The sequence below is a fragment of the Pseudonocardia oceanicola genome, assembly GCF_047200735.1.
GTDB lineage: Bacteria > Actinomycetota > Actinomycetes > Mycobacteriales > Pseudonocardiaceae > Pseudonocardia.
In genome coordinates this window covers 1-115,343 of the sequence record NZ_JBJZON010000023.1, presented here as the reverse complement: position 1 = coordinate 115,343, position 115,343 = coordinate 1, and the positions used below count along the sequence as shown (strand labels likewise).

Below are 115,343 nucleotides of genomic sequence, written 5' to 3'. Positions count from 1 at the left end.
GCGGAGCCAACAGCCCGCGCAAATAGGCCCGCGCCCGCCGCCGTGGCTCGGTCCGTCCGAACCTGCCGGCTACCTTGGCGAACAACCCCTCAAGCCCGCCCAAACGGCAAGATCCGCATCCTCGTCCACAAGATCCGAAGACTAGTGCTCCAGCCGTATCGTGCTCTCGGTGAAACCGGCAGGCCGCGCGGGGACGTAGCCGTTCGGACTCGTGAGTGAGCAACACCAAAGCCGCCTTCACAACGTCCGTGGTGGGAAGGATCGATGCTCGCGGACCTATGTCAGCGTTGACGGCCGCCGCATCCGACTACCGAGCAGCTCGGCGGCCCTGCGGTCGCTTCCATCGACCCACGCCGCGTACACGCGAAGCGTCGTAGCGCCGCCGCCGCCGTGTCCGAGACGCCCGGCGACGGTCCGGAGGTCGGTACCTGCCGCGAGGAGTTCCGTTGCTGAGTAGTGCCGTAGAGCGTGCAGGTGGCTGTCGATGCCGAGGCGCTGGCACATGCGGCCGTACCGGTGCGTGATGCCGCTGGGGTTGCAGGGGTTGTCGCTGGTCGGCGAGTACGAGAACACGTAGGCCGTCTGCTTCGGCTTGACGCCGATCTCACTGCAGCGCTTCTCGTACCGCCATCGGTGCTCGATGAGGATCTCGACGGTCGCCTCGTCGACCGTGACCCGCCGGGCGCGGTGTGTCTTGGTGTCCTTCTCGATGTCCTTGCCCGTCACGCGCACATGATTGCGGCGGACGTGGATGACGCCGTTCTCCAGGTCGATGTCTGACCAGCGCAGGGCGAGGAGCTCGGCGCGGCGCATGCCGGTCACCATCGCGACCCACACGAGGGTTCCCCAGTCCGAGTCCTCCTCCCACGCAGCGGCGACGAGGGCGGCCGCCTCGGCCGTAGTGGGTGGCTGAGGGTCCGGGACAGGCAGGCGCGGGATACGGGCCAGCTCGGCCGGGTTCGTCGTGATCCATCCCCACCGCTGCGCCGCGGTCATCGCGCCGCGGATGACGAAGTGAATCTTGCGGATCGACGCGGCCGCGAGCGGGCGACAGACGTGCGGCTTGCACTCGACGACCTTGCAGCCCTTCTCCCCGCAGTCGTGCGGCGGGTAGCCGGCAGCGGGAGCGCGGCCCGGAGGGCGCTTGTGCCGGACCTCCCGGCACTCGTGGGGCCCGTCCACCCGGTGCTCGACGAACGGGCGGCGGTTGCAGCGTGAGCCGCAGCGGCGGAGCTCGGCGTAGAGGCGCTCCAGGACGTGCGTGGTGACCTTCCCGAGCGGCTCGTCGCCCAGGACGGGATAGATGTGGCGCTCCGCGTAGCCGACGTAGTTCTCGCGGGTCGACTCCTCGAGCTCGTGGGTGTCGAGCCAGGCCTCAATCGTCGTGCGTAGCGAGGCGCGGGTCTTCGCGTGGCGCTGCTCAGCGACCTGAGCCTTGAACTTGCGCAGGATCCTCTTGGCCTCGGCCTCGTCAGTGCTGGATCCGCGCAGGTAGAGCTGCCGTCCGGACACCGGGTCCGTCCCTGCGTAGAGGATCGCCTGGAACGAGTTCTTGCGGCGCCGGATCATTCCCTCGGTCCGGGGCTTCGGCGGGTTCTTGGCCACGTGGCGACGGTAGCCATTGCCACGGTCATTGCCATCGAGCCGGTCTAGCGATCTTGAAACCAGTAAAGATGCTGGTCAAGTGTGGTGGAGACGAGGGGAATCGAACCCCTAACCCCCGCCTTGCAAAGGCGGTGCTCTGCCAATTGAGCTACGTCCCCGTGAGCCCCACGCTACCGCGCGCGACTCGAGATGCACGCCTACTTCGTGGCCTCGTGCCAGGGGTCCTCGCCGGGGCGGTTCCTGGCCCTGAGAAGGACCAGGATCGCGGCGCCGGCTGCGGCGACGAGAGCGAGAATCTTCTTCACGTCGATCACCTTCGGAGCCGGTGCCGGGAGGAGTGGGCCTAGCTGGATTTGAACCAGCGACCTCATCGTTATCAGCGATGCGCTCTAACCAACTGAGCTATAGGCCCTTGCGGCAGGGACGACTGTACATCAGGCCCCGCGGGCCTCCCGCACCGGCCCCTCGAACCGGGACGGGAGGCGAATCCGCAGGTCCGCGGCCCGTCGGGGCCGTCGGCGCGCCGGACCTCAGTCCCGCTCGGAGAGCGTGACCTCGATCCCACCGACGAGGTCGGCGGAGACGTTGTAGACGAAGGCGCCCACGGTGATGGCGACCGCGAACAGCAGGCTGTTGATCGCGCCGATGATCGCCGCGAAGCCGAACACGCTGCCGGCGCTGATGAGCGCACCGCCGCCGCCCTCACCGCCGCCGGAGACCAGGTCGGCGTACGTGCCGTTGAGCCGGTCCCAGACGCCCATGCCGTCGAGCACGCCGTAGAGCACGCCGACCGCCACGAGCCAGATGAAGAACAGCACGACCGCGAGTACCAGGGCCAGCTTCAGCACCGACCACGGGTCGAACCGCTTGACCTGGAGCAACGCCTGTCGTGGGGCACGGCCGGCCACGTTCGGCACCTCGGCGTGCACCTCGGCACGGGAGCCGCCCGGCAGGGTCGTGGTCCCGGCCGCAGCGCCCGGCCCGGCGCTCCCGGTGCGGGGGGCGGCACCCTGGTCGATGTACGCCGTGGGAGCCTCGCTGAGCAGCGAGTCCACCGCAGGTGACCGCTGCGGAGCCGGACGAGACGTCTGCACCGCCTCGGCGCCCTCGGCGGCCTCCGCGCCCTCGTCGCCCTGCGCCCGCCGCCACGGCGGGGGCGTCGGCACGATGCCGGGGCGGCCGTCCTGGGACTCCCCGACCTCACCCGCCGCCGGTTCGGCCGCCTCGGTGGCCGCCGCCGCGGCCCGCGGGTTCGGCCGCGCCGACGAGCCGTCGTCGCTGCCCGCCTCCTCGGAGGTGGCCGAGGACGACACGGTCGGGGTGGACCCGTTCGACGACGCCGTGCCGTTGGCCGAGGGCGGACCCGCCCCGTTGCCGCCCTGGCCCGCCGCCGCGGACGCGGGCGTGGTCCGGTCCTCGGCCGGGGAGGCCGCGGCCGGGGCCGCGGCCCCGTCGGCGGGCAGCGGGGGCGAGTCGGGGCCGTCCGTGACGACCCGCCCCTCGTCCGTGGCGCCCGGCGGCGTCGCCGGCTCGTTCTTCTCGCTCACGAGGTGGAGCACTCCTCGTCGGTCGGCGTGCAGGACAACGTGCGGGACTGCGGCGTCACCGGGTGGGCCGGCTTCAGCCGGTCACCCCGGGGGCGTCCGCATCGTCCTCCGCGTTGCGCGCGACCGCCAGCAGAGTGGCGTTCTCGCCGAGGTTCATCAGGCGGACCCCCTTCGTCTGCCGGCCGGCCTTCCGCACCTCGCGGGCCGAGGTCCGGATGACGCCGCCGGTCGATGTGATCGCGTACAGCTCGTCGTCGATCCCGACGATGAGTGCGCCGACCAGCGTGCCACGCCGGCGGTCGTACTGGAGGGTCAACACTCCCTTGCCGCCGCGTCCCTGGACCGGGTAGTCCTCGATCGGAGTGCGCTTCGCGTACCCGCCCGCGGTGGCGACCAGCACGAACCGGTCCGGCTGGACCACGCCGAGGGACAGCAGCCGGTCCCCGTCGTTGAAGCGCATGCCCAGCACACCGGAGGTGGCCCGGCCCATCGGGCGCAGCACCTCGTCGCTCGCGGTGAACCGGATCGACTGTCCCTCGGCGGAGACGAGCAGCAGGTCGTCGTCCGCGGCGCAGAGCACGGCGCCGATCAGCTCGTCCTCGTCCCGCAGGTTGATGCCGATCAGACCGCCGGAGCGGTTGGAGTCGAAGTCCTCGAGGCGGGACTTCTTCACCAGGCCGTTTCTCGTCGCGAGGACGAGATACGGAGCGGCCTGGTAGTCCTTGATCTGCATGACCTGGGCGATGTGCTCGTCCGGCTGGAAGGCCAGCAGATTGGCAACGTGCTGGCCGCGGGCGTTGCGGTTCGCCTCGGGCAGCTCGTAGGCCTTGAGTCGGTACACCCGGCCCTTGTTGGTGAAGAACAGCATCCAGTCGTGGGTGGAGCACACGAAGAAGTGGGCGACGATGTCGTCCTGCTTCAGCGTGGCGCCCTGCACGCCCTTGCCGCCGCGCTTCTGCGCCCGGTACAAGTCGGTCTTGGTGCGCTTCGCGTAGCCGGTCTCGGTGATCGTGACGACCACGTCCTCGACGGCGATGAGGTCCTCGTTGGTGACGTCGCCGTCGTCGGCGACGAGGCGGGTGCGCCGCTCGTCGCCGTGCTTGTCGACGATCTCCATGAGCTCGTCGCGGACGATCTGCCGCTGCCGCTCGGGCCGGGCCAGGATGTCCTCGTAGTCGGCGATCTCGAGCTCGATCTCGGCCAGCTCGTCGACGATCTTCTGCCGCTCCAGGGCCGCCAGGCGGCGCAGCTGCATGTCGAGGATCGCCTGGGCCTGGATCTCGTCGACCTCGAGCAGGTCGATGAGGCCCTGCCGCGCGACGTCGACCGTCTCCGACGCCCTGATCAGCGCGATGACCTCGTCGAGCGCGTCGAGCGCCTTGACCAGGCCACGCAGGATGTGGGCCCGCTCCTCGGCCTTGCGCAGCCGGTAGCGGGTACGCCGGACGATGACCTCGATCTGGTGCCGGATGTAGTTCCGGACGACCTGGTCCAGCCGCAGCGTGCGGGGCACGCCGTCGACGATCGCCAGCATGTTGACGCCGAAGCTGTACTGCAGCTGGCTGTGCTTGTAGAGGTTGTTGAGCACGACCTTGGCCACGGCGTCGCGCTTCAGCGTGAAGACGATCCGCATGCCGACGCGGTCGGACGACTCGTCGTTGATCTCGGAGATCCCGGTGAGCTTGCCGTCCCGGACCATCGAGGCGATCGACTCGACGAGGTTGTCCGGGTTGACCTGGTACGGCAGCTCGGTCACGACGAGGGTGGTGCGCCCCTTGGCGTCCTCCTCGACCTCGACGACCGCGCGCATCCGGACCGACCCCCGGCCGGTGCGGTAGGCGGACTCGATCCCGTCCCGCCCCACGATCAGGCCGGCGGTCGGGAAATCCGGGCCCTTGATGCGGGCCATGAGCGCGTCGAGCAGTTCCTCGTCCGACGCCTCGTGGTTGTCCAGCGCCCAGACCACGCCCTCGCCGACCTCGCGCAGGTTGTGCGGCGGGATGTTCGTGGCCATGCCGACGGCGATGCCGACCGAGCCGTTGATCAGCAGGTTGGGCACCCGCGACGGCAGGACGACGGGCTCCTGCGTCTTGCCGTCGTAGTTGTCGATCAGGTCGACGGTGTCCTCGTTGATGTCCTGCAACATCGCGAGGGCGAGCGGCGAGAGGCGGCACTCCGTGTACCGCATGGCCGCGGCGGGGTCGTTGCCGCGCGAGCCGAAGTTGCCCTGCCCGTCGATCAGCGGGTAGCGCATCGACCAGGGCTGGGCGAGGCGGACGAGCGCGTCGTAGATCGCCGAGTCGCCGTGCGGGTGGTAGTTACCCATCACCTCGCCGACGACGCGGGCGCACTTGACGTAGGAGCGGTCCGGCCGGAAGCCGTTCTCCCCCATCGAGTACAGGACGCGCCGGTGCACCGGCTTGAGGCCGTCCTCGACGAGCGGCAGCGCACGCCCGACGATGACGCTCATCGCGTAGTCGATGTACGAGCGCTGCATCTCGTGCTGGATGTCGACCGGCTCGATCCGGTCGCCGGCGCCGCCGTCGGCGGGGCCGCCCGGTGGGAGCGTGGGGTCCAGGGTGTCGGTCATCGTCCTTCTCTCACGTGCGTCTTGTACCAGCGTCTAGAACAAACGAGTGATCTAGACGTCCAGGAAGCGCACGTCCTTCGCATTGCGGGTGATGAAGGAGCGTCGCGACTCCACGTCCTCGCCCATCAGGACCGAGAACAGCTCGTCCGCCGTTGCGGCGTCGTCGAGCGTGACGCGCGAGAGCATCCGGTGGGCCGGGTCCATCGTCGTCTCCCAGAGTTCCTTGGCGTTCATCTCGCCGAGGCCCTTGTAGCGCTGCACACCCTCGTCCTTGGGCAGCTTCTTGCCGGCCTCGCGGCCGGCCGCGATCAGCCCGTCGCGCTCCGCGTCCGAGTAGGCGAACTCGGGCTCGGCCCCGCGGCCACCCCATTTGATCTTGTAGAGCGGGGGGTTCGCGAGGAAGACGTGACCGGCCTCGACCAGCGGCCGCATGAACCGGAACAGCAGCGTGAGCAGCAGCGTGCGGATGTGCTGGCCGTCGACGTCCGCGTCGGCCATCAGCACGATCTTGTGGTAGCGCAGCTTGGCGAGGTCGAACTCCTCGTGGATGCCGGTACCCAGGGCCGTGATGATGGCCTGGACCTCGGTGTTCTTGAGGACGCGGTCGATCCGGGCCTTCTCGACATTGATGATCTTGCCGCGGATCGGCAGGATCGCCTGGTACATCGAGTCCCGGCCGGACTTGGCCGAGCCGCCCGCGGAGTCGCCCTCCACGATGTAGACCTCGGACTTGGTCGGGTCCGTGGAGCGGCAGTCCGCCAGCTTGCCCGGCAGCCCGCCGATGTCGCCCGCGCTCTTGCGTCGGACCAGCTCGCGGGCCTTGCGGGCCGCCATCCGGGCCTGCGCCGAGGACACCGCCTTGTTCACGATGATCTTGGCCTCGGCCGGGTTGCGCTCGAACCAGTCCGCCAGCCACTCGTTGCTGATCTTCTGCACGAACGACTTGACCTCGGTGTTGCCGAGCTTGGTCTTGGTCTGGCCCTCGAACTGCGGCTCGGCGACCTTGACCGACACGATCGCGGCGAGGCCCTCCCGGATGTCGTCCCCGGAGAGCGCGGGGTCCTTCTCCTTGAGCAGCTTCTTGTCCCGCGCGTACCGGTTGACCGTGGTGGTCAGCGCCGAGCGGAAGCCCTCCTCGTGAGTGCCGCCCTCGTGGGTGTTGATCGTGTTCGCGAATGTGTAGACGGACTCGGAGTAGCCCGAGTTCCACTGCATCGCGACCTCGACCTGGTGCCCGGGGCCCTCGCCGGTGTACCCGATGACCTTGCGGTGGATCGGGTCCTTGCTCTTGTTGAGGTGCGCGACGAAGTCCTCGAGGCCGCCCGGGTAGTGGAAGGTCTGCTCCTTGACCTTCGCCACGAAGCCCTCCGCGTCGGGCTCCTCGGCCTCCTCCGAGTCCCCGTTGCGCTCGTCGCGCAGGACGATGGTGAGCCCCTTGTTCAGGAACGCCATCTCCTGCAGCCGGCGCTGGATGGTCTCGAGGTTGTAGGTCGTGGTCTCGAAGATCGTCGGGTCCGCCCAGAAGGTGATGGACGTGCCGGTGCGCTTCGTGGCCTCGCCCTTGTGCAGGACCCCGGGGACCGAGTGGTCGTACCGCTGGGTCCAGACGTGGCCGCCGACGTGGATCTCGACGTCGAGCCGGCTCGACAGCGCGTTCACCACGGAGACACCGACGCCGTGCAGGCCACCGGACACGGCATAGGACTTGCCGTCGAACTTGCCGCCCGCGTGCAGCACGGTGAGCACGACCTCGACGGCCGGCTTCTTCTCCACCGGGTGCATGTCGACCGGGATGCCGCGGCCGTCGTCCACCACGCGGACGCCGCCGTCGGCGGTCAGGGTCACCTCGACGCGCGTCGCGTACCCGGCCATCGCCTCGTCGACCGCGTTGTCCACGACCTCCCAGATGAGGTGGTGCAGACCGCGCTCGCCGGTGGAGCCGATGTACATGCCGGGGCGCTTGCGGACGGCTTCCAGGCCCTCGAGGACCGTGATCGACGACGCGCTGTAGCCGCTCTTCTTCTCCGCCACGGGCTGTTGGTCTCCTCGCCACGAGAGCCGGCCCGGGGACACGCGGGACGCGCGCCGGTACCGGCGAGGACCGGGCGGGATTACGGGGCCCGCTCGGCACTACTGATGATTCTACCGGTCCGGACCGACAGGAATGCGCCTAGGACACGTCCAGAATCGTCACAGCGGCGCGATCCGGCTCCGAATCGGGTCCGGACGGCGGGAGCGGGGGTCGAACGGCGCTCCTGCGGCGTCATGTCGCGCTGAGCGGGCCCCTGGCGGACGCGAACGGTCGGTCGCGCCCTTCCCTCGCCGGAACGGGCGAACAGCTCCTTCGCTCCGTCCTCGTGCCCGGAAGCGCCGTTCGTCCTGGTCGCGGAGGTGCGTCGGGAGCGGGTCGGACGTGTCCCCGAGACCCGGGGCTGCGCACCACACCGCCGGGACGACCGACCGGGCACGTTGCTCCCGGCTGCTCAGCCGTAGGTGTCCCGGGGGCCGCGGCCCCGCACGTGCCGCGGACCGTGCCGCCAGCTCGGACCGCTGGGACCCACGACCCGGATCCGCCGCACGACGTCCGGCCCCACCGCCCCGGCGAGCCGCTGCAGCAGCTGGCGCTGCAAGGTGCGCAGCTGGGTGGCCCAGGCCGTGGACTCCGCCTGGAGGGTCAGCTCGCCGTCGCGCAGCGACACCGGGGTGCAGTGGTCGGCGATGTCCGGCCCGACGAGCGTGGGCCAGCGGCCCAGCACCGTCGCGTCCGTCAGCCGCGACGACCAGCCCCGGTCCATCGCGACCCGGGACACCAGCCGACCGAACGGCTGCGGATCCCGGTTGTCGGGCCCGGGGCCGGACCAGCGCCGGCGGCGGCCCCGGCCGTAGCCCTTCGGCCGCGCGCCGCGCTGCTCCGCCTCCCGCTGCTGCCGCTTCTGCGCGTTGACCTCCCGGGCCGCGGAGAGCGCGTCCCGGGCGAGGTCGGCGCCACGCCGCCCGTCGTCGCCGAGCGGCGGTTCCCCCTCACGACGAGCGGTACCGGCGGCTCCGTCCCCAGGGCTGTGGACAGGGTTGTGGGCTACCGGACCGGTCGACGGTCGATCGCCGACGCCGGGCGGCGAGTTGTGACCAGAGTCACCAGAGGAGCGGGAGTTATCCACAGTATCCACAACCTTGTCCCCAGGAGGACCCTTTCCGGGCACCCTCGACGTCGTCCGTTCCCTCGCACGTCAGGCGACGTTCGGTGATCATCCGTCCGGTTCGACCCGTACCGCCGATCCACCGCCCACCGCATAGCGCGTCCCCAACAGCTCCGTCGGGACGTCCTCCTCGACCGCTGCGGTGACGATGACCTGTTCCGCCTCTGCGGCGACCGCGGACAACGCGCGGCGCCGCTGTGCGTCCAGCTCGGCGAACACGTCGTCGAGGATGAGGACGGGTTCCACGTCGTCGGCCCTGAGCAGGCGATAGGAGGCGAGCCGCAGCGCGAGCGCGATCGCCCAGGACTCGCCGTGGCTGGCATAGCCCTTGGCCGGACCCTCGCCGAGGTTGAGCAGCAGGTCGTCCCGGTGCGGGCCGACCAGGCAGACCCCGCGCTCGATCTCCTGCCGGCGGACCCGGGCGAGCTCGTCGAGCAGGAGCACCTCGAGTTCGCCGGAGGCGGAGCCTGCGGAGCCGACCATCGACCCGGAGGCGGAGCCTGCGGAGCCGCCCATCGACCCGGAGGCGGAGCCTGCGGAGCCGCCCATCGACCCGGAGGCGGAGCCTGCGGAGCCGGCCGTCGATGCCGCGGCACCCGACAGCTCGCCCGGGATGGAGCAGCGGTAGGACAGGGTCAGCGGGTCCGACGACGGCGCCACCTCGGCGAACGCCTTCTCCGCGTGCGGCGCGATGCCCTCGACCAGCGCGAGCCGACCGGCCAGCAACGCGGCGCCGTGCCGGGCGAGGTGCCCGTCCCACACCTCGAGTGTGGACAGGTCGGCGTTGCGGTTGCGTGCGGTCTTGAGCAGAGCCGACCGCTGCCGCAACACCCGCTCGTAGTCGCTGCGCACCCCGGCGTAGCGCGGGTACCGGGCCACGAGCAGCTCGTCCAGGAACCGGCGACGCTCCCCCGGGTCGCCGCGGACCAGGGCGAGGTCCTCCGGCGCGAACAGGACGCTGCGCAGGATGCCGAGGATCTCGCGCGGGCGGGACGCCGGCGCGCGGTTCACCCGCGCCCGGTTGGCCCTGCCCGCGGTGATCTCCAGCTCGACGTTCAGCTCCCGGCCCTGGTGCACGACCTGACCGCGGACGATGGCGTGCTGGGCGCCGCGCCGGATCAGCGGGGCGTCCGTGGCGACCCGGTGGGAGCCGAGCGTGGCGAGGTACCCGATGGCCTCGACCAGGTTCGTCTTGCCGACGCCGTTCGGGCCGACCAGGACCGTGACGCCCGGTTCCAGGAGGAGCTCCGCCCGTTCCCAGGATCGGAAGTCCTCGACGGCGAGCCGACGCAGATGCACCCCCCAGGTCTACCTCAGGCGTGGGTGGAGCCGGCGCCCGAGCTGGGGCCCGCCACGTCGCCGGGCGCGCCGGTCGGTCCGGCGGCCTTCTTCACCGCGTGTCCGCCGAACTGGTTGCGCAGCGCGGCGACCGCCTTCATCGCCGGCGACTCGTCCTGCCGGGAGGCGAAGCGCGCGAACAGCGCCGCGGAGATCACCGGCAGTGGGACGGCGTGCTGGATGGCCTCCTCAATCGTCCACCGGCCCTCGCCCGAGTCGTCGACGTAGCCCTCGAGCTCCGCCAGGTGCGGATCCTCCCGCAGCGCATTGACCAGCAGGTCCAGCAGCCAGGAACGGACGACGGTGCCCCGCGACCAGGCCTGGACCACCCCGGGCACGTCGTGGATCAGCTCCGCGGCCTCCATCAGCTCGAAGCCCTCGGCGTAGGCCTGCATCAGGCCGTACTCGATGCCGTTGTGCACCATCTTCGCGAAGTGACCGGCACCGACCGGGCCGGCGTGGGCGAAGCCCTCCTCGCGCGGGCCCTCCGGGCGCAGCGCGTCGAAGATCGGCATGGCCAGCTCGATGTGCTCCGGGGCACCGCCCGCCATCAGCCCGTAGCCGTTGTCCTTGCCCCAGACGCCGCCGGACACGCCGCAGTCGACGTAGCCGACCCCCTTGGCGTGCAGCAGCTCCGCGTTCGGGGCGTCGTCGGTGTAGCGGGAGTTGCCGCCGTCGATCACCAGGTCGCCCGGCTCGAGGATCTCGGCCAGCGCACGCACGGTGGATCGGGTCGGGTCACCGGAGGGCACCATCACCCAGACCACCCGGGGCGCGGACAGCGCCTTCGCCAGGTCCTCGAGCGACGGCACGTCCGTCACGTCGGGGCGAGGGTCGTACCCGACGACCTCGTGGCCCGCCGCGCGCACCCGCTCCCGCATGTTCCCGCCCATGCGGCCCAGGCCGATCAGTCCGAGTTGCACGTCCCGCTCCTCACAGCTCGCTCGTGGTCCCCGCGCCGGCCGGCGCCGCGCCCATCGTGCCGCATCGGACGGTAGGACGATCAGTGGGAGCGCGCCCGTCGACCCCGACGATCGCTCGAGATGCGTCGCTCGACGATCACGTGCCGTTGCGCGGGCTCCGGTCGGCGCTGATGTTCGCTGCGCGGGCTCCGCTCAGCGCTGATGTTCGCTGCGCGGGCTCCGCTCAGCGCTGATGTTCGCTGCGCAGGCTCCGCTCAGCCCGGCAGGCGCACCGGCATCAGCAGGTGGAGGTACCCCGGATCGGCCGGCGCGTCTCCCGGCTCCTCGCCCTCGGCCGGCGGGACGACCGGGCGCACGAGAGCGGGCCGGTTCGGCGTGGTGAACGTGAGCTGCGCCTTCTCGGTGTGCAGGGCGCCGAGGGCGTCGAGCAGGTAGCCGGGATTGAACGCGATGGTCAGCGCGGAGCCGTCGAGGGCGCAGGGCAGCTCCTCCTCGGCACTCCCGACGTCCTCCCCGCCGGCGGCGAGCCGCAGCCCCTCCTCGCCGAACTCCAGCCGGATCTGTGCGACCCGGTCCGCGACCAGCGAGACGCGCTTGATCGCCTCGACGAGCGCGGTCACCTCGAGTTCGGCCGCGGTGGTGTGCTCGGCCGGGATCAACTGGCGGAAGCGCGGGAACTCGGCGTCGAGCAGGCGGGTGGTCGCGCGGCGGCCGCCGCCGGTCATGCCGAGCATGCCGTCCCCCGCGGAGAGCGCGATCTCGACGGTGCCGGCACCGGCCAGCGTCTTCGCGACGTCCGAGAGCGTCTTCGCCGGGATGAGCACGGCGGTGGAGGCGCCGGCGTCCTCGGGCTGCCAGTCCAGCTCGCGGACCGCGAGACGGAACCGGTCGGTCGCGGCGAGGGTCAGCCGGGAGCCCTCGATCTCCAGCCGCACACCGGTGAGCATCGGCAGCGTGTCGTCCCGGCCCGCCGCCACGGCGACCTGGGCGACCGCGCCAGCCAGCTCCGCAGCGCCGACCGTCCCGGCGCGCTGGGGCATCGCCGGCAGTTGCGGGTAGTCCTCCACCGGCATGATCGGCAGCGAGAAGCGGCTGTTCCCACAGTTGATCGTGGCCCGGGCGCCGTCGACCACGAGGTCGACCGGCTTGTTCGGCAGCGCACGCGTGATGTCCGCGAGCAGCCGGCCCGAGACGAGTACCTGGCCCGGGTCGCCGATCGTCGCGTCGAGCTCGACCCGCGCCGACGTCTCGTAGTCGAACCCGGAGACGGTCAGCCGCTCGCCCCCCTCACCCGAGGCGGCGTCGATCAGGACCCCGCCGAGGACCGGAACCGGAGGCCGCGCGGGCAGGCTGCGCGCGACCCAGGCGGCAGCGTCAGCAAGGACGTCGCGTTCGACCCGGAACTTCATGGCGGGGAGGACCTTTCACCGGTGGTCACTGGGTGTGACCGGGAAGCGGGCACACGGACGGGCTGTGAGGAGCCCGGACGGAGCGGGACGGCAGCGGTTTCCCGACGGTGCGGTCGTGACACGGCTCCCGGGCTCCCGCCGAGTCCCCCGGCGGTCCGGGATCGGCCGACTCACCGTAGAGCCTCCCGTGTCCGGGTGTCACGTCGCCCGGTCGCCGTCCGGCGAGCGGTGGGTGGAGCCCAGCCCGTGCCCCGTCCGTGTCCTCCATCCACGCCCCTCTTTCTCTGAAGTTCTTCGAAAGAGAGAACTCCAGGGACAGGAACAGGGGCTGTGGACGGTGTGGATAAGCGGTGTCGCCGCAGGTCCAACGGTGCGGCGTGGTGGGGACCGAGCCTCGGGACGGACTCGGGACGGCTGCGGCGGGCCGTGGATGGCCGGCGTTCTCGCGAGGTTGTCCGAGGCCCATCCCCTTCCCGGAGACGAGTTGTCCACTGTTCTCGAACCGTCCGTCCACGGGCTTCGGCGCGACAATCCACAGAGTTGTCCCCAGATGTGGGTGAAACGTGGCCGTGCGTCCACGCTGTGCGACCGGTCGGCGGCGTCGCGGCAATCCGGTGGCGGCGGGCGGCACCCACAGGAATCCCGCCCTGCACACGCTCTGCAACGGGCTGTGACCGTTTCCGTCATGGTGTGGCCGTCGCGCCGCGCCGTCGGTGCGCCGAACGCCGGTTACCGGACGACGAGCGGTGAGCACGGCAGCGACACGCGGGCGACTCCGATCTCCACCGGATGGAGATCGCGATCGGGAGGAGGCGGACGTGCCTACGGGGAGGTCGATCTCCCTTCTGCTCACCGTGCGTGCGGGAAGGAGGCGTTGAGCGGGCCGTCGAGGCCCGCTCGCGATGAGCCGTGTGGGTGCAGGTGGTGGGGCGAGGGCGGTGACGGTGTGAGATCGGGCGGACCGGGCGCTCGGAGCGGCGTCGCGCCGCGGCGAGCCCGCGGACGGCTGGGGACAACCCGCCCTGTCGGCCCCGGGTGTTCCTCGCGAGCCGGGAGCGCCCGCGAGTCGGGATTTCTGAGACCGCGAGTCGGGCGATCTGGCAGTGCGAGTCGCGAGAAGTCGCCCGGCGAGTCGGGCGATCTGGCACGGCGAGTCGGGAGAAGTGGCAGCGCGAGTCCGATCTGGCAGCGCGAGTCGAGAGTCGAGGGCCTACGAGTCGGGACCATGTCGTCGCCGGTCCGAAGATGCGGGTCGAGGGCGTCGGTGTGGTGAGGCACTGGTCGTGCTGGTGTGCACGGACGGATCGAGGCCGTGAGGGGCCGGGCTGTCCGATCCGACCACGGGCGCGTGCCACCGGGCCTCGCGTGATCGCCGTTCCGGACCGTTCGTGGTCCCAGGAGGCCGGGAAGAGTCCGTCCCGACGATCACGCTCACGACCCCCGCACCGCGCAGGTGATCACCTCGCCGACCGCCTCGGCCTCGTGCAGCCGAGTCGGCCCACTCCGATGACGGGTTACCCGACCGGACCCTCCGCCCGGAGCCGTCGGCGGAATCCGCCCGAAGGCGGCACATGGCAGAGCTCTCCTCGGTCGTGGGCGAGCTCGTGGTCGCTCCCGGCCACCGCGGGCATCCGGGGCCGGGAGGTGTGGGCGACGGAGCACACGCTCGCGGACGGGGCGGGCGGTACGGTCCTCGCCGGCGGGCTCAGTGGCGAGCGCGCTGCTTGATGCGGGCCGTGAGCTCCTGCACCTGCTCGAAGGTCTTGCGGCGGAGCGAGATCTCGTTGCGGATCTTCTTGTCCGCGTGCATGACCGTGGTGTGGTCGCGGCCGCCGAAGGTCTGGCCGATGCGCGGCAGCGAGAGATCGGTCAGCTCGCGGCACAGGTACATGGCGATCTGCCGGGCCTGGGCGAGCGCCTTCGTCTTCCCCGGCCCGCACAGCTCGTCCATCGTGACGTCGAAGAACTCGGCGGTGACCGCCATGATCGTCGGTGCGGTGATCTCCGAGGCGGCCGAGTCGGGGATGAGGTCGCGCAGCACGATCTCGGCGAGCTGCGTGTCGACCGGCTGCCGGTTGAGCGACGCGAAGGCGGTCACGCGGATCAGCGCGCCCTCGAGCTCGCGGATGTTCCGCTCGATGCGCTCGGCGATGAACTCCAGGACGTCGCCGGGGACCGCGAGCCGGTCCTGCGCGGCCTTCTTCCGGAGGATCGCGATGCGCGTCTCCAGCTCGGGCGGCTGGATGTCGGTGATCAGGCCCCACTCGAACCGCGTGCGCATGCGGTCCTCGAGGGTCTCCAGGCGCTTCGGCGGCCGGTCGGAGGAGACGACGATCTGCTTGTTCGCGTTGTGGAGGGTGTTGAAGGTGTGGAAGAACTCCTCCTGGGTCCCTTCCTTCCCCTCCAGGAACTGGATGTCGTCCACCAGCAGGACGTCGACGTCCCGGTAGCGGCGCTGGAAGGCGACCTTGCGGTCGTCCCGCAGCGAGTTGATGAAGTCGTTCGTGAACTCCTCGGTGCTGACGTACCGCACCCGCATCCCGGGGAAGAGCCGCTGGGCGTAATGCCCCACCGCGTGCAGCAGGTGGGTCTTGCCCAGCCCGGACTCGCCCCAGATGAACAGCGGGTTGTACGCCCGCGCCGGCGCCTCGGCCACCGCCACCGCCGCCGCGTGCGAGAACCGGTTCGACGCCCCGATGACGAAGGTGTCGAAGGTGTACTTCTCGTTCAGCCGGGTCTGCGACCGCGGCGCCACCGGGTCGCCCGCCTGCGGGGCCGAGTAGGTCGGCCACACCTCGGGGCGGCCGGGGGTGAGCGGCCCGGCCTCGCCCGGCGCGGGTGGGCCGGCGCCGTCGACCCCGGCGGGCTCGGGCAGCTGCGCGGCGGCGGCCGGGTCCACCGGGATGCCCGACGGCGGGGTGGGCGCGTCCTGGACGAGGCCGTCGGAGCCGTTCGGGTCCGCCGCCGGCCGCCCGAGCGGGGGCGCGGCGGCGACGGGACCGCGACCCTCGGCGATCTCGCCGAGCGACGGGGCGCCGGGCCGGACGCGCGAGGGCGGGTCCGGCACGTCCGTGCCGCCGGAGGCGGCATTGGCGTCGACCACCACCGCGAGGTTGACCTGCACGCCCATGTGCCGGCCGATGGCGTCGCTGATCGGGCGCCGGAGGATCCGCTCGATCGCGTCCTTCGCGAACTCGCTCGGCGCGGCGAGCAGCGCCGTCCCGTCGAGGAGCCCGAGCGGGCGGGTCAGCCGCAGGAAGGCGCGCTGCTGCGCGGACAACCCGGGCGAGCCCGGATCCGTCGTGGGCCCGGCGAGGTCGGCGATGACCAGGCTCCATACCTGGGCGAGGTCACCGGGTTCGGCCACCGCTCGGCCCCTCTCCGCGTGCCGACCGGTGGGGAGCGGTGGGCACGACCTCGTTCGTCGTCTCGTCGGCGTGGGCTGGTCATCCCCAGACTTATCCACACATGTGCGTAAGACCGTACGCAGGGGAGCGCGGCGGGCCGCGACCACCCTCCGGTGCGACGCGCGCCCGCAGCGTCCGTCGTGGTGACAGTCGGAGAAGCCCCGATCCCCCCGGATGGAACTGCGAAGCCCGCACGCTAACAACGACCGGGCCGAGGTCACAAGACGCGCAGGTCGGGAGCGTGTACGAGCCCGTCCGACGCCCGGGTCGTGGCCTGCGGTGATGACTCTGCGCGCCCTCGTCGTCACCGGCGCCCGGGGTGCGGCGGGGGCGGTTTGCGCCGCTCGGAAGCGGCTGCGTACCCTGGTCTGCAGGCGCGGTCCCGTCGCCGGCACGTCCGCGTGCCCCGACACAGCACCATCCTGCACCGCGCACGACCGAGATCAGAAGCTACCGACGGCGCGGTACCCCGCGGCGCCGTCGACCGGGAGAGTCGACCGTGAGCAAGCGCACCTTTCAGCCGAACAACCGCCGCCGGGCCAAGACGCACGGCTTCCGGCTTCGGATGCGCACGCGCGCCGGGCGCGCGATCGTCTCGGCGCGCCGCCGCAAGGGCCGCGCGCAGCTCTCGGCCTGATCACCACGCCGTCGGAGTGCTGCCCGCCGGCGCCCGTCTGACCCGTCGGGACGAGTTCGCCTCGACGATCCGTCACGGCCGCCGTGCGGGCCGCTCCCGGCTCGTCGTACACGTGGACACGGCGTCCACCACCGACCCGGCCTCGCAGGCTCCGCCGCGGGCCGGGTTCGTCGTGAGCAAGGCCGTCGGGAACGCGGTGGTCCGCCACCGTGTGGCCCGGCGGCTGCGTCATCTCGTCGCCGCCCGGCTCGGCACCCTGCCGCCCGGGTACTCGCTCGTCGTGCGGGCGCTGCCGCCCGCCGCCGCGGCGACCTCCGCCGAGCTGGGCGCGGACCTGGACTCCGCCCTGCGCTCCGCGTCGAAGAAGCTGCGGGGGCGGGAGACCGTCCGGTGAGCCCCTCCCCCGTCGCACGCGTGCTGATCGGCGCGGTGCGCGTCTACCAGCGCTGGATCTCCCCCGCACTGCCCCCGACCTGCCGCTTCTACCCGAGCTGCAGCGCCTATGCGCTCGAGGCCGTGCAGGTGCACGGTGCGGCCCGCGGCACGTGGCTGGCCGTGCGACGGCTGCTGCGCTGCCACCCGTGGCACCCTGGCGGGGTGGACCCGGTCCCACCCCGGGCCCCGGAATCGCACGATCCGGAACCGCAGGACCCGGAACCCGACCGCCCCACCCGCCCCGACGACCGTCGAGCCGCCGACTGCACTGAGAAGTGCGAGGAGCAAGCGCCGTGCTGAACTTCATCTACTACCCCGTGTCGTTCATCATGTGGGTCTGGCACAAGGCGTTCGGCTTCGTGTTCGGCGCGGACGCGGGCATCGCCTGGGTGCTGTCGGTGATCTTCCTGGTCTTCACGCTGCGGGCCATCCTGTACAAGCCCTTCGTCGGGCAGGTCCGCTCCATGCGGAAGATGCAGGAGATGGCGCCGGAGATGCAGAAGCTCCGGAAGAAGTACGCCAACGACAAGCAGAAGCTCGCCGCGGAGATGCAGAAGCTCCAGTCGGAGAACGGGGCGAACCCGCTCGGCGGCTGTCTCCCGGTGCTGGTGCAGGTCCCGGTGTTCATCGGCCTGTTCCACGTCCTGCGCGAGTTCAAGCCGGGCAAGACCGAGAACTACTTCTTCGGCGCCGACGAGGTGCGCTCCTTCGTCGACTCCGACTTCTTCGGCGCCAAGCTGGGCGCCTCGGTCGTGAACACGCAGTACTCCACGACCACCCTCGCGGAGCTCGGTGGCAACCTCACCAGCCAGCTGATCGTCATGATCCCGCTGATGATCGTGGCGGGCATCTTCACCCACATCACGGCGCGGCACTCGGTGGCCCGGCAGGCGGCGAACCCCGCGGCCATGGCGAACCCGCAGACCGCGATCATGAACAAGCTGATGCTGTACGTGTTCCCGATCGGCGTCGTGGTCGGTGGCCCCTTCCTCCCGCTGGCGGTCCTCTTCTACTGGGTCTCGAACAACCTGTGGACGCTCGGCCAGCAGTACGTCGTCTACAAGAAGATCGACGCCGAGGAGGCCGAGAAGAAGGAGAAGGCGACCGCGCAGCGCAACTCGCTGGCCCCGAAGCCGGGCCAGAAGCCGCAGCGCGACGGCCGCGACACGTCGGCGAACGGGAACGGTGCCGGGCCGGACGCGGTGGAAGCCGGATCCGACGGCGGTGTCGACGGCGGTGTCGACGGCGGTGTCGACGGCGGGGCGGCGTCCACGCCGGCGAAGAAGCCCGGCGCCAAGCCCGTGAACAAGCCGAAGCCGGGAGCGAAGCCCGTGGGCGGCAAGCCGGGGAACCGGCCCGCCGGCCAGGCCGGGCGCCCCGGTGGCGGCGGCAACCGGACGCAGGCCCGAAAGGGCAAGAAGCGTCGGTGACCCGGGTCGGTGAGCGCCCGCCGCGCCACCGACCCCGACGGACCTTCGAGCGAGCGGCCCCGGCGGCGCCGCCCGCTCACGTCGTCCGACCCGCCCCCGGGCGGAGCGGACGAGCTGACGTGGAGAGGAGACACACGTGCCGAAGACCGCGGAGAGCGGGTCCGAGGACCAGCTGATCAAGGAGGGTGACATCGCGGGCGACTACCTCGAGCGCCTGCTCGACATCCTCGACTACGACGGTGACATCGACCTCGACGTGGAGGCGGGCCGGGCGATCGTCAGCATCGACGGCGGCGAGGACCTGGTGAAGCTGGTCGGCGACCGGGGTCAGGGGCTGGAGTCGCTGCAGGAGCTGACCCGGCTCGCGGTGCAGCAGGCGTCGGGCAACCGCAGCCGACTGATGCTGGACATCGCCGGCTGGCGGCAGAGCCGCCGCGACGAGCTCACCGAGCTCGGCACCCGCACCGCACAGGAGGTCAAGGAGTCGGGCGAGTCCGTGCGGCTGCGCCCGATGACCCCCTTCGAGCGCAAGGTCGTGCACGACGCGGTCGCCGCGGTCAAGGGCGTCTCCAGCGAGAGCGAGGGCGAGGAGCCGCGCCGGCAGGTCGTCGTCTTCCGCGACAAGTGAGGCCGGGTCCACCCGGACCCGCACCCCAGCACCCGCCCGCGCCCTCCGTGTCCGCATCGGACCGGAGGGCGCGGCCGTGTTCGGCCCCCTCCCGATCTGGACGGTTTCACGTGGAACATCCCCCCGCTGCGGCGGAGAAGGTCTTCGGCGACCGCCTCGACCTCGCTGCCCGGTACGTCCACCACCTCGCGACGTCCGGCGTCGAGCGCGGCCTCATCGGCCCGCGCGAGACCGACCGTCTGTGGGACCGGCACGTCCTCAACTGTGCCGTCGTCGCGGAACTCGTGCCGGACGGCGCGAAGGTCGTGGACGTCGGTTCGGGAGCGGGCCTTCCCGGGATACCGTTGGCGCTGGCTCGTCCGGATCTTCGGATCGTGCTCGTGGAACCCCTCGCCCGCCGGGTGGAGTGGCTCGGCGAGATCGTCGACGATCTGGGCCTGTCGCTCACCGTGGAGCGGGGGCGGGCCGAGGAGAATGCGATCCGGCGTCGATGGGAGGGGGCGGACGTGGTCACCGCTCGTGCCGTCGCGCCGCTCGCCCGGCTGGCCGCCTGGTCGCTCCCCCTGCTGCGGGTGGGCGGCAGGCTCCTCGCGGTCAAGGGCGCGTCCGCGCCCGACGAGATCGCCCGGGACGCGGCGGAGATCCGCCGGCTCGGCGGCGGCGCACCGGTGATCGAGCGGTGCGGCCTGGGCGTCGTCGACCCGCCGAGCACCGTCGTCTCGGTCGAACGGGAGAGCCGGCCCGCCGGCAGGCCGCCGAGGAGGCGCTCGTGATCCCGCCGTTCCACGTGACACGTCGTCAGGAAGGCCCCGCACGATGAGCATCGGCTGGACCCCCATCGCCGAGGAGGCGGAGCGCGCCGCCCGCCTGCGGCACCCGGACCGGCACGGCATGCCGAAGCCGGCGCACCGGCGGATCCTCACCGTCGCCAACCAGAAGGGTGGCGTCGGGAAGACCACGAGCACGGTCAACATCGCGGCGGCGCTGGCGATGCACGGGTTGCGGGTGCTCGTCGTGGACCTCGACCCGCAGGGCAACGCGAGCACGGCCCTCGGGGTGGAGCACCGCGCCGGCACGCCGTCGATCTACGAGGCACTGCTCGGCGAGATCGGGATCGTCGAGGCCGCGGCGGTGAGCACGGCGTCGGACGACCTGCTGTGCGTGCCCGCGACGATCGACCTGGCCGGGGCCGAGATCGAGCTGGTCAGCATGGTCGCCCGCGAGTCCCGGCTGCGGCAGGCGCTGTCCGACGAGGTGCTCGACGAGCTCGCCGTCGACTACGTCCTGATCGACTGCCCGCCGTCGCTCGGCCTGCTCACGGTCAATGCGCTCGTCGCGGCGCAGGAGGTGCTGATCCCGATCCAGTGCGAGTACTACGCGCTGGAGGGTCTGGGACAGCTGCTGAGCAACATCGACCTCGTGCGCTCGCACCTCAACACCGCGCTGCACGTCTCGACGATCCTGCTGACCATGTACGACGGCCGCACCAAGCTCGCCGACCAGGTCACCTCGGAGGTGCGCCAGCACTTCGGCGGCACCGTGCTGCGGACGGTCATCCCGCGCAGCGTGAAGGTGTCCGAGGCGCCGGGCTACAGCCAGACGGTGCTCGCCTACGACCCCGGATCGCGTGGCGCGATGAGCTATGTCGACGCGGCCAGGGAGATCGCGCTGTACGGTTCGCGGATGGGCGGGCCGGAGACGAACGGGGCGTAGATGGCCGAGCGCAAGGGCGGGCTGGGCCGCGGCCTGGCCGCGCTGATCCCCACGGCGCCTGCGGGCGAGCAGCCGAGCCGCCCCTCTCCCCCGACGCCACCCTCCCGGGTACCGGAGTCCTGGGAGCGCGGCACGTCCCCGTCACCCGACGGCCAGGCATCATGGAACGAGTCGTCGTCCCGGTCCGTCGCCGAGGCAGGTGCGGTCTACCGGGAGATCCCGGTCGCGGCGATCCGACCGAATCCGAAGCAGCCGCGGAGCCAGTTCGACGAGGAGCACCTCGCCGAGCTGGCCCACTCGATCCGCGAGTTCGGGCTGCTGCAACCGATCGTCGTGCGCGAGGCCGGCCCCGGCAGCTACGAGCTCGTGATGGGCGAGCGGCGCTGGCGGGCCTCGCAGCAGGCCGGGCTGGAGGTGCTGCCGGCGATCGTCCGGCGCACCGGGAACGACGAGATGCTCCGCGACGCGCTGCTGGAGAACATCCATCGCGTCCAGCTGAACCCGCTCGAGGAGGCCGCCGCCTACGAGCAGCTGCTGGCGGAGTTCGGCGTGACCCAGACCGAGCTGGCCGATCGCATCGGCCGCAGCCGGCCCGTGGTCACCAACATGATCCGGCTGCTGCGTCTCCCCGTGGCCGTCCAGCGCCGGGTCGCGGCGGGAGTGCTGTCCGCCGGCCACGCACGCGCCCTCCTCGGGCTCGACGACGCCGAGGCCCAGGAGGAGCTCGCGGCCCGGATCGTCGCCGAGGGGATGTCGGTGCGGGCGACCGAGGAAGCGGTCGTGCTCGCGCGCAACGAGAAGTCACCGGGCAAGCAGCGGCAGTCGCGCTCCCGGCCCACGGCGACCGCCGGCATGACGGAGCTGGCCACCCGCCTCTCGGACCGCTTCGACACCACGGTGAAGGTGGAGATGGGCGCCCGGAAGGGGCGGCTCGTCGTCGAGTTCGGGTCGGCGGAGGACCTCGAGCGGATCGCCGGACTGATCGAGCGGAGCTGACCGCGTCTCACGGGAGACGCGAGCGACGGTCCCGCCGGTACGGCGGGGACGTTCACGCCCGGTCGACGGCGCGTTCCACCAGCGCGGCGAACACCGTCCCGAGGTCGCTCCCCTCGGCCGCGACGGCGGTCGGCAGCAGCGAAGTGTCGGTCAGGCCGGGCGAGACGTTCACCTCGAGGATCTGGACGCGACCCTCCTCGTCGACGACCGCGTCCATGCGGGAGACGTCGCGGAGGCCGAAGAGCGCGTGGGCCTGTAGGGCGGTCTCGCGGAGACGGTCGAGGACCTCGTCGGGCAGGCGGGCCGGGCAGTGGAAGCTCGCGGCGCCCTGGGTGTAGCGGGCCGTGTAGTCGTAGACGCCGCCGGGGACGTCGACCTCGACGGGCGGCAGGGCACGTGGCTCCGCGCCGTCGTGCACGACGGAGACCGCGACCTCCGTCCCGCACACGAACCGCTCGGCCAGCACCGTGTCGGCGTAGGCGAGGCAGCTGACCATCGCCGACGGCAGCTCCGCGGCCGAGCCGACCACCTGGGCACCGAGGGCCGACCCGCCCTGGTCCGGTTTGAGCATCAGCGGCAGGCCGAGCCGGTCGACCATGGCGTCGAGGACGGCCTGGGCCCCCAGCTCGCGGAAGGTGGTGTGCGGGAGTGCGACCCAGTCCGGCGTGTGCAGGCCGGAGCGGGCGAGCTCGGCCTTGGCGGTCGGCTTGTCCCAGGCGCGCCGGCACGCGGACGACGCCGTGCCGACGAAGGGCACCCCGAGGAGCTCCAGCACGGCTTGCACCGCACCGTTCTCCCCCTCCCCCCCGTGCAGTGCGACGATCGCGGCGTCGGGCCGCTCCGTGCGCAGGCGCTCGATCAGGGTGGCATCGGCGTCCCACTCCCGGACGTCGAGCCCGCCGGCGCGCAGAGCGCCCGCCAGTCGGCGGCCGGATCGCAAGGACACCTCACGCTCGTGGGACAGCCCACCCGCCAGTACGGCCACGCTTCGATCGCTCACCGGGGCATTCTGCGCCACGACGTCGAGTGGTGCGGCGGCCGGTGTGGCTGTTTCACGTGAAACAGGCGCGGCGGGTGTGGGAGGGACTCGGCGCCGGCTCGAGGCCCGAGGAGCGGAAGCGACGGCGACGCTGCCCGTCCTCGTGCTCCGGTGGCGTCCGGTGATCTCGTGCTCGCCCCGCCGGCGTTCCGTGACCACTGCGGCGACGGGATCCGGACCGGCGGACGCGGAGGTCGGCGTGCGCAGAAGGTCGGCAGTGCCCCCGAAGACCGACGTGGGCCTGCTCGACGAGTGCGTCCCGGACGGCGCCGTCGGGACTCCGCGGTTCTCGACCGGTGTCGCTGTTTCACGTGGAACAGGAGCACGAGCGCGTCGTCCTGCATGTCGGACGCTTCCTACCGGGAGCTCCTGCACCACCCCCGAACCGGGCGCTGCGGTGCCCCAGGGCGGCAGGTCAGGTGATGCGACTCCGGTCGGGCGGGACCTGTGCGCCCTCGGGGGCGGCGATCTGATCTGACCGCTGTCGCGCGGGCGGGTGCCTCCGCGGAGCTGGAGGGCCGGGCGGTACGCCCCGCATCCAGGGCGGAACCGTGGTGGCCGACCTCACGCGTCACGTGACACGCCGGCTGGGTCCGTCGGCGCACGGCCACCCGCAGCCCGCCCCGAGGACGCAGTTCTCGGTGGCGCAGTCGTCGGGCGCAGGTTCACGGGGAACGAGCGAACGTCAGCGTGAGTCACCTGGGTCGCCGCGCTCCGACCAAGCGAGCACACCTGCCTGTGTGTCGGGCGGAGGGCACGGTCGGACCCCTCCGCCACGGAGGGTGCGCAGCGGTCGAGATGCCGGGAGGATTCGCACCGGTTCAGCGCGCCGAGCCGCTCCGTCGACCTCCGAGGGGCTCGGCGACGTCGGTGGTCCGCACGTCCGTTGCCGGAACGCCGGACACGCGCGGAAGCACGGCCGGGACGGAAGGGACGATGAACGCGGCCGTGCCGCCCGCGGCCTTCGCGTTCGCCACGGCGTGCAGCGCGACCGTGGTCTTGCCGCTGGGCTTCGGGCCGCCGCAGTCGGAAAGAAGTGACGCGCGAGGCGCAGTGGTCGATCGGCATGCGCTCCTGTTTCCCGGCATCCTCGCCTCGCTACCCGAACGTTTCACGTGAAACTTGCCGCCGGCTGTGCGGGTCGGGGGCAACCGCTCCCTCACCGCGCCGTCGGAACGCAGCATCTCAAGATGTCCGGCGCGGCTCGGTTACCAGGCGGCGCAGGCCCGAGCACCGCGCGCCGGGATAGCGAGGAGGTGGCGCGATCGGCGGGTGCACCGCTCCCCGTCTCGCTCGCACGTCGAGGAGCGCGACAGCCCTCGGGCCCCCACGACGAAGTGCCGAACGCCCGGCACCGGGATTGCTTCCAGCGGAGTCGGAGAGCCCACGCGGTCGCCGGTCGACCGGGGATCGCGTGTGGCGTCGTCCGTGTCCCGCAGCAAGACATGGACGCGAGGGTGCTGCCGCGCAGTCCCCCTTCGGTGCAGGGCCGTCGTGCCACGCAGTACCGCGTTTCACGTGAAACACCCGGCGAAGGTCGAACGCCCCGCGGACTCACCGCGTGGCGTTCGGGGAGAAACGAGGATCAGGCCGTGTCGGGGCTCGGGGTGTGGGATCCCCGCCGGAGTTCGGGCGCGTTGGTGGCGGGGAGGCCGAAGGTACGTCGGACGTCGAGCTCGGTCTCGATGACCGCGGCGAGGCGGCGGACGCCCTCGGTGATGCGTTCCGGCGTCGGGTAGCAGTACGAGAGGCGCAGCTGCCGGCTGCCGAGGCCGTCCGCGTAGAAGCCGGTGCCCGAGGCGTACGCCACGCGGGCGGTGACGGCGCGCGGGAGCATCGCCTTGGCGTCGACCCCCTCGGGCAGGGTGACCCAGACGTAGAAGCCGCCGTCGGGCACCGTCCAGGCACAGCCCTCGGGCAGGTACGTCTCGAGCGCGTCGAGCATCGCGTCCCGGCGCTCCCGGTACTGCTCGGTGTAGGCCTTCACCTGGGCGCGCCAGTCGTGCTTCTCCAGGTACCGCGACACGATCATCTGCGTGAAGCTCGGCGGGCAGAGCGTGGCGGACTCGGCGGCCAGTACCAGCCTGTCCCGCACGGCCGGAGGCACGAGCGCCCAGCCGACCCGAAGCCCGGAGGCGAAGGTCTTGGAGAAGGAGCCGAGGTACACGACGTCGCGGTCGAGCGAGCGCAGCGCCGGGTAGCGGGTGCCGCTGAAGCCCAGCAGCCCGTACGGGTTGTCCTCGACGACGCCCACGCCGTACTCCGCGCAGAGGTCCAGCACCCGCTGCCGTCGCTCGACGGCCAGGGTCACGCCGGCAGGGTTGTGGAAGTTCGGGATCGTGTAGAGGAACTTCGGGGTGACGCCGCGCGCAGCGAGCGAGCGCAGCGCCTCCTCCAGCAGCTCCGGGACGAGCCCGTGCTCGTCCATCGCCACGTGGACCACGCGCGCCTGGTAGGCGGCGAAGCTACCCAGCGCGCCGACGTACGAGGGCCCCTCGGCGAGCACGACGTCGTCCGGGTCGCAGAACAGCCGGGTGACGAGGTCCAGGGCCATCTGCGAGCCGACGGTCACGACGACGTCGTTCGGGTCGGCCTCGATCCCCTCCTCCCGCATGATGTCGCAGATCTGTGCGCGCAGTGCCGGCACGCCCTGGGCGGAGCCGTACTGCAGCGCGACCTGTCCTTCGCGGGCGACCAGGTCACCGATCTCGGCGGACAGCGCCTCGAGCGGGAGCGCGGCGAGGTTCGGCATGCCACCGGCGAGCGAGACGACCTCGGGCCGGCTGGCGACGGCGAACAGCGCCCGGATCTCCGAGGCGACCATGCCGGACGTGCGTGCTGCGAACCGCTCGCTCGGGGGGACCGGCGCGGCTGCCGCCGCCCGCTCGACGGAGACGCCGGGCTGCTGCGGGGACGGCGGGATCGTCACGGTGGATCCTCCAGGTCGACGGCGGGGCGGAGCTCGCGGAGCGAACATGTGCACTGATCGCCGCCCGACGGCCACGTGCGCGCAGCCTCGGGGAGCGAAAGTGGCTCTTGAGTGTAACCGGGACGGGTGTACGGTCTGCCCTTCGGCGAGGCTGAGACACCGGTCGCAGCAGCCGGGGTGTCGCCGAGGCCCCGACCGACCTACCATCGAACGGCCATCGTGATCACACGGGGGCTCTCGACCACGCGGAACCCGATCGGGTCGGCCGCCGGGAGGTAGCACGTTGTCCTGGCACGTCGCCGCGGTCAACCTCGACAACTTGGGGGACCTCCCCAAGCGTTGTCGCTCCTGCGTCTTCTGGGAGCTCGCACCGCACCTCGCGAAGCAGGCCGAGGACTTCGGCACCACCGATCTCGAGAAGGAGGCCTGGGTCTCCGAGATCCTGCTCGAGTGGGGCTCGTGCGGGAAGATCGTCTATGTCCGCGGTGCGCCCGCCGGCTACGTCCTGTACGCGCCGCCGTCGGCGGTCCCCCGCGCCACCGAGATGCCGACCGGCCCGGTGAGCGCCGACGCGGTGCTCCTCACGGCGCTCCAGGTGATGCCGGAGTACGCCGGCGAGGGGCTCGGCCGGATGCTCGCCCAGTCCGTGGTGAAGGACCTGACCCGCCGTGGTGTGAAGGCGGTCGAGGCGTTCGGCGAGGCGCGGCCGGGCTCCGAGCCGGGCTGCATCATCCCGGCTGATTTCCTGCGCAGCGTCGGGTTCAAGACCGTCCGACCGCATCCGCGGTGGCCCCGGCTGCGGATGGAGCTCCGCTCGGGGATCACGTGGAAGGAGGACGTCGAGCACGCGCTCGAGCAGCTCCTCGGGACCGTCACCATCCCGATGCAGGCTGCGGCGCCGGTCGAGCGGCCCGGGTACCGGGTACCGGCCCCCACCGGATGCGCGCCCACGGACGATCTGAGGGCGCGCTGTACGGGCCGCTGAGCGGCTGAACTACATCGGTGTGAGCCGGGGGCGCGGGAACCGCGAAGTGGCGATTCCCAACCCTGAGAGCGATTCTCCCGGCTTCAGATGGCTTGAGCCTGGTTCCGGTTGAGCTCATGAGCCAGGACGTCCGAGAACGTGAACGTGCCCGTCGGCTGGTCGTTCTGGCCGAGCAGGTAGAGCCGCTTGACGGCGACGAGGATCCCCTCGGCCACCACGTCCCGGAATCCGGAGTCGAGCAGCTTCGTACGGTCGCCGATGTGCGTGAGGTAGCCGAGCTCCACGCGGACGGCCGGCATCCGGGTGAGCCGGAGCAGTTCCCAGGTGCGGGCCTGGCTGCCGCAGTCGAGCATCGCGGTGCGGGTGAGCAGCTCGCGCTGGATGAGCCCGGCGAGCGCCTCCCCCACCGTGGAGGTGACGCCCGAGCCGTTGCCGAAGTGGAACGTGGCGAGGCCCTGCGCGTACATGCTCCGGTTCGCGTCGGAGTGAAGAGACAGCACGAGGTCGGCGTTCGCCTCGTTGGCGAAGGAGGCGCGTTCGGCCTCGGCCGGGCACGTGTCCTCGCGGCGGGAGACCAACGCCTCCATGCCGGTGGCGGACATGCGCCCGACGAGCCGCCGGGCGAGATCCCACATGAGGTCCGCCTCGCACACCCCCGCGACCTGGACACCGCGGTCGAGACCGCCGTGCCCGGGGTCGACGACGATCCGCTTGCCCCGCATCCGGGGACCCGCGCGCCGCAGCAGCTCCTGCTCGCGCAGCAGGCCCGGGCGCCCACCCACGACCTTGCGGCCGAGCTGGCGCAGCGCGCGCAAGGTGCCGGGGCCGCACACGCCGTCCGGCGCGAGCCCGTAGTCGCGCTGGAACCCGCGGAGGGCCTCCGCGGTGCGCTCGTCGAACACGCCCGACGGACGACCGGGGTCGTACCCGAGCTCGAGGAGGCGGGTCTGGAGCTGGCCCACGTCGTCCCCGCTCATCGGGGCGGACACCATGAGCGCCAGCATCCGGTCACCGAGCGTCCAGCCGGCCTCCCGCAGCGCGCGGTAGGTGTCCGGGCCGACGATCCCGTCCGTGATCAGCCCTCGGCGCTGCTGGAACGCCTGGACGGCCCGCTCGACGGCCCCGTCGAACACGTCGTCGGAACCGGGGGCCGGAGCGGCGGCCAGCAGGCCGAACCGCCGCAGCGTCGTCCTGATCTCGACGACCGCCGGCCCGCGGTCCCCGCGGCGGAGCAGCTGCATGCACCCCTCGCTCGATCTCCGTCGCGCCGGTCACGACGCGACCCGATGGTCCGGGCCCGCACGCGGTCGTACCGCACGCGATCGCCGTCTCCGGCGTGTCCGGCCCGGTTCCCGGCCGCCGACCATTCTGCCCTGCGCCGCCACGTCCGGGGGACAGCGGGCCGTGCACGGGCGTGTCCGCGCAGTCAGCGGGCCGGAAAGTCGGCGAACGGCCGAACGGCCCGCCGACCGATCGCCCGGTGCCCGGGCGATCGACGACAGGCCGTGTCGGACCGGTTGCAGATCGCGTTACAGGTAGTCCGAGAGATCGCTCAGCAGGGCGGCCTTCGGCTTGGCGCCGACGATCGTCTTCACCGGCCGGCCGTCCTTGAACAGGATCATGGTCGGGATCGACATGACCTGGTACTGCTGGGCGGTCTTGCCGTTGGCGTCGATGTCGAGCTTCGCCACGGTCAGGTTGTCCTTGTGCTCGCCGGCGATCTCGTCGAGCACCGGGGCGACCATCTTGCACGGCCCGCACCAGGTGGCCCAGAAGTCGACCAGCACGGTCTTGTCGCTCTTCAGGACGTCCTGCTCGAACGTGGCGTCGGTGACGTCCACGGTGTTGTTGCCCATCGCGATGCTCTCCTCGCTCGGTGGTGCGCCAGGGAAGGGGTCAGGTGCGTGGTCAGTGGACCGCGGCCGCGACGTCCTCGGCGTCGGTGCCGTAGCCGCCGCCGGCCATCTCGGGGTCGATGGGCTCCTCGGCCAGCCAACGCTCGGCGTCGATCGCCGCGGAGCAGCCCGACCCGGCGGCGGTGACGGCCTGCCGGTAGGTGTGGTCGACCAGGTCACCGCAGGCGAACACGCCGGGGATGTTCGTGTGCGTCGTGGGGGCCTTGGTCCTGACGTAGCCCTCGTCGTCGAGCTCGACCTGGCCGCGGACCAACTCGCTCCGCGGGTCGTGGCCGATCGCGACGAACATGCCGGACACCTCGAGGGTCGACTCCTCGCCGGTCACGGTGTCCTTGAGCTTGAGTGCCGAGACGCCGTTCTCGCCGACGACCTCGGTGACGGCCTTGTTCAGCTCCCACCGCATCTTCGGGTCGTTCTGCGCCCGCTCGAGCATGATCTTGGAGGCGCGGAACTCGTCGCGGCGGTGCACCACCGTGACGCTCGACCCGAACCGGGTCAGGAAGGTGGCCTCCTCCATCGCCGAGTCCCCGCCGCCGATCACGGCGATCGGCTTGTCCCGGAAGAAGAACCCGTCGCAGGTGGCACAGGCCGACACGCCGCGGCCGAGCAGCTCCTGCTCCCCCGGCACGCCGAGGTAGCGAGCCGCGGCACCCATGGCGAGGACGACGGCGCGGGAGCGGTAGGTCACGCCGTTGGCGGTGACCTCCTTCACCGAGCCCTCCAGCTCGACGGACTCGACGTCCTCGGCCCGCAGGTCCGCGCCGAAGCGCTTGGCCTGGCCGCGCATCTGCTCCATGAGCTCGGGGCCCATGATGCCGTCGGTGAAGCCGGGGAAGTTCTCCACCTCGGTGGTGGTCATCAGCGCGCCACCGAACTGGGTGCCCTCGAACACCAGGGGCGCGAGCTGGGCGCGCGCGGCGTAGATCGCCGCGGTGTACCCGGCCGGTCCGGAGCCCACGATGATGAGGTCGTGGATCTTCTGCTCGGTGCTCACCGATGCCTCTCTTCCCGCTCGACTGGCTCGGCCCACTCAACACGATCCTAGGAGCGGACATTCCCCGGGCCGGGCGGCGCACGCGGGCCGTGTGGTGGCAGTCACCCGCCCGTGGTGACGTCGGCCAGGACGGCGTCGCAGTCCTCGCTCGGCACCACCGCCCGCACCCGGCCGAGCCCGCCCGTCCCGAGCACGAGCAGGGTTCCGCGCCGCCCGTCGACGACGACCGGGCGCCCCGCGAGCAGGGGGCCGCGGGCGGGCGCCGCGCCGGCCCGCTCCAGGCACGCCGCACGCGCGTCCGGGCGCCGGAGCTGCCCGACGTCGAGGGTGCCCTCGGCGAGGACGCGGGCGGCGGCGGCCGCCGGGTCGACGGCCTCTCCGGCCGGCGCCGCCGACGGTCCGGCGACCGCCACGACGACCAGCGCAGCCGCGGCCGCGGTCAGGACCAGGGGCCGGCGCCGGGGCGCGCCGAGTCGTCGCGACCGCGAGCCGTAATCGTCCTTCTGACGAGTACCCGCTCCCGCCGTGCGGACTGCGTGTTCGGCCTGCTCCCGATCGATCGCGTCGAACGTCGCCGCCAGGCGGGCGGCGACGGCGGGGGGCATCCGCGCCGTGGGTACGGCCGCGAGCTCGGCACGCGTGGCTGCCAGCGCGGACAGCACTCGACCGGCGTCCGGACCGGCCGCCGCGATCACCCTGGCGGCCGCGTCCTCGTCGGGCAGGCCGGCTTCGGCCTCGGCGAGGCGGGTGAGCCGGCCGCTGCCGCCCCCGGGCTCCCCCCAGCCGCTCACGCGTCCCCCTCCCGCAGGTGCCCGAGCAGCCCGGCGAGCCGGACCCGCCCGCGTGCGCACCGGCTCTTCACGGTGCCCGTGGGTACCTGCAGGACCGCCGCCGCCTCCGCCACGGGATATCCCATCACATCGACGAGAACAACACAGACCCGCTGGTCGGGTGGCACGTCGGCCAGGGCGTCGAGCACCGCGAGCCGGGTCGTGGCGCCCTCGGCAGGATCGCGGCCGACCGGTACCCGGTGCGGGTGCCCGAAGCCGGACGGCGGCCGGGCGCGGTCGTGCCGGATCCGGTCGACGCACTTGTTCACCACGATGCGGTGCAGCCACGTGCTCACCGACGCCTCCCCGCGGAAGCCCGCCGAGCGGCGGTAGGCGGACTCGAGCGCGTCCTGCAGGACGTCCGCGGCGTCCTCGGGGTCGCGCAGCACCCGCAACGCCACCGCCCACAGCCGCTGGCCGTGCCGGCGCACCAACTCGTCGAACGCGCGGCGCTCGCCGGACCGGTGCGCCTCCAGCAGCTGCAGGTCGGACCGCGCGTCGAGCAGGGGCACGCGGCGGACGCTAGGAGCCGGACGGTCCTCCCCGGCCGGGAACGGCCGAACCGTTCACAGGAGGGAACCGGGTCAGAGCCCCGCGCGGTAGAAGGTGAGCTCGTCGACCTGGCTCACGTTCGCGTCCCCGCCGCCGCCGAGCGTGGTGATCCACAGCAGCACGTGCTGCGTCGGCTGGCTGTCGGCCATCGAGACCGTGGTGGTGCCGGCGGAGAGCGTCTGCGTGCCGATCAGCTGGGTCTGCGCGAGATCGGCGTCGGCCGACGGTGCCGACCGGATCTCGACCACGGTCCCGGCGCTCGGCGAGCGCACGGTGAGCCGGGACAGCTGCTCGACCGACGGGAAGGAGGCCATCAGGCCCACGCCCGGCTTGAGCGCCGGCAGCTGCTGCTTGTAGGTGAAGGTCGACCAGCTGGTGGCCGGGTCGCCGTCGATCGCCCGCTCGACGTCGGCGGCGTTGTCCCGGTCCCCGGTGCGGTCGTACACCTCGAGCGCCACACCGCTGATCGCCACACTGGCGGCCGGGGCACCGGGCTCCGTCGGTGGCGGCGCACCCGCCGCGTTGTCGCCGACGACGATCGCCGGGCCGCTCGACTCGCCGACCAGCGCGCCGAGCTGTACGCCCAGGTACCCGAGCACCACGAGCACGCCCGCGCCGAGCACGCACAGCCCGATCAACAGCTTGCGCCGGCGCCGCGGGTCCTGCGGCGGGGCGTCGCGGCCCTTGTCCTGCCACACGTCGCCGGGCTCGGCCGGCACGCCGTCGTGCTCCGGCGGGAACAGCGCGGCCCGGTCGTCCTCGGCCACGACCTCGCCGATCATCCGGTGCACCGCGGCCGCCGTGTGCACCCGGCCGACGGCGGCGCCGGCGGGGTGCCACCCGAGCGCGGCGGTGCACACCGCGTCGAGCTCCACGGGCACACCGGGGCGCAGCGCCGACGGCGGCACGGGCGCGCCGTGCTCGTCGCGTCCCGGCGAGGGGAGCCCGGCCCGGGCGGCGTCCGAGCCCGACAACGGCCAGCGCGAGGTCAGCAGGGTGTAGAGGACGGCACCGAGACCGCGGACGTCGTCCTCGGGGGTCAGACCGGGCCGGGGCAGCACGAAGGCGACCTGCGCCCGCCCGTCGCCGGTGACCCGGATCCGCTGCGGGTGGTCGGTGCCGAGGACCAGGCCCCGGCTGTGGGCCTCGTCGGCGGCGGCCGCGAGCTGCTGGACCATCCGTGCCGCGCGCAGTGGCTTGATCAGACCGCCCGCGACGGCCTCGGTGAGACTGTGCTCGGCGACCCACTCGGTGACGGCGGCCCCCTGCACGTCCGGCGGGACGCCGGGCGAGCCTGCGGCCAGCACGTCGAGCAACCGGGCGCACCCCGGGTGCTCGAACCCGCCGGACCGCAGCGCCCGGACGATCATCTCCCCGGCGCGGGCGGTGCCCTCCGGGTCCTCGTCCGCCTCGTCGGCCGGGAGCCGGCGCAGGACGGTCACGCCCACGTCGCGTTGCAGGATCGTGTCCTCGGCCCGCCAGAACTCGGCGCCCGCGCTCAGGTCGGCGCCGACCCGCAGGACGAGCCGGTACCGGTTGCCGAGGCGTGTGCCGGGGCCCGTCGGCACGGTCGACCGGATGGTGCCGTCCGCGTGGCCGGTGAGGGTGCCCACCGGCGGGGCGGCCTGGACGGCGCGGGCCGTGACGGTGTCGGGCGGGGCGCCCGGGGTCGGGATCGCGGTGCCGGGGACCTCGGGAGCGGCGGCACCGGTGCCCGACCCGGGCCCGGGCTTCCCCTCCGTCTGCCCGCTCACCGGTCGCGACCTCCACCCCCGTGCGCCACGCGCGACGACTCGTGTCCCCCTGCTACCCGCGACTCGTCAGCCTACGGCAGATCGCCGTCCGGCGCGGTGACCCCGCGCCGTGACGCGCGCCGACCCGGAGGCGGGAACTCTGCGGGCCCCGCGGACGTTCCGCCCGACCGCTCCCTCGCCCGCTCCCACGGCCGGACCGCGGGTGGGGCGCCCTCCGCAGGGCCCCGGACCGGGACGTCGGACGGTCCCGCGGCGGCCCGGTCGACGGGCGCGACGCCGGGTGGGCGCGCCGGGACCGGCGACCGGACCGGCCCGGCGGGCGGGCCCGGACCGGATCCGCCCGCGCCGGTTCCCCCGTCCGGACCTGACCGGTCGCCCCGGATCCGCCGGACGATCCGACGGGCGGCGAGCAGCACCAGCAGGACGCCGGCGACCGCGGTGAGCCAGATCGTGACCGTGCCGTACACGGTCGAGCGCACCTGGATCCGGGTCGGTTCGCCCAGCGCGCCCCCGTCCGGGGTACGGACCGAGGCCTCCACGGTGAACTGGCCGGCCCGGAGCACCTCGGTGCTCACCCGGACCTGCACCCGGCCGAGCGGGGGCACGCGCTGCACCGGGATCGGGGCGACCCGCAGGCCGGCGGTGCCGGCCAGCTCCACCCTGACCGTCATGGTGATGGGCAGCCCGTTGGCCACGGTCAACGGCACCGGCGCGTCCCGGGTCCCCAGGGAGAACGGTCCCGGCGGCTCCAGCACCCGCACCGAGCCGACCAGCTCGTCGATCCGGACGCCGACCAGGTCGGCCTCGGACCGGGCCACGGCCGGGTCGCCGCGCCACCATCCGGAGACCGCGCGCAGCAGGCCGCGCAGCAGGGGGTCGAAGACCTGCTCCGGCGGCGCGCCGACACCGGTCTCGTAGTCGGCGGCGGCTCGCAGCCGCTCGACGTCGTCCCGGTCCTCGACGACCGCGGCGACGACGGCCGGCGGGATCTCCTGCGCTCCCACCCGCACCGGGTAGGTCAGCCGCTGCGGCTCCGCCCCCGGCAGGGCCCCGGCCGCGACGGACGCGCCCAGCGCGCGCGGCTCGGCGAGCCCGGCCCCGATCAGGCGGGCGGCGCCGTCGAGCAGGGCGTCCGCGCCGCGGCCGTCGACGGTCCAGCGGTGCGGCGGGGCCAGGACCAGCGGCCCCGCACGGCGCTCGTCCGCGGTGAGCGCCCGGAAGGCCAGCGCGCCCAGCGCGTCCTGGGTCCCGAGCGCACCGGGCCCGCCCGCCGGGCTGGTGCTGGTGTCCGACGCGGAGCTGCCGCCGGCGGCGAGGGTCAGCAGCGGGTCGGTGAGCACGCCGACCGTCGACGTGCCGCTCGCCGCCGCCGGGTCGGTGAGCGGGACGACGCCCGAGACCTGCGTGGTCGTGGGTTGCTCGACGGAGTCCGCGGAGAGCACCACCGCGGACGAGCCGTCGGCGGAGCGGGTGACGTCGGCGAGGGTGGCCTCGTCGAGCGCCCCGTCGGCCGGCCAGACCGTGTCGGCGAGCACGGGGGTGCCGAGCAGCCGCCCGGCGAGCTGCCGGCCGTCCTCGAGGGCCCGCCGGGCCAGGTCCGACGCGCCGGAGCGGACCAGGGCGACCAGGTCGGCGTCGCTCTGGGCCAGGGCGAGCACGCAGCCGCCGCGCAGCGTCGCGGAGAGCCGGGCGAGCCACGTCCCGGCCGCCTCGGCGCCGGTCCCCGGCGTGACGGTGCCGTCCGGGGCCCGGACCTGATAGCCGTCGGCCATCTGCGCGGCGGTCTCCACGAGCTCCGGATCGATCGTGACGCACACCCCGGCCCGCAGCGGCGAGCCGACGGGGGCCCGCGCGGCCAGGGCGTCGACCAGGCCGGAGAGCCGGCCGCCCGCCGCGAACGAGGCGGCGAGGCCGTCGTCGGTGAGGGTGACCGGTTCGCCGGGCACGGTCGGCAGCCGCCGCGGCGGCTCGACGATCGGGTAGAGCAGGGTCATCGGGGTCGAGCCGGTGGGAGTGGGCGGGGTCGCCGCGGGGCCGCCCCCCGGCAGCGAGAGCACCGGCAGCAGCATCCGCACCGCCGCCATCCGGGCCCGCAGGCCCTCCCGGGTGCCGTTGACGTTCACCAGCAGGGCGTGCACCCCGGTCCGGGCGAGGGCGAGCGAGGAGGTGGCCGGGCCGGTCAACGGCACCGACAGGGTGACCGGCTCCGCCGCGCCGGCGGCCAGGTCGGGCAGGTCGGTGAAGGCGGGGGTGACGGCGTCGGCGGCGTCGTCGCCGGCCAGCGCGTCGCGCACCGCGGCCTCGCTGCGCAGCGGGTCGCTGCGCTGGACCCGCACGCCGAGGCCGGACACCGGTCCGGGGCCGGTGTTGGTGAGGGTGCCGGTGAGGGTCAGGGTGGTCGGTCCGTCGGCGGTGACGACCCGCGGCGAGGCGGCCGTGATCTCGAGGCGGAGGCCGGTGTCGGTGGCCGGCGGGGCGTCCGGCTGCGCCGCCGCGGTCCCCACCGCGGGCCCCGCGACGGTGCCGACCAGGGTCAGGAGCAGGGTGAGGATCGCGGCGGCCACCGCGACCGCTCTCACGCGGTCTCCTCCAGCAACGTGGTCGCCCGCCGGATCAGCCGCCGCTCGTCGGCGTAGGCCAGCCGGCCCTCCAGCTCGCCGAGCGGCACCCAGGCGACCTCGGCGACCTCCACGTCGTCGTCGCACAGGTCGCCGCCGAGGGCCCGCATCAGGAAGTGGTGCACGGTCTTGTGCACCCGGCGGTCCTCGGCGACGAACCAGAAGTCGATCGTGCCCAGTGGTGCGACCACACGCCCGATGATGCCGGTCTCCTCCTCGACCTCCCGCACCGCCGCCTCCTCGGCGGTCTCCCCGGCCTCGATGTGCCCCTTCGGCAGGGACCACAGCAACCGGCCGCGGCGATCGAGCCGGCCGATCACGGCCGCGCGGCCCAGCTCGTGGTCGACGACGAGGCCTCCCGCGGACGTCTCGTCGACGGTCCGCAGGCGCCGGCGCCGGTCGGCGGGCCTCCCCGCGCGGCGCCCCCCTGAGCGGCCGCGGGAGGAGGACATGTGGCGATGGTAACGAGGCGGCGGGCCGCGGGCCGGGTTCCGCCGGACGCACGTGCGTCACGTCCCGTTCCCCTCCCGTCGGATCCCGGGAGCGGCGGCTGCGGGCGACGCCTACACTGGCCCGCCGTGTCTTCCCCGCTCGTGATCTCCGGTACCGCCGTGGCCGCGGCACCGGATCGGCCGGACGCGCTCCGGCGCGCCCAGGAGAATGCGCTCGTGGAGCTGCTCGACGTCCCTGCCGTCGCCGACGAGATCGGCGACCGGTTCCGTGCGGCCGGGCACACGCTCTACCTCGTCGGCGGCAGCGTCCGGGACGCGTTGCTCGGCCGCGGCGGGACGGACCTCGACTTCACCACCGACGCCCGGCCCGAGCGCATCCTCGAGATCGTCGCCGGCTGGGCGGACGCGACCTGGGACACCGGCATCGAGTTCGGCACCGTCGGCGTCCGCCGCGGCGACGAGACCCTCGAGATCACGACCTTCCGGGCCGACGCCTACGACCGCGTCGGCCGCAGGCCGCTCGTCCGGTTCGGGGACTCGATCGAGGGCGACCTGGTCCGCCGCGACTTCACCGTCAACGCGATGGCGGTCGAGGTGCACACCGCGCCCGGCGACCGCCGCTTCGTCGACCCCTACGGCGGCCTCGCCGCGCTGGCGGCCGGCAGCCTCGACACCCCGGCGTCGCCGCAGGAGTCCTTCGCCGACGACCCGCTGCGGATGCTGCGGGCCGCCCGGTTCGTCTCCCAGCTCGGCTTCACCCCGGCCGAGCGGGTGACCTCGGCGATGACGGCGATGGCCGGCGAGCTCGGCCGGATCACCAAGGAGCGGGTCCAGGCCGAGTTCTCCAAGCTGCTGCTCGGCGCGCACCCGCGGCGTGGCATCGAGCTGCTGGTCGACACCGGGCTGGCCGAGTACGTGGTGCCGGAGGTGCCGGCGATGCGGCTCGCGATCGACGAGCACATGCAGCACAAGGACGTCTACACCCACTCGCTCGTCGTGATGGAGCAGGCGATCGAGCGGGAGGAGAAGCCGGACCTCGTGCTGCGGCTCGCCGCCCTGCTGCACGACGTCGGCAAGCCGCCGACGCGGCGCAAGGAGCCGGACGGCCGGGTCAGCTTCCACCACCACGAGGTGGTCGGGGCCAAGATGGTGCGCAAGCGGCTGCGCGACCTGCGCTACCCGAAGCACGTGGTCGACGACGTCAGCCAGCTCGTGTACCTGCACCTGCGGTTCCACGGCTACGGCAAGGGCGAGTGGACCGACTCGGCGGTGCGCCGCTACGTCGCCGACGCCGGCCCGCTGCTCGACCGGCTGCACAAGCTCGTGCGCTCGGACTGCACGACCCGCAACCGACGGCGGGCCGCGGCACTGCAGCGCTCGTACGACTCGCTCGAGGAGCGGATCGCCGAGCTGCGCAAGCAGGAGGAGCTCGACGCGATCCGGCCGGACCTCGACGGCAACGCGATCATGCAGATCCTCGGGATCCCGCCGGGCCCGCAGGTGGGCAAGGCGTACAAGCACCTGCTCGCGCTGCGGATGGAGAACGGGCCGATGACCACGGAGCAGGCCGAGGCCGAGCTGCGCCGGTGGGCCGCCGACCACCTCTGAGCAGGCGTGACGGAACCGCCACGCGCCTTTCGGGCGTCGTGGCGCGTGATGGACCCACGACGCGGTTCCCGAGCCGGTCCTGACGCGTCGTGGATCCCTGGTGCGGATCAGGGGCGGCGGCGGAGCTGGGCCTCGTGCGCGGCCAGGCCCAGCAGGTAGACGACGGCGGCGGAGCCGAGCAGCCAGGGCGAGTCCCCGTCGGCCGGGGCGAGCAGGGCCGCCGCGGCCACCGCGAGGACGTAGCAGGTGTTGAACAGCGCGTCGTAGAGCGCGAAGACCCGGCCGCGGGCCTCGTCGGCGGTCTCCTGCTGGATCGCCGCGTCGGCGCACAGCTTCACCGTCTGGCCCGCGGTGCTGAGCACGAAGGCCCCGACCAGCACGGTCGGGATCGTGGTCACGGCCGCGACGCCGACCTGGGCCAGCGCGGCGACGACCAGCCCCGCCCGGATCGTGGCCGCGCGGCCGAGGCGGTGGGTGAGCCACGGCGTGAGCAGCGCCGCCACACCGACACCGGCGCCGGCGGCCATCACGACCTGCCCGACACCGGCGAGCCCGGCCCGCCAGAAGCCGGAGTCGTGGAACGCGTAGCGGAACAGCAGCAGCGACAGCAGCGTGCTCAGGCCGAACGCCAGCCGGTGCGCCCCGACCGCACAGAAGGCGGCGGCGGCGGTGGGTACCCGCACGACCGCACGTGCGCCGTCCACCCAGCCCCGCGCGACGGCGGCGACCCCGCTGCGCGGTTCGGTCCCGTCCGGGCCGAGCGTGCCCCGGGCGAACCCGGCCGCGGCCAGCGCCGCGACGAGCGACCCGACGATCGCGAGCGCCGTGGTGGTGCCGGAGCCCGTGTCGCCCGCCCCGATCAGCTCCCGGACGCCGATGGCCGTCGCCCCGCCCAGCGCCGCCGAGGCCGCGCCCGCGGTCGACGCCACGACGTTGGCCTCGACGAGGTTGCGTGGCTCCACGACGTGCGGCAACGCCGCCGACAAGCCGGCCCCGACGAACCGGCTCACGCCGACGACGGCGAGCGCGCCGAGATAGAGCGGCGGACCCTCGATCCCCGTCCCGACGGCCAGGGCCACCATCGCGATGAGCACCCCGCGCAGCAGGTTCGCGGCGAGCAGCACCCGGCGGCGGTCCCAGCGGTCCAGCAGGGCCCCGGCGAAGGGCCCGACGACGGAGTAGGGCAGCAGCATCACGGCGAGCCCCGCCGCGACGGCGAGCGGATCGGCGTGGCGCTCGGGGTTGAACAGCACCGCCCCGCCGAGCGCGGCCTGGAAGAAGCCGTCCCCCCATTGGGCGGGGACCCGCGACGCGAGCAGCCTGCGGAACCCGCGACCCCGCAGCAGCGCCCGGACACCCGCCTTCGTGCCGACCGCCTCCCCCGCCGCCGGGGTGAGGGGCGGAGCGGGGTTCGGGAGGGACACGGGGGGAGCGTACGTCCCGGAGCGCGGGTGCGAACATGGGTGAGTGAGGGACGACCGCGCCGGTAGGCAGGCCACCGCTCCGGTCGGACCGGGCACCCTTCTGGTGGCTGCGCCGAACCTCACCGATCCCAACTTCTCCCGCACCGTGGTGTACCTCGTCGAGCACCGTGGGCACGGCAGCCTGGGCGTGGTGCTCAACCGGCCCTCGGAGGCGTCCGTGCGCGACGTCCTCCCCCGGTGGGCGTCCCTGGCCTCGGAACCCGGCACGGTGTTCGTCGGCGGCCCGGTCGACGGCACCACCGCGCTCTGTCTGGCCAGCCTGCGGCCGGGCCAGCGGGCGGACGGCATGGAGGGCGTCGTCGCGGTGAACGGGCCCGTCGTGCTGGTGGACCTGGACAGCGAGCCGGGCGCCGTGGCGTCGCGGGTCCGCGGGCTGCGCGTGTTCGCCGGCTACTCGGGGTGGGACTCCGGACAGCTGGCCGGCGAGATCGCCCGCGGGGACTGGTTCGTGGTCCCGGGCCTGCCCGACGACGTCACCACCGACCGGCACTCGGACCTGTGGGGCCGGGTGCTGCGCCGTCAGGGCGCGCCGCTGGCGCTGCTGTCGACCTTCCCCGTGGAGATCGGGCTCAACTAGGGGACGTCTGACCGGCCCCCGGCCGGGGCGGCCGGTCGCGTTCGTGACCTGCGGGACCTTCCGCCGGGTCGGCCGGGCGAGGACGCTGGGGGCCCACACGGACCGAGGAGGCCCGATGTCCGTCCGTCGTGACCGGTCCCGTGGCCGCCTCACCGGCACGGTCGCCCTCCTGCCGCTGCTCGCCGCCTGCTCGGTCCTCGTGCCGGGCAGACCGGTGCCCGCGCCACCACGCACCCTCGACGGCACGCGGCTCGAGCAGGACGTGCGGGCCGTGCTCGCGGCGGACCCGGCGACCGCCGATCTGGCGTCGGCGCCCGTGCAGTGCCCGCAGCAGGTCGTCGTGTACCCGCAGCTCGTGCTGTTCTGCCAGGTCGCGTCGGGGAACGTCCTCCGCTCGATCCCGGTGACCGTCCTCGACCGGGACGGCAACTATCGGGTCGGGCCATCGTTCTGACGTCCGTCCGCCGTTTGTACAGACGTTCGTCCCAGACGCTCGTCCGATCGTCCCGATGCCGGTGGAACTCCCGGCACAGGGATCAGGCCGACGAGGAGCGGTGGAGGGTCAGTGGGGAGCGCGCGGTCGGCACACGCCGCCGGCGCGTTCGGCGCGCCGGGTCAGCGGCCGGGCTCGACCGGCGACGTGCGGCAGCCCGCGACCAGGTCGCAACCGGCACAGGTGCCTGCGCACCCGCCGCCGGCGGCCCCGCCGGCCTCGGCGGCGCGGGTGGCGGTCTCGATCCGGCCGGCGCGGTCGCCGAGTGCGCCGCCGATCCCGGCGAGCACGAGCACCCCGACGACGGCGATGGCCGTCACGACCCAGCCGAGCACGGCGGGCGGCCCGGCCAGCAGCACCACGCCCGCGAACACGCCGACCCCGCCCGCGGCGCCGAGCGGCGGCGCGGCCACCCGGTTCGCCGAGACCCAGGCGGGCCTCGACTCGAGAGTGGCGGCGGTGCGGACCCCGGCCCAGCGGTTGCGCGGGAGCTTCGAGCGCGCCCCCAGGACGGCGACGGTCACCAGCGCGACGCCGGCCAGGACGAAGAGCACACCGAGGACGAAGCGCAGGGTCACGGGCACGCCACCAGGGTAGATAAGGCGGCCGGACCCCCGCCGCGGCCCCGCCCGGACGCGGCGTCCACCCCGGCGCAACCCCGTCGAAGCCCGGCGGCCAGCGGCGTTACCCTGGGTATCGCGTTCCACGGCCCGCCGGAAGCCCGGCCTCACCGGCGCCGCGCCGAGCCGCACGCCGAACCGCCCGCCCGGGCCCACCCGGGCGGACGAGATCCGGCGCGGCTCCCGGCGACCGCAGCAGCAGGCCGACCGGCGGACCGTCGCGGGACGGTTCATCCTCGAGGTAGAGCGGGATCATGAGCACGGAGAGCACCACCATCGCGCCCGGAGACGCTCCGGCGTCCCCGCCCCACCGCTACGACGCGCGCCTGGCCGGCGAGATCGAGCGCCGCTGGCAGGATCGGTGGGAGGCCGAGGGCACGTTCCACACGCCCGATCCGGGCGAGCCGGGCTCGGAGAAGCCCAAGGCGTACGTGATGGACATGTTCCCGTACCCCTCCGGGGCGGGCCTGCACGTCGGGCACCCGCTCGGCTTCATCGGCACGGACGTGCTGGGTCGCTACCTGCGGATGACCGGCCACAACGTGCTGCACCCGATGGGTTTCGACGCGTTCGGCCTGCCCGCTGAGCAGTACGCCGTGCAGACCGGCACCCACCCGCGCACCACCACCGAGGCGAACATCGCCCGGTACAAGGAGCAGCTGCGCCAGCTGGGCCTGGCGCACGACCCCCGCCGGTCGATCGCGACCACGGACGTCACGTACTACCGCTGGACCCAGTGGATCTTCCTGCAGATCTTCGAGTCCTGGTACGACACCGAGGCCGACCGCGCCCGCCCGATCGCCGAGCTGAAGGCCGAGTTCGGGTCCGGTGCCCGCCCCACCCCGGACGGCCGCCCCTACGCCGAGCTGGCGGAGGGCGAGCGCCGCGCGCTGATCGACTCCTACCGCCTGGCCTACATCTCCGAGGCACCGGTGAACTGGTGCCCCGGCCTGGGCACCGTGCTGGCCAACGAGGAGGTCACCGCCGACGGCCGCAGCGAGCGCGGCAACTACCCCGTCTTCCGCCGCAACCTCAAGCAGTGGATGATGCGGATCACCGCGTACGCGGACCGGCTGGCCGCCGACCTGGACCGGGTCGACTGGCCGGAGTCGGTGAAGGCCATGCAGCGCAACTGGATCGGGCGGTCCGAGGGCGCCCGGGTCCGCTTCCCCGCCGCCGGCCGGGAGATCGAGGTCTTCACCACCCGCCCGGACACGCTGTTCGGCGCCACCTACATGGTCCTCGCCCCGGAGCACCCGCTGGTCGACGCGCTGACCCCGCCGACGTGGCCCGAGGGCACGGACGAGCGCTGGACCGGCGGTGCCGCCACGCCGGGCGAGGCGGTGGCGGAGTACCGCGGGGCCGCCGGGCGCAAGTCCGAGCTGGACCGGCAGGAGAACAAGGAGAAGACGGGCGTCTTCACCGGCGCCTTCGCCGTCAACCCGGTCAACGGCGAGGAGATCCCGGTCTTCGTCGCCGACTACGTCCTGATGGGCTACGGCACCGGCGCGATCATGGCCGTCCCGGGCCAGGACCAGCGCGACTGGGACTTCGCGACGGCCTTCGGCCTGCGGATCGTCCGCACGGTCGACCCGGGCGACTGGCAGGGCGAGGCGTTCACCGGCGAGGGCCCGGCGATCAACTCCGCCAACGACGAGATCAGCCTGAACGGGCGGGGCGTCACCGAGGCGAAGCGCGCGATCATCGACTGGCTGGCGGCGAAGGGGTACGGCGAGGGCGTCGTCCAGTACAAGCTGCGGGACTGGCTGTTCTCCCGGCAGCGGTACTGGGGAGAGCCGTTCCCGATCGTGTGGGACGAGTTCGGCCCGGTCGGGCTGCCGGAGGACCAGCTGCCGGTCGTCCTGCCCGACGTGGACGACTACTCCCCCAAGACCTACGACCCGGACGACGCGGACACCGAGCCCGAGCCGCCGCTGTCGCGGGCCGACGAGTGGGTGAACGTCGAGCTGGACCTGGGCGACGGGCCGCGGAAGTATCGTCGCGAGACCAACACGATGCCGCAGTGGGCCGGGTCGTGCTGGTACTACCTGCGCTACCTGGACCCGGGGAACTCCGAGCGCTTCACCGGCGTGGAGGCCGAGAAGTACTGGATCGGCAAGAAGCCGGAGATCTCCCCGGTCGACCCGGGCGGTGTCGACCTGTACGTCGGCGGCGTCGAGCATGCGGTGCTGCACCTGCTGTACTCGCGCTTCTGGCACAAGGTGCTGTTCGACCTGGGGTACGTGACCAGCGAGGAGCCCTTCCGGAAGCTGTTCAACCAGGGCTACATCCAGGCCTACGCCTACACCGACGCACGCGGTCTGTACGTGCCGGCCGAGGAGGTGGTCGAGGACGACAACGGCCGTTTCACGTGGAACGGCCGGCCCGTGAACCGTGAGTACGGGAAGATGGGCAAGTCCCTGAAGAACGTCGTCACGCCGGACGAGATGTGCGACCGGTACGGCGCGGACACCTTCCGGCTCTACGAGATGTACACCGGCCCGATGGAGGCCTCGCGGCCCTGGTCCACCCGGGACGTCGTCGGGCCGCAGCGGTTCCTGCAGCGGGTCTGGCGCAACCTGGTCGACGAGACCACCGGCGAGTCGCGGGTCACGGACGCCGAGCCCGACGCGGACACCCTGCGGGCGCTGCACAAGGCGATCGCCGGCGTGCGCGAGGACTACCCGGCGCTGCACTACAACACCGCGGCCGCGAAGCTGATCGAGCTGAACAACCACCTCACCAAGGCCTACCCCGGCGGGGCGCCGCGGGTGGTGGCGGAGCCGCTGGTGCTGATGCTGGCGCCGCTCGCGCCGCACATCAGCGAGGAGCTGTGGAGCCGGCTCGGGCACGGGTCGACGCTGGCCTACGAGTCCTTCCCGGCGGCCGACGAGCGGTATCTGGTCCAGGACACCGTCGAGTACCCGATCCAGGTCAACGGCAAGGTCCGCTCGCGCGTCACCGTCCCGGCCGACGCCGGCCCCGCGGCGGTGCAGGCCGCGGCGCTGGCCGACGAGAAGATCGTCGCCGCGCTGGCCGGGGCCGAGCCGCGGAAGGTGATCGTGGTGCCGGGGCGCCTGGTGAACGTCGTCCGCTGACGGCTCGTCACTCCGTCCCGGAGGCCCGGCGGCGCCTGAGCGGGCGGACCGCCCGCCGGGTGGCGCCGCTGCGTGGCGGTGCGCTGCGAGCCGGGTCGTCGAGCCACCCGTCGACCTCGGCCAGGATGAGGGCCGCGTCGACCAGCGCGGACCGTGCCTCCTCGATCGGGACGGCCGCCCACGACCGTTCGGCGAGCGCGGCGCGGTTGAGCAGCGAGCGGAGCAGGCGCCCGGTGACCGGGTCCATCGCCCGCTCGCGGACGACCCGGCGGACGTAGGCCGAGACGACGTCGGACGGGTGGTCGCGGGTCTCGTCGAGCGCGGCCAGCGCCACCTGGGCGGAATCCAGCGCGGCGCGGGCGGCGGCCGCGACCGCCTGGCCGGCGTACCCGTTCCCGGCGAGCAGCTCCGCCGCGGCGAGCTCCCGGCGTGCCCGCGCCATGCCGGGCCGCGGCCCGGGTCCGCGCTCGTGCGCGTGGCTCACCGCAGTCGCACCGCCTCGGGGCGGGCGCGGACGAGCCACGGTTCCTCGGGCCGGGACAGCTGGGCCTGGGTCACGGGGTACGCGCAGACCGTGATGCCGGAGCGCTCGGTGTGCCGCCACAGCACCTGCTCGATCGCGCGCAGCTCCGCCCACGGCGACTCCAGGTCGTCGAGGACCACCAGCAGGTCCAGCTCCGACTCGACCGAACCCTCCCCGCTCGCCCACGGTCCCACGAGCAGGATCTGGTGCAGACGGTCGCCGTAGTGGGTCGCGAGCTCCGCGGCGACCGTGGCCGGGAGGTCCTCGTTCTCGGGGGCCGGGTCGGGGTAGGCCGCGGCGGCCTGCTCGGCGACGTCCGGGGCGACGAGCCCCGCGTCGGCGAGCCACTCGAGGGCACGGCGGCGGGCCCGGGCGTCGCGGAACCGGAACCACTGGTCCCGCACCTCGGGGAACTCGAAGAGGGTGTTCTTGAAGCGGCGGAAGGCCCCGCGGCCGTTGAGCGCGCGGTCGAGCAGCTCGGCCGCCCGCCGGTGCTGGACACCGGCGGTGAAGTCCGCCATGTCCTGGTAGCCCTCGCGGGAGTCGGTCCGTTCGATCGCGACCCAGCCCTGCTCCTCGAGCTCCTCGGAGTCGTCGGGCTCGCCCGTGTACGCCTCGGGCATGGTCGGCACGATGCGGCCGGTGCGCGGGTCGATCCACCACTGCACCTCGGGGGAGCGGTCGTCGAGCGCGTTCGCCAACTCGCCGAGATCGACCTGCGCCGGATCGAGCATGGCCGCACACTACCCATGCCCGGGCGCCGGTGACCCCGTGTCGCCCGGCCGGACCAGCGTGCCGCCGGGTCGACGGGCGGACCAGCGGGGCCGGATCAGCGGGGCCGGATCAGCGGGGCCGGACGACGATCTCGGTCAGGTGCGCGTCCCCGGTCGCCGTGACGGCGCAGCGGACCGCGGCGGCGACGCTCTCCGGGCGGAGGAACCGGGAACCGTCGTACTCCCCGCCCTCGTGCGCGACGACCGCCCGCTGCATGTCGGTGTCGACGCGACCCGGGTGCACCGAGGTGACCCGCAGGCCGGGCTCCTCGGCACGCAACGCGTCGGCGAAGGCGCGCAGCGCGAACTTGCTGGCGGCGTAGGAGCCCCAGCCGGCCCGGGCCGTGATCCCCGAGCCGGAGTTGATCAGCACGACGTCACCGCCCGCCGCCCGCAGCGCGGGCAGCAGCAGCCGGGTCAGCCCGGCCACCGCGACGACGTTGACCTCGAACTGCTGCCGCCAGATGTCGGGCCCGGTCTCGGCGACCGTGCCGAGCAGGCCGACCCCGGCCGAGTGCACCAGGACGTCGAGCCGCGCCAGGTCGAGCCCGTCGACGGCCGCGGCGGCCGCGGCGTCGTCGGCCAGCTCGACGGGCCACGCCCGTGCACCGGGGAGCGCGGCGGCCAGCGAGTCGAGCGCCGCCGCGTCGCGCCCGCCCAGAAGCAGGTCGTGCGTCGGGGCGAGCGCGTGGGCGACGGCGGCACCGATCCCGCGGGAGGCGCCGGTGACCAGGGCGAGCGGGCGGGAGTCCACGGCCGCCACCCTAGGTCACCCCTGATCCGCCGGCCGTGGCCCGCCGCGCTGGCCCGGACCGGCGCCGGGGGGCTCAGACGCGACGGGCGCCGCTGAACGGCATGGCGCTCAGCGAGCTGATCTTCACCGGCTGGCCGCTGGTGCTGGCGTGCACCACCTTGCCGTTGCCGACGTAGATGGCGACGTGGCTGACCGGCCGGTAGAAGAAGACCAGGTCGCCGGGGCGCAGGTTGCCCTTGGCGACCGGGGTGCCGAAGGACGACTGGGCCCGGCTGGTCCGCGGGATCGAGACGCCGGCCTTCTTGAAGGCGTAGCTCGTGAGGCCCGAGCAGTCGAACGCGGACGGGCCGGAGGCACCGTAGCGGTACGGCTTGCCGACCTGCGCGAGCGCGGTGGACAGCGCGGAGGCGCGCCTGGCGGCGGGTGCGAGGCCGGCCGACGCGGCCGCGACGGTCTGGGCCGGGGCGGCGAACGCGACGGTCCGGACCGCCGTCTCGACCGGGGCCTCGACGGGGACGGCGGGAGCGGCCGCAGGGGCCTCGGCGACCGCGCCGGTGGAGGCGGGGGCGAGGGAGAAGAAGGCTGCCGCCGCCGCGGTCGCGGCGACGACGGTGGAACGCAGGAGCGCAGGTCTGGGCACCGGTAGGCATCCTCGTGAATCGCACCGCCCGGCGGACGCGGGCACCCCGCTCGGGGGAGAGCGGTGACCACGCGTGGGACGGGTGCGCTGGGGAGTGCCCGGCCGTGGTGAGGGAGCCGTAGGGGAGCCCAGGCCGGTCGCGCACCCGCCCGTCCGGGCGGTGACCCCGTGCCCGTCCTCCCGGGTGGAGGGCGGTGGCGCGAGGCCGTTCAGCAAATTACGAACGCATTACCGTGATTGCCATGATGGAGATTACATTCGGCCAGGAATTTTCGGGTGAGCGTTCTCACGGAGGATGAGCACGTTCGGAGTAGTGCAGCCGTGATGGAGCCGTGATCCTGCAGCCAAATTCGTCGATGCAGGTGAGACAGGTTCCCGAGTACCACGTGATAGAGCCGTGATGACTCCGTAAGAGTGAAACTGTTTCCGGTTCGGAACGTTCGTCAACATTTCCGGGGAGCAAGCAAAAAGAAACCCCGGCCGGAGCGGGTGCTCCGACCGGGGTGTCCGATCCGACGAGGGCTGGGCGTCAGCGCTCCCGCTCGCCGCGGATGAACTCCTCGACCGCGGTGCGGGCCTCGGAGTCGCTGTACTGCTCCGGCGGGGACTTCATGAAGTAGCTCGACGCGGAGAGGATCGGTCCGCCGATCCCGCGGTCCTTCGCGATCTTCGCCGCGCGCACCGCGTCGATGATGATGCCGGCGGAGTTCGGCGAGTCCCAGACCTCGAGCTTGTACTCCAGGTTGAGCGGGACGTCGCCGAACGCGCGGCCCTCGAGCCGGACGTAGGCCCACTTGCGGTCGTCGAGCCACGCGACGTAGTCCGACGGGCCGATGTGCACGTTGTCCTTGCCCAGGTCCCGCTCGACCTGCGAGGTGACCGACTGGGTCTTGGACACCTTCTTCGACTCGAGCCGCTCCAGCTCCTTCATGTTCAGGAAGTCCATGTTCCCGCCCACGTTGAGCTGCATCGTGCGGTCGAGGTGCACGCCGCGCTCCTCGAACAGCCGCGCCAGCACCCGGTGGGTGATCGTCGCCCCGACCTGCGACTTGATGTCGTCGCCGACGATCGGGACGCCCGCGTCGCGGAACTTCTGCGCCCACACCGGGTCCGAGGCGATGAACACCGGAAGGGCGTTCACGAAGGCCACGCCGGCGTCGATCGCGGCCTGGGCGTAGAAGCGGTCGGCCGCCTCGCTGCCCACCGGCAGGTAGGAGACGAGCACGTCCGCCCGCGTCTCGCGCAGCACCTGGGCGACGTCGACGGGCTCCTCGTCGGACTCGGTGATCGTCTCCCGGTAGAACCGGCCCAGCCCGTCGAGAGTATGGCCACGCTGCACCGGGACGCCGAGCGGCGGCACGTCGGCGATCTTGATCGTGTTGTTCTCGCTCGCGCCGATGGCCTCCGACAGGTCACGGCCGACCTTCTTCGCGTCGACGTCGAACGCGGCGACGAACGTCACGTCGCGCACGTGGTAGCCGCCGAAGTCGACGTGCATCAGGCCGGGGACGCGCGCGGCCGGGTCGGCGTCCGCGTAGTAGTGGACGCCCTGGACCAGCGACGCCGCACAGTTGCCGACGCCGACGACGGCGACTCGCACCTCACTCATGCCGGCTCTCCTTACTCTCTCTGTCGGGACTACGGCCTCTCAAGGCCTGATGGGACCGGCCTCGTCGCCGGGGTGACGCTCCCGCTCGATGAGCTCGTTCAGCCATCGCACCTCGCGCTCGGTGGTGTCCAGGCCGAGCTCGTGCAGCTCACGGGTGTACCGGTCGATCTGCTCGCCGGCCCTGGCGAGCGCCGCGCGCAATCCCTCGCGGCGCTCCTCGACCGCCCGGCGCCTGCCCTCCAGGATCCGCATCCTGGTCTCCGCGGGGGTGCGGGAGAAGAACGCCAGGTGGACGCCGAAGCTCTCGTCGTCCCAGGTCTGCGGGCCGGACTCGGCCAGCAGCTCGGCGAACCGCTCCTTGCCCTCCGCGGTGATCCGGTAGACGCGCCGGGCGCGCTTGGACCAGCCGGTGCTCGCCGCGGACCGGTCGGGGTCCTCGACGATGAGGCCCGCTCGGACGAGCCTGCGCAGCGCAGGGTAGAGCGAGCCGTAGGAGAAGACACGGAACCCGCCGAGCCGCAGCCCGAGCTGTTTGCGCAGCTCGTAGCCGTGCATCGGGGCCTCCAGCAGCAGCCCGAGGATGGCGAACTCGAGCACCCGCTCCCCCTCCTCCCGCACGCCGCCCGAGAACCCCGATGTCCCCGGCGATCGGTCGGTTCACTATATCGGGGCGATACATCCCCGCACAGTGTCGAGATCTCGATCACGCATGCGACCTGCGGCGGCCCTCGACGGGTCCGCCCGTCCGGGCGGTTCGGGGACCGCACGGGCGGGTGGCTGAGTACCCTGGTCGGGTGCTCACCCAGCGACAGGTCGTCGACTACGCGTTGCGGCGTCGTGCGCTGCTCGCGGAGGTCTACGCCGGTCGGGTGGGGACCGCGGAGGTCTGCGACGCGAGCCCGTACCTCCTGCGCGCCGCCCGGTTCCACGGCCGGCCGACGCAGGAACAGTGCCCGCTGTGCCGGAAGGAGCGGCTGACCCACGTCTGGTGGGTCTTCGGCGAGGAGCTCCGCCAGGTGTCCGGCTCGGCCCGCGACCCCGACGAGGTCGAGGAGCTGGCGGCCCGGCACGGCGAGTTCTCCCTGTACCTCGTGGAGGTCTGCCGCACGTGCAGCTGGAACCATCTGGTCCAATCGTCGGTGCTGGGCACCGGCGCCCGCCCCGACCGCCCGCGTCGCCGGAGGACCGCCGCCGAGTGAGCGATCCCCGCCCCGATCCCCGCCCGATGAGCCCCGACCCCGTGAGCCGTACAGCGCCCGCACCCCACGCCCCAGCCCGGTCCGCCCCCGTTCCCCGCAGGCGCGCCGGAGAAGCACGGAGCCCGCGGTGACCGATCAACGCAGCGACCGACCAGCAGCCGGCCCCCCGCCGCGGCCGCGCGTCCCCGACGTCTGGGACATCCGCCCGGACCAGGGTCCGCCACCCCCGGGTGCCGGGCCCTGGCGCGGTCGCGCAGCGGGGTCCGGTCGGCCGCCGCAGGGTCCGCCACCGCAGGGCCCGCCGCCCGGTCCGCGTCCGGGGCCGTCCGGGCAGCCGGGCCCGTACGGTCCGCCGCACCGACCCGCGCCGCAGCGCGTCGGGCCGGGACCGCGTGGGCCCCAGGGGCCGAACGCCGGCCCGGGCGGGCCCGCGCAGCCGCCACCCGGCCCGCCGACGCTGCTGACCCACGACTCCGGCACGTCGGGCCCGGGCGACCGGCCCACCTCACTCGCCCTGGCCGACCCGCCCGGTCCCCCGCCGCGGCGCCCCGGCGTCGGCGGCGGTGGCGGCGGTGACGACGGTCGTCGTCGCCCGGGAGGACGGCGGCCCGTGCGCAGGATCGTGCTGTGGGGGCTGGTGGCCCTGGTCGTCGGGCCGTTCCTGGCGTTCGCGGTCGGCTGGGTCGGCTTCGCGGTGCCCAGCTCGGACGAGGTCGCCAACACCCAGGTGGCCACGTTCACCTTCGCCGACGGCAGCCCGCTCGCCACCGTGCGGCCCAACAACATCAACCGGATCAACGTCACCCTCGACCAGGTGCCCGCGTCGGTGCAGCACGCCGTGCTGTCCGCCGAGGACCGCTCGTTCTTCTCGAACCCGGGGTTCGACCTCTCCGGGATCGGCCGCGCGGTGTGGAGCCAGCTGACGGGCGGCATCGGCGGCGGCTCCACGATCACCCAGCAGTACATCAAGGTGACCACCGGCCAGGACCAGATCTCCCTGTGGCGCAAGTACAAGGAAATCGTGCTCGCCGCCAAGATCTCCAAGGAACAGACCAAGGAAGAGATCCTGGAGAACTACCTCAACGCGATCTACCTCGGGCGCGGCGCCTACGGCATCCAGGCCGCGAGCCAGGCGTACTTCGGCAAGGACGTCCAGCAGCTCAGCCCCTCCGAGGGCGCGATGATCGCGGGGCTGATCCAGTCGCCGTCGCGCTGGGACCCCGCCAAGAACGAGGAGAAGTCGCGGGAGCGCTGGAACTTCGTGCTCGACGGTGAGGTCCAGATGGGCTGGATGACCCAGGCCGAGCGCGCGCAGATGCAGTTCCCGGAGTGGCTGCCGCCGTCGGCGGCCGAGGGTGGCATCCCCGGCGACGCCAACGGCCACATCTACAACCAGGTCCGCGCCGAGCTGGAGGACCGGGGGATCTCCGAGTCGGAGATCAACACCGAGGGCCTGACCGTGCAGACCACGATCGACCCGGAGAAGCAGCGGGAGGCCGTCGAGGCGGCCAACGACGTGATGGAGGGGCAGCCGGCCAACCTCCGGACGGCCCTGGTGTCGGTCGACCCGAAGACCGGTGCGGTGCTCGCCTACTTCGGCGGCAACGACGGAGTCGGCCTGGACTACGCGCAGGCCTCGAAGCAGCCGGGGTCGTCGTTCAAGCCGTTCGTGGTGGCCGCGGGCCTCGAGCAGCCGAACCCGATCGGCCTGGGCGCGCAGTACGACGGCTCGTCGCCGCAGACCCTGGCGGGCCAGGAGGTGTCCAACTCCGAGGGCGTGAGCTGCGGCCGGTGCTCGGTCAAGACGGCGATGACCCAGTCGATCAACACCGTGTTCTACCGGATGGCGCTCGAGATCGGCCCGCAGAAGGTGGCCGACGCCGCGATCAGGGCGGGCATCCCGGCCGCGCCGCTGGCCAACCCGACCGGCGGCATCTCGCTCGGTGACAAGAACGTCACCACGGAGAACATGGCGTCCGCCTTCGCCACGTTCGCCGCCGACGGGGTCGCCCGCGAGCCCTACCTGGTCGCCAAGGTGACCACGAGCGACGGCCGGATCATCTACGACCACGACGCCGGCGGCTCGCCCGGGACGCAGGCCTTCAGCCAGCAGGTCGCGCGCAACGTCACCGAGTCGATGACGGACGTCGCGAGCTCCTCGCGGATCCCGCTCCGGGACGGCCGCCCGGTCGCGGCCAAGACCGGCACCGTGCAGAGCAGCGTCGAGGGCCAGAACAACGACGCCTGGACCGTCGGCTACACCCCGCAGATCGCCACCGCGGTGTGGGTCGGCACGGACGACAACTCCCCGATCAAGAACTCGGCCGGCCGGCCGATCTACGGGCGCATGCTGCCCGGCTCGATCTGGCGGCAGTTCATGTCCGACGCGCTGCGCGGGACCGACGTCGAAGCCTGGTCGAAGTTCACGCCGATCGGGCAGGCCCCCGTCTCCGAGTACGCCGGTGGGTCGAGCGGATCGAGCGGGTCCTCCACCTCGGGCGACGGCGAGGAGCGTCAGCAGCGCCGCAGCCGCGACAGCGGCGACAACGGCGGCGACAACGGCGGGGACCGCGGTGACTCCTCGTCGCGGAGCGGCTCCAACCGGGGCGACTCCGGCAACGGCGACTCGGGGAACAGTGACTCCGGGAACGGCAACGGCAACGGCGACTCCGGGAACGGGGACGGCAACGACGGTGCCTAGGTGACCCCGCGGCCGGTCGCACCCGAGGACACCCGGTCCTCCGCGGCCCGGCGGCCGACGCGCCGGCCCGAGCCGCCGCGCGGGCCCGCGCGGGTGATCCCGACGTGGACCGAGCCCGTGGTCGCGGCCGCGAGCCGGGTCGTCGGTGGCCCGCTGGGGCGGCACGCGCTCGTCGGCCGCGCCACCTGGTGGACCCCGCTGCGCGTGGTCCTGCTGCTCGCCGTGGTGACCCTCGCGCTGGGCTGGCTCGGCAAGTCGCCGTGCCTGCAGCAGTACCGCACGGACGACGGACAGCTGGCCCTCGACTGGCAGAACAACCGCCAGTACGTCGCCATGTGTTACTCCGACACGGTTCCGCTCTACGCGATCGAGCGGCTCGACGATCCCTCGGCCGTCCCCTACCGGGACGCCTGGACCGACACCTCCGCCGGCGGCGCCCCGCAGACCCGGTACATGGAGTATCCGGTGCTCACCGGCTTCTACCAGTGGGCGGCGGCGCGGCTGACGGACGGGTGGCAGGCCGCCGCCTCGGCGCTGCCGCTGCCCACGGCGCTGCCGGTCGTCGTCTACTTCGACATCGTCGCGTTCGGCCTGGCCCTGGCCTGGCTCGTCGCCGTGTGGGCCGTGGTCCGGCTACGGCCCGAGCGGCCGTGGGACGCCGCGCTCGTCGCGATCTCCCCGCTCGTCGCAGTGCACGCCTTCACCAACTTCGACGCCCTGGCCGTCGCCCTGGCCTGCGGCGGGCTCCTCGCGATCGCCCGGCGACGGCCGGTCCTCGGCGGGGTGCTGCTCGGACTGGGCGGTGCCGCGAAGCTCTATCCCCTGCTCCTGCTGCTACCGGTGCTGCTGGTCGCCGCCCGTCGGCGTGAGCTCGGCACCGCGTGGCGGACGATCGGCGCCGCCGTGGGCACCTGGCTGGCGGTGAACGTGCCGGTCGCGATCGCCTGGCCGGCCGGCTGGTGGGAGTTCGTCCGCCTCAACCGGACCCGGCCGGCCGACCCCGACTCGCTCTACTACGCGCTCTCGTACTTCACGGGGTGGAGCGGGTTCGACGGTCCGCTGCGCGCCGATCAGGCACCGACCACGCTCAACACCGTCACCGCGGCCCTGCTGGTGACCGCCTGCGCGGGGCTGGTCGTGCTGGCGGCCAAGGCACCCCGGCCGCCTCGGCTGGCGTCGCTCGCCTTCCTGGTCGTCGCGGCGTTCCTGCTGGTCAACAAGGTGTGGAGCCCGCAGTACTCGCTCTGGCTGGTGCCGCTGGCCGTGCTCGCGCTGCCGCGCTGGAGGCTGCTGCTCGCCTGGATGACGGTCGACGCGCTGGTCTGGGTCCCGCGGATGTTCTTCTACGTCGGCACGGACGACAAGGGTCTGCCCCCGGACTGGTTCCTCGGCGCGGTCCTGCTCCGCGACGCCGTCGTCGTCGTGCTGTGCGTGCTCGTGGTGCGGTCGGTCCTGCGGCCCTCGTCCGACCCGGTCCGCGCCCGCGACCCGGGTCGGCACCCGGATCGCGACCCGGACTGGCCGGTGCGACGACGATCACAGCGGCCCGCGCGCCGGGTCCGCGTGGGGCAGAGTCCGGAGCATGGCAACGGGTGAGGGCAGGGTCGGCGCCGACCCCGGGGGCCGCGTCGCGGAGCTGCGCGCGGCCGTCGAGCAGCGGCTGGCGGGGTTCGAGCGGCGGGTCGTCGAGCGGTCCGACCTCAAGCGCTCGGCCGTCACGCTCACGTTGATCACCACCGGGGGCGCCGGCCCGGCCGACGGGCTCGCGTTCCTGCTCACCCGGCGGGCCGCCACCCTGCGCCGGCACTCCGGGCAGTGGGCCCTGCCGGGTGGGCGCTGCGATCCGGGCGAGACCATCACCGAGGCCGGCCGCCGGGAGCTGCTGGAGGAGGTCGGGCTCGAGCTCGGCGAGGACGCCGTGCTCGGGCTGCTCGACGACTACGCCACCCGCTCCGGCTACGTGATCACGCCGATCGTGCTGTGGGCCGGGGAGGTCGGCGAGCTGACGCCGAACCCGGACGAGGTCGGCGAGCTCCACCGCGTCCCGCTGGCCGACATCGACGTGGAGCCGCGTTTCCTCACCATCCCGGAGTCCGACGCCCCCGTCATCCAGGTGCCGCTGTACGACCGGTTCGTGCACGCGCCGACGGGGGCGGTGCTGTACCAGGCCCGGGAGGTCCTGTTGCACGGTCGTCCGACGCGGGTGGACCACCTGGAGCAGCCGGTGTTCGCCTGGCGGTGACCCCGGGCTCGCGGGCGTCGACCACCTCGGGGGCCCGCAGGAACAGCACGAAGAGGATGGCGAGCAGGACCGCCTTGCCCCACACGCCCAGCACCACCGCCTGGGCGGCGAAGCCGGCGCCGATCCCCGCGTCGGCGCGGGTGTCGAGCAGGTAGAACCAGCGGAAGATGCCGATGCCGATCAGCGCGTCGGCCGCCAGGTACGCCGCGATCCAGCCCCAGCGGATCCGCAGCAGCACCAGGAACGGCAGCAGCCAGAGCGTGTACTGCGGTGAGTGCACCTTGTGCAGGAGGAGGAAGCCGCAGAGCATCGCGGCGCTCACCCCGATCCACGGGTAGGCCGCCCCGCGCCGCCACCGCAGCAGGCCCGCCGCGGCGGCCGCCACGAAGGACACCAGCACCAGCACCGGCGACAGCACGTCGACGAGGGGGACGAACGACTCGCCGAGGCCCAGGTCCGCCATCATCGGCCGGACACCCCAGAACCAGATGGAGTTGGTGCTGACGTCGACCGGGCGCTGCTGCTGGAAGGTGAACGACGCCGCCCAGCCGGGGAAGCCGAGCAGCGCGAAGGGCAGGTTCACCGCGACGGCGGTGAGCGTGCCGGCGAGGCACACCCGGACCGCGCCCGCGAGGTCGAGGCCGGCGCCCGGTGGGCGGCCCCGGGTGAGCACGTACAGCGCCAGCGGGAGCAGGAACGCCCCGGGGTACAGCTTCAGGGCCACGCCCAGGCCGAGCAGCACCGCGGCCACCGTCGCCCGGGTCCGCAGCGGCATCTCGCGACGCAGCCCGTGCAGCACGAACACCGCAGCGACCGCGCAGGCAACGGCCGGCAGGTCCCAGTTGTGGAAGGCGTAGAGCACGAGGGGTGGGCCGAGGGCCCACACCAACGCGCGCCAGCGGGCGAGCCGGCCCAGCATCCAGCCGGTGACCAGCCCGAACGGTGCCAGGATCAGCGCCGACGCGAGCAGGAAGCCCGCGTCCGTCGACGCCCCGAGGGCCCCGAGCCACATCAGCACGCCGGTGAGCACCGGGTACTCGACGGTGCCGCCCCGCAGCTGACCGTCCGGGGAGATCGAGCCGTCGACGTAGGGGAAGACGTGCCGGTCCACGTCGCGGCCGAGCCACAGCTTCTGGATGTCCGAGTAGCAGACGTCCCGGTACTGCCGGACCGCGTGGTCGGGGGTGGAGCGGCCGGCCGCGTCGAACTCGGGCCCGGTGCAGCGCGCCTTGTTCGCGTAGCCGAGCAACAGCGTCAGCCCGGTGAGCACCACGAGCAGGACCAGCCCCGCGGTACCGAGCGGCGCCCTGCGGGTGCCCTCGCCGGATCGGCCGTGGGGCCCCGCGCCCGGCGTGCTCGCCGCGGCGGGGCCGAGCGGCCGGGAGGTGGGGTGCGACGTCCCGGTGTCCGGCGCTGCAGGGTCGGCGGGCCGCGCGACCGGGGCGCCCGCGGCCGCGCGCTCGTTCACCGCCCGAGCTTCTCGCGCAGGAACGCGATGTCCGCCGCCTGGCCCTCGGCGGGGGTCTCCACCACGACCGGGGCGCCCGCCGCGGCGCACACCGCCGCCAGGACCTCGGGCTCGATGGTCCCGGAGGTGACGCCTGCGTGGCGGTCGCGCGCGGAGTCGAACTCGTCCCGCGAGTTGTTCAGGTGCACCAGGTCGATCCGGCCCGTGATCGCCTTCGCCCGGTCCACGACGTCGACCAGGTCCTCGCCGGCGGCGAAGGCGTGGCAGGTGTCCAGGCAGAAGCCGACGCCGAACTCGCCCACCGCGTCCCACAGCCGGGCCAGCGCCTCGAACCTTCGGGCCATCGCGTTGTCGCCGCCCGCGGTGTTCTCGATGAACACCGGCACCGCGAAACCGCCCTCGTCCTGCTGGCGCTGCACGAACTTGCGCCAGTTGTCCACGCCGACGGCCGGGTCCTCGTCCTTCGTGACGTGCCCGCCGTGCACGACCAGCCCGATCGCGCCGACCGCCCGCGCGGCCTCCGCGTGCTGCACCACCAGCTTGCGGGAGGGGATGCGGATGCGGTTGTTCGGCGAGGCCACGTTGACGACGTACGGCGAGTGGACCACCGTCGCGACCTCCGCGGCCGCGAGTGCCTCCGCGTGCGGGTGCGGCTGCGGCTTCTTCCACCCCTGCGGGTCGGCGAGGAAGAACTGCACGATCTCCGCCCCCCGCTCGGCCGCCGCGGCGAGGGGGTCGTCGTCGCGGACGTGGGCACCGATGAGCATGCCGACGAGGGTAGTGACAACCACCGACGTTCCCGCACTCCCGCCGCGCCCGGCCCCGGGACCCGGCGTCACCCGGGTCCCCGCACGACCGGCCGCGCCCGTCGCGGCGCCCGCACCGGGTCCGGTGGGTCCTTCACCACCGCGAACGACCGCCGGGGGCGGGGCCGGTCGGGCGAAAACGCGCTGGTAACCTCGTGGGCAACCGCTCCGACCGGTGGCCACCCGGGCCGCCGCGACGAGCCGGACCCGTGCCCCGTGCCGCGGTCCGGCCCGATTCTGTCGGTGCGGGGTGAGAACCTCCTGCCGCGGAAGCGCCGCGGCCGTTCCAGTCCACAGGAGGTGAGTGGTTCTCATGCGTCACTACGAGCTCATGGTCATTCTCGACCCGAGCCTGGACGAGCGCACGGTGCAGCCGTCGCTGGAGACCTTCCTGAACGTCGTCCGCTCCGACGGCGGTTCGGTGGAGAAGATCGAGGTCTGGGGCAAGCGCCGCCTCGCCTACGAGATCGCCAAGAACGCCGAGGGCATCTACGCGGTGCTCGAGGTGCAGGCGGAGCCGGCCACCGTGGCCGAGCTCGACCGCCAGCTGGGTCTGAACGAGTCCGTCCTGCGCACGAAGGTGCTGCGCAAGGAGCCGACGAAGGCCGCGAAGGCCGCCCCCGCGCGCACGCCCGCCCCCGCCGCGAGCTGAGGAGGCCCCATGGCCGGCGAGACTGTGATCACCGTGGTCGGCAACCTCACCGCCGACCCGGAGCTGCGGTTCACCCCCTCCGGGGCGGCCGTCGCCAACTTCACGGTGGCGTCCACGCCGCGCACCTTCGACCGCCAGTCCGGCGAGTGGAAGGACGGCGAGGCGCTGTTCCTGCGCTGCAACATCTGGCGTCAGGCCGCGGAGAACGTCGCCGAGACGCTCACCCGTGGTGCGCGCGTCATCGTGCAGGGCCGGCTGCGGCAGCGGTCGTTCGAGACCCGCGAGGGTGAGAAGCGCACCGTCATCGAGATGGAGGTCGACGAGGTCGGCCCCTCGCTGCGCTACGCCACTGCCAAGGTCAACAAGGTCAGCCGCGGCGGTGGCAGCGGCGGCTTCGGCGGCGGCGGCGGTGGCGGCTTCGGTGGTGGTGGCAGCAGCCAGGGTGGCGGCGGCTACGACGACCCGTGGGGCTCCGCCCCGCCGGCCGGGAGCGGTCCCGCCGCGGACGACGAGCCTCCCTTCTGACCTCGATCCACACCCCCGCGCCGAGCGCGGGGACCGGTACATCCAGGAGCACCAGCAATGCCCAAGCCCGTCCTGCGCAAGCCGAAGAAGAAGGTCTGCGCCTTCTGCAAGGACAAGGCCCAGGAGATCGACTACAAGGACACCGGCCTGCTGCGGAAGTTCATCTCCGACCGCGGCAAGATCCGGGCCCGCCGCGTGACCGGCAACTGCCGGCAGCACCAGCGGGACGTCGCCGTCGCGGTGAAGAACAGCCGCGAGGTCGCCCTCCTGCCGTACACCTCGACCGCTCGCTGACCTGAGGAAGGAGTAGCACCGTGAAGCTCATCCTCACGGCCGACGTGCCCAACCTGGGCGCGCCCGGCGACATCGTCGAGGTCAAGGACGGCTACGGCCGCAACTACCTGCTCCCGCGCCAGTTCGCGATCGTCGCGACCCGGGGCGCCGAGAAGCAGGTCGAGCAGATCCGCCGCGCCCAGAAGGCCCGGCAGATCCGCGACCTGGGCCACGCCCAGGAGGTCGCCGCGTCGCTCAAGGAGCTCTCCGTGAGCATCAAGGCGAAGGCCGCGAGCGACTCGGGCCGGCTGTTCGGCTCGGTCACGCCGGCCCAGGTCGTCGACGCCGTGCGCGCCGCCGGCGGCCCGGCCCTCGACCGGCACTCGGTCGAGATCGGCGAGCAGATCAAGACGGTGGGTTCCCACCCGGTGAAGGTCCGCCTGCACCCGGAGGTCACCACCGAGCTGCAGGTGTCGGTCGTCTCCGCCTGACACCGGCACCCGACGGGCTCCAGTCCGTCACCGTCCGTAACGGGGGCGGGATGCGGTCACTGCGACCGGGTCCCGCCCTCGCGGCGTTCTCGGACTCCACCTCGCCCTCGGTGTCGGGCCGTGGGGCGTGCCCGGGGTGCCCCGCGACGGAGCGGCGACACATCGACCGTACGGCGCGTGGCAACGACACGCGGAGGTTGCGCCTGCATCGCTCGGTGACCTCCCGGGTGCGCCGGGTGGACAGCGACCGGCCGCGGGCCGACACGCCCGTGACAGGACGCGCCGGGTACGTCGGGAAAGAAAGTTGTCCACACCGCTCCCCAGGCCCCTGAACTGGGAAGACACGCGCTGGACAGTGGTTGTCCCCACAGTGTCCACAGGTCGCTGGGGAGGCCCGCCTGCCCTGTCCCGGATCCGTCCCCACGCCCTCCCCAGGGTTGTCCACACTCCGGTTTGGGTCCGGGCGCGGACTCCCCTAGCGTCACGTGCTCGGGCCGCGCGGATGATCGCCCGCCCACCCGCGGACCGTTCGTCGCACGCCACCCCAGGGCGCGACCCCGGTCGCGCGCGGGCGGAGGAGCGCTCCCGGGCGCGGCGGCGGGAATCGGCTGCGAATCGAACTTGTGTTCGATATGATGAGGCCAGCGGTGACAGGGGGTGACGTCGAGCATGGCGGTGACGGATGACCGTCCGAATCGGCCGTGGGCCGTCCGCGACGGTGAGGGCCGTCCGGGCGGCGAGGCCGCGGGCGGGGCCGTCCCGAACCCGTTCGATCGTCAGCCCCCGCAGGACCTCACGGCCGAGCAGTCGGTGCTGGGCGGGATGCTGCTGAGCAAGGACGCGATCGCGGACGTGGTGGAGGTGCTGCGGCCGGACGACTTCTACCGGCCCGCGCACCAGACCGTCTACGACTGCATCCTCGACCTCTACGGCCGGGGCGAGCCGGCGGATGCGGTCACGGTGTCGGCGGAGCTGCAGCGCCGCGGGGAGCTGATCCGGCTGGGTGGGGCGCCGTACCTGCACACGTTGATCGCCACGGTGCCGACCGCGGCGAACGCGGCGTACTACGCCGAGATCGTGGCGGAGAAGGCCACGTTGCGCCGGCTGGTCGAGGCGGGCACCCGGATCGTGCAGCTGGGGTATCACGGGGCCGAGGGCGCGGAGGTCGAGGAGGTCGTCGACCGGGCGCAGGCGGCGATCTACGAGGTCACCGAGCGCTCCACCAGCGAGGACTACGTCCCGCTCGAGGAGCTGCTGCAGCCGACCATGGACGAGATCGACGCGATCGCCTCTCGCGGCGGGGTCTCGCTGGGGGTGCCGACCGGGTTCGCGGATCTCGACGCGTGCACCAACGGGCTGCACCCGGGGCAGATGGTCGTCGTCGCGGCGCGCCCGGGTCTGGGCAAGTCCACCTTGGGGCTGGACTTCGCGCGCTCGTGCTCGATCAAGCACCAGATGACCAGCGCGGTGTTCTCGCTGGAGATGAGCAAGTCCGAGATCGTGATGCGGTTGCTGTCGGCGGAGGCGCGGATCCGGCTGGCGGACATGCGTGCGGGCCGGATGAGCGACGACGACTGGACCCGGATGGCGCGGCGGATGTCGGAGATCTCCGAGGCGCCGCTGTTCATCGACGACTCGCCGAACCTGACGTTGATGGAGATCCGGGCCAAGGCGCGCCGGCTCAAGCAGCGCAACGACCTGAAGCTGATCATCCTGGACTACCTGCAGCTGATGACCTCCGGACGCAAGGTCGAGTCCCGCCAGCAGGAGGTGTCGGAGTTCTCCCGGCAGATCAAGCTGCTGGCCAAGGAGCTCGAGGTGCCGGTGGTGGCGATCAGCCAGCTCAACCGTGGCCCGGAGCAGCGCACGGACAAGCGGCCGATGATCTCGGACCTGCGTGAGTCCGGCTCGATCGAGCAGGACGCGGACATGGTCATCCTGCTGCACCGGCCGGACGCCTTCGAGCGGGACGACCCGCGCGCGGGCGAGGCCGACCTGATCCTGGCCAAGCACCGCAACGGCCCCACCAACACCATCACCGTCGCCCACCAGCTGCACTACAGCCGCTTCGCCGACCTCGCCCACGGCTGACGAGCGAGTGAAGCCGTGACGCACTCCGGCGCCCGCGGACCTCGCGTGAGGGAACCATAACGCGCTCAAGTGGCCGCAATTCGTGCGTTATGGAACCATACTGCGCCCTGGCAGCCGCGAATATCGCGTTCTGGAACCATACTGCGCTCAGGTGGTTGCTCTGACGCCCGCCGATCCTGCGTTGCGGAACCACACTGCGCTCACGTAGCCGCACGGCTCGCGTGGTGGAGCCATCATGCGCAGGGCCTAGTGGCAGGCGTCCTCGTGCCCCACGTGCGCGTGTCGCTCGACCTGCAGCGTGCTGTGGGTGAGGCCGAACCGCTCGCGGAGCGCGGTGCCGGCGCGGTCGAGCACGGAGCCGCCGCAGCCCGTCGCGTTGGCCTCCTGGTCGGCCACCACCAGGTGCGCGGACATGGACGGGGTGCGGTCGTTGATGGCCCAGACGTGGAGGTCGTGCACGTCGGTCACGCCGGGCACGGCGAGCAGCGCGGAGCGGACCTCGGCGACGTCGATCCCGGCCGGCGCGCCTTCCAGCAGGACGTGCCAGACCTCCCGCAGCAGGCCGATCGCCCGCGGCAGGATCAGCGCCGCGATGAGCAACGAGGCGAGGGTGTCCGCGTAGGGCCATCCGGTCGTGACCAGCACGACCGCGGCCACGATGACCCCGACCGAGCCGAGTGCGTCGCCGAGGACGTGCAGCATCGCCCCGCGAAGGTTCATGTTGCCGCGGTCGCCGCCCGCGAGGATCAGCAGCGACACGACGTTGCCGACGAGCCCCACGGCACCGATGACCAGCAGCGGCAGCCCGGGGATGTGCGCCGGCGCGAACAGCCGCGAGACTCCCTCGACGGCCACCCACACGACGACGGCGATCAGGGCCACGGCGTTGAGCCCCGCCACGAGCACCTCGACCCGGCCGAGCCCGAAGGTCCGGTGGTGGCAGGCCGGCCTGGTCGCGAGCACCGCCGCCAGGACGGCGGCCGCGAGCGCCCCGGCGTCCGTGAGCAGGTGGCCCAGGTCGGCGAGCAGTGCGAGTGATCCGGTGACCAGCGCGCCGACGCCGCCGAGGACGGCGCACGCCAGGGTCACGAGGAGCGCGGCGACCAGCCGGCGGCGGTCGCTCCCCGCGCCGTGGCCGTGCCCGTGTCCGTGACCCGTACCCATGGCCAGGACGCTACACATGCGTGATCGTGCATGCAAAGGGGAAGGGTCACCTCAGCGAGCGGCGCCGGTCACACCGGCTCAGGCCCGAGGTCACGATTGAGTCACGTATACTTCCCCGACGTGCACCCGGATCAACGGCGAGCGGGCCGCCCGTTCCCCAGCCAGCCCTTCGCGATCCCCGGGGGTGCCCCGAACGATGCTCAGTGACCGTGAGCGCAGCCAGTTCGCTCTGATCGAGCAGGGCCTCCTGTCCGGGGATCCGTTGTTCGTGGCCCGGTGCAGTGCGCTCGGCCGCAAGCTGCGCCGCCACCGTCCCGCTCCCGGCGTCGCCGGCCCCGCCCGCCGCCACTCCGTGCACGCGGCAGGGATGGTGCCGACGATCCTGCTCGGCGGCGGCCTGCTGCTGCTCGTGCTCGGTGGGGCGGCCGCCGCGGTGCCCATCGTCGTCGCGGGGGTCCTGATGGCCGTGGCCGCACTCGGCCTGGCCCTGATCGCGCCCCAGCGGCGGGCACGGCCGGACACGCCGTAGGAGACCCTGGGGCCCACGAGATGGGCAGGTAGAACTCCCGGTCGACCAAGGTCCGCCCCTGGTCGAGGCGTAGGCGAGGAACACCCCGAGCTGATAGTTGTCGATCTTCCGAACTCGATGGGCCTCACCTGAATCCGCACCGTGTACGGGCCGCGCGAGCTCGATCGCCATCGCCACGTCGCCGTGGCACTCTGAGGCCTCAGTCTCCGGGGCGGACGTACGCCTGGTGCGAGTGACCCGCCTTGTCCAGCACGTCGACCAGCTCCGCCGGGGTGATCAGCTCACGGGTCTCGTGCCGGTCGAAAGCACCCGACGCGGTCACCGCGAGCGAGATCGCTGCCGCCGCACTGGAGTCGGGCGCCTCGAAGATCACGATGCCGTCGTGGCCCCCGAACATGTAGTACAGCGCTTCGAGCTGGGCGTCCTGGGCCTCGAGCATGGTCCGGACGGCGGCCGTGCGGTCGCTGGGCTTCATCACCATCCGGTTCCACGTCTCCGGGCTGTAGCTGAAGAAGAACGCGAACTTCGCCATCGCCGACCCTCCCTGTGCTCGTGGAGTCGTCCAGCCTCCTCCGACCGCCGCCGGTTGTCGCTGCGTAGAGGTACGTACGGATCGGCGAGCGGAAGGCCGGTGCCGCTCAGCACCGGCCGGTCCGACGCCCGCATCCGCGGGCAGTTCCGGCGCGGAGAGCTGCTGGAACTGATCGCCTTCCGCACCGCGCTGTGCACGGCGCCGAGCGATCCGAGCTGACCACCGTCCAGTTCGCTAGGCCAGGTGCTCCAGGAGGAGACGGTTGGTCTCCTCCGCGCTCTGCATGGTGGCCAGGTGGCCGCCGTGGAGCACCTCCAGGCGCGCCCCGGGAATGCCCTCGGCGATCGTGCGGGCGTGCGGCTCGACGGGGGTCGAGCGGTCCTCGTCCCCGGCGATCACGAGCGTCGGCGCCGCGACGGCCCCCAACCGGTCCCGGTGGTCCCAGACCTCGATCGCCTCGCAGCAGGCCTTGTAGCCGGCGTCGGGCGAGTCGGAGACCCAACCGACGGCCCGCTCGACGACGTCGGGGTGCAGCTCGGCCCAGTCCGGCGTGTACCACTTCTCGACGATCCCCGGGGCCAGCGGCGCCGTGCCGTCGGCCTCGACGGCCTCGATGCGCTGCCGCCAGATCGAGCGGTCCGGGAAGGCCGCGGAGGTGCAGCACAGCGCGAGCCGCGCGATGCGGTCCGGGTGTTCCGAGCCCAGGTACATCCCGACCATCCCGCCGAGCGAGAGGCCGCACCAGTGGACGCGGTCGACGCCCAGCGCGTCGAGGGTGGCCAGGACGGCCTCGGCCAGGGTCTTCATCGTGTACGGGCCGGGCGGCACGGGCGAGGCGCCGTGCCCGAGGTGGTCCATGCGGACGACCCGGAACCGCTCGGCGAGGGCCGGGAGGTTCGGCTCCCACATGGCGAGCGTGCTGCCCAGCGAGCCGAGCATCACGAGCACGGGCCCGTCCTCGGGGCCGTCCGTCCGGGTGTGGAGCAGGTCGGTCATGGGCCCGATCCTGTCATCCGGCCCGGAGCGCGGCGACCTCCGCGGTCGTGGCGGGCGCCGTGCGGCCCACCTCCTCGGCGACCTCCAGCGGCCAGCCGGTCTCGGCCCGCACCCGGTCCACGGAGACGCCCGGGTGGACCTCGGTGAGCACGAGCTCGGCGGTGGCCGGGTCGGGCCGCAGCACTCCCAGGTCGGTGACGACCGCGACCGGACCCGGGCCGCGCAGGCCCGGCTGTGCGCGGTCGGGCGGCCCGGCCGGTGCGCCGGGTGCGGTCACGAAGTCGACGCGCTGGACGAACGCGGTGAGCCGGTGCGGCAGCAGCACGACCACCCGGCCGGCCCCCGCCGCGACGTCCGGGGTGGCCCCGGTCCCGGCGAGCCGCGCCGTGGGCTCGTCGTACTCGCCGAGGACGGTGGTGTTGACGTTGCCGAACGCGTCGACCTGGTCCGCGGCGAGCAGCCCGACGTCCACCCGCCCGCCCTGCAGCCAGTAGCCGCTGAACTCCGCGGCGCCGACGGTCGCGGCGGGCACGCCGTCGACGGTCCCGTCGTCGCCCAACACGGTCAGCCGGGGTGCATGCGTGGCGCGGGCGAGCCGGGCGGCCCGGCGGGCCGCTCCGGGGGCCGCCACGCACACCTCGCCGTCGGTGAGCAGCCGCGCGGCGGTGACGAGCATCTGATCGCTCACGCGCGGATCTCCTCCAGCCAGCTCGTGAAGCGTGCCCGGTCGCCGGAGACGGCCGACCAGGTCCGCTGCCCCCCGCCGTCGGAGGACGGCTCGTGGTCGCGTGCGGCGGCGGGCACCACGGCGATCCGGGTGACCGCGAACGCAGGAAGGACGGGTGCCCCGTGCTCGGGCTCGAGCTCGTCGACGACCTCCTCGACCGTGACGAGCGCCGTACGGGCCGCCAGCACCGCCTCCTTCCGCAGCCCGGGCACACCGTGGAGCTGCACGTTGCCGGTCCGATCGGCCCGTCGGGCGTGCACCACGGCGAGATCGGGGCGCAGCGCCGGCAGCGCGGTGAGCTCCTCGCCGGTGAACGGGCAGCGGACCGTCGCGGTGCGCGTGACGGCCGCGAGGTCCGAGCCGGTGCCACCGCCGCGGACCGTCGCGAAGGGCAGCCCCGAGGCGCCCGCGACGTACCGCGCGGCCATCCCCGCCTGGCTGTGCTCCTCGATCTCGAGCGGTGCCGGCCAGCCGGTGACCAGGGCGTCCCGGATCCGGTGCAGGTCCGGACCGAGCCGGGCGAACACCAGGGCCTTCACGCAGCCCGCGCCGACGAGCTGGTCGGCCGCCGGGCCGGGCACCGTGCCGACGAGGGTGAGGTCGCGTGGCCTGCGTCGCAGGATCGCGCGCACTGCGGCCGCGGGCACCGACGCGCCGGATCCTTCGAGGGCGATCTCCGCGCCGTCGTGCACCAGGGCGTCGACGGCGTCGGCCAGCGGCGAGGTCGTGGCCACGGCGCGAACGTAACGGGCGCACCGGAGGGCGGCAACAGGAGCGACGTGACCGCCGACCCCTGCGGTGCTGGTCACGATCGGGCGCGGCGCGTGCACCGACGGTGCCACCCTCGTCGCATGACCAGCGTCATCCCGCAGAACGAGACCGCCGCCGTCGCCGGTCCCGCCGCGGCCGCCGGCACGTTCCGGCTCGGCGAGGGACCCGTCGTCCACCGACTCGGGTTCGGGGCCATGCGGATCACGGGGCCCGGTGTCTGGGGCCCGCCCGTGGACCCGAAGTCCGCGATCGAGGTGCTGCGCCGCGCCGTCGACCTCGGTGTGAACCTGATCGACACCGCCGACTCGTACGGCCCGGGGACCTCCGAGGAGTTGATCCGCGAGGCCCTGCACCCGTACGACGGCGTGGTCGTCGCGACCAAGGCCGGCTTCCTGCGGCCCGGCCCGGACCGGTGGACGCCGTGCGGACGGCCCGAGTACCTGCGCCAGCAGTGCGAGCTGAGCCTGCGCCGGCTCGACGTCGACCGGATCGACCTGTTCCAGCTGCACCGCGTGGACCCGACGGTCCCGGCCGCGGACCAGTTCGGCGTGCTCGCCGAGCTGCAGGCCGAGGGCAAGATCGGCGCGGTCGGGCTGTCCGAGGTCTCCGTCGAGACGATCGAGCAGGCCCGGGGGGCCGTCGAGGTCGCGACGGTGCAGAACCGCTACAACCTCGTCGACCGCGCGAGCGACGACGTCCTGCGCTACTGCACCGAGAACGGCATCGGCTTCATGCCGTGGCACCCCGTCGCGGCCGGCGCCCTCGCCCAGCCCGGCGGCGCCGTCGCCGAGATCGCCTGGGCGCACGGGGTGACGGCGCCGCAGGTCGCGCTCGCGTGGCTGCTGCAGCGCTCGTCGGTCATGCTCCCGATCCCCGGCACGGCGGACCTCGCCCACCTCGAGGACAACTGCCGTGCCGCGCAGCTGGAGCTCGACCTCGCCGAGATCGACCGCCTCGACGCGGGCCTCACCGAGCTCTGACTACGACGCCCTCCGCTCCGCCCCGGTGACCGCCGGGGCCGCGCGTTCGGCGGTGCGGGTGATGTTGCGGACCATGCCGCCGAAGACGATGCCGTGGAAGGGCGCCACGGACCACCAGTACAGGTGGCCGGCGAGCCCGTGCGGTACGAAGACGGCGCGCTGGGTGTAGCGGGATCCGGCGGGGTCGGGCCCGGCGCCCATCTCCAGCCACGCCAGCCCCGGCACCTTCATCTCGGCACGCAACCGCAGCAGCGTGCCCTCCTCGAGCGCCTCGACGCGCCACCAGTCCAGCGCGTCGCCGGTGTGCAGCCGGTCCGGATCGCGCCGGCCGCGGCTCAGCCCGACCCCGCCGACGAGCCGGTCCATCCACCCGCGCACCGACCAGGCCAGCGGGAACGAGTACCAGCCGCGCTCGCCGCCGATCCCGACCACGACCCGCCAGAGGTCCTCGGGCCGCGCGCAGCAGGGCTGCACGCGATCGTCGGTGTACACGGTTCCGCCGGACCAGTCCGGGTCGCTGGGCAGCGGGTCCGACGGGGCGCCCTCGACGGCCGCGTTCGACCAGTGCGTCTCGACATCGCCGTTGCTGATCTTCGCGAGGGCCAGCTCGACGGCCCGGTCGTAGCCGATGCGCCCCTCGGGCGGATCCGGCACGTACTGCAGGATGTCCTGCTCGCGGCACACCACCTCGTGCACGAGCGACTCGATCAGCGGTGCCGCGATGCCCTTCGGCACCGGCGTGACGACGTTGACCCAGTGCGCCGACAGCTTCGGGGTCAACACCGGCACGCCGATCACCCGGCGCCTCCGGAGCCCGGCCACCGCGGCGTAGCGCTGCATCATGTCCAGGTAGGTCAGGACATCGGGGCCGCCGATGTCGAAGGTCCGGTTGACGTCGGGCGGCAGGTGGGCGGCGCCGATCAGGTAGCGCAGCACGTCGCGCACGGCGATGGGCTGGATGCGGTTGCGCACCCACTGCGGCGTGAGCATGACGGGCAGCCGCTCGGTGAGGTAGCGCAGCATCTCGAAGCTCGCCGACCCCGAGCCGAGGATCACCGCGGCCTGCAGTGCCGCCGTGGGCACGCCGCTGCGCAGCAGGATCTCACCCACCTCGGCCCGCGAGGTGAGGTGCGCGGAGAGCGGGCCGTCCGGGTGCAGCCCGCCCAGGTAGACGATCCGCCGGACCCCCGCGGCGCGGGCCGCCTCGGCGAGGATCAGCGCCGCGCGGCGGTCGAGCGAGGAGAAGTCCCGGTCCGCCAGGGAGTGCACCAGGAAGTAGACGACGTCGACGCCCTCGCACGCCCGCCGCACGCTCTCGGCGTCGAGCAGGTCGCCCTGCACGATCTCCGCGTGCCGGGCCCACGGCACGTCACGCAGCTTGCCCGGGTCGCGGACCAGGCACCGTACCCGCGCGTCGGCGCCGCTCTCCTCGATCAGCCGTGGGGCCAGCCGCCCGCCGATGTACCCGGTCGCACCGGTGATCAGGTATCGCACCCGCCCGATCCTCCCGGTGCGGGGCCGAATCGGCACCTCAGGCCGGGGGCGGGGGTCAGCCCGAGCGGCGCAACCGGCTCTGGACCCGGCTCCACCAGGACGGCACCCGGACGCGGTGCGCGGTCTCGGCGTTGGCCTCGTGCGGGTCGACGGCGTTGATCGTGCGGGCCGGGGGCTCGTCGTCGCGCACGAAGGAGCGGACGGCGGCGCTGACCACGGCGAGCAGCGGCACGGCCAGCAGCGCGCCCGGGATCCCCGCGATGACGACGCCCGCGGCGACCGCCAGTACCACCGCCAGCGGGTGCAGCCGCACGGCGCGCCCGAGCAGCAGGGGCTGGAGCACGTGTCCCTCGAGCTGCTGCACCGCGATCACCACGGCCAGGATGATCAGGGCCGGGATCGGCCCGTTGGCCACCAGCGCGATGAGCACCGCGACGGCGCCGCTCACCACCGCGCCGACGGTCGGGACGAACGCGCCGAGGAACACCAGCGCCGCCAGCGGGACGACCAGCGGCACGCCGACGGCCCACAGCCCGATCCCGATGCCGATCGCGTCGACGAACGCCACCAGCACGGTCGCCCGGGTGTAGCCGACGAGCGTCGCGAAGGCCCGCCGGCCCGCGATGTCGACCTTCTCCCGACGCGCCCGCGGCGCGGCCTTCAGCAGGAACGCCCAGATCCGGCGGCCGTCGTACAGGAAGAAGATCAGCGTGAAGATCGTGAGCGCGAGCCCCGCGCCGACCTCGGTGATCGTCGCGGCGGTGGTGAGGGCGCCGGAGGTGAGGTCGGCCTGGTTGTCGGTGATCGCCTGGCCGATCTGCGCGGGGATGTTCCGCAGCTGCTCGGAGCTGAGGTTGAACGGCGGCCGCGCCAGGAACTGCTGGATGGAGGTCAGGCTCGCGGTCAGCTGCTGCTGCAGCTCCTCGAAGCCGCCGATGAACGTGTTGATCACGAAGGACAGCAACCCGCCGATGATGCAGAAGCCCGCGACGACGGTGATCGCCACGGCCGGGCCGCGCGGGACCCGGCGGGCGACGAGCCAGTGCACCACCGGTGCCATGAGCGCGGAGATCAGCGCGGCGATGGCCACCGGGACCACGACGACCCGCACCTGGATCACGAGGAAGACCAGCAGGCCGAACGCCGCGGCGATGATCAGGGTGCGTGCGGCGACCTCGGAGGTCACCCGGAGTGGGGTGGGGATGGAGGACGCGGCGCCGGACCGGCTGCGCTGCTCGGGGACGACCGGGGACGGCGGGGGCACCGGGGCGCCCGGGGGCTCGGGGGTGCGTGGCGCCTCGCCTGCGATCCCGGGGCTGCTCCCGCCCGCTCGATCGTCGGTCATTCGCGCACGGTAGCCCCTCGGCCCTCCTCCCGCGGAGGCGTTCGGGGACGACCTCCACGCTGGAGCGGGGTGGCTCTGTTCCGGTGGTCGGGAGTTGCGGTGTTGACCGAGTTGGCCTAGCGTCCGCCAGCCTTGATTACTCTGCGCCGAATTACACTCGTGTAGTTGACCGCCATCAGGACGGCTACTGGTCTCTCCGGGTGAGCAGGCGGTGACTCTGCGGAGTTCCGGGTGGTTGCGACATCACCGAGGACCGTAGCGATCGTCGGCCGCGCGCCGGACGGCTGACACGCAGCCCGACGGGCATCACGCCCGAAGGTGTGGCGGGGGCCGACCCCGGGGTGCGGACCCGGACATCGTGCGGACCTGCGGCTCGGCGCACGGGCGGGGTCGCCGCGGCCGGCTCCGGGGCTCACCCCGGTGATCATCGGGACGGTCCCGACGGGAGCCGCGCGGCCGGGTCGTCCCGATCGGGTGAGCGTCGGGCGGAGCTGCAGGTACCGACCCCTCGCGAGGTCCGTGGGACACCCGGGACGTCCCGCCGGGACGTCACGGAGCGTCTCGAAGGAGGCTCCTTCGAACGCGGAGAGCAACGGCAGCCGCTCTCGGGTGCGCTCACACCACCCGAACGAATGGAGATGGCCCGAAAGCGCGTAACGACCGCTCCCGACCCGTTTCCCCGAGAAGGTGACCCCGTTGTGGGTGGTGTGTGCGGCCGAACGGTCCTGTGGGGACAGGTCCGATGGCAGCATCGCGCGGCACACGGACGACGCGAGTGGGAGACACGGAGGTGCGGGGCGTGACCGACAGAGAGCGAGCCCTCGACGGGGCGGTCGGCCGGCGGAAGGCCATGGTGCGGGTGCGGGGTGTCGAGGACACCGGTCCGTTCCCGGGGCGCCACGCGAGCCGGACCGAGATCGCGGCGGAGACGCCGATCTTCCACGCCCTCACGGTCGGCGGCTGGCGTGGCCGGCAGTCCGAGCCGGCCGCGCGCCCGGCCCCGGCCACCCGCCGGTCCGGCCGTCGCTCGGTCGACGCGATCGAGGACTTCCGCCGCGACCCGCTCACCGCTCCGATCCCGGTGCAGGCGTACACCACGCTGGCCGGGCGCGCCGCCCCGTCGGTGCCGGCGCCGCCCGCGCCGCCGGCCCCGGCACCCGTGTCGGCCGGCCACGATCGCGCCCCCCTCTACGCCGCGCACGTCCCGACCTACGCGCCCGCCGCGCCCGCCTACACCTCGCTGACCGACACCGGTCCGCAGGCGCTGGGCGAGCTGTCGTCGCGGACCGGTCGCCACCACCGCCGGGCCGTCGGGTCCGGGGCGGGGCACCACCACCTGGCGTACTGACGCCGCTCGGGAAGGACGCCGGGGCCGGGGAGCCCCGGTGACGAGGGAAGAGGACGGACCGCGGCAGCTTCGGGCCGCGGCGGACGTCGGTCGGCTGGGGAGCGGACCGTCGTCGACCAGGGGGCCGGTGGCCCGGGGTCCGGGGGAGTGACCGGATCGCGGAGCCACCGGCCCTCGTTCGTGGGTCAGGGGCCGAGGAGGGCCTCGAGGTGGGGGCCGCCGAAGAGGCGGTCGGGGTCGAGCCGGTCCCGGACGGCGAGGAACTCCGGCAGCGTCGGGTAGGCCAGCTTCATGTCGGCCGCCGTCCAGGGATGGCGCCCGGCCCAGTGCGGCCGCCCGCCCATCCCCTCGAGTACCGAGCCGACCAGCCGGAACAGCGGGTCGTGGTCGTCACCCCGGTGGGCCCGCACCATGATCCAGCCGGTCGCGCGGCCGTGAGCGGGATGCAGCCAGCCCGTCTCGGCCGGCCCCGTCCGCACCTCCACCGGCCGCCGTATCTCCAGGTCGCGCGCCGCCGTCGCCGCCCCGAGCTCCCGGACGGCCGCTGCGAGCGCCTCCCGCGGCAGCGCCCACTCGGTGAACCCGCCCCGCAGGGGGTGCGGGTCGGGCAGGAGTTCGTGCGCCGTCCCGGTCACCGTGCCCTCCCAGCGCGGCGCGGGCCGGGAACGCTGCGCCGACCACTGCGCCGACGCGGTGTGCCCCAGCCGCGTGACGGCCCGGCCGAGCGCCTCCACCGGCCCGCCGGGCGCGGGCTCGGGTTCACCGGCGGCCGGGCCGGCCCATCTCAGCAGCGCCTCCCGGGTGGGCAGGTGCACGTCCACGGTCGCGAACGGGTGGGCGTCGAGCGGGCCGCCGCCGGCGAGGGCCTCCTCCGCCCCGACCGCCTCCTCGCGCGCCTCGACGACCTCGGCCGGCACGGTCCGCAGCTCCACCTCGGTGACGATCCCGAGGGCGCCCAGTCCAGTGCGTAGCGCGTCGAGTGCGGCGTCCGCATGCGGCGCCCAGGGCGGGTCGTCCTCCGAGACCGAGCGGACCCGGCCGGTACCGTCGACGAACCGCATCGCGACGACCTGCTCCGACAGCGACCCGATCGCCGCGCCGCCGCCGTGCGTCCCGGTCGCGATCGCGCCGGCGATGGTGGCCCCGGGCGCGTGCGGCACGGTCGCCAGCGCCCGGCCGCGCTGCGCCAGCGCCTCCTGCACCGAACCGATGGTGGCACCCGCCCGGGCCCGGACCGTGTCGGAGGTGATCGCGACGATCCCGGTGAGCGCGGAGCAGTCGACGTGCACCTCGTCGGTGAGGGCCAGGGCGCTGTCCGACAAGCCCGAGCCGACCGGGCGGAGCGTGTGGCCGCGCTCGGCGGCACGCCGCACGGCGGCGACGACCCCCGCCTCGTCGAGCGGCCGGTCGGTCCGCCGTGGCCGGCACTGCTGCCCGCCCCACCAGTTGACCCACATCACGGACGAGGGTAGGTCGGTCAGTGGTGCAGGCGCGCGGCGACGGCCCGGAGGTCCGCCAGCGCCCGCGCGGCGTCGACCTTGACCGGCTCCCCGTCGTCGACCACCTGCTCCCCCGCGACCCACACGTCCCGCACCAGCCGGGACCCGCCGGCCCAGACGAGGTTGGACAGGAGCTGGGCGTCGTCGTCGGGGTCGAGGAACGCCTGGTCGTCGAGGTCGACATGCACGAGGTCGGCCCAGCGGCCCGGCTCCAGCGCCCCGATGTCCGCCCGGTCGATCGCCTCGGCGCCGTCGCGGGTGGCCATGAGCAGCACGTCCGCGGCCGTGAGGGCGGCGGCGTCGTCCTCGCGGACCCGGGCGAAGAGGGCCGCGAGCCGGGCCTGGTGCCAGAGGTCGAGATCGTCGCCGGAGGCCGGGCCGTCCGTGCCGAGCCCGATCCGGACGCCGGCGCGCCGCAGGGCGGCGACCGGGGCGAGGCCCGCCGCCAGCTTCCCGTTCGACCCCGGGCAGTGCGCCACCGCGACGCCGTGGCGCCGGTACAGCGCGACGTCCTGTGCGGACAACTGGACGGAGTGCGCGGCGAGCACCCGGCCGCCGAGGGCGCCGACGGCTGCGAGCTGGGCAGGGACCGAGCCGTACTCCTCCCGCTGCGCGACGTCCTCCTGCCGGGACTCGGCGACGTGCACGTGCAGCAGCGCGCCGCGTTCCCGGGCGGCCTCGGCCGTCGTGGTCAGCGCCTCGGGCGGCAGCGTGTAGGCCGAGTGCGGGCCGTACCCGAGCTCGACGCGGTCGTGCGGGCCGGAGCGCAGCCCGTCGGCGTCGATCCGGGCGGAGACGCCGTCGCGCATCTCCTCCCAGGTGCCGAGCCGGTCCCAGCCGGGCGCGGCGATGATCCCCGGGGTCAGCAGGACGCGGGAGCCGGCGGTGAGCACGGCGTCGACGACGGCGTCGGCGAAGAAGTACATCTCCACCGAGGTGGTGGCGCCGGTCCGCAGCAGCTCCACGACCCCGGCGGTCATCCCGACCCGGACGTGCTCGTCGGTGAACCGGCCCTCGGCCGGCCACATGACGTCCTGCAACCACGACAGCAGCGGCAGGTCCCCGCCCATCCCGCGCAGCGACAGCATCGGGGTGTGGCAATGGGTGTTGACCAGGCCGGGCATGAGCAGGCCGGGCAGCTCGTGCACCGGCCCCTCGGGTGCGGGGGCCTGGGTCCGCGGCCCGACGCGGACGATGCGTCCGTCCGGCCCGACGTCCACGATGCCGTCGCGCAGCACGGGGAACCCGGGCCCGCAGGTCAGGACGACGGGCGCGGCGAAGCGAGCGCCCCCGGTGGTCGGCCCGGTGGTCGGGCCGGGAGTCGGCCCGGGCGTCGGTTCGAGGGTGGGCCCGCCGGTCACCGGCGCGGATCGAGCAGCGAGCGCAGGGACCGGAAGGGCGGGAGCCAGGCGCCGGTGTCCGGCAGGGTGTCGAGCGTCATCCGCGGCAGCGGCTCGCGGAACACGCCGTCGATGTCCTCGAGGTCGAGGAAGGAGATCGTCTCGGAGTTGAGCGCGAAGTTCGCGTACTCCCGGAAGCCGATCACCGTGACGTCCGTGTGCTGCTCGATCAGCTTCTCGAGCGGCTCCCGGAAGGCCCGTCCGTCGCCCGACGCCACCACGACGTGCCGGAGGTGGCCCTCCTGCGACCGCATCTCGATGTGCCCGAGCATGTCCTCGTCGATGTCCGAGTCCTCGGTGACCTTCGGCTTGGCGAAGACCGCGAACCCGACGTTGCGCAGGGCCTCGACCCACGGCCGCACGACCTCGGTCGACCCCGGCACCACGTTGGTGAACACGCACGCCTCGGCCACGGCGTCGGGACCGGCGAGGTCGAGCAGCCAGCGGCCGACGGCGTCGAACCGCGGGCGGAAGGCCGAGGTGGGCCGTGCGCCCAGCAGGGAGCCGAGGCTCATGTCCATGTTGGGCGCGTCCCAGACGAGCAGCACGCGCGGGAGGGGGCCGGTCGACGTCACGGGATCCGGGTCCCCCGGGGCTGGGTGCGCATGCCCGTGACCCTATCCCGACTCCGGTGCCCGCGGCGGCCCGTCACACTGACCGGGTGAGCACGAATGCAGCAGCCGGCCCCCCGGACGGTTCCGCGGCGGATCCCCAGGTCACCGCGGAGCGGGTCGCGACGGCGATGGTGCACCACGACCAGGCGGTCCGCGGCGCGGGCATCCGGCTCGTCGACGTGGGCCCGGGGCGGGCGCGCACCGCCCTGACGGTGGAGGAGCGGCACGTCAACGGGCACGGCATCGTGCACGGCGGGTACCTGTTCTTCCTCGCCGACGCCGCCTTCTCCTTCGCCTGCAACAGCCACGGCGTCTCGACGGTGGCCTCCGGCGGCGACGTCGCCTTCCTGCGTGCGGCGCGGGTCGGCGAGCAGCTGGAGGCGGAGGCGGTCGAGCGTGCGCTCGTCGGGAGGTCCGGGCTCTACGACGTGACGGTCCGGACCGCGGCCGGCGAGGTGGTCGCCGAGTTCCGGGGCCGGTCCCGCGCGGTGCCGCACCTGCCCGCCCCCACCCTGGACTGACGCCGACGCCGTTCGGTCAGCGCACGTACAGCAGGTCCCGGATCGCCCGGCCCTCGCGCACCGCGCGCTGCTCGAACTTGGTCAGCGGGCGGGAGTCCGGCCGGGGCAGCCATCCCTCGGGACCGGCGTCGGGCGCGCGGTGCAGCAGGGCGCAGGCGTCGCACACCTCGCACATCTGCAGTGCGTAGTGCTCCCAGTCCGTGGCCAGGTGCAGCCATCCGCCGGGACGCAGCCGGGATGCGGCCAGCGCGACGAACCCGGGCTGGACGAGGCGGCGCTTGTGGTGGCGCCGCTTCGGCCACGGGTCCGGGAAGAAGATCCGGATGCCCTCGAGCAGGCCGTCGGGGATCGCGCGGTCGAGGAGGTCGACCGCGTCGCCGCGCAGCAGCCGCAGGTTCTCCAGGCCGGCCTCCTGCCGCAGGATGAGCAGCCGCGCCAGCCCGGGCTCGTAGACCTCGACGGCCAGGTGGTTCACCGAGGGCGCCGCGGCGGCCATCGCGGCGGTGGCGTCGCCCATCCCGGAGCCGATCTCCAGGATCGTCGGGGCCGGGCGGCCGAACACTGTTTCGGGATCGAGCCGCTCGACCGCGGCGACGTCGCCGCCGTACTCCGGCCACCACCGGTCCCACGCGTGCTGCTGGCCCTCGCTCAGCCGGTTGCGCTGGTGGACGAAGGAGGGGATGCGATGGGAGGCGGAGCTGACCATCGACTCAGTCGGGCACGTCGGCCGCGGGCAGGGAGACGTGCGAGGTGGCGCCGGGCAGCTTGCCGCGGACGTAGCCGGCGGTGGTGAACCCCAGGCAGGCGACGACCGCCGCCGCGGCGGCCGGACGCTTCGCCCGCACCTCGCGGACCAGTGCCCTGGGCAGCACCGTCGCCACGTACCTGCTCTCGGTCGACAGCGCGTCCCCCTGGCCCACGAGCTTGGAGACGGCGGCCTTCGACAGGCCCTCGGCCCAGCTGCGGCGGAGCAGGTAGGACCAGTCGACCCGGTCCTCGGAGACGCGGTGGTCGACCTCGGCGCGCGGCTCGAAGAGGATCTTCACCTCGCGCCCGTCGGCCCGGTAGGCCTGGCGGGCGCGGATGCACAGCTCGGTCTCCTCGCACCCGAGGGGGTTCTTGCCGATCCGGCCGATGTCCTCGGCGAACCCGCCGACCCGCTTGAACACCTCGCGACGCAGGGACATGTTGCAGCCCATGAGGTTGCGGACCTCGGCCTGCTCGGTGGGCTGGCCGGTGTAGGTGCAGCCGACGACCCAGTCGAGCTCGCCGGTCGCGTCCCGCCCTCCGGGCGCGCCCGGGAGGGTGGCGGGCCGGCCGGAGTCGTCGACGGCCGCGCGCGCGACCGGCCACCGCGGGTGCGCGACCCCGCCGACCCCGATGACGTCCGGGTCGGCGTAGGGCGCGAGCAGGGCGCGGAGCCAGCCCGGCCGGGCGGACGCGTCGTCGTCGAGGAACACCACGACCTCGCCCGTCGCCCTCTCCACGGCGGTGTTGCGCGCCCCGGACAGGCCCTGCTTGTGCGCGTTCGGCACGACCTGCACCTGCGGGAACGCCTCGCGCGCCCGCCCGAGCAGCCCCTCGTTGTGGTCGACGACCACGATCGTCTCCACCGGTAGCACGTCCTGCGCCGCCACCGACTCGACGGCGGCGACGATGTCGGCCCACCGCTTCTCGGTGTAGACGCAGACGACCACCGTCGCGGTGACCGGCGGCTCGGGTGCGGGCTCGAACAGGTTCACGGGGCGGGGTCCTCCGGGTGCGGTCCGCCGGCGGCCGACGCCTCGCGGGTCAGTCCTTGCGCTTGTCGGCGCGCCGGTGCTCGGAGAGCAGGGTACGCAGCACCCGTGTGCCGTCGGCGAAGGTCCGCAGGTTCGTCTCGCCGAACATGCGCTGTTTCTCGACCGACGGCACCTCGGTGATCGTCAATCCGGCGGCGGCGATGCGGCAGTTGAGCACGGTCTCGATCTCGAACCCGTCGCCCCAGAGCATCGTGCCGTCCTCCGGCTGCGGCTCGCCCGGGTCCGGCAGCTCCAGCACCGGGAGCAGGTCGGCCCAGAAGGCGTTGTAGCCGTAGCAGAGGTCGGTGTACGACGTGCCGAACAGCGCGTTGGCCACCGAGTTCAGGCCGGCGTTGCCGGTGCGGCGCAGCAGGGTGATGTCGTCGCTGCCACCGCCGGCCGCGAACCGGGTGCCCTTGGCGAAGTCGGCGCCCGCCACCAGCGCCGAGACGAACGCGGGGATCTCCGCGGGGTCGGCCGAGCCGTCCGCGTCGAACATCACGATCACGTCGCCGGTCGCCGCGGCGAACCCGCACGCCATCGCGTTGCCCTTGCCCTTGCGGGTCTGCGTGATGCAGCGCACCCCCGGCAAAGTGCGACGCGCCGTGCCGATGGTGTCGTCCGTGGAGTTGCCGTCCACCACGATGATCTCGTGCACCGCGGGGCGCACCGCCGCGATCTGCGGCAGGACGACCTCGAGGTTGCGGGCCTCGTTGCGGGTCGGCACGACGACCGTCACGGCCGGATTGCCCGAGCGCCGGGGCGACGGCCGCGGGCGCGGCCTGCGGATCCCGGCCGGCGGGGCGGACGGGCCGCCGGGCGGCGGGTGGAAGCGCCCCGGCGGCGGCCCGGGCGGCAGGGTGCCGGGCGGTGCCGGGCGATAGCCGGCGGGCGGGGGCCCGTAGGAGCCGGGACGTGGGCCCGGTCCGGGATGCTGCCCGGGGCCGCCGGGCCGAGGTCCGCGGTACGGCGGCGCCCCGGGCGCGCCGGGGGGCGCCGGCGACGAGGCCGGACGGGCGGGCGTTACGGCGCTCACTCAACCTCCAGACGGGTCCGCTCCAGTCGGGACAACGAGTCGTCGCCACCCCCGGTTACGGGTGATCGCGATCTCACTCGCCGGGGATCGGGCCGGCCGGGGAGCGTGACCATGTCGTGACCCGATCCTCGTAGTCGTACGCATCCTGACGGGTCCGATCGGGGGCAGGCTCTCCCACCATGTCCGAATCGACCGGTCGTCCGCCCGCGCTCGACGAACGGCTGCTGTCGGTGGCCGCGGAGCTCGCCGTCCTGGGCCGCCGGGCCGACGAGCTCGGCGGGACGGTGAACGCGCTGGTCACCGAGCTGCGCGGGGGTGCGCCGGACCTCGCCGCGGGTGCGCACGCGACGGGTGGGGCGGGGCTCGGGCCGGACGCCGTGCGACCGTCCGCCGACGCGGCGGCACCGCCCGTCCCGCCGCGCGTGTCGCGGCCCTACATCACCGATCCTGTGACCACGCTGTGGACACCACCGTCGGGTGTGTCGCCGTCGCCCGCCGGTGGCCCCTGGGGCCCGCCCCCGGCGGGCTTCGGCCCGCCCGCGGGGCAGGGGTTCCCGTACCCGGCACCGATCGGGCCGCGCCCGCCCACCGCGGTCGAGCGGCTGCGGGGCCGGATCTCGGGGCCGGCGCTGCTGGCGGTGACGGGCGGGGCGGTGACCCTGCTCGGGGTCGTGCTGCTGCTCGTGCTGGCGGCCTCGCGGGGGTGGTTCTCCCCGCCGGGGCGGGTGGCCGCCGGCGCCCTCCTCGGCGCCGTCCTGGTGGGCCTCGCCCTGCGGCTGCACCGGCGGGCCGAGGCGCGGACCGGCGCGCTCGCGCTCGCGGGCACCGGCGCCACGGCGCTGTACCTGACGGTCGCGGCCGCCACCGCGCTCTACGGCCTGCTGCCCGACGTCGCCGGGCTGGCCGCTGCCCTCGCCGTCGCGGCCGGAGGGGTCGCGCTGGCCGACCGCTGGCGCTCGCGGGCGCTCGCCGTCGGGGCGGTGGTCGGGGCGGCCCTGCTGGCGCCCTTCGTCGCCGACGGGCCGGGCCCGCTGCTCGTCGCCCTCGTCGTGGTGCTGCAGGCCGCCGCGATGCCGGCGGTGGTCCGGCACGGCTGGGGTGTGCTCGGGGCGACGGCCGCCACCCCGCCCGCCCTGTACGGCCTCGTCGGCCCGTACGACGAGCCGCTCGGCCCCGCGGTCGCGGCCGCGGTGGCGGCGCTCGTGGTCGGGCTCGGCCCGGCCCTGCTACCCGACCGGCCCGGCACCCGACCGGCCCCGGTGGCGGCGGCGTGGGTGGTCGCGGCCGCCCCGCTGCCGCTGCTGGCGCTCGCGGCGCGGACCGACCGGTGGCCGGGGGCCGGGCTGGCGCTGCTCGCCGCGGTGGCGCTGCTCGCCCTCGCGATCCCGGCGGGCCGCGCGGCCGTCCGGCTGACCGCGCTGGCGGCCGGCTCGGTGGCGGTCCTCGAGGCGACCGTGGTGGCGTTCGACGGCGGCACGCTGCACGCGGTCCTGCTCGGCGAGGGTGTGGTGGTCCTGGTCGCCGCGGCGGCCGTGCGGAGCCGCGTGGCGGCCCTCGCCGGGGGCGCGTTCGCGGCGGTCGGATACCTGGGCGCGCTCGCCGGCGGGTTGCCGGACCCGACCTCGGTCCCCGCCGTGCCGGTGCCGCTGCGCGGCCTCGTGCTCGGCGTCCTCGTCCTCGCGGCGGCGGTGGCGGCGCTGGTCGCGGCCGGCCGGACCGGCGTGATCCGCGCCGACGCCCGCACCGCGGTGCTCTGGGTCCCGCTCGCGCTCGTCGCGCTGCACGGCGCCACCACCATGGTGGTGACCGCAGCCCTGCTGGTGTCGCCCGACCGCACCGGGTTCCTCGCCGGGCACGCACTCGTCACGGTGTCGTGGACGGTCGTGGCGCTGGTCCTGCTGGCCCGCGGGCTCACCCGTCCCGCACTACGGGCGGCGGGCGCGGTCCTGGTGGTGGCGGCGGTCGGCAAGCTCGTGCTGTTCGACCTGCTCGCGCTCGACGGCCTGGCCCGGGTCGCGGCCTTCCTCGGCGCCGGGCTCGTCCTGCTGGCCGCCGGGCACCGCTACGCGCGGCTGGTCGCCGGGGGCACGCGCGGGGACGGGACCCGAGGCCAGGAACGGGCCGAGGAGTGACGGCGTGGCCTCGCCGGCGAGCCGGAGCGCCTCCCGCCCGTCGACGTCGTGGGCGTGGAAGGCGCCGCGGCCGGCCGCGGTGGTCGCGCCGAGCGTGACCAGACCCGTGCGTCGCTGCAGGACCGTCTGGCGCACGGTCCAGCCGATCACGCCCTCGAGGTGCAGCGCGACGGTGCTGCGCCGCAGCGACCCGGCGCGCACCACGAGGTAGCCGCCGACCACGGCGTGGCCGAGCCCGCGGTAGGTGTCGAGGGCGATCGCCGCACCGGCCGGTGCCCCCACGACGAGCAGGACGCCCGCGACCACCAGCAGCCACGTCGCCCCGGTGGCCACGCCGGCGACCAGCAGCGCGAGCACCGGGGGCAGGACGGCGAGGGCGGCCCGCCGCAGCCGGCGGCCCCGAGCGGCGGGCGGGTGCGGGCGCAGCGCCGCGGCGGTCGGCGAGCGCGACTCGCCCAGGATCAGCGCGGCCACCCGCTCGGCGAGCCGGCGCGGCGCCGTCGGCAGCAGGGTGCGATGCTCGGTGCTCTCGCTGCCGCTGCCCACGAGCAGGCCGGTCGCCACCGCGTCGACCCGGGCACCGCCGGCGAGCCGCACCCCCAGCGGCTCGACGAGCTCGACGCCGGTCAGGCGCCGCTCCTCCAGCGAGATCGACCGGGTGGTGAGCACCCCGCGGCGGACGCGGAGCGTGCTGCCGGGCTCGCGGTCGAGCCGGAAGCCGCTCCACGTCTCGGCGTAGACCAGGAACGCGACGACGGCGCCGCCCAGCAGGATCGCGATCAGGGCGAGCCCGATCCGCGCCGCCGGCGGCAGGTCGCGCAGCGGACCGCCGAGCGGGCGGTCGACGAGCGCCAGGAGCAGGGTGAGCACGGCGACCCCGAACAGCGGGGTGGCCGCGGTGAGCGGGCCGTAGCGCAGCCACCGCGGGTCCAGCTCGGCGATGCGGCCGTCGGCCGGACCCGCGGGCGGTCCGCCCGCGGACCGCATCCGGTCGAGCAGCACCGTGCGCAGCCGGTCCGCCTCCATCCGCTCGACCGGCCGGAGCCGCAGGGTCGCCTCGCCGCGCCCGCGCTGCTGGCCCGTCCCGACGCGCAGGGTGACCAGGCCGAACGCCCGCAGGACCGGGCCTGCGGTCACGTCGACGGTCCGGACCCGCTCGATCGCCATGCTCCGGGCCCGGCGGACGATCACGCCGGTGCGCAGCTCGACCCGGTCGGCGGTGACGCGGTAGCGGGAGCAGCGCCAGCGGGCGTACGCGGTGGCGACGGCGAGCCCGACGAGCAGCAGCGCGATCGCGAGCGTCCAGAGGGCGACCGGGCCGGCGAGCTCGGGCTCACGGGCGGCGACGGCGACCACGGCCGACGCACCCAGGACCGCGACGGCGACCGTCGTCAGCACCCCGGCGACCGGCACGCCGCGCTGGTCCAGGCCGGTCCAGCCGGCCGGGTCGGGTTCGAGGCCGGCGGTCCCGGCCGGGTCGGCCGTGAGACCGGCACCGGGCGGTGCGCCGGGCCTCATCGGCCCGCTCCCCCGCCCCGTCGACCCACGGCCGTCCCCCCGTCCTGTCGCGTTCTCCCCGACCGCCCACTCTGACGTACCGGCGGCCCGTGGGCGAGGGGTGGGGTGCGTTCGGGCGGAACTCGGGCATGCGCAGCGGCGCGGAACAGCGCCGACCTCGCGGACGGCGCGGACGACCCGGACGACCCGGACGACCCGGATGACCCGGACGACCCGGACGACCCGGAGCGGTCGCCCGTGCCCGATCACGCGCCGGGCCGAGACGGCCGCTCCGAAGACCCCGCCGCTCCGGGGCTCCGACGGCCACGGTGGTCCCCGCACCGACCGCGGCGGGTGTTCACGACGGTGAACGGTTCCGCCGTTCCCGCCCCACCACCACTCCGGGCGCGCCAGGCTCCTGCCCGTGACCACCACCGCCGTGCCCCCGCCCACCACCCGTCGGCACGCGCAGGCCCTGCGCGCCAGGCGGTCCGAGCTGCGCGAGGCCCTGGCCGAGGTCGACGGGCGGCACCGGGCGCGGCTGCGTGGTGATCTCGCCCTCGTCCGGCTCCGCGCGACCGCGGATCTCACTGCCTCCCTTCGTGACCTGCATGCGCTCTGCGGCCCGTGGATCAGCGGGCCGCGCACCGCCCTGCCGCCGGTGCTCGGCCCGGCGCTCGACCGGGTCTGCGGGGCCGTGCCGGGCCGGGTGCGCGAGGAGGCCGAGGCCGTCGTGCGCCGGATCGCGGGGCGGATGCTGGGTCCGGTTCCGCTGCCGCCCGAGATCCTCCCCTGCTCGGCGCACACCCCGTCCCCGTCCGGCCCGTCCCCGTCCGGCCCGTCCCTGTCCGGCCCGTCCCTGTCCGGCCCGTCCCTGTCCGGCCCGTCCCTGTCCGTGCCCTCGCCGACCGTGCGGGGGCTGCCCGAGCCCCCGCGCCGGGTCGGCCGGCTCGACGCGCTCGTCCGGGCGGGGTCCGGCACGGGCGTGGTGCGACTGGCGCTGGTGCTCGTCGCGGGAGCACCGGCGCTCGGACTGTCCGTCGCGGGCGGGCGCACCCTGCTGCCGCTCGCCCTCGGGCTGGCGCTCGCGGCGGTGGTGCTGCTCGCCCGGCGCCGGCGGGCGGCGGTCGAGCGCGAGCGGTGGGCGTACTGGCTCGACACCGCGCTGCGGGACGCCGAGGCGGGCGCGGCCGCCGCGGTGTCGGCCCTGCTCATCGACCTCGAGCGACGGTCCACGGAGCTGCTCGACCGGATCGCGGCGCAGCGCCGCGGTGCGCTCTCCGCGGAGCTGCGTGCGCTGGGAGGCCCCGGTGCGCCCTGACCGGCCGGACGACGTCGACGCCCCGGTCCTCGCCGAGCCTCTCGCGTCCGGAGTGGACCCGTGGTCCGGCGGTGCGCCGACCCGAGTGGCCGTCGGACCGGCCGACGTGGACACGGACGCCGACGGTTACGCCGACACCACCGTGGTGGCTGCCGGCCCGGACCTGCTGCTGCACACCGACCTCGACGCCGACGGCCTCGCCGACCGGGTCCTCCGCCTCGGCCCCGGCACCGTCGCGCCGGCGACCCGACCGTCCAGCGCGGACGAGGACGGGGAGGTGCGGTGGTGGGCCCCGTGGACCTGGTTCACCGACCCCTGACCGGGCGAGGTCGGCGGCTCGTGCCGTGGAGGTGCCCCGTTCCGGGCAGGTGCGCGATAGTGGGCGGGTGGTCCCCGGCTCCCGTCCCCCCGATCCCGCGGCCCCCGGACTCCTGGGGCCGGACCCGGTCGACGCCGTCGACCCGGAGTTCCGGTCGCTCCCGTTGCAGGCCTTCGCGGGTGCGGCGCTGAGCCGGGCCCGGCTGCTGGGTGCGCAGCACGCCGACCTGCGCGTCGAGCGCATCGTGTCGCAGCGGATCTCCTTGCGGGACGGGACCGTCGAGGCCGTGTCGGACGGCGTCACCACCGGGCTCGCGGTCCGGGTGCTGGTCGACGGGGTGTGGGGCTTCGCCTCGCACGTCGAACTGACCGTGCAGGCCGCGAGCGCCGCGGCGGAGCGGGCGGTGGCGGTGGCACGCACCCTCGCGCCCGTCGCGCAGGAGCGGGTCGAGCGCGCGGACGAGCCGGTGTACCCGAACGCGGTGTGGGTGTCCGCCTACGAGATCGACCCGTTCACCGTGCCCACCCGGGAGAAGGTGGAGCTGCTCACCGACTGGTCGCAGCGGCTGCTGGCCGCCGACGGGATCGACCACGTGCAGGCCTCGGTCACGCAGGTGCGGGAGTGCAAGTTCTACTCCGATCTCGCCGGTACCACCACGCTGCAGCAGCGGGTCCGCGTCGAGCCCGGGCTCAGCGCCACGACCGTCGACCCGGGAGCCGGCACCTTCGAGTCGATGCGCACCCTCGCACCGCCCGCCGGTCGCGGCTGGGAGTACCTCACCGGCACGTCCCACGACTGGGCGGACGAGCTCGCCCGGTTGCCGGAGCTGTTGGCGGAGAAGACGAAGGCACCGTCCGTCGAGCCCGGTGCCTACGACCTGGTGATCGACCCGACGAACCTGTGGCTGACGATCCACGAGTCGGTCGGGCACGCCACCGAGTACGACCGCGCGATCGGCTACGAGGCCGCGTACGCCGGCGGCTCCTTCGCCACCCCGGACCGGCTCGGCACGTTGCGCTACGGGTCCGGGCACATGCACGTGACCGGCGACCGCACCGTCCCGCACGGCCTGGCCACCATCGGCTACGACGACGACGGCGTCGCCACCTCCGAGTGGGACCTCGTCCGCGACGGCACGCTCGTCGGCTACCAGCTCGACCGCACCTTCGCCCCCCGCCTGGGGCTCGAGCGGTCCAACGGCTGCGCCTTCGCCGACTCCCCGCACCACGTCCCGATCCAGCGGATGGCCAACGTCTCGCTGCAGCCGGACCCGGTGCGCGACACCACGACCGACGAGCTGATCGGCGGCGTGGAGCGCGGGATCTACGTGGTCGGCGACCGCTCGTGGTCGATCGACATGCAGCGCTACAACTTCCAGTTCACGGGGCAGCGCTTCTTCCGGATCGAGAACGGCCGGCTCACCGGACAGCTGCGCGACGTCGCCTACCAGGCGACCACGACCGAGTTCTGGGGCGCGCTCGCCGCCGTCGGCGGGCCGTCGACCTGGCGGCTCGGCGGGGCGATGAACTGCGGCAAGGCCCAGCCCGGGCAGATCGCGCCGGTGAGCCACGGCTGCCCGAGCGCGCTCTTCCGCGGCGTGAACGTCCTGAACACCCGGGAGGAGGGCGAGTGAACCCGGTGTCGAGTGCCGCGCTCACTCCACAGACGACGGTCGAGCGGGTGCTCGCGGCGGCGGCCCACCTCGCCGGCTGCGTCGTGATCGTCTCGCAGACGAGCGAGGCCGTGCTGCGCTGGGCCAACTCCACGATGACCACGAACGGGCACACCACCTCGTCGCGCGTCACGGTGATCGCCTTCGTGGACGTGCCGGGCGGGACCGCGGCCGGCACGGTGTCGTCGGGCGAGGAGATCACCGAGGTCGCGCGGCTCGGCGAGCTCGTCGCCGCGGCCGAGCGCAGTGCCCGGGACGCGGGACCGTCGCGCGACGCGGCGCCGCTGCCCGAGCCGGCGGGCGACGCGGACCCGGGCTGGGCCGAACCCGCCGCGGCGACCTCGATCGCCGTCTACACCGACCTGGCCGCGGGCCTCGCCGAGGTCCTGGCCGGACCGTTGCGCCAGTTCGGGTTCGCCGACCACTCCCTGACGACGACCTGGCTCGGCACGTCCACCGGCGTCCGCCGCCGCTGGGTCCAGCCGAACGGCTCGGTCGAGCTGAACGTCAAGGACGCCGGCTCCTCGGCATGGACCGGCACCGCGACCACGGACTTCACCGACGTCGACGTCCGGGCCCTGGCCGCGGAGGCCGAGCAGCGGCTCGCCTGGGGTGCGCGGAAGGTGCGCCTGGATCCCGGCCGCTACGAGACGGTGCTGCCGCCCTCGGCCGTCTCCGACATGCTCGTCTACGCGGGCTGGTCGATGGAGGGGCGCGCCGCCCAGGAGGGGCACAGCGCGTTCACGGGCAAGGCCGGCGTCGGCGAGCGGCTCACCGACCTCCCGCTCACCCTGTACTCGGACCCCACGGCGGCGGGGCTGGAGTACGAGCCCGTCGTGATCACGTCGAGCTCCGGCGGCGGGGTCAGCGTGTTCGACAACGGCGCCCCCACCCGCCGGGTCGACTGGATCCGCGAGGGAGTGGTCGGCGAGTTGGTGTACTCGCGGGCCGAGGCGGCCGAGTTCGGCACCGCGTTCACCCCGCCCGGGGACAACCTGCTGCTCACCGGCGGTTCCGCCGCCACGGTCGACGAGATGGTCGCCCGCACCGAACGCGGCCTGCTGCTGACCTGCCTCTGGTACATCCGCGAGGTCGACCCGGCGACGCTGCTGCTCACCGGGCTGACCCGGGACGGCGTCTACCTGGTGGAGGGGGGCGAGGTCACCGCCGAGGTCGACCACAACTTCCGGTTCAACTACTCGCCGCTGGACATGCTGCGCCGCACCGCCGAGGTCGGCCGCACCGAGCCGGCGTTGCCGCGGGAGTGGAAGGACTGGTTCACCCGCGCGCGGATGCCCACGATGCGGATCCCGGACTTCCGGATGTCCTCGGTGTCCCTCGGGAAGTGAATGCCGGGACGTGGACGCCAGGAGGTGGACGCCGGGAGGTGAACGCCGGGACGTGGACGCCGGGAGCGCAGCACCGGGCCGTGCGCGCCGGCGGTGACCGTGGGACCGGCGGTGACCGTGGGACCGGCGGTGACCGTGGGACCGGCGGTGACCGTGGGACCGGCGGTGTTCACCGGCCCAGGTGCCGGTCGAGGAACTCCCCGACGAGCGGCCCGAACGCCGCCGCCCCGGTGAGCGGCGCCCCCTGACCCGCCCCGGGTACCGCCGCGCGCTCCCAGTCCGGCCGCGCCCCGACGAGCAGGTCGACGAGCGCCCGGACCGGTTCGACCGGGGTCGGGGAGTGGATCAGCAGCGTGGGTGACTCGGCGGTGGCGACCTCGGCGAGGGTGAGGCCCGGGTCCGTCAGCGCGTCGAACTCGGCGAGGCGGTGCCCGAGCGCCGCGTGGATCGCGGCCCGGTGCTCCGCGGGCAGCCGGTCCCACACGCCGGTGCCCAGCCAGTGGTCGGTGAGCGCGCGCGCCCCCTCGTCGCGCCTGCCGGCGGTGAGGTCCGCCCGCAACCGGTCCCGGGAGGCCCGGACGTCGTCGAGCAGGTCGCCCCGGCCCGCCCGGGCGAGCAGGGCGAAGGGCATCGGCTCGATCAGGACGAGGGCCCGTACCCGCTCACCGAGCTCGACGGCGGCGCGCATCGCGACGGCACCGCCGAAGGAGTGCCCGACGAGCGCCAGCCGCTCCGTACCGCCGGCCGTCACCGCGTGCACCAGCCGGACCGCGTCGGTCAGCGTCTGCGGCCGCGCGCCCGACCACGGCGGGGTGGCGCCGTGGCCGTGCATCTGCAGCGTCAGCACCCGGTAGCGGTCGAGCAACGAGTCGGCGAGCGGATCCCACACCTGCCGCCCGCCCGCGACCGAGCCGAGCAGCACCACCGGCGGACCCGCGCCCACGCGGTCCACGTCGACCTCGACGACCCCACGTCGTACCAGCACCATCCGATTCGTCCCCCCGTGTCGGGACTCGGCCGGGGACGAGCGCGCGTTAGCCGTGCAGCGAGGAGATCCACTTCCGCGGCCGGCGCCGAGACCAGGCAGTACCTGCAGCTGGTGCTCGGCCGCTCGTTGCGCGGGGCCGGTCTGGTGGTCCTGGGCCTGCGCGGGCGCGGCCGCAACAGGACAGGATCCGTCCTGTTTTGCCTCTACCGTCTGCCTCATGACGACATACGTGCTGGTCCCGGGGTTCTGGTCGGGGGCCTGGGTGTGGGACGCGGTGGCGGCCGAGCTGCGCGCCGCGGGACACGAGGTGCACCCGGTGGCGCTCGGCCACGAGCCGGACGCCACCGCGGAGAGCCACGTCGACGACGTGGTGCAGGCGCTCGAGCAGGCCGGCCCGGCGGTCCTGGTGGGACACAGCGGCGGCGGGCCGGTCTGCGCGGCCGCGGCCGAGCGCGCCCGGGACCGGGTCACCCGGCTCGTGTTCGTCGACACCGGCCCGCTGCCCGACGGGACTCCCCAGATCGACTTCAACCCCCCGGAGGCGCAGGAGTGGATCCGGGCCCGGGTCGCCGACCGGGGGGCGCAGCCGATGCCCACCCGTGCCGAGTTCGCCCGGCTGGGCACGAGCACCGAGGGGCTCGACGACGAGACCTTCGCCGACCTGCACGCCCGCTCGCTCCTCGAACCGGCCGGGGTGATCCTCACGGGCGTGCGGCGCGGCCGGCCGGACCCGTCCCTGCCGAAGACGGTCGTGGCGTGCAGCTTCACCGAGGCCCAGGCACGCGAACTGATCGCGGCCGGTGTGCCGGCCTTCGCCGAGATGGCCGGGCCCGAGTGGTCGTTCGTCGAGCTGGCGACCGGGCACTGGCCGATGCTGGGCGAGCCGGTGGCCCTCGCCGAGCTGCTGGCCGGTCTCGGCGACCCGGCCTGAGCGGGGCCGCGCGAACACCCCGCTCACCCCGCGGTCAAACGCCGTTCGGCGCTTTCCCTCGTCGTCCCCGGAGGTCCGTCCGGCGCGTCGCGCCCCCGCGGGCGTGACCGGTCCGCACCATGTCCGTTGAGCCTCGGTCGGAGGAAGTCATCGAGCAGCCCGTCCCGCGCCACCGACGCCGCGGCCGACGAGTGCGAGGAGGTCGGACGTGTCCCTGGACGCCGTGAGTGCGTACACCCTGGTCGTGGGCGACGAGGACGGCCCGGCCGACGTGCAGGTCTTCTCCACGGCCGAGGCCGCCTGGCGCGCGCTGGACGCGGAGATCCGTGCCCGGTGCGGGATGCGGCCCCGGCCGCGGCGGGTCACCGATCCCGAGGCGGCCGCCCGGCTGGCCGACGCCTGGCGGGCCGGCGAGCCCGAGGCGCGCTTCTGGCAGGTGCAGGCACACCGGCTGCCGATCCTGCTCCCGGCCATCGCCGGGACCCCGACCCGGCCCCCGGGCCGCCCGACGCGCACGGGTGCGTTGCGCAGCGCCTGACGAGGACGGGAATTGCTGTTCCGTCGAGCATCGTTGCGTTTTTCGAATTCATAAGGCCTGAGCCCGATTTCACACGGGTGTCATGAGGTCGTCGCATCCCTGAACCACGCCGGGCCTCGTCGCGTCCCGCGGCGGCGGCGCCGACTCGGCCGGATCCTCCGCGAACGCGGTGGTGAGGACGGTGGTCAGGCCGAACTGAATCGATTCCATGATCGGTGCTGTGAGTCAATCGACAGTTCGCGCCGATGTGTGGAACCGGGCCCGACCGGTAACCTCCGTAGTCATCTTTCCCCGTTACAGGCCTCGTCCCGACCAGGCGAGGTCCTGCCAGCATTCCCCGGCCGGGGAACGGGGGCCGGCCAGGCTAGGAGACTCACGATGACCGCAGCGACCGTCCCAGGGATCGACGATGCGCCCACGACCAACGCGCGCCTGCTGTCATGGGTGCGTGAGATCGCGGAGCTGACGACGCCGGAGGCCGTCGTCTGGTGTGACGGGTCCGCCGCCGAGTGGGACCGGATGACGAGCCGCCTCGTCGAGGCCGGCACCTTCGTCAAGCTGAACGAGGAGCGCAAGCCCAACAGCTTCTACGCCGCCTCCGACCCGGACGACGTCGCGCGGGTCGAGGAGCGCACCTTCATCTGCTCGGCCACCGAGGACGGCGCGGGTCCCACGAACAACTGGGCCGACCCCACCGAGATGCGCGAGACGCTGCGGGGGCTCTTCCGTGGCTGCATGCGCGGCCGCACGATGTACGTGATCCCCTTCTGCATGGGCCCGCTCGACGCCGAGGAGCCCATGCTGGGCGTCGAGATCACCGACTCCGAGTACGTCGTGGTCTCCATGAAGATCATGACCCGGATGGGCGCCTCGGTGCTACCGCTGCTGGACGGCCCCGCGGGCGAGAAGTTCGTCCCGGCGGTGCACTCGGTCGGTGCGCCCGTCGAGCCGGGGCAGCAGGACGTGCCCTGGCCGTGCAACGAGACGAAGTACATCACCCACTTCCCGGAGACCCGGGAGATCTGGTCCTTCGGCTCGGGCTACGGCGGCAACGCGCTGCTGGGCAAGAAGTGCTACGCGCTGCGGATCGCCTCCGCCATCGCGCACGACGAGGGCTGGCTCGCCGAGCACATGCTGATCCTCAAGCTGATCAGCCCCGAGGAGAAGGCCTACTACGTCGCGGCGGCCTTCCCGTCGGCCTGCGGCAAGACCAACCTCGCGATGCTGCAGCCGACCATCCCCGGCTGGCGTGCCGAGACCGTCGGCGACGACATCGCGTGGATGCGCTTCGGCGAGGACGGCCGGCTGTACGCGGTCAACCCCGAGTTCGGCTTCTTCGGCGTCGCGCCGGGCACGAACTGGAAGACCAACCCCAACGCGATGCGCACCATCGAGGCGGGCAACTCGATCTTCACCAACGTCGCCCTGACCGACGACGGCGACGTGTGGTGGGAGGGCCTGGAGGGCGAGCCCCAGCACCTGACGGACTGGAAGGGCAACGACTGGACGCCCGAGTCCGGCACGGACGCCGCCCACCCGAACTCCCGCTACACCACGCCGATCTCGCAGTGCCCGGTCGTGGCGCCGGAGTGGCAGGACCCGAAGGGCGTGCCGATCTCGGCGATCCTCTTCGGCGGCCGCCGCAAGACGACGGTCCCGCTGGTGACCGAGGCCCGTGACTGGCAGCACGGCACCTTCATGGGCGCCACCATGTCGTCGGAGAAGACCGCGGCCGCGGCCGGCGGGCTCGGCCAGGTGCGCCGTGACCCGATGGCCATGCTGCCCTTCCTCGGCTACAACGTCGGCGACTACTTCCAGCACTGGGTGAACGTCGGCAAGAGCGCCGACGCCGGCCAACTGCCGCGGATCTTCTACGTGAACTGGTTCCGCCGGGGCGAGGACGGGCGCTTCCTGTGGCCGGGCTTCGGCGAGAACAGCCGCGTGCTGAAGTGGGTCATCGAGCGGATCGAGGGCAAGGCCGCCGCGGCCGAGACCCCGATCGGCTACGTGCCCACGCCGGACCAGATGGACCTCGAGGGCGTCGACGCCTCCGCCGAGGACGTCGCCGCGGCGCTCGCCGTGGACCCCGAGGAGTGGAAGCAGGAGATCCCGCTCATCGAGGAGTGGTTCGACAAGGTCGGCCACAAGCTGCCGACCTCGATGCGCGACGAGCTCGAGAACCTCAAGCAGCGCCTCGGCATGTGAGCTGAACGCGCGCCTCGCGACGGCCCGTCCCGGACATCCGGGGCGGGCCGTCCGCGTGCCGGGGCCATCCCGTCCGGGTGTCGCGTCCACCGCGGTCGGCGCACATCCGGCGGTCTGCCCGTGGCCGATCTACGATGCGCCGCAGTCCGAGGGCCGGTCTGCGTCGTCGTCGATCGAAACGGGGTGTGATGGCCGCACACGGTCGAGGCTCCGGCGGGTTCCGCTGGAGCCCCTGGAACCTGCTGCTCCTGGTCCCGCTCCTCATGCTCGTCACGCCGTGGTTCAACAGCACGGACCCGGTGCTGTTCGGGATGCCGTTCTTCTACTGGTCCCAGTTCCTGTGGGTGCCGGTCGGCGTGGTCTGCGTGCTGATCGTCTACCTGCGGACGAAGGGCGACGGCGAGTACGCCCCCGATGCCGACGAGCGCGTCGACGACCTCGACGAGGGGGCCCGGCGGTGATCCAGTGGGTGGAGCTGTCCGTCTTCGTCGTGCTCTTCGGCGTGGTGACGGTGCTGGGCTTCGTCGCCTCGCGCTGGCAGCGGGGCGGCGGGCTGGACCACCTCGACGAGTGGGGGCTGGGCGGCCGCAAGTTCGGCGCGTGGATCACCTGGTTCCTCGTCGGCGGCGATCTCTACACGGCCTACACCTTCGTCGCGGTGCCGGCACTGATGTTCGGCGCGGGCGCGCTCGGCTTCTACGCGCTGCCGTACACCGTGGTGCTGTACCCGCTCGTCTTCCTGCCGGTCCTGCGACTGTGGTCGGTCTCCCGGGTGCACGGCTACGTGACGCCGGCGGACTTCGTGCGCGGCCGCTACGGCAGCTCCCTGCTGGCCTTCCTCGTCGCGCTGACCGGCATCGTCGCGACGATGCCCTACATCGCGCTGCAGCTCGTGGGCCTCGAGGCCGTGCTGCGGACCATGGGCCTCAACGGCACCGGGTTCGCCGGGCACCTGCCACTGCTGATCGCCTTCGTGATCCTGGCGGTCTACACCTACCAGTCCGGGCTGCGGGCGCCGGCGCTGATCGCGTTCGTCAAGGACATCCTGATCTACCTGGTCATCCTGGTCGCCGTGATCTACCTGCCCGCGAAGTTCGGCGGCTGGTCGGCGATCTTCGGGGCGGCGTCGGACAAGCTGGCCCAGCCGAGCCCGGCGACCGGGCGTCCGCAGGGCTCGATCCTGCTGACCGGCACCAACCAGCTGCAGTACATCACCCTGGCCCTCGGTTCGGCGCTCGCGCTGTTCCTCTACCCGCACTCGCTCACCGGCGTGCTCGCCTCGCGCGGGCGGGACGTGCTCAAGCGGAACATGGTGGCGTTGCCGGCCTACTCGCTGCTGCTCGGGCTGCTGGCCCTGCTCGGCTACGTCGCGATCGCCGCGGGCGTGAAACCGATCACCAACAACGCGACCGGGCGCGCCGACACCAACACCATCGTCCCCGTGCTGTTCGACGGCCAGTTCCCGAGCTGGTTCGCGGGCGTCGCCTTCGCGGCGATCGGCATCGGGGCGCTGGTGCCCGCGGCGATCATGTCCATCGCCGCGGCCAACCTGTGGACGCGCAACATCTACAAGGAGTACCTGCACCGCTCCGCCACGCCCGCACAGGAGGCGCGGCAGGCCAAGCTGGCCTCGCTCGTCGTCAAGTTCGGGGCGGTGGCGTTCGTGCTCTTCGTCGACCCGCAGTTCTCGATCGACCTGCAGCTCATCGGTGGCGTGATCATTCTGCAGACGCTGCCTGCGGTCGCGATCGCGCTCTACACCCGCTGGCTGCACCGCTGGGCGCTGGTGGCGGGCTGGCTCGTCGGCATGGCCTACGGGATGTACCTGCTGTCCCTCATCCCGAACCCCGCGGCAGGCAAGGCGCACTTCGGCGGCTCGGCACTCACCCTCGACAAGCTGACGCTCGTCGGCTGGCACCCGTTCGCCGGCTCGTCGGTGCAGATCTACGTGGGCTTCGTGGCCCTGGTCCTCAACCTGCTGGTGGCGGTCGTCGGCTCGGCGGTGCTGCACGCGCTGAAGGTCGGCAACGGCCCCGACGCCACGCGGGGGGTCGACTACCACGTCGACGAGGGCTCGAAGCGGCTCCGCCCGGTCGCGGACGTCCTGACCCACTGACTGCCCGTTCGTGGGCTGCCCGGCGCCGGTCCGACGGCCGTTCGGGCGCCCTCATACGCGGTCGTGCGGCCGAACGAGTGCACGGAGTGACCGGATGGTCCCGTACGTGTTGCAGGACGCCGCACCGGGGTGGAACATCGTGGCCGCCAGAGCGATACCCCCGGTGACCATCGGGTACGGCGGTGGTGACGGGAGGTGAGCGATGGCGGGGAGCGGACGCGTCGTCCGGCACCTGCCCACGACGGGCACCGGGCGGAACGGCCAGCCGGAGGAGGAGCGCGTGGAGGAGGGTGCCGACGGCGCCGATCCGGGCCGCGCGCGCGAGGCCGGCGGGCTGGGCGACCTCGTGGAGCGGCTGGCCGAGCGGGCGGCCGACGAGCCGGGTTCCGGAACGGTCGGGGCCGCTGCGGCCCCGCCCCCGGCCGACGCCGCCACCCTCGCCGCGGCCGAACAGATCCGCCTCCGGACGACGGCCGGCGCCGCGCCCGCCGGCCTGCGCCGGCTCGCGGAGGCCCTCGCGGAGGCCGACGACCGGCCGGACGGCGGTGCGCCCACCGCTGCGGTCGCCCCGGGGTCCCCCGTCTCGCTGATCCCTCGCCAGCGCTCCGCGCCCGACGAGCAGCGCGCCCCGCTCACGGATGTCCTCACGGCCGTGCAGAGCGAGTCCTTCCTGGTCCTCGAGGGGCACCGGCCCGAGGAGATCGCCGCCGCCGTCGCGAACCTCGCCCGGGCGGGGCTGCGCGTCGCCGTCACCGCGGCGGACCTGGCGCGGCTCGACTCCGTGGCACCCACGGTGGACCGGTTGCCCGCCCTCACCGGGCCCGAGCAGCGCGAGCTCCGGCTGCTCCTCGCCACCACCGGCCCCGGCCGGCGGGAACCCGCCGCGCGGGAGATCCCGCCGCCGCCCGCGTTCCCGCCCGTCGACGAGATCCGGGCGCTGTGCGCCCGCTCGGCCGGATCCGGCCGGACGCCCACCGGCGGGCCGGATCTGCTCCGCGACGTGCTCACCACGCTCGACGAGCCGCGCCTCACCGCGGTCACCCGGGTCGCGGGCGCGGTGCGCACCGCGCTCGAGGCCCTCGACGCGCACGCGGACCTGCACGGGGGTGCCTGGGCCCGGCCGCTGCTCGCCGACCTCGTGCACTCCCGGCACCGGCCCGTGTTCGACGCGGTGCGCGCGGCCGCGGCGGCCGCCCTCGGGATCGCCGACCGGTCCCGCGAGCTGCCGCTCGTCACCCTCGCGGCCCCGCTGCCCCCGCACGCCTCGGAGCTGCTCGCCGACTACCGCGAGTACCTCGACTCCGGCGGACGCACCCGGCGGCGCTTCCGCACCGGGGTGCAGCGCGAGGTGCAGCCGGTCCTCGACCGGATCCGGGTGGGCGGCCAGGTCCCGGCCGACGCCCGGTCGGTGCAGGCGGCCGTCCTGCACCTCGAGCTCGCCACCCGGCTCACCGCCGTCGACTCGGACTGCCGCACGCTGGGCGTCCCGACCCCGGACTCGGTCGGTGACCTGCGCGCGCTCGTCGCCGGGCTCGACCTGCTCGACGAGGCGGCGCGGGCGGTCCGGCAGCTGCGCCACGACGTGCTGTTCCTGCACCCCACCTCGCCGATCGCCGTGCCGGACCTCGCCGCCGCCGAACGGGTCGCCGCCGGGATCCTCGACGTGGCCGAGCACGGCACCGCGCCCGGGGCGGCCGTCCGGCTCGACGCGATCGCGGACGAGCTGGCCGGAGCCGACGCGGCGGAGTGCGCCCCCGGGCACCGCGCCGCCGTCGACGCCCTGCGGGCGCGGGACGCCGAGGCCTACGAGGCCGCCCTCGCCGCCCTCGAGCCGGCGCGACGGGCCGCCGAAGACCGGGCCCGCTGCGACGAGCTGCTGGCCCGGCTGCGTGCCGAGGACCCGGAGGCGGCGGGGGCGTACGCCGAGGGGCACGGTTTCGTGTGGAGCGTGCCGCTGGAGGCGCTGCTGTCCCGGCTGCCGGCCGACGACGTGCTCGACGCCGTGGTGGTCCTCGACGCCGCGGAGCTCTCCGTCGAGCGGCTGCTGGTGGCCGCCGCGGCCCCCCGGCTCCTCGCGGTCGCGGGGACCGGGGCGGGTCCCGCCGACGCCGGGGCGACCGTGCTGGGGGCGCTGCACCGGGCCGCGGCCCCCGTCGTCGCCCCGCCCCGCCCCCCGGACCCCGGTGGTCGGGTGGTCCGGCTGCCCACGGCCCGTCGCCCCCAGGCGCCGAGGCGGGAGCAGGCGGGGGCCTGACCACCCCGCGCTCGCGCGGCCGGCGCGGAGGGGCGGGGGCCCACCGTCCGCGGTCCCCGGTCCCTCAGCCCGCCGCGCGCAGCGCCGAGCGGATGCGGTCGAGCAGGACGAAGGGGTCGTCGGCCGAGGGTTCCTGGCGCTCCCACCGCTCGCCCGAGGTGGTGGGGATGTAGAGCACCCAGCGCCCGGTCTCGCGCTCGTGGCGCAGCTGGGCCAGCGGGGTGGAGGACCACACCGCGCCCAGCTCGGGGAACGTGGGCGGGCGGCGGTCGAGGATCGTGACGTGGTCGCCCACCGTGGTGTAGGCGATCCGGCGGTGCGCACGCTCCTCGGCGGACAGGACGTCCGCGCACCAGTCGGACAGCCGGGTACGGATCTCCTCGGGCACCCCCATGCCCGCAGATGATGACGTTCGCGCGGCCGGCGGGGAAGGTGCACTCCGGCGATGTTCTCCGCCGGTGACCTCCTCGCGGCCCGGCGAGCCCCGCGCACTCACCTTCGGCGCGCCGCTACAGCTGCGGGGCGGGAGCGCGCGGGCGGGCGTCGTGGAGCCACGGCCGGGTACGGTCGCGGCCATGGGAGATCACGCGATCAGCCGCTTCGGGCACGTCGAGCTGGAGGACATGCCCGAGGACCTGCGGGAACGGATCGGCGCGATCGCCGAGAAGTCGGGGTTCGTGCCCAACGTCTTCCGGGCCCTGGCGAGGCGACCTCGTGAGCTGCGCGCCTTCCTCGACTACCACGACGCGCTCATGGACTCCGACGACGGGCTGAGCAAGGCGGAACGCGAGCTGGTCGTGGTGGCGACATCGGGTGCCAACCACTGCACGTACTGCGTCGTGGCGCACGGGGCGATCCTGCGGATCCGGGCGAAGGACCCCGAGATCGCGGACGCCGTCGCCACCAACCCCTACGCCGTCGAGCTGAGCCGGCGCGAGCGGGCCATCGTGGACCTCGCCCTGCTCATCGCCACGGACTCCGCCGCGCTCACCGAGGCCGAACTCGACGACGCCCGGGCCGCCGGACTCACGGACGACGAGATCTGGGACGTCGGTGCCATCACCGCCCTCTTCGCGCTCTCGAACCGCATGGCGCACCTGACCGCCCTGCGACCCAACCCGGAGTTCTTCCTGATGGGCCGCCGGCCCCGCTGACCGGCCTCACTCGCAGGCGACGCCGTCGTCGTCGGAGTCGAGCCCGTAGACGTCGCTCCCGGTCACCCGGACCGGCCCACGGACGTACGAGGGTCCGTCGCCGCTGCCGCCCGCGCAGTCCACGTCGGAGTCGACGGGCACGCAGCCGGAGTAGTTCGGGTCGCAGCCCGAGGCGGCGCGAGCGGCCGGGGTGGTGGTCCGGACCGTCGCCCGGGTCGTCGGGGCGGCGGCGCGCCCGACGGTCGTCCGCGGAGCCGGCGGGTGGGTGGCGGTGGTGCGCCTCGCGGTCGGGAGCGCCACGGGCTCGACGGTGGTCGTCCGGGGTGCGGTCGTGGTCGTCGGCGGCGTGGTGGTCGTCGGCGGTGCGCTCGTGGTCGTGCTCGCCGGGAGCCTCGTCGTCGGTGCGGCGGCGAAGGACACCGGGGTGGTGGACGACGAGCCGCATCCCGCGACGGCGAGCAGGGCGGCGGCGAGGACGGGGAGAGCGACGCGACAACGGATCACGAACCGTTGATCGACGCTCACGGCTCGCGTGCAACGGCGGTGGAGGGCGTTCGTCAGAAATGACGACGCCGTGCCTCGGCGAGGGCAGGGACGGCAACGAGAGCAAGCACGAGTCGGTCACGTCTGCGTCACGACGCCCGCCGGGACCGTCAGGACCGGAGGGCCGAGCCGTCGATCGCGAGGTCCCCCAGCCACCAGCGGTCGAGGACGGCGGCGTAGGTGCCGTCGGCGATCAGCGACCGCAGGGCCGCGCGGACCGCCGGGACGGCCCGGTTCTCGACGATCATCCCGGCGGTCCCCTCGCCGTACGGGGGGCTCGGCACGGCCAGCTTCCCCTGCCCGAGGACGACGGCGTGCCCGGCGGCCGGAGCGTCGGCCACGAAGGCGCCGAGCTGGTCGGCGAGCAGCCGGCGGGTGGCGTCCTCCGCGCCGCCGACGGGCACGATCTCGATCTCCGGCCGCCGGTTGTCGGCGCAGTGGAGGTTCTCCTCGACCACGGCGGCGTGCTGCGCCGACCCGGCGACGACGCCGATGCGATGCCCGCAGAGCGTGGTCGACTCCACGCGGTCGGGGTTGCCGACCGGGGTGACGATCGCGGTGCGGGCCGCCAACCAGGGCAGCACGCTGCCGCCCAGCGGGGCCACGTGGACCGGGACCGGGAGGATCCCGACGTCGTGCCGCGCCCCCACGAGCGCCCGCGGGAGCGCCGTCGCCGAGACCCCGTCGGTCAGCGCCCGGAGACCGAGCCGGGCGGCCAGCGCGGAGCCGAGCTCCTCCTCGGGCCCGGTCGCCGGCCGGGCCACCCCGGGAACCGCGACCCGCAACGTCCCGCCGACCAGCTCGGGCGGCAGCATCGCCACGAGTGCGGGGTCGGCCGTCACCTCCGGCAGGGGCTGCTGCACGTGGCCGACGGGGGGCGGGGGGCCGCTCGCACAGCCGACGCCGCCCACGAGGACCGCCCCGGCCGCCAGTACGGCCGCGACGAGCCGGGTCAGTCCTCGGGTGCGCACCCCACGATCGTGTCATCCCGCGAGGTGAGCGCCCGGTTCGGGTTCTTCGCCCGCTTTCGCGACGCCTGGCGCGGACGAGGGGACCGACCCGGACGTCCGTCGGAGACCCCGTGGCTGCCACCGCCGGCGGCCCCGGAGGAATCGACCCTTCTCACAGCACCTTCGACAGGAAGGCCTGCGTCCGCTCGTGCCGCGGGCTCGTGAGCACGTCCCGCGGCGCCCCCTGCTCCACGACGAGGCCCTCGTCCATGAACACCAGCGAGTCGCCGACCTCGCGGGCGAACCCCATCTCGTGGGTGACCACGACCATCGTCATGCCCTCCTGGGCGAGCCCGCGCATGACGTCGAGCACCTCGCCGACGAGTTCGGGGTCCAGCGCCGAGGTCGGCTCGTCGAACAGCATGAGCCGCGGCGACATGGCCAGCGCCCGCGCGATGGCGACGCGCTGCTGCTGCCCGCCGGAGAGCTGGGCGGGGTAGCTGTCGCGCCGGTCCGCCAGGCCCACCCGGTCGAGCAGCTCGACGGCCCGCGTCCGCGCGGCCGCCTTGTCCTGGCGGCGCACGACGACCGGCGCCTCCATGACGTTCTCGATCGCGGTCTTGTGCGGGAAGAGGTTGAACCGCTGGAACACCATGCCGATGTCGCGCCGCTGGAGCGCGACCTCGGACTCGCGCATCTCGTGGAGCCGGCCGTTGCGCTCCCGGTAACCGACGAGGTGCCCGTCGACCCGCAGCCGCCCGGAGTCGATGCGCTCCAGGTGGTTGACGCAGCGCAGCAGGGTGGACTTGCCCGAGCCCGACGGCCCGATCACGCACGCCACCTCGCCGGGCTGCACGACGAGGTCGACCCCGCGCAGCACGTGGGTCGCCCCGAACCGCTTGTGGATGCCGAGGGCCTCGACCATGGGGGTCATGCGGCGACCTCCCCCGACGGCCGGCGGCGCAGGAAGCCCAGCAGCGACGGGCCCGGCGGCCCGGTCTGCAGCCCGCGCCCGTAGCGCCGTTCGACGAAGCCCTGACCCACGGACAGGATCGAGGTCAGCGCCAGGTACCAGAGCGCCGCCACGATGAGCAGCGGGATCGTCTGGAAGTTGACCGAGTAGATCCGTTGCACGGAGGTGAGGAGCTCGAAGTAGCCGATGACCACGACGAGCGACGAGGTCTTGAGCATGGAGATCGTCTCGTTGCCGGTGGGCGGGATGATCACCCGCATCGCCTGGGGCAGCACGATGCGGCGCAGCGTCTGGGCCCGGGACCTGCCCAGCGCGCCGGCGGCCTCGGTCTGCCCGTGCTCCACCGAGGCGATGCCGCCGCGCACGATCTCCGCCATGTAGGCGGCCTCGTTCAGCCCGAGGCCCAACAGACAGGCCGCGAACTGGTTGATCAGCTGGTTGGTGTCGAAGGAGACGAACTCCGGCCCGAACGGGATCCCGAGCGACAGCCGCGGGTACAACGCCGACAGGAAGTTCCAGAACAGCAGCTGGGCGATCAGCGGGGTGCCGCGGAACACCCAGATGTAGAGCGCCGCCACCGAGCTGAGGATCCAGTTCGGCGACAGCCGCATCACGGCCAGCAGGATGCCGCCGACGATGCCGATCGCCATGGACAGCACCGTGAGCACCAGCGTGTTCGTGAGCCCGTTGAGCACCGGCGGCGAGAACACGTACTCGCCGACGACCGGCCAGCCGAAGCCGTTGTTGGTCACGACGGTGTGGACCAGCATCGCGGCCAGCACCGCCAGGACGGCGACGGCGACCCACCGTCCCGGGTGCCGGACCGGGACGGCGTTCACGGGTTCGGGTCGCTCGGGCATTCCTCAGGCGTTGATCTGCGAGGTCGGGATCGCCCCGTTCCCGACGTTCCACTTGTCGAGGATCGCCTGGTAGGTGCCGTCGTCCATGAGGGACTGGATCGCGCCCTGGACGGCCTGGGCGAAGTCGTCCTGGCCCTTCTTGATCACGACGCCGTAGGGCGCGGTGTCGTACGGCTCGCCGACGACCTCGACCGCGCCGTTGGTGGTGGTCACGGCGTAGGCGGCGACCGGGGAGTCGGCGAGCATGCCCACGATGCGCGACGACGTCAGCGCGAGCGTGACGTCCGTCTGCTGCTGCAGCTCGGTGACCTGGATCGGCGGCCGGCCCTGCGAGGTGCACTCCTGGTTGCGGGTGACGACCTCCTCCGCCTGCGTCGTGCCGGCCTGCACACCGATCGCCTTGCCGCAGAGGTCGTCCGGACCCAGTCCGTCCGGGTTGCCCGCCTTGACGGCCAGGCTGGTGCCGGCGGTGAAGTAGCTGATCATGTCGACCGTGGCCGTGCGCTCCGGTGTGATCGAGAAGGACGACATGCCCGCCTCGTACCGCGCGCCGTCGATCCCGGGGATGATCCCGGAGAACTGGCTGTTCCGGAACTCGGCCTGCAGACCGAGCTTCTGCGCGATCGCCGTGCCGAGGTCCACGTCCATGCCGATGACGGTGGTGCCGTCGGTGTCGGTGAACTCGTTCGGCGGGTAGGAGGCGTCCGTGCCGTAGACGAGCGTGCCGTCGGCGGAGACCGACGACGGGACCTTGGCCGCGAGCGCGTCGTCCTTCGCGGGGGCCGGGATCGCCGCGGCGGAGGTCGCCCCGGCGCCTCCACCGGCGCCCCCGCCGGAGCCGTCACCGCCGGAGCCGCACGCGGCGAGCACGGCGGCCAGCGCCGCGGCGGCCAGGGCGGCCGGGATGGTTCGAGTTCGGGCGGACACGCCGGCACCTCCTGCTTCCGGTCCGCGCGGGGGTGGCGCGATCGTCGGGATGCTGCCACCTGGCCGCCCGCAGGACATCCCATGACGATCGTCCGTTACCCGACGGACACATGGTTGGCGGCCACACATCGGGGGAACAGGCCGGGAGCGGCCCGGGAACCCGGACGGATCACCGGGCGTTGACGACGCGAGACGGACGGTGTGGGACACACCGGACAGGACGGGAGGAGCCGCATGGCGGGCTTGATCAGGAAGCTGGGCGCGCTGGCGGGTGCCGCCGAGGCGGCGCGCCGCTACGCGCGGAAGAACCCGGACCAGGCCGGGAGGTTCGTCGACCAGGCCGCCCAGTTCGTCGACAAGCAGACGAAGGGCAAGTACTCCGGGCAGATCCAGGGCGTCGCGCAGAAGGCCAAGGGCGTGGCGGGGATCCAGGACCGGCGGCAGGGCTACGGCCACCCCGGCCAGCCCGCCGGGCACCAGGGCCCGGGTCAGCAGGCATCCGGGCAGCAGGCCCACGGCCAGCAGGCTCACGGCCAGCAGGGTCGGAGCGACCCGCCCACCGCGCCCTACCGCGGCGCCTGACGGCCGGCGAGCCGGCGCGGCCCGGTCATCCCTCGGGGTGGCCGGGCCGCCGTCGTTCCCGGCCGCCCGCACCGCCCCCCGCGGGTGCACTCGGGCGGGTCCGCTCCTCCGGGGCCCGAGGATCGGACGCCGAACGAAGCCGTGGCCGCACGCCACGCCACCGGAGCCGATCTCGTGGGTTCTCGCGGTCCCCCCGCCGGCGCGAGCCGTGCCAGTATCGGCTCAGCGAGGACGTCCGGCGTGGGGCGGGCCACACACCCGAGTGGTCCGCCGCCGGCCGTCCGCCGGCCCGCGGGACGGTGTGAACAGCACGGCCCCGCGTGTCGTGGAGCACGAGGAGGAACGCGTGTCCCGTCCACAGAGCTGGGTCCCGACCGATCCCCGATCCGCACCGACCCGCGAGCACGTCCTGTCCGGGCTGAAGGGCACCGACGAGGGCGGCCCCGAGCTCGTCCAGCTGCTCACCCCGGAGGGCCAGCGGGTCTCCGACGAGCGCTTCGGCTCCTGGGCCGCCGACGTCGGGCGCGCGGAGCTCGAGGGCTACTACCGGGACATGGTCCTGGTCCGGCGCATCGACCGCGAGGGCAACGCCCTGCAGCGCCAGGGGCAGCTGGGCATCTGGGTGCCGCTGCTCGGCCAGGAGGCCGCGCAGATCGGCGCGGGCCGCGCCGCCACGCCGCGCGACATGATCTTCCCCAGCTACCGCGAGCACGGCGTGGCGTGGTGCCGCGGGATCGACCCGACGGACCTGCTGGGCATCTTCCGCGGCACCGACCAGGGCTCGTGGGACCCGATCGCGGCCCGGTTCCACCTGTACACCATCGTGATCGGCAACCAGTGCCTCAACGCCACCGGCTACGCCATGGGGCAGAAGTTCGAGGGCCGCGTCGGGAACCCCGTCGGCGAGGGGCCCGACGCCGGGTCGGGCAACGAGGCCACGATGTGCTTCTTCGGCGACGGCGCGACCAGCCAGGGCGACGTCCACGAGGGGTTCGTGTGGGCCGCCGCCTACGACGCCCCCGTCGTCTTCTACTGCCAGAACAACCAGTGGGCGATCTCGGTGCCGCTCGAGCGCCAGACCCGGGTGCCGCTGTTCCAGCGGGCCCGCGGCTACGGCTTCCCGGGCGTCCGGGTCGACGGCAACGACGTCCTCGCCTGCCTCGCCGTCACCCGCTGGGCCCTGGAGGAGTGCCGCAGCGGCAACGGGCCCGTGCTGATCGAGGCGTTCACCTACCGCATGGACGCGCACACGACGTCGGACGATCCCTCGCGCTACCGGTTGGCCGACGAGCTCGAGCTGTGGAAGCTGAAGGACCCGATCGAGCGGGTGCGCGTGAACCTGGTGCGTGAGCACGGCGTGGAGCAGGGGTTCTTCGACGAGGTGCAGGCCGAGTCGGACGAGCTCGCCGCCCGCTTCCGCGCCTTCTGCCTGGACATGCCGGACCCGCCGCCGGAGCGGATCTTCTCCGAGGTCTACGCCGAGCTCTCGCCGCGGCTGGAGGAGGAGAGGGCGGGCTACCTCGAGTACCTCGCGTCGTTCGAGGAGGAGGTGGCCCGATGACGACGATGACCCTCGCCAAGGCGCTCAACTCCGGGCTCCGCGCGGCGATGGAACGGGACCCGAAGGTCCTGGTGATGGGCGAGGACGTCGGCAAGCTCGGCGGCGTCTTCCGGGTCACGGACGGGCTCGCCAAGGACTTCGGCGAGCAGCGGGTGCTCGACACCCCGCTGTCCGAGAGCGGGATCATCGGCACCGCGGTGGGCCTCGCGATCCGCGGCTTCCGCCCGGTCTGCGAGATCCAGTTCGACGGCTTCGTCTTCCCCGGCTTCGACCAGATCGTCTCCCAGCTGGCCAAGGTGCGGTACCGGTCGCAGGGCAAGGTCCCGATGCCGGTCGTCGTGCGGATCCCGTTCGGCGGCGGGATCGGCGCCGTCGAGCACCACAGCGAGTCGCCCGAGTCCCTGTTCGCGCACGTCGCGGGGCTCAAGGTGGTCGCCTGCTCGAACCCGGACGACGCCCACTGGATGATCCGCCAGGCCATCGCCAGCGACGACCCGGTGATCTTCTTCGAGCCCAAGCGGCGGTACTGGGAGAAGGGCGAGGTGTCCGGGACCGAGCCTGCCCCGCTGTTCTCCTCGCGGGTCGTCCGGTCCGGCGCGGACGTGACCGTCGCCTGCTACGGCCCGATGGTGAAGACGTGCCTGGAGGCGGCCACGGCCGCCGAGACGGAGGGCACCGACCTGGAGGTGATCGACCTGCGCTCGCTGTCGCCGCTCGACCTCGGACCGGTGTTCGCCTCGGTCCGCCGCACCGGGCGGCTCGTGGTGGTGTCGGAGGCGCCGTCCGAGGCGTCGGTGACCTCGGAGGTCGCCGCCCGGGTGCAGGAGGAGTGCTTCCACTCGCTGGAGGCGCCGGTGCTGCGGGTGACCGGGTTCGACACGCCCTACCCGCCCTCGAAGTGCGAGGACGACTACCTGCCCGATCTCGACCGCGTGCTCGACGGCGTCGACCGCGCCCTGGGGTGGTGAGCGTGCGCGAGGTCTTCCGGATGCCCGACGTCGGGGAGGGGCTGACCGAGGCCGAGATCGTGGCCTGGCAGGTCGGCCCCGGCGACCGGGTCGCGGTCAACCAGGTCCTGGTCGAGATCGAGACGGCCAAGGCGGTGGTGGAACTGCCCTCGCCGTTCGCGGGGACGGTCGGCGAACTGCTGGCCGAGCCCGGCGCGACGGTGCAGGTCGGCGAGCCGGTCATCGCGATCGAGACCGACGCCGGTGCGGCGGGGCCCGCCGCGGAGGAGGGCAAGGGCGCGCTCATCGGGGAGGCCGGTGCCGACGGCCGCATCGCCACGCTCGTCGGCTACGGGCCGCGGCAGGGTGCCGCGCGGCGCCGCCCGCGCAAGGGGATGCCCGGCGCCGCGGCCGCGGTCGCCGACCCGGGGGTCGCCCCGGTCGTGGCCGGCGAGGAGGCGGCGGCGCAGGTCGGCCCCGCCGCGGCGGCGCGCAGCGCCCCGGAGCTCGACGACCGCCCCGAGCCCGTCGAGCAGCCCGGCGCGAGCACGTCCGGACCCGCTCCCGACGTGCGGCGCTCGCTCGTCCCGCTGGCGAAGCCGCCGGTCCGCAAGCTGGCCAAGGACCTCGGCGTCGACCTGCGGGCGCTCGCGGGGTCGGGGTCGGGCGGGGTCATCACGCGGGAGGACGTCCGCGCGGCGGCCTCGGCGCAGGCGGCCGGGCCCGCCGGGGCGGCGACCACCCCCGGTACCCGCACCGCCCCGCGGCACGCCGCCGCCGATCACACCGCCCCCGACCAGGCCGAGCCGGTGGCCGCGGCCGTCGCCGCGGGCCCGCCGGCCTCCGGGGAGGGCGTGCGCCGCGAGCCCATCCGCGGCGTGCGCAAGGCGACCGCGGCGGCCGTGGTGCAGTCCGCGTTCACCGCCCCGCACGTCACCGAGTTCCTGTCCGTCGACGTCACCGAGACGATGGCGCTGCGGGAGCGGCTGCGGGCGACGCGGGCGTTCGCCGACGTCAAGCTCACGCCGCTCGCGTTCGTCGCCAAGGCGGTGTGCCTGGCCGCGCGCCGCACCCCGGCGGTCAACGCGAGCTGGGACGAGCCCGCGGGGGAGATCGTCTACTACGACCACGTCCAGCTCGGGATCGCCGCCGCGACCCCGCGCGGGCTGCTCGTGCCGAAGATCCGCGACGCCGACCGGCTCGACCTGCACGGCCTCGCGGTGGCGCTCGGGGAGCTCACGGAGACCGCCCGTGCCGGACGGACGGCGCCGGCGGACCTGGCCGGGGGCACGATCACGATCACCAACGTCGGCGTCTTCGGCGTCGACACCGGGACGCCGATCCTCAACCCGGGGGAGGCGGCGATCCTGGCCGTCGGGTCCATCAGGCCGGCCCCGTGGGTCGTGGACGGCGAGCTCACGGTCCGGACGGTGTGCCAGCTGGCGCTCTCCTTCGACCACCGGCTGGTCGACGGCGAGCAGGGCTCCCGGTTCCTGGCCGACGTGGGCGCCCTGCTCGAGGACCCCGCCACCGCACTGCTCTGGTAGCCCGGGGAGCGGGCGGCGCTGTCGGTTCCCGGTCGTGGACGAGAGCGCTGCTCGCTCATCCGGGTCGGTGGGACGGGAGCAAATCCGCCGTCCCGTTCGTTGGACGGGTATGCCGTTCGTGCTGCTGTACCTGGTGGTCGAGATCGTGGCCCTGGTCGCGCTGGGCTCGTGGATCGGCGCCCTGCCCACGCTGCTGGTGCTGCTCGCGGGCTCCGTGCTGGGTCTGTGGCTCGCCCGCCGGGAGGGGGTGCGGGCCGCGCAGGCCCTGGCCGAGGCGGCCCGGAACCGCCGTGTCGCCACCTCGGAGACCACGGACGGGATGCTCGTCGCCGTCGGGGGCCTGCTGCTCTTCGTGCCCGGCCTGGTCACGGACGTGCTGGGCCTGCTGCTGGTGCTTCCGCCCACCCGGGCGCTGGTGCGGCGCCGGCTGGTCGCCTCCACCGAGCGCCGGCACCCCGACCTGCGGACCGCCCGGATCCGCGGGGAGGGTCAGGTGATCGACGCCGAGGTCGTCGACGTGCAGGCCGACGCGCACCCGGACGCCCGCCGCGAGCCGCCGCGCCGCCCGGCGGGCCCCCTGGTCATCGAGGGCACCGTCGTCGACGAGCGCTGAGCACGCCCCGAGCGGCGAGGACGAGCGCCGACGAGTCCGGGTTCGGGAGCCGCCGGTTCGAGCCCGTCCGCCCGGGCCTGCGGCGCTACTCGGCGTCGGAGGTCAGGAAGGCGACCGTCACCGGGCCGCCGTGGTTGTGCATCACCGCCGCGCCGCTGCCGGTGAGCAGCAGGCCGACGGCCGCGGTGAGCATGGCGCGGGCGGTCGCCCGCAGCCCGGCCCGGTGTCCTCGCCCGGGGCGCATCCGCAGTTCCTGGCGGGTGCGTCGCGTCAGCCGGTGCCGTCCCCCTCGAGAGCCCACGATGTCCTCCCGTCACGAACCGAGTGACTACTCCGTCCGAGTGTCGGGCCCGAGCCGGAGCTGCGCTACCCGGACGCCTCGATTCACCCGTTGGAGCGCATATTCGGACGAGAGACGTCCCGATCACCAGCCGATCAAGGTCCAGGTCGTGGTGCAGCGCGCGGTGACCCGCACCGGTTCCGGTTCCAGGCCGAGCTCGGAGACGTCCGGGCTGCCTTCGGCCCGCGCCCGCATCGCCAGCATCGGCGCCGCGCCCTGCTCCGGGGCCTCGCTGAGTCGCACCAGCCTGCCGAGGCTGCCGCCCAGCGCGGCGGCGTAGCCCTCGGCCCGGCGGCGCGCGTCCGCCACCGCGCGGCGCTGCGCCTCCTCCCGCACCGCCCCCGGGTCCGCCAGGGACCACGACGGTCCGGTCAGCGCCGCCGGCTCCGCGCCCACCAGCAGCGACAGCGCCTCCTCGAGCACGCCCGGATCGTCGACGCGCACCTGGATCGCCTCGCTCGCCCGGCACCCGGCGGGCTTGGACCCCTTGTACTCGGTGTGCACCGACACCCGACGGCCGCACACCGTCAGCCCGGACAGGCCGAGGGCCTTCTCGGCGGCGACGACCCGCCGCCCGAGCTCCTCGACGGCGGCGGAGCGGCTGCGCCCCCGTGCGTCGAACACCACGGACAGCTCGGCGCGGTCGGCCGTGTGCTCGACCCAGCCACTGCCCTCGGTCACGATCTCCGCTGCGCTCTCGGTCACGCCCCGAGCGTCCCAGATCCGGATGCATCCGGGCGTATGGCGGAGTATCGGGAAAGGGCGAGACGACCGGAGACGACCCGATGGGTTCGGGACGTTCGGGCGGTACTGCGTCGCGGACGCGGCCCCGTCGAGCCCGGTATACGGCCGTCTAGCCACGGAGCTAGAAAGCTGCAGATGCACCGATCGGCGACACGCCATCGCGGCGGATAGCGAAATCTAGGGTCGGCGCGAGACGCGCGGATACCGTGCGATGCATGGATCCGGTGCGCAACCCGTTCGCTCCCGGCGCAGGTCAGCGGCCCCCCGAGCTGGCGGGCCGGGACCGCGAGGTCGACGCGTTCGAGATCGTGCTGGAGCGGGTCGCGCGCGGCCGCCCGGAGCGCAGCCTGGTGCTCACCGGGCTGCGGGGGGTCGGCAAGACGGTGCTGCTCGGCGAGCTGCGGTCGATGGCCGTCCGGGCCGGCTGGGGCTCGGGGAAGATCGAGGCCCGGCCCGACGCGGACCTGCGGCGTCCGCTGTCGGCCGCCCTGCACCGGGCGATCCGGGACCTGGCCGTGCAGCACCCGCGGCAGGAACGCGTCGACGAGGTGCTCGGCGTGCTCAAGGCCTTCGCCCTGCGGGCCTCGCCCGACGGCGCGCGCATGCGGGACCGGTGGCAGCCCGGCATCGACGTGCCGGTGCGCAACGGACGGGCCGACTCGGGCGACATCGAGATCGACCTGGTGGAACTGTTCACCGAGGTCGCGGAGCTGGCGAGCGAGGTCGCCACCGGGATCGCGATCCTCATCGACGAGATGCAGGACCTGCGACCGGACGACGTCTCGGCCCTCTGCGCCGCCTGTCACGAGCTCTCGCAGTCCCGGATGCCGCTCGTGGTGGTCGGTGCCGGCCTGCCCCACCTGCCGGCCGTGCTGTCGGCCTCGAAGTCCTACTCGGAGCGGCTGTTCACGTACGCCCGGATCGACAAACTGGACCGCACGGACGCCGATTTCGCCCTCATCGCGCCGGCCGAGCGCGAGGACGCGGCCTTCGACACCGACGCCCTCGACCAGCTCTACGAGCGCTCCGGCGGCTACCCCTACTTCGTGCAGGCCTACGGCAAGGCCTCCTGGGACGCCGCGCCGACCAGCCCGATCCGCGCCGCGGACGTCGCGCTGGCCGCGCCGGAGGCGGAGGCGGAGCTGGCCGTCGGGTTCTTCGGGTCGCGGTACGAGCGGGCGACGCCGGCGGAGCGGGAGTACCTGCGGGCGATGGCCGAGCTGGCGGAGGGGACGGACGAGCCCGTCGTCACCTCGGCGATCGCGCAGCACCTGGAGCGCAAACCGTCGTCGTTGTCGCCCGCCCGGGACAGCCTGCTGAAGAAGGGCCTGGTCTTCTCGGCCCAGCGCGGCCAGATCGCCTTCACCGTGCCGCACTTCGGCCGGTACCTCCTCGCCTCCACTTGACCCCTGGGTAGTCCGATCGGGTGAACCGCGCCTCCCGTGCGCCCGGACGTAACGCGTCGACGGGACCGGACGAATCCTGGGGTAGCCCCGTGGCGCTGTCGGACCCCCGACCTGGCAGCTCCGCGGGGCTTCCTCGTGGTGGGCGTGGCGGGGGCTCCGGAGCCCGCTGCGCTACTGGGTCACACCGCCGGGGTCGACACCGCCGGGTGACGGTGTCCGCGCTGCCCGTAGCATCACCCCGGTGCCGGAACCGAAGTTCGAGATCCAGATGCTGCACGACCGCGTCATGATCAAGATCGTGGAGTCGGCCGGCGAGCGGCGGAGCTCCTCGGGGATCGTCATCCCGGCCACGGCCCAGGTGGCGAAGCGCCTGGTCTGGGGTGAGGTCTACGGGATCGGCCAGCACGCGCGCAGTGTCAAGGTGGGCGACCGGGTCCTCTTCGCTCCGGAGGACCAGTACGAGGTGGAGGTCCAGGGCTCGTCCTACGTCGTGATGCGCGAGCGGGACCTGCACGCGGTCGCGACGGAGCGCACCGAGCACGGGACCGGCCTGTACCTCTAGCCGGTCGGCGGCGCGAGCACGACATCGTCCCGGGGCACGCGGGGCGGCGGACATCGGTGGGGAAGGAACACTGCGTGATGCCCGAGCGGCAGCCCTCGCCCGGCGAGGTGGACGAGCAGCGCACGGCCGGCGGCGGGGGGAACGGCACCGGTCCGGCGACGGAGGGTGCCCGGTCGGACGCCGGCGGCTCGCGCACGGACAGCCCGCGCGGCGACGCGCTGTTCTCCCCGGTCCCGCGGCCCAGCCCGCGGCGGCGGGTGGAGGGTGACGACCGGGCCGGCACGAACGGCGGCACGGACGGCGCCGTCGGGTCGAACGGGGCGGGCGCGCACGGCACTCCCCCGCCGGACCCGACCAACGCCGGCCGCGCCGCCGCGCGCGACGGTGCGCCCGGCAGCGGTTCCGCCGGGAACGGGGCCCCCGCCTCCGGTGCCGCGGCCGGCGCCGAGGCGCCGGGTACGCCTTCCGGCGAGCAGGCCGGGGTGGGTGCGGGCCCCGCGTCGCAGGCCCCGGCCGCAGGTCGTACCCCCGAGGCCTCCCCGGCCACGGACACCCCGGACACGCCGGACACCCCGGACACCCCGGACATCTCGGACACCTCCGCGACGACCGCGACCCCGGTGGCGGCCCCGACCCCGGCGGCGACCGCGAGTCCGGCCACGAGCGCGAGTCCGGCGGCGCCTCCGAACTCGGCCGCGAGCCCGTCCCCGGCGACCTCCGTTCCCGCGACGACCTCGGCCGCCGCCGCGGCAGCCGGGTCCACCGGCGCGGCGGCCGGTGCGGCGGCAAGCGATGCGCCCGCCAACGGCACCGCTCCGGTCGCGCCCCCGGGATCCCCCGTCTCCCCGGCAGCCACCGTGCCCTCGGCATCGCCCGCGTCCCCGGGCTCGGCGACCCCGTCGTCGGACGCCCAGGCGTCGGCCGCCGACGCGGCCCTCGGCTCCTCCGAGGCGCGCGCCGCCACTCCCGGGGCCGGACCGGTCGACGGTCGGACCCACCCCACCCCGGTGGGCGAGCTTCGGCCGAGCGAGGCCGGCGTCCTCGCCGCCGCCGCGCGCACCTCGGGCCCGGCAACGATGCCGGCCCCGCCGACCGCCGCCGCCGGCAGCGCCACGGACGATCGGACCACCGCGATCCACCCCGCCGTGACCGACTGGGGCACCGAGGACACCCAGGTCCTCCCGCGCACCGCCGCCGGAGCGGGGACGGACGCGGGGCCGGAGCAGCCCACCCAGCGGCTCGGCGCCCCCTCCGGGCCGGTCGACCCGCCGACCGAACAGTTCCGCATGCCCGCCGGTGGCGCGGTCCCGTCCGCCCGCACCGGGGGCGGCCCGCCGACCGGGGAGCAGCCGGCCGCCACCGGCAGCGGCGGCCGCCGGCGGAAGAAGCCCCTGCTGATCGTCGCCGGCGTGGTGGCGCTGCTCGGCCTGCTGTACGTCGCCGATCTCGTCGTCACCGCGGGCAACGTGCCGCGCGGCGTGACCGTCGCCGGGCTGGAGCTCGGCGGGCTCTCCAAGGCCGACGCCCGCCAGCGCCTGCAGGACGCGATCGAGCCCCGCTCGTCGCTCCCGGTCCAGGTCACCGCCGGACCGGTGCAGAGCCAGATCGACCCGAAGGCGGCCGGCCTCGAGGTGGACTACCAGGCCACCATCGACGAGGCGGGCGAGCAGTCGCTCAACCCGATCACCCGGATCGCGTCGTTCTTCACCGAGCGCGAGGTCGGCGTGCGGAACAAGGCCGACGAGCGGTCGGTCACCACCGCGTTGGAGCAGCTCAAGCCCGTGGTCGACCAGGCCCCGGTCGAGGGCACCGTCCGGTTCGAGGGCAGCACCCCGGTGGCCGTCCCGCCGGTCCCGGGGCAGACCCTCGACCTGCCCGCCGCCGTCGGGGTGCTGGAGCGCGACTGGGCGTCGGGCGCCCCGGTCGCGCTGCCGTTGATCCCGCAGCCGACCGTCACCACGAACGAGGACGTCCAGGAGGCCATCGAGAAGATCGCGACCCCGGCGGTCTCCGCGCCCCTGACCATCACGGGCGAGGGCGCGAACGCCGTCCTGCAGCCGGCAGACATCGCGGCGGCGCTCTCCTTCCGCGCCGACGCCGCCGCCGACCCCACGCTCGTCCCCGAGATCAACGACGACGCGCTCGAGGAGGTCGCGTCGCCGCAGCTCGCCGCGACCGAGACACCCGCCCGGGACGCCAGCCTGGACTTCTCCTCCGGGACACCGGTCGTCGTCCCCTCGCAGGACGGCCGCGGGATCGACTACGACGAGACGTTCGAGAACCTCGTCGCCGTGCTGACCGGGTCGGACGAGCGCAGCATCGCCGCGGTGTACGCCGACCAGAAGGCCGAGCTGACCACCGAGAAGCTGTCGTCGCTCGGCATCACCGGCCAGATCAGCTCCTTCACCACCGGCGGCTTCGCGGCCGACTCGGGGCTGAACATCAAGCGGGCGGCGCAGCAGGTCAACGGCACGATCGTCGAGCCCGGGGAGACCTTCAGCCTCAACGCCCTGACCAACCCGCGCAACGCGGCGAACGGCTACGTCGAGGCCGGGATCATCGAGAACGGCCATTCCGCCCGCGGTATCGGCGGCGGCGTGTCGCAGGTCGCGACCACGCTGTACAACGCCGCGTACTTCGCGGGCATGGTCGACGTGGAGCACAAGGAGCACAGCTTCTACATCAGCCGCTACCCGGTGGCCCGTGAGGCGACGGTGTTCGACGACATCATCGACCTGAAGTTCCGCAACGACGGCCCGACCGGTGTACTCATCCAGACCGCCTGGACCCCGTCGAGCCTCACCGTGACGATGTTCGGCACGAAGCGCTACGAGGTCACCTCGGAGACCGGGCCACGGACCCACCCGACCGAGCCGCAGACGATCACGCTCCCGCCGGGCCAGCCGTGCGTCGCCTCGAAGGGGGCACCGGGCTTCACCGCCACCGACACGCGGGTCATGCGCAACCTGCAGACCGGCGAGGTCACCCGGAAGACGCGCACGGTGAAGTACAACCCGTCACCGATCGTGGTCTGCGGCTGATCCGGGATCGGACGATCGGGGCGAGCGGCCGTTCAGCCCTCGCGTGAGGCGCGTCACGGTTCGTACCCTCCTCCTCGACCACGTCGTCGAGGATCGGGGACACGGATGCGCATCGCGGACGTCCTGCGGAGCAAGGGGCACACGGTCGCGACGATCGAGCCCGAGGCCACGGTCGCGGTGCTGCTCGCCCGCCTGGCCGAGGGGAACTACGGCGCCCTGCCGGTCGTGGCCGGCGGCCGGCTCGCCGGAATGGTGTCCGAACGCGACGTCGTCCGGGAGCTGCACGAGCGGGGCGCCGCCCTGCTCGACTCCGCCGTCTCCGAGATCATGACGACGGTGGTCGCCACCTGCACGCCCGAGGACGGCGTCAGCGACCTCGCGCAGGTCATGACCAATCGCCGCGTGCGGCACCTGCCGGTCGTCGTCGAGGGCGAGCTGCGCGGCATCGTCTCGATCGGCGACCTGGTGAAGGCCCGGATCGACTCCCTGGAGCGGGAGCGCCAGCAGCTGGAGTCCTACATCGCCCAGTAGCAGTTGCCTGTGAGCGGCAACGGCCGCTACCGCTGCGCGGCGCCGAAGGCGTAGCGGCCGTCGCCGCTCACAGGTGGTCAGAACGCGGCCTCGTCCAGCTCCATCAGGGAGTTGTCGGCGGCCTCGATGATCGCCTTCTGGGCGGTCAGCGTCGGCAGGACGGTCTTCGCGAAGAACCGGGCGACGCCGATCTTCCCCTCGTAGAAGGCCGTGTCCCGGGCCGCGACCGCACCGGCCAGCGCGTTCAGCGCGACGTCGGCCTGGCGCAGCAGCAGCCACCCGACGAGCAGGTCGCCGACGGCCATCAGGAAGCGGACCGTGTGCTGGCCGACCTTGTACAGGTTCTGCACGTCCTGCTGCGAGGCGACGAGGTAGCCGGTCAGCGAACCGAGCATGCCCTGGACGTCGGCCAGCGCCGTCGCGAGCAGCGCCCGCTCCTCCTTGAGCCGGCCGTTGCCGGTCTCGTTCTCGAGGAACGCCTGGATCTCGCCGGCGACGTGCATCAGCGCGGCGCCGTCGTCCTTGACGATCTTGCGGAAGAGGAGGTCGAGCGACTGGATCGCGGTGGTGCCCTCGTACAGCGAGTCGATCTTCGAGTCCCGGATGTACTGCTCGAGCGGGTAGTCCTGCAGGAAGCCCGACCCGCCGAGGGTCTGCAGGGACTGCAGCAGCTGCTCCGACGCCCGCTCCGAGCCGACGCCCTTGACGATCGGCAGCAGCAGGTCGTTGACCTTCTCGGCCGGCTCGACCTCGCCGCCCTGGCGGATCCGGTCCTGGAAGGTGGCGGTGTAGAGGTAGAGCGCCCGCAGGCCCTCGGCGTACGCCTTCTGCGTCATCAGCGAGCGGCGGACGTCCGGGTGGTGGGTGATGGTGACCCGCGGGGCGGTCTTGTCGGTCTGCCGGGTGAGGTCCGGGCCCTGGACGCGCTCCTTGGCGTACTCGAGCGCGTTGAGGTAACCGGTCGACAGGGTCGCGATGGCCTTCGTGCCGACCATCATCCGGGCGTACTCGATGACCTGGAACATCTGCGCGATGCCGTCGTGCACCTCGCCGAGCAGCCAGCCCTTCGCCGGGACGCCGTGCTGGCCGAACGTGAGCTCGCACGTCGTGGAGACCTTGAGGCCCATCTTGTGCTCGACGTTCGTGACGAAGGCGCCGTTGCGCTCGCCCAGCTCACCGGTCTCCGGGTCGAAGTGGAACTTGGGGACCAGGAACAGCGACAGGCCCTTGGTGCCGGGCCTCGGGTCGAGCCCGGGCGCCTCGGGCCGGGCCAGCACCAGGTGCATGATGTTCTCGGTCATGTCCTGGTCGCCGGACGTGATGAACCGCTTCACGCCGTCGAGGTGCCAGGAGCCGTCCTCCTGCAGCACGGCCCTGGTGCGGCCCGCGCCCACGTCGGACCCCGCGTCGGGCTCGGTGAGCACCATGGTGGCGCCCCACCCCTTGTCGATCATGATCTCGGCCCAGCGCCGCTGCACGTCGGTACCGTTGGCGTGCACCACCGAGGCGAAGCTCGGGCCGGCCATGTACATGTACAGCGCCGGGTTGGCGCCGAGGATCAGCTCCGAGGCGGCCCACTGCACGGACGGGGGCACGCCGAAGCCGCCCAGCTCGACGGGCAGGGACAGCCGGTACCACTCGCCGTCCCACAGGGCCCGGTAGGAGTCCTTGAAGGACTGCGGCAGCGTCGCGGCGTGGGTCTTCGGGTCGAAGACCGGCGGGTTGCGGTCCGCGTCGGCGAAGGACTCGGCCAGCGGGCCCGTGGCCAGCGTGTTCAGCTCGCGCAGGATGCCCTTGGCGGTGTCGGTGTCGACACCCGCGAACGCGCCCGCGCCGAGCTGCTCCTGGACGCGGAACACCTCGAACAGGTTGAACTCGAGATCGCGCACGTTGCTCTTGTAGTGGCCCATCGCGGTGCTCCTTCCTACCGACGGGTAACTCCGGCCCAGCTTATTACCGGCGGGTAACTTCGGCAACCGTCGCTCGAGGCGGGAGCGGCGGTCACACCTTCGGGGCGACCACTTGTGTACGGAGCGTGCGTGGCCCAAGGTTCGGTCGGGGCGGATGTGGCTCGTGTGTTCGTGCGGGTCATCCGGACGGGCTGGGGGATGCGATGGGTCGTCGGCAGTCGGTGACGGGACCGGAGGTGCGCGCCGGGCTGACCCGGCGCGGCTTCGTCCTGGGTGGAGTGACGGCGGGGGTGCTGGCCACCGCGCCGGACCTCGCGTGGGCGGGTGAGCGGCCGGCCGGTGGTGGTCTGACGAACGGCGTGGCCACACCGGCCATCGTCGACTGCGCCGGCTGGGGTGCGCGGCCGAACAGCGCGATCGTGCCCATCTGGAACCAGCGGCCGGTGAAGATCCTCGTGCACCACACGGCGTCGGCCAACGTCGGCGACCACAGCCGCGCCGCCGCGGACCGCGTCGCCCGCGCCATCCAGAACTTCCACATGGACACCCGCGGCTGGCTCGACACCGGGCAGCACTTCACGATCAGCCGCGGCGGCTTCGTGCTCGAGGGCCGACACCGCTCGCTGGAGGTGCTGCGGATCGGGCAGCGCCAGGTCGAGGGCGCGCACTGCACGGGCCAGAACGTCGTGGCGGTCGGGATCGAGAACGAGGGCACCTACATCGACCAGGACCCGCCGGGGGCGCTGTGGGACGCCCTGCGGGCCACGTGCGCCCACATCTGCGCGCAGTACGGCATCGCGCCCACCGAGCTGTACGGGCACCGGGACTTCAAGAACACGATCTGCCCCGGCGACCGGCTCTACGGCATGCTCCCGCGGCTGCGCGGCGAGGTGGCCGAGGTGCTCGGCCGGCGCGTCGAGGAGGCGGACGTGCACAAGGCGAGCTGGCCGCTGCTGCGTGCGGGGGACGCGGGCGAGGTCGTCCTGGCCGCGCAGTACCTGCTGCGCGACGCCGGCGTCCGCACGAACGTCGACGGCCGGTACACCCCCGCCACCGTCGCCGCCGTGACCGAGTTCCAGCGGCTCACCGCGGCCGAGGAGCCCAACGGGGTCCTCGGTGGCGAGTCCTGGCCGGTGCTCGCCCGTACCGTGGACCGCGCCTCCGAACCGACGTCCGACGCCGCACGGGCGGTCGAGGTCCTCGCCGGTGACCGGACACGGAGCGTGCGGAGTGGACCCGCCGACCCGACACGGAGCGTGCGGAGTGGACCCTCCGATCGGACACGGAGCGTGCGGAGTGGACCCTCCGACCGGACACGGAGCGTGCGGAGTGGACCGTCGGACGCGTCGGCGGAGGCGGTCCCGACCACCGTCGACCACCCGGTCTGGCAGGACCTCCTCGGCACCTCCGGCGCGCCGGCGGACACGACCGTCGATCCCACCGGTCCACCGGCCTAGCCCGGATCTTTCGTCTTGAGCTGCGGGCTTGATCGACACCGGTGCTGGCCGGTGTGTTGGGCTGGATTCTGCTCCTGGGGTGTGA

General features: G+C 73.8%; 102 protein-coding genes, 2 tRNA genes and 3 pseudogenes (1 of these 107 running past the window's edge). 49 read left to right on the top strand and 58 right to left on the bottom strand.

Annotated elements, in window-relative coordinates; translation table 11 throughout:
* From ACL02T_RS26830 to dnaA, 13 genes and pseudogenes are all read right to left on the bottom strand, one after another.
* Positions 1–103, bottom strand: a pseudogene (locus tag ACL02T_RS26830) (IS701 family transposase); its annotated part reaches 44 nt to the left of the window's first position; the annotation flags it as partial.
* 173 nt (positions 104–276) lie between these two features.
* Positions 277–1,605: a tyrosine-type recombinase/integrase gene (locus ACL02T_RS26825; protein WP_412833550.1), complete on the bottom strand. Its 1,329-nt coding sequence runs from the start codon at positions 1,603–1,605 to the stop codon at positions 277–279.
* 82 nt (positions 1,606–1,687) lie between these two features.
* A tRNA-Ala gene (locus ACL02T_RS26820) sits at positions 1,688–1,763 on the bottom strand.
* A gap of 39 nt (positions 1,764–1,802) precedes the next feature.
* Complete coding sequence (locus ACL02T_RS26815) at positions 1,803–1,910, bottom strand: DLW-39 family protein (RefSeq protein ID WP_412833549.1); 108 nt, start codon at positions 1,908–1,910, stop codon at positions 1,803–1,805.
* A gap of 33 nt (positions 1,911–1,943) precedes the next feature.
* Positions 1,944–2,017: transfer RNA gene (locus ACL02T_RS26810), tRNA-Ile, on the bottom strand.
* A 118-nt stretch (positions 2,018–2,135) separates the two neighbouring features.
* Positions 2,136–3,152 carry a DUF3566 domain-containing protein gene (locus ACL02T_RS26805; RefSeq protein WP_412833548.1) on the bottom strand — a complete coding sequence of 339 codons (1,017 nt, stop codon included), beginning with the start codon at positions 3,150–3,152 and terminating at the stop codon, positions 2,136–2,138.
* 73 nt (positions 3,153–3,225) lie between these two features.
* Positions 3,226–5,742: a DNA gyrase subunit A gene (gyrA, locus tag ACL02T_RS26800; protein WP_412833547.1), complete on the bottom strand. Its 2,517-nt coding sequence runs from the start codon at positions 5,740–5,742 to the stop codon at positions 3,226–3,228.
* A gap of 51 nt (positions 5,743–5,793) precedes the next feature.
* The gene (gene gyrB / locus ACL02T_RS26795) at positions 5,794–7,773 is read right to left on the bottom strand and encodes a DNA topoisomerase (ATP-hydrolyzing) subunit B (protein WP_412833546.1); all 1,980 of its coding nucleotides are present in this window, start codon (positions 7,771–7,773) and stop codon (positions 5,794–5,796) included.
* Between the two features lie 452 nt (positions 7,774–8,225).
* Entirely contained in the window at positions 8,226–8,909 is a 684-nt protein-coding gene (locus ACL02T_RS26790; RefSeq protein WP_412833545.1) for a DciA family protein, read from the bottom strand.
* Positions 8,910–8,987: 78 nt separating this feature from the next.
* Entirely contained in the window at positions 8,988–10,238 is a 1,251-nt protein-coding gene (gene recF, locus ACL02T_RS26785; protein ID WP_412833544.1) for a DNA replication/repair protein RecF, read from the bottom strand.
* 14 nt (positions 10,239–10,252) lie between these two features.
* Positions 10,253–11,281, bottom strand: coding sequence for a phosphogluconate dehydrogenase (NAD(+)-dependent, decarboxylating) (gnd, locus tag ACL02T_RS26780; protein WP_412833560.1), 1,029 nt, complete (start codon positions 11,279–11,281; stop codon positions 10,253–10,255).
* A gap of 173 nt (positions 11,282–11,454) precedes the next feature.
* Positions 11,455–12,609: a DNA polymerase III subunit beta gene (gene dnaN / locus ACL02T_RS26775; RefSeq protein ID WP_412833543.1), complete on the bottom strand. Its 1,155-nt coding sequence runs from the start codon at positions 12,607–12,609 to the stop codon at positions 11,455–11,457.
* A 1,705-nt stretch (positions 12,610–14,314) separates the two neighbouring features.
* Positions 14,315–15,976 carry a chromosomal replication initiator protein DnaA gene (dnaA, locus tag ACL02T_RS26770; RefSeq protein ID WP_412833542.1) on the bottom strand — a complete coding sequence of 554 codons (1,662 nt, stop codon included), beginning with the start codon at positions 15,974–15,976 and terminating at the stop codon, positions 14,315–14,317.
* A gap of 539 nt (positions 15,977–16,515) precedes the next feature.
* Here dnaA and rpmH point away from each other — a divergent pair.
* The 8 genes from rpmH to ACL02T_RS26730 all read left to right on the top strand — a co-directional run bounded on the left by rpmH (position 16,516) and on the right by ACL02T_RS26730 (position 21,855).
* Entirely contained in the window at positions 16,516–16,653 is a 138-nt protein-coding gene (gene rpmH, locus ACL02T_RS26765) for a 50S ribosomal protein L34 (RefSeq protein ID WP_412833541.1), read from the top strand.
* A gap of 16 nt (positions 16,654–16,669) precedes the next feature.
* The gene (rnpA, locus tag ACL02T_RS26760) at positions 16,670–17,047 is read left to right on the top strand and encodes a ribonuclease P protein component (protein ID WP_412833540.1); all 378 of its coding nucleotides are present in this window, start codon (positions 16,670–16,672) and stop codon (positions 17,045–17,047) included.
* Positions 17,044–17,388: a membrane protein insertion efficiency factor YidD gene (gene yidD / locus ACL02T_RS26755; protein ID WP_412833539.1), complete on the top strand. Its 345-nt coding sequence runs from the start codon at positions 17,044–17,046 to the stop codon at positions 17,386–17,388. Before rnpA ends, yidD begins: the two co-directional genes overlap by 4 nt.
* Positions 17,382–18,518 (top strand): membrane protein insertase YidC, encoded by a 1,137-nt coding sequence (gene yidC, locus ACL02T_RS26750; protein WP_412833538.1) that lies wholly within the window; start codon positions 17,382–17,384, stop codon positions 18,516–18,518. Before yidD ends, yidC begins: the two co-directional genes overlap by 7 nt.
* Positions 18,519–18,654: 136 nt before the next feature.
* Complete coding sequence (locus ACL02T_RS26745; protein WP_412833537.1) at positions 18,655–19,146, top strand: Jag family protein; 492 nt, start codon at positions 18,655–18,657, stop codon at positions 19,144–19,146.
* Positions 19,147–19,256: 110 nt separating this feature from the next.
* Positions 19,257–19,919, top strand: coding sequence for a 16S rRNA (guanine(527)-N(7))-methyltransferase RsmG (rsmG, locus tag ACL02T_RS26740; RefSeq protein WP_412833536.1), 663 nt, complete (start codon positions 19,257–19,259; stop codon positions 19,917–19,919).
* A gap of 43 nt (positions 19,920–19,962) precedes the next feature.
* Complete coding sequence (locus ACL02T_RS26735) at positions 19,963–20,859, top strand: ParA family protein (RefSeq protein ID WP_412833535.1); 897 nt, start codon at positions 19,963–19,965, stop codon at positions 20,857–20,859.
* The gene (locus ACL02T_RS26730; RefSeq protein ID WP_412833534.1) at positions 20,860–21,855 is read left to right on the top strand and encodes a ParB/RepB/Spo0J family partition protein; all 996 of its coding nucleotides are present in this window, start codon (positions 20,860–20,862) and stop codon (positions 21,853–21,855) included. It begins immediately after the preceding gene.
* Between the two features lie 52 nt (positions 21,856–21,907).
* Here ACL02T_RS26730 and ACL02T_RS26725 read toward each other — a convergent pair whose 3' ends face one another.
* Positions 21,908–22,855 carry a D-alanine--D-alanine ligase family protein gene (locus ACL02T_RS26725; RefSeq protein WP_412833533.1) on the bottom strand — a complete coding sequence of 316 codons (948 nt, stop codon included), beginning with the start codon at positions 22,853–22,855 and terminating at the stop codon, positions 21,908–21,910.
* A 975-nt stretch (positions 22,856–23,830) separates the two neighbouring features.
* Here ACL02T_RS26725 and ACL02T_RS26720 point away from each other — a divergent pair.
* Complete coding sequence (locus ACL02T_RS26720; protein ID WP_412833562.1) at positions 23,831–24,013, top strand: hypothetical protein; 183 nt, start codon at positions 23,831–23,833, stop codon at positions 24,011–24,013.
* Positions 24,014–24,479: 466 nt separating this feature from the next.
* On the opposite strand, the gene ACL02T_RS26715 is transcribed toward ACL02T_RS26720, so the two are convergent.
* Positions 24,480–25,871 carry an aminotransferase-like domain-containing protein gene (locus tag ACL02T_RS26715; protein WP_412833532.1) on the bottom strand — a complete coding sequence of 464 codons (1,392 nt, stop codon included), beginning with the start codon at positions 25,869–25,871 and terminating at the stop codon, positions 24,480–24,482.
* 235 nt (positions 25,872–26,106) lie between these two features.
* Between ACL02T_RS26715 and ACL02T_RS26710 the strand changes: the two genes are divergently transcribed.
* Positions 26,107–26,808 (top strand): GNAT family N-acetyltransferase, encoded by a 702-nt coding sequence (locus tag ACL02T_RS26710; RefSeq protein ID WP_412833531.1) that lies wholly within the window; start codon positions 26,107–26,109, stop codon positions 26,806–26,808.
* 83 nt (positions 26,809–26,891) lie between these two features.
* Here the strand turns inward: ACL02T_RS26710 and ACL02T_RS26705 are convergent, their stop codons facing one another.
* The 8 genes from ACL02T_RS26705 to ACL02T_RS26670 all read right to left on the bottom strand — a co-directional run bounded on the left by ACL02T_RS26705 (position 26,892) and on the right by ACL02T_RS26670 (position 35,924).
* Positions 26,892–28,049 carry an N-acetylmuramoyl-L-alanine amidase gene (locus ACL02T_RS26705; RefSeq protein ID WP_412833530.1) on the bottom strand — a complete coding sequence of 386 codons (1,158 nt, stop codon included), beginning with the start codon at positions 28,047–28,049 and terminating at the stop codon, positions 26,892–26,894.
* A 288-nt stretch (positions 28,050–28,337) separates the two neighbouring features.
* Positions 28,338–28,664 (bottom strand): thioredoxin, encoded by a 327-nt coding sequence (trxA, locus tag ACL02T_RS26700; protein WP_412833529.1) that lies wholly within the window; start codon positions 28,662–28,664, stop codon positions 28,338–28,340.
* 52 nt (positions 28,665–28,716) lie between these two features.
* Entirely contained in the window at positions 28,717–29,718 is a 1,002-nt protein-coding gene (gene trxB / locus ACL02T_RS26695) for a thioredoxin-disulfide reductase (protein ID WP_412833528.1), read from the bottom strand.
* Positions 29,719–29,819: 101 nt separating this feature from the next.
* Positions 29,820–30,509 carry a hypothetical protein gene (locus ACL02T_RS26690; RefSeq protein ID WP_412833527.1) on the bottom strand — a complete coding sequence of 230 codons (690 nt, stop codon included), beginning with the start codon at positions 30,507–30,509 and terminating at the stop codon, positions 29,820–29,822.
* Complete coding sequence (gene sigM, locus ACL02T_RS26685) at positions 30,506–31,060, bottom strand: RNA polymerase sigma factor SigM (protein ID WP_412833526.1); 555 nt, start codon at positions 31,058–31,060, stop codon at positions 30,506–30,508. The genes ACL02T_RS26690 and sigM overlap by 4 nt, the downstream gene beginning before the upstream one ends.
* A gap of 72 nt (positions 31,061–31,132) precedes the next feature.
* A complete protein-coding gene (locus tag ACL02T_RS26680) occupies positions 31,133–32,854 on the bottom strand; it encodes a protein kinase family protein (RefSeq protein ID WP_412833525.1) in 1,722 nt (573 codons plus the stop codon).
* Positions 32,855–32,925: 71 nt separating this feature from the next.
* Positions 32,926–35,433, bottom strand: coding sequence for a DUF6049 family protein (locus ACL02T_RS26675; RefSeq protein WP_412833524.1), 2,508 nt, complete (start codon positions 35,431–35,433; stop codon positions 32,926–32,928).
* Entirely contained in the window at positions 35,430–35,924 is a 495-nt protein-coding gene (locus ACL02T_RS26670) for an NUDIX domain-containing protein (protein ID WP_412833523.1), read from the bottom strand. The genes ACL02T_RS26675 and ACL02T_RS26670 overlap by 4 nt, the downstream gene beginning before the upstream one ends.
* 141 nt (positions 35,925–36,065) lie before the next feature.
* On the opposite strand from ACL02T_RS26670, the gene ACL02T_RS26665 reads away from it, so the two are divergent.
* A complete protein-coding gene (locus tag ACL02T_RS26665) occupies positions 36,066–37,532 on the top strand; it encodes a CCA tRNA nucleotidyltransferase (protein ID WP_412833559.1) in 1,467 nt (488 codons plus the stop codon).
* 107 nt (positions 37,533–37,639) lie between these two features.
* Here ACL02T_RS26665 and ACL02T_RS26660 read toward each other — a convergent pair whose 3' ends face one another.
* Positions 37,640–38,956, bottom strand: a complete 1,317-nt coding sequence (locus tag ACL02T_RS26660) for an MFS transporter (RefSeq protein ID WP_412833522.1) — start codon at positions 38,954–38,956, stop codon at positions 37,640–37,642.
* A gap of 43 nt (positions 38,957–38,999) precedes the next feature.
* Between ACL02T_RS26660 and ACL02T_RS26655 the strand changes: the two genes are divergently transcribed.
* Both ACL02T_RS26655 and ACL02T_RS26650 read left to right on the top strand, forming a co-directional pair.
* Positions 39,000–39,593 (top strand): YqgE/AlgH family protein, encoded by a 594-nt coding sequence (locus ACL02T_RS26655; protein ID WP_412833521.1) that lies wholly within the window; start codon positions 39,000–39,002, stop codon positions 39,591–39,593.
* A 115-nt stretch (positions 39,594–39,708) separates the two neighbouring features.
* The gene (locus tag ACL02T_RS26650) at positions 39,709–40,047 is read left to right on the top strand and encodes a DUF4333 domain-containing protein (RefSeq protein WP_412833520.1); all 339 of its coding nucleotides are present in this window, start codon (positions 39,709–39,711) and stop codon (positions 40,045–40,047) included.
* A 161-nt stretch (positions 40,048–40,208) separates the two neighbouring features.
* Here the strand turns inward: ACL02T_RS26650 and ACL02T_RS26645 are convergent, their stop codons facing one another.
* Positions 40,209–40,670 (bottom strand): SdpI family protein, encoded by a 462-nt coding sequence (locus ACL02T_RS26645; RefSeq protein WP_412833519.1) that lies wholly within the window; start codon positions 40,668–40,670, stop codon positions 40,209–40,211.
* A gap of 290 nt (positions 40,671–40,960) precedes the next feature.
* Between ACL02T_RS26645 and leuS the strand changes: the two genes are divergently transcribed.
* Entirely contained in the window at positions 40,961–43,804 is a 2,844-nt protein-coding gene (gene leuS / locus ACL02T_RS26640; protein WP_412833518.1) for a leucine--tRNA ligase, read from the top strand.
* 7 nt (positions 43,805–43,811) lie between these two features.
* Here the strand turns inward: leuS and ACL02T_RS26635 are convergent, their stop codons facing one another.
* The 6 genes from ACL02T_RS26635 to ACL02T_RS26610 form a co-directional block, all read right to left on the bottom strand.
* Positions 43,812–44,288, bottom strand: a complete 477-nt coding sequence (locus ACL02T_RS26635) for a hypothetical protein (RefSeq protein WP_412833517.1) — start codon at positions 44,286–44,288, stop codon at positions 43,812–43,814.
* Positions 44,285–45,061 carry a UPF0158 family protein gene (locus ACL02T_RS26630; RefSeq protein ID WP_412833516.1) on the bottom strand — a complete coding sequence of 259 codons (777 nt, stop codon included), beginning with the start codon at positions 45,059–45,061 and terminating at the stop codon, positions 44,285–44,287. Before ACL02T_RS26630 ends, ACL02T_RS26635 begins: the two co-directional genes overlap by 4 nt.
* 109 nt (positions 45,062–45,170) lie before the next feature.
* Entirely contained in the window at positions 45,171–45,854 is a 684-nt protein-coding gene (locus ACL02T_RS26625; protein ID WP_412833515.1) for an SDR family oxidoreductase, read from the bottom strand.
* Positions 45,855–45,927: 73 nt separating this feature from the next.
* On the bottom strand, positions 45,928–46,494 hold the full coding sequence (locus ACL02T_RS26620) for a C40 family peptidase (RefSeq protein WP_412833514.1): 567 nt from the start codon (positions 46,492–46,494) through the stop codon (positions 45,928–45,930).
* 529 nt (positions 46,495–47,023) lie between these two features.
* Positions 47,024–48,103 carry an inositol-3-phosphate synthase gene (locus ACL02T_RS26615; protein ID WP_412833513.1) on the bottom strand — a complete coding sequence of 360 codons (1,080 nt, stop codon included), beginning with the start codon at positions 48,101–48,103 and terminating at the stop codon, positions 47,024–47,026.
* A 39-nt stretch (positions 48,104–48,142) separates the two neighbouring features.
* Complete coding sequence (locus tag ACL02T_RS26610; protein ID WP_412833512.1) at positions 48,143–48,700, bottom strand: PadR family transcriptional regulator; 558 nt, start codon at positions 48,698–48,700, stop codon at positions 48,143–48,145.
* Between the two features lie 197 nt (positions 48,701–48,897).
* Between ACL02T_RS26610 and ACL02T_RS26605 the strand changes: the two genes are divergently transcribed.
* The 4 genes from ACL02T_RS26605 to ACL02T_RS26590 all read left to right on the top strand — a co-directional run bounded on the left by ACL02T_RS26605 (position 48,898) and on the right by ACL02T_RS26590 (position 54,245).
* Positions 48,898–49,302 (top strand): DUF5318 family protein, encoded by a 405-nt coding sequence (locus tag ACL02T_RS26605; RefSeq protein ID WP_412833511.1) that lies wholly within the window; start codon positions 48,898–48,900, stop codon positions 49,300–49,302.
* Between the two features lie 610 nt (positions 49,303–49,912).
* The gene (locus ACL02T_RS26600; protein ID WP_412833510.1) at positions 49,913–52,003 is read left to right on the top strand and encodes a transglycosylase domain-containing protein; all 2,091 of its coding nucleotides are present in this window, start codon (positions 49,913–49,915) and stop codon (positions 52,001–52,003) included.
* Entirely contained in the window at positions 52,004–53,599 is a 1,596-nt protein-coding gene (locus tag ACL02T_RS26595; RefSeq protein WP_412833509.1) for a glycosyltransferase family 87 protein, read from the top strand.
* Positions 53,586–54,245 (top strand): NUDIX hydrolase, encoded by a 660-nt coding sequence (locus ACL02T_RS26590; RefSeq protein WP_412833508.1) that lies wholly within the window; start codon positions 53,586–53,588, stop codon positions 54,243–54,245. Before ACL02T_RS26595 ends, ACL02T_RS26590 begins: the two co-directional genes overlap by 14 nt.
* Before the next feature lie 238 nt (positions 54,246–54,483).
* On the opposite strand, the pseudogene ACL02T_RS26585 reads toward ACL02T_RS26590, so the two are convergent.
* Positions 54,484–55,020, bottom strand: a pseudogene (locus ACL02T_RS26585) (glycosyltransferase 87 family protein); the annotation flags it as partial.
* A gap of 689 nt (positions 55,021–55,709) precedes the next feature.
* Complete coding sequence (locus ACL02T_RS26580) at positions 55,710–56,480, bottom strand: deoxyribonuclease IV (RefSeq protein ID WP_412833507.1); 771 nt, start codon at positions 56,478–56,480, stop codon at positions 55,710–55,712.
* Positions 56,481–56,832: 352 nt separating this feature from the next.
* On the opposite strand from ACL02T_RS26580, the gene rpsF reads away from it, so the two are divergent.
* From rpsF to dnaB, 5 genes are all read left to right on the top strand, one after another.
* Positions 56,833–57,171, top strand: coding sequence for a 30S ribosomal protein S6 (gene rpsF / locus ACL02T_RS26575; RefSeq protein WP_412833506.1), 339 nt, complete (start codon positions 56,833–56,835; stop codon positions 57,169–57,171).
* A 9-nt stretch (positions 57,172–57,180) separates the two neighbouring features.
* The gene (locus tag ACL02T_RS26570; protein WP_412833505.1) at positions 57,181–57,696 is read left to right on the top strand and encodes a single-stranded DNA-binding protein; all 516 of its coding nucleotides are present in this window, start codon (positions 57,181–57,183) and stop codon (positions 57,694–57,696) included.
* A gap of 57 nt (positions 57,697–57,753) precedes the next feature.
* Entirely contained in the window at positions 57,754–57,990 is a 237-nt protein-coding gene (rpsR, locus tag ACL02T_RS26565) for a 30S ribosomal protein S18 (RefSeq protein WP_037042067.1), read from the top strand.
* Positions 57,991–58,010: 20 nt separating this feature from the next.
* Complete coding sequence (rplI, locus tag ACL02T_RS26560; RefSeq protein WP_412833504.1) at positions 58,011–58,460, top strand: 50S ribosomal protein L9; 450 nt, start codon at positions 58,011–58,013, stop codon at positions 58,458–58,460.
* A 669-nt stretch (positions 58,461–59,129) separates the two neighbouring features.
* Positions 59,130–60,551, top strand: a complete 1,422-nt coding sequence (dnaB, locus tag ACL02T_RS26555; protein ID WP_412833503.1) for a replicative DNA helicase — start codon at positions 59,130–59,132, stop codon at positions 60,549–60,551.
* Between the two features lie 246 nt (positions 60,552–60,797).
* On the opposite strand, the gene ACL02T_RS26550 is transcribed toward dnaB, so the two are convergent.
* Positions 60,798–61,715, bottom strand: coding sequence for a cation diffusion facilitator family transporter (locus ACL02T_RS26550; protein ID WP_412833502.1), 918 nt, complete (start codon positions 61,713–61,715; stop codon positions 60,798–60,800).
* A 196-nt stretch (positions 61,716–61,911) separates the two neighbouring features.
* Here ACL02T_RS26550 and ACL02T_RS26545 point away from each other — a divergent pair, with 196 nt between their 5' ends.
* Positions 61,912–62,244, top strand: coding sequence for a DUF3040 domain-containing protein (locus ACL02T_RS26545; RefSeq protein ID WP_412833501.1), 333 nt, complete (start codon positions 61,912–61,914; stop codon positions 62,242–62,244).
* A 199-nt stretch (positions 62,245–62,443) separates the two neighbouring features.
* Here the strand turns inward: ACL02T_RS26545 and ACL02T_RS26540 are convergent, their stop codons facing one another.
* The 4 genes from ACL02T_RS26540 to ACL02T_RS26525 all read right to left on the bottom strand — a co-directional run bounded on the left by ACL02T_RS26540 (position 62,444) and on the right by ACL02T_RS26525 (position 65,233).
* Entirely contained in the window at positions 62,444–62,776 is a 333-nt protein-coding gene (locus ACL02T_RS26540; protein WP_412833500.1) for a GYD domain-containing protein, read from the bottom strand.
* 234 nt (positions 62,777–63,010) lie between these two features.
* Positions 63,011–63,772 (bottom strand): 3-oxoadipate enol-lactonase, encoded by a 762-nt coding sequence (pcaD, locus tag ACL02T_RS26535; protein ID WP_412833499.1) that lies wholly within the window; start codon positions 63,770–63,772, stop codon positions 63,011–63,013.
* Positions 63,773–63,785: 13 nt separating this feature from the next.
* Positions 63,786–64,460, bottom strand: a complete 675-nt coding sequence (locus ACL02T_RS26530) for a CoA-transferase (protein WP_412833498.1) — start codon at positions 64,458–64,460, stop codon at positions 63,786–63,788.
* A complete protein-coding gene (locus ACL02T_RS26525; protein WP_412833497.1) occupies positions 64,457–65,233 on the bottom strand; it encodes a CoA transferase subunit A in 777 nt (258 codons plus the stop codon). The genes ACL02T_RS26530 and ACL02T_RS26525 overlap by 4 nt, the downstream gene beginning before the upstream one ends.
* Positions 65,234–65,350: 117 nt before the next feature.
* Between ACL02T_RS26525 and ACL02T_RS26520 the strand changes: the two genes are divergently transcribed.
* The gene (locus ACL02T_RS26520) at positions 65,351–66,250 is read left to right on the top strand and encodes an aldo/keto reductase (protein ID WP_412833496.1); all 900 of its coding nucleotides are present in this window, start codon (positions 65,351–65,353) and stop codon (positions 66,248–66,250) included.
* Here the strand turns inward: ACL02T_RS26520 and ACL02T_RS26515 are convergent, their stop codons facing one another.
* Positions 66,251–67,744 (bottom strand): SDR family oxidoreductase, encoded by a 1,494-nt coding sequence (locus tag ACL02T_RS26515; protein ID WP_412833495.1) that lies wholly within the window; start codon positions 67,742–67,744, stop codon positions 66,251–66,253.
* 55 nt (positions 67,745–67,799) lie between these two features.
* Entirely contained in the window at positions 67,800–69,089 is a 1,290-nt protein-coding gene (locus ACL02T_RS26510) for an AI-2E family transporter (RefSeq protein ID WP_412833494.1), read from the bottom strand.
* Between the two features lie 799 nt (positions 69,090–69,888).
* On the opposite strand from ACL02T_RS26510, the gene ACL02T_RS26505 reads away from it, so the two are divergent.
* Entirely contained in the window at positions 69,889–70,437 is a 549-nt protein-coding gene (locus ACL02T_RS26505; RefSeq protein WP_412833493.1) for a hypothetical protein, read from the top strand.
* A gap of 185 nt (positions 70,438–70,622) precedes the next feature.
* Here the strand turns inward: ACL02T_RS26505 and ACL02T_RS26500 are convergent, their stop codons facing one another.
* From ACL02T_RS26500 to ACL02T_RS26490, 3 genes are all read right to left on the bottom strand, one after another.
* Complete coding sequence (locus ACL02T_RS26500) at positions 70,623–71,894, bottom strand: D-arabinono-1,4-lactone oxidase (RefSeq protein ID WP_412833492.1); 1,272 nt, start codon at positions 71,892–71,894, stop codon at positions 70,623–70,625.
* Positions 71,895–71,914: 20 nt separating this feature from the next.
* Positions 71,915–73,198, bottom strand: coding sequence for an amidohydrolase family protein (locus tag ACL02T_RS26495; protein ID WP_412833558.1), 1,284 nt, complete (start codon positions 73,196–73,198; stop codon positions 71,915–71,917).
* Between the two features lie 95 nt (positions 73,199–73,293).
* Positions 73,294–73,911: an NYN domain-containing protein gene (locus ACL02T_RS26490; protein WP_412833491.1), complete on the bottom strand. Its 618-nt coding sequence runs from the start codon at positions 73,909–73,911 to the stop codon at positions 73,294–73,296.
* A gap of 167 nt (positions 73,912–74,078) precedes the next feature.
* On the opposite strand from ACL02T_RS26490, the gene paaI reads away from it, so the two are divergent.
* Positions 74,079–74,471: a hydroxyphenylacetyl-CoA thioesterase PaaI gene (paaI, locus tag ACL02T_RS26485; protein WP_412833557.1), complete on the top strand. Its 393-nt coding sequence runs from the start codon at positions 74,079–74,081 to the stop codon at positions 74,469–74,471.
* A gap of 16 nt (positions 74,472–74,487) precedes the next feature.
* Here paaI and trmB read toward each other — a convergent pair whose 3' ends face one another.
* From trmB to ACL02T_RS26470, 3 genes are read right to left on the bottom strand one after another with little or no spacing between them, the layout of a single operon-like run.
* Complete coding sequence (gene trmB / locus ACL02T_RS26480; protein ID WP_412833490.1) at positions 74,488–75,177, bottom strand: tRNA (guanosine(46)-N7)-methyltransferase TrmB; 690 nt, start codon at positions 75,175–75,177, stop codon at positions 74,488–74,490.
* A gap of 4 nt (positions 75,178–75,181) precedes the next feature.
* On the bottom strand, positions 75,182–76,213 hold the full coding sequence (locus ACL02T_RS26475) for a glycosyltransferase family 2 protein (RefSeq protein WP_412833489.1): 1,032 nt from the start codon (positions 76,211–76,213) through the stop codon (positions 75,182–75,184).
* A gap of 49 nt (positions 76,214–76,262) precedes the next feature.
* Complete coding sequence (locus ACL02T_RS26470; protein ID WP_412833488.1) at positions 76,263–76,991, bottom strand: glycosyltransferase family 2 protein; 729 nt, start codon at positions 76,989–76,991, stop codon at positions 76,263–76,265.
* 476 nt (positions 76,992–77,467) lie between these two features.
* Here ACL02T_RS26470 and ACL02T_RS26465 point away from each other — a divergent pair.
* Positions 77,468–79,300 (top strand): annotated as a pseudogene (locus ACL02T_RS26465) (DUF2339 domain-containing protein); the annotation flags it as partial.
* Here the strand turns inward: ACL02T_RS26465 and ACL02T_RS26460 are convergent.
* On the bottom strand, positions 79,214–80,938 hold the full coding sequence (locus tag ACL02T_RS26460) for a PH domain-containing protein (protein WP_412833487.1): 1,725 nt from the start codon (positions 80,936–80,938) through the stop codon (positions 79,214–79,216). The pseudogene ACL02T_RS26465 and the gene ACL02T_RS26460 overlap by 87 nt on opposite strands.
* A gap of 403 nt (positions 80,939–81,341) precedes the next feature.
* On the opposite strand from ACL02T_RS26460, the gene ACL02T_RS26455 reads away from it, so the two are divergent.
* The 4 genes from ACL02T_RS26455 to ACL02T_RS26440 all read left to right on the top strand — a co-directional run bounded on the left by ACL02T_RS26455 (position 81,342) and on the right by ACL02T_RS26440 (position 85,578).
* A complete protein-coding gene (locus ACL02T_RS26455; RefSeq protein ID WP_412833486.1) occupies positions 81,342–82,238 on the top strand; it encodes a hypothetical protein in 897 nt (298 codons plus the stop codon).
* Entirely contained in the window at positions 82,228–82,557 is a 330-nt protein-coding gene (locus ACL02T_RS26450) for a hypothetical protein (RefSeq protein WP_412833485.1), read from the top strand. Before ACL02T_RS26455 ends, ACL02T_RS26450 begins: the two co-directional genes overlap by 11 nt.
* Positions 82,558–82,624: 67 nt before the next feature.
* Positions 82,625–84,190, top strand: a complete 1,566-nt coding sequence (locus tag ACL02T_RS26445) for a TldD/PmbA family protein (RefSeq protein WP_412833484.1) — start codon at positions 82,625–82,627, stop codon at positions 84,188–84,190.
* Entirely contained in the window at positions 84,187–85,578 is a 1,392-nt protein-coding gene (locus ACL02T_RS26440) for a metallopeptidase TldD-related protein (RefSeq protein WP_412833483.1), read from the top strand. The genes ACL02T_RS26445 and ACL02T_RS26440 overlap by 4 nt, the downstream gene beginning before the upstream one ends.
* Positions 85,579–85,747: 169 nt before the next feature.
* On the opposite strand, the gene ACL02T_RS26435 is transcribed toward ACL02T_RS26440, so the two are convergent.
* Entirely contained in the window at positions 85,748–86,566 is an 819-nt protein-coding gene (locus ACL02T_RS26435; RefSeq protein WP_412833482.1) for an alpha/beta fold hydrolase, read from the bottom strand.
* A gap of 217 nt (positions 86,567–86,783) precedes the next feature.
* Between ACL02T_RS26435 and ACL02T_RS26430 the strand changes: the two genes are divergently transcribed.
* Both ACL02T_RS26430 and ACL02T_RS26425 read left to right on the top strand, forming a co-directional pair.
* Entirely contained in the window at positions 86,784–87,497 is a 714-nt protein-coding gene (locus ACL02T_RS26430; protein ID WP_412833481.1) for an alpha/beta fold hydrolase, read from the top strand.
* 208 nt (positions 87,498–87,705) lie between these two features.
* A complete protein-coding gene (locus ACL02T_RS26425) occupies positions 87,706–88,035 on the top strand; it encodes a hypothetical protein (RefSeq protein WP_412833480.1) in 330 nt (109 codons plus the stop codon).
* 69 nt (positions 88,036–88,104) lie between these two features.
* Here ACL02T_RS26425 and ACL02T_RS26420 read toward each other — a convergent pair whose 3' ends face one another.
* Complete coding sequence (locus tag ACL02T_RS26420) at positions 88,105–88,245, bottom strand: hypothetical protein (protein WP_412833479.1); 141 nt, start codon at positions 88,243–88,245, stop codon at positions 88,105–88,107.
* Positions 88,246–88,413: 168 nt separating this feature from the next.
* Between ACL02T_RS26420 and ACL02T_RS26415 the strand changes: the two genes are divergently transcribed.
* The 4 genes from ACL02T_RS26415 to ACL02T_RS26400 all read left to right on the top strand — a co-directional run bounded on the left by ACL02T_RS26415 (position 88,414) and on the right by ACL02T_RS26400 (position 94,610).
* On the top strand, positions 88,414–90,240 hold the full coding sequence (locus tag ACL02T_RS26415) for a phosphoenolpyruvate carboxykinase (GTP) (protein ID WP_412833478.1): 1,827 nt from the start codon (positions 88,414–88,416) through the stop codon (positions 90,238–90,240).
* Between the two features lie 188 nt (positions 90,241–90,428).
* A complete protein-coding gene (locus ACL02T_RS26410) occupies positions 90,429–90,701 on the top strand; it encodes a DUF3311 domain-containing protein (RefSeq protein ID WP_412833477.1) in 273 nt (90 codons plus the stop codon).
* Positions 90,701–92,356, top strand: coding sequence for a monocarboxylate uptake permease MctP (gene mctP / locus ACL02T_RS26405; protein ID WP_412833556.1), 1,656 nt, complete (start codon positions 90,701–90,703; stop codon positions 92,354–92,356). Before ACL02T_RS26410 ends, mctP begins: the two co-directional genes overlap by 1 nt.
* Positions 92,357–92,558: 202 nt before the next feature.
* Entirely contained in the window at positions 92,559–94,610 is a 2,052-nt protein-coding gene (locus ACL02T_RS26400) for a hypothetical protein (RefSeq protein ID WP_412833476.1), read from the top strand.
* Between the two features lie 64 nt (positions 94,611–94,674).
* Here ACL02T_RS26400 and ACL02T_RS26395 read toward each other — a convergent pair whose 3' ends face one another.
* Positions 94,675–95,004 (bottom strand): DUF3024 domain-containing protein, encoded by a 330-nt coding sequence (locus ACL02T_RS26395; protein ID WP_412833475.1) that lies wholly within the window; start codon positions 95,002–95,004, stop codon positions 94,675–94,677.
* A 181-nt stretch (positions 95,005–95,185) separates the two neighbouring features.
* Between ACL02T_RS26395 and ACL02T_RS26390 the strand changes: the two genes are divergently transcribed.
* Positions 95,186–95,764: a peroxidase-related enzyme gene (locus ACL02T_RS26390; RefSeq protein WP_412833474.1), complete on the top strand. Its 579-nt coding sequence runs from the start codon at positions 95,186–95,188 to the stop codon at positions 95,762–95,764.
* A 6-nt stretch (positions 95,765–95,770) separates the two neighbouring features.
* Here ACL02T_RS26390 and ACL02T_RS26385 read toward each other — a convergent pair whose 3' ends face one another.
* The 5 genes from ACL02T_RS26385 to ACL02T_RS26365 form a co-directional block, all read right to left on the bottom strand.
* Positions 95,771–96,268: a hypothetical protein gene (locus ACL02T_RS26385; RefSeq protein WP_412833473.1), complete on the bottom strand. Its 498-nt coding sequence runs from the start codon at positions 96,266–96,268 to the stop codon at positions 95,771–95,773.
* A gap of 149 nt (positions 96,269–96,417) precedes the next feature.
* Positions 96,418–97,278, bottom strand: coding sequence for a type 2 periplasmic-binding domain-containing protein (locus ACL02T_RS26380; protein ID WP_412833472.1), 861 nt, complete (start codon positions 97,276–97,278; stop codon positions 96,418–96,420).
* Positions 97,279–97,429: 151 nt separating this feature from the next.
* Positions 97,430–98,191 (bottom strand): amino acid ABC transporter ATP-binding protein, encoded by a 762-nt coding sequence (locus ACL02T_RS26375; RefSeq protein ID WP_412833471.1) that lies wholly within the window; start codon positions 98,189–98,191, stop codon positions 97,430–97,432.
* Entirely contained in the window at positions 98,188–99,090 is a 903-nt protein-coding gene (locus ACL02T_RS26370; RefSeq protein ID WP_412833470.1) for an amino acid ABC transporter permease, read from the bottom strand. Before ACL02T_RS26370 ends, ACL02T_RS26375 begins: the two co-directional genes overlap by 4 nt.
* 3 nt (positions 99,091–99,093) lie before the next feature.
* The gene (locus tag ACL02T_RS26365) at positions 99,094–100,017 is read right to left on the bottom strand and encodes an ABC transporter substrate-binding protein (protein WP_412833469.1); all 924 of its coding nucleotides are present in this window, start codon (positions 100,015–100,017) and stop codon (positions 99,094–99,096) included.
* Positions 100,018–100,251: 234 nt separating this feature from the next.
* On the opposite strand from ACL02T_RS26365, the gene ACL02T_RS26360 reads away from it, so the two are divergent.
* The 5 genes from ACL02T_RS26360 (at position 100,252) to ACL02T_RS26340 (ending at position 105,267) form a co-directional block, all read left to right on the top strand.
* The gene (locus ACL02T_RS26360) at positions 100,252–100,599 is read left to right on the top strand and encodes an antitoxin (protein WP_412833468.1); all 348 of its coding nucleotides are present in this window, start codon (positions 100,252–100,254) and stop codon (positions 100,597–100,599) included.
* Positions 100,600–100,945: 346 nt separating this feature from the next.
* Positions 100,946–102,160, top strand: a complete 1,215-nt coding sequence (locus tag ACL02T_RS26355) for a thiamine pyrophosphate-dependent dehydrogenase E1 component subunit alpha (RefSeq protein ID WP_412833467.1) — start codon at positions 100,946–100,948, stop codon at positions 102,158–102,160.
* Complete coding sequence (locus tag ACL02T_RS26350; protein WP_412833466.1) at positions 102,157–103,128, top strand: alpha-ketoacid dehydrogenase subunit beta; 972 nt, start codon at positions 102,157–102,159, stop codon at positions 103,126–103,128. Before ACL02T_RS26355 ends, ACL02T_RS26350 begins: the two co-directional genes overlap by 4 nt.
* A gap of 20 nt (positions 103,129–103,148) precedes the next feature.
* Entirely contained in the window at positions 103,149–104,654 is a 1,506-nt protein-coding gene (locus ACL02T_RS26345) for a dihydrolipoamide acetyltransferase family protein (protein WP_412833555.1), read from the top strand.
* Between the two features lie 109 nt (positions 104,655–104,763).
* Positions 104,764–105,267: an FxsA family protein gene (locus ACL02T_RS26340; RefSeq protein ID WP_412833465.1), complete on the top strand. Its 504-nt coding sequence runs from the start codon at positions 104,764–104,766 to the stop codon at positions 105,265–105,267.
* An 85-nt stretch (positions 105,268–105,352) separates the two neighbouring features.
* Here ACL02T_RS26340 and ACL02T_RS26335 read toward each other — a convergent pair whose 3' ends face one another.
* Positions 105,353–105,511: a hypothetical protein gene (locus ACL02T_RS26335; protein WP_412833464.1), complete on the bottom strand. Its 159-nt coding sequence runs from the start codon at positions 105,509–105,511 to the stop codon at positions 105,353–105,355.
* A gap of 180 nt (positions 105,512–105,691) precedes the next feature.
* The gene (locus ACL02T_RS26330) at positions 105,692–106,312 is read right to left on the bottom strand and encodes an SIMPL domain-containing protein (RefSeq protein ID WP_412833463.1); all 621 of its coding nucleotides are present in this window, start codon (positions 106,310–106,312) and stop codon (positions 105,692–105,694) included.
* Positions 106,313–106,566: 254 nt separating this feature from the next.
* Between ACL02T_RS26330 and ACL02T_RS26325 the strand changes: the two genes are divergently transcribed.
* The 4 genes from ACL02T_RS26325 to ACL02T_RS26310 all read left to right on the top strand — a co-directional run bounded on the left by ACL02T_RS26325 (position 106,567) and on the right by ACL02T_RS26310 (position 111,891).
* Positions 106,567–107,757: a DUF8462 domain-containing protein gene (locus ACL02T_RS26325; RefSeq protein ID WP_412833462.1), complete on the top strand. Its 1,191-nt coding sequence runs from the start codon at positions 106,567–106,569 to the stop codon at positions 107,755–107,757.
* A 268-nt stretch (positions 107,758–108,025) separates the two neighbouring features.
* Entirely contained in the window at positions 108,026–108,319 is a 294-nt protein-coding gene (locus ACL02T_RS26320) for a GroES family chaperonin (protein ID WP_412833554.1), read from the top strand.
* A 77-nt stretch (positions 108,320–108,396) separates the two neighbouring features.
* Positions 108,397–111,360 carry a VanW family protein gene (locus tag ACL02T_RS26315; RefSeq protein ID WP_412833461.1) on the top strand — a complete coding sequence of 988 codons (2,964 nt, stop codon included), beginning with the start codon at positions 108,397–108,399 and terminating at the stop codon, positions 111,358–111,360.
* Between the two features lie 105 nt (positions 111,361–111,465).
* Positions 111,466–111,891, top strand: a complete 426-nt coding sequence (locus ACL02T_RS26310; RefSeq protein ID WP_412833460.1) for a CBS domain-containing protein — start codon at positions 111,466–111,468, stop codon at positions 111,889–111,891.
* 77 nt (positions 111,892–111,968) lie between these two features.
* Here the strand turns inward: ACL02T_RS26310 and ACL02T_RS26305 are convergent, their stop codons facing one another.
* Positions 111,969–113,801, bottom strand: coding sequence for an acyl-CoA dehydrogenase (locus ACL02T_RS26305; RefSeq protein WP_412833459.1), 1,833 nt, complete (start codon positions 113,799–113,801; stop codon positions 111,969–111,971).
* Positions 113,802–114,004: 203 nt separating this feature from the next.
* Between ACL02T_RS26305 and ACL02T_RS26300 the strand changes: the two genes are divergently transcribed.
* Positions 114,005–115,258 carry a peptidoglycan recognition protein family protein gene (locus ACL02T_RS26300; RefSeq protein ID WP_412833458.1) on the top strand — a complete coding sequence of 418 codons (1,254 nt, stop codon included), beginning with the start codon at positions 114,005–114,007 and terminating at the stop codon, positions 115,256–115,258.
* The last annotated feature ends 85 nt before the right edge of the window (positions 115,259–115,343 follow it).

Excerpts from the sequence above, each read along its gene's own strand:
- gyrA (WP_412833547.1), bottom strand. The coding sequence starts at position 5,742 with ATGACCGACACCCTGGACCCCACGCTCCCACCGGGCGGCCCCGCCGAC.
- dnaN (WP_412833543.1), bottom strand. The coding sequence starts at position 12,609 with ATGAAGTTCCGGGTCGAACGCGACGTCCTTGCTGACGCTGCCGCCTGG.
- ACL02T_RS26735 (WP_412833535.1), top strand. The coding sequence starts at position 19,963 with ATGAGCATCGGCTGGACCCCCATCGCCGAGGAGGCGGAGCGCGCCGCC.
- ACL02T_RS26730 (WP_412833534.1), top strand. The coding sequence starts at position 20,860 with ATGGCCGAGCGCAAGGGCGGGCTGGGCCGCGGCCTGGCCGCGCTGATC.
- ACL02T_RS26720 (WP_412833562.1), top strand. The coding sequence starts at position 23,831 with ATGAACGCGGCCGTGCCGCCCGCGGCCTTCGCGTTCGCCACGGCGTGC.
- ACL02T_RS26715 (WP_412833532.1), bottom strand. The coding sequence starts at position 25,871 with ATGTTCGCTCCGCGAGCTCCGCCCCGCCGTCGACCTGGAGGATCCACC.
- ACL02T_RS26705 (WP_412833530.1), bottom strand. The coding sequence starts at position 28,049 with ATGCAGCTGCTCCGCCGCGGGGACCGCGGGCCGGCGGTCGTCGAGATC.
- trxA (WP_412833529.1), bottom strand. The coding sequence starts at position 28,664 with ATGGGCAACAACACCGTGGACGTCACCGACGCCACGTTCGAGCAGGAC.
- ACL02T_RS26670 (WP_412833523.1), bottom strand. The coding sequence starts at position 35,924 with ATGTCCTCCTCCCGCGGCCGCTCAGGGGGGCGCCGCGCGGGGAGGCCC.
- ACL02T_RS26650 (WP_412833520.1), top strand. The coding sequence starts at position 39,709 with ATGTCCGTCCGTCGTGACCGGTCCCGTGGCCGCCTCACCGGCACGGTC.
- leuS (WP_412833518.1), top strand. The coding sequence starts at position 40,961 with ATGAGCACGGAGAGCACCACCATCGCGCCCGGAGACGCTCCGGCGTCC.
- ACL02T_RS26630 (WP_412833516.1), bottom strand. The coding sequence starts at position 45,061 with ATGCTCGATCCGGCGCAGGTCGATCTCGGCGAGTTGGCGAACGCGCTC.
- ACL02T_RS26615 (WP_412833513.1), bottom strand. The coding sequence starts at position 48,103 with ATGAGTGAGGTGCGAGTCGCCGTCGTCGGCGTCGGCAACTGTGCGGCG.
- ACL02T_RS26590 (WP_412833508.1), top strand. The coding sequence starts at position 53,586 with ATGGCAACGGGTGAGGGCAGGGTCGGCGCCGACCCCGGGGGCCGCGTC.
- ACL02T_RS26580 (WP_412833507.1), bottom strand. The coding sequence starts at position 56,480 with ATGCTCATCGGTGCCCACGTCCGCGACGACGACCCCCTCGCCGCGGCG.
- rpsF (WP_412833506.1), top strand. The coding sequence starts at position 56,833 with ATGCGTCACTACGAGCTCATGGTCATTCTCGACCCGAGCCTGGACGAG.
- ACL02T_RS26570 (WP_412833505.1), top strand. The coding sequence starts at position 57,181 with ATGGCCGGCGAGACTGTGATCACCGTGGTCGGCAACCTCACCGCCGAC.
- rpsR (WP_037042067.1), top strand. The coding sequence starts at position 57,754 with ATGCCCAAGCCCGTCCTGCGCAAGCCGAAGAAGAAGGTCTGCGCCTTC.
- dnaB (WP_412833503.1), top strand. The coding sequence starts at position 59,130 with ATGGCGGTGACGGATGACCGTCCGAATCGGCCGTGGGCCGTCCGCGAC.
- ACL02T_RS26550 (WP_412833502.1), bottom strand. The coding sequence starts at position 61,715 with ATGGGTACGGGTCACGGACACGGGCACGGCCACGGCGCGGGGAGCGAC.
- ACL02T_RS26545 (WP_412833501.1), top strand. The coding sequence starts at position 61,912 with ATGCTCAGTGACCGTGAGCGCAGCCAGTTCGCTCTGATCGAGCAGGGC.
- ACL02T_RS26540 (WP_412833500.1), bottom strand. The coding sequence starts at position 62,776 with ATGGCGAAGTTCGCGTTCTTCTTCAGCTACAGCCCGGAGACGTGGAAC.
- pcaD (WP_412833499.1), bottom strand. The coding sequence starts at position 63,772 with ATGACCGACCTGCTCCACACCCGGACGGACGGCCCCGAGGACGGGCCC.
- ACL02T_RS26520 (WP_412833496.1), top strand. The coding sequence starts at position 65,351 with ATGACCAGCGTCATCCCGCAGAACGAGACCGCCGCCGTCGCCGGTCCC.
- ACL02T_RS26510 (WP_412833494.1), bottom strand. The coding sequence starts at position 69,089 with ATGACCGACGATCGAGCGGGCGGGAGCAGCCCCGGGATCGCAGGCGAG.
- ACL02T_RS26500 (WP_412833492.1), bottom strand. The coding sequence starts at position 71,894 with ATGTGGGTCAACTGGTGGGGCGGGCAGCAGTGCCGGCCACGGCGGACC.
- paaI (WP_412833557.1), top strand. The coding sequence starts at position 74,079 with ATGGTGCACCACGACCAGGCGGTCCGCGGCGCGGGCATCCGGCTCGTC.
- trmB (WP_412833490.1), bottom strand. The coding sequence starts at position 75,177 with ATGGTCAGCTCCGCCTCCCATCGCATCCCCTCCTTCGTCCACCAGCGC.
- ACL02T_RS26460 (WP_412833487.1), bottom strand. The coding sequence starts at position 80,938 with ATGAGGCCCGGCGCACCGCCCGGTGCCGGTCTCACGGCCGACCCGGCC.
- ACL02T_RS26435 (WP_412833482.1), bottom strand. The coding sequence starts at position 86,566 with ATGGTGCTGGTACGACGTGGGGTCGTCGAGGTCGACGTGGACCGCGTG.
- ACL02T_RS26430 (WP_412833481.1), top strand. The coding sequence starts at position 86,784 with ATGACGACATACGTGCTGGTCCCGGGGTTCTGGTCGGGGGCCTGGGTG.
- ACL02T_RS26420 (WP_412833479.1), bottom strand. The coding sequence starts at position 88,245 with ATGGAATCGATTCAGTTCGGCCTGACCACCGTCCTCACCACCGCGTTC.
- ACL02T_RS26415 (WP_412833478.1), top strand. The coding sequence starts at position 88,414 with ATGACCGCAGCGACCGTCCCAGGGATCGACGATGCGCCCACGACCAAC.
- ACL02T_RS26410 (WP_412833477.1), top strand. The coding sequence starts at position 90,429 with ATGGCCGCACACGGTCGAGGCTCCGGCGGGTTCCGCTGGAGCCCCTGG.
- ACL02T_RS26400 (WP_412833476.1), top strand. The coding sequence starts at position 92,559 with ATGGCGGGGAGCGGACGCGTCGTCCGGCACCTGCCCACGACGGGCACC.
- ACL02T_RS26395 (WP_412833475.1), bottom strand. The coding sequence starts at position 95,004 with ATGGGGGTGCCCGAGGAGATCCGTACCCGGCTGTCCGACTGGTGCGCG.
- ACL02T_RS26390 (WP_412833474.1), top strand. The coding sequence starts at position 95,186 with ATGGGAGATCACGCGATCAGCCGCTTCGGGCACGTCGAGCTGGAGGAC.
- ACL02T_RS26375 (WP_412833471.1), bottom strand. The coding sequence starts at position 98,191 with ATGACCCCCATGGTCGAGGCCCTCGGCATCCACAAGCGGTTCGGGGCG.
- ACL02T_RS26370 (WP_412833470.1), bottom strand. The coding sequence starts at position 99,090 with ATGCCCGAGCGACCCGAACCCGTGAACGCCGTCCCGGTCCGGCACCCG.
- ACL02T_RS26360 (WP_412833468.1), top strand. The coding sequence starts at position 100,252 with ATGGCGGGCTTGATCAGGAAGCTGGGCGCGCTGGCGGGTGCCGCCGAG.
- ACL02T_RS26350 (WP_412833466.1), top strand. The coding sequence starts at position 102,157 with ATGACGACGATGACCCTCGCCAAGGCGCTCAACTCCGGGCTCCGCGCG.
- ACL02T_RS26345 (WP_412833555.1), top strand. The coding sequence starts at position 103,149 with ATGCCCGACGTCGGGGAGGGGCTGACCGAGGCCGAGATCGTGGCCTGG.
- ACL02T_RS26340 (WP_412833465.1), top strand. The coding sequence starts at position 104,764 with ATGCCGTTCGTGCTGCTGTACCTGGTGGTCGAGATCGTGGCCCTGGTC.
- ACL02T_RS26335 (WP_412833464.1), bottom strand. The coding sequence starts at position 105,511 with ATGCGCCCCGGGCGAGGACACCGGGCCGGGCTGCGGGCGACCGCCCGC.
- ACL02T_RS26325 (WP_412833462.1), top strand. The coding sequence starts at position 106,567 with ATGGATCCGGTGCGCAACCCGTTCGCTCCCGGCGCAGGTCAGCGGCCC.
- ACL02T_RS26320 (WP_412833554.1), top strand. The coding sequence starts at position 108,026 with ATGCTGCACGACCGCGTCATGATCAAGATCGTGGAGTCGGCCGGCGAG.
- ACL02T_RS26315 (WP_412833461.1), top strand. The coding sequence starts at position 108,397 with ATGCCCGAGCGGCAGCCCTCGCCCGGCGAGGTGGACGAGCAGCGCACG.
- ACL02T_RS26310 (WP_412833460.1), top strand. The coding sequence starts at position 111,466 with ATGCGCATCGCGGACGTCCTGCGGAGCAAGGGGCACACGGTCGCGACG.
- ACL02T_RS26305 (WP_412833459.1), bottom strand. The coding sequence starts at position 113,801 with ATGGGCCACTACAAGAGCAACGTGCGCGATCTCGAGTTCAACCTGTTC.
- ACL02T_RS26300 (WP_412833458.1), top strand. The coding sequence starts at position 114,005 with ATGGGTCGTCGGCAGTCGGTGACGGGACCGGAGGTGCGCGCCGGGCTG.